Here is a 115,343-nt window from a genome sequence, read left to right on the forward strand (position 1 = left end):
AGGAAGCGATGAGTTGTGCTGCTATAGTTCTAGCAAGCAAAAGGAGATCATGTCGATTGAAGCATATCGATTGAGATTGGAGCAAATCAATGGAATACACTAGCCCCTCTCCCCGATTACTTATCGGGATACCCAAAGGAAGAATGGAAGAATTGATACTTACAAAGCTTAACGGATCCGGTTTTAATTTTACAAAAGACGCAAGTCGCAGTCTGGTCATTTGTGATAACGAGTATGGCATTGATCTGTTGCCGCTTAAATCAAATGACATACTGACCTTTGTAAAGAATGGTGTTGCTGATTACGGAATTGTCGGGCGTGACGTGCTGGACGAGATGCAGGGTCAGTTCAAGATTATTAAGGAAATACCTATCGGCGTATGTCGGATGAGTGTTTCCGGTCCTCCGCAATTGAAGTTGAGCCAAATGAGGTATCTTAAAATCGCGACCAAATATCCGATTCAAGCCAAGAACGTACTGAAGAAACTAGGAATGGCCGGTGATGTGTTGACCGTCAACAGCTCAGTTGAGATTGCACCGCTCCTTAAACTTTCTGATTGCATCTTAGATATCATCGAAACTGGCAAAACCCTAGAAGACAACGGATTGGCTGAGCTCTTTTGCGTGAATGATATCCGTTCACAGCTTTTTTATACGACCTCGCAAAAGAAATTGCCCGATCTTTTTACAGATGCCTTGTGCATAAATGGAGCTTAATCGATGAATGAGAAAATTGCCCTATACAGCCAGGTAAGAGAAATAATCAATACGGTAATTGACTGCGGAGACCAGTCCTTGTTCGACTATGCGGTCAAATTTGATAAAGTAGCCCTTGAAAGACTGAAAGTTACCAAAGAGGAGTTAAAAAGCAGTTTTGAAAGTTGTGATATGGAAATTCTCAACGCATTGAGAGTCACTGAAAGAAATATCAGGACATTCGCACAGCTGCAATTACCAAAAGAACCGATCGTCTGGAAAGACAAGAGCAAAACAATCACCTTGAAACAGACACCTATCGAAAGAGTCGGCGTTTACGTTCCCGGCGGTCTAGCTGCATATCCTTCGAGTGTTCTGATGAATGTCATACCCGCTCAAGTGGCAGGTGTCAAGGAGATAGCGCTATTCACCCCACCCACTTCCAACCTTGAGCAAAAGAAACTTATCTTGTCGTGCGCAGAGCTTTTAGGCATCGATGAAATCTACTTTATCGGTGGTGTTCAAGCTATTGCGGCTTGCGCATATGGTACAGAGACCATTCGAAAAGTAGATCTGATCACAGGACCTGGAAACAAGTATGTCACAGAGGCAAAAAAACAAGTCTTCGGCGATGTAGGCATCGACATGCTCGCGGGCCCTTCGGAACTCATGGTCGTTGCAGACGAGACTTCAAATCCTTCTTATGTTGCAAGTGATTTGCTAGCCCAGGCTGAGCATGATCCGAACGCGGTGCTTCACCTTATCCTAATCGCTAGTGACGGTAAAAGGATCAAAAGTGCGATCGGCGATCAGCTGCTGATTGATAACAACTCATGTGCCGCAATCAGCATGGATAATCTGACAATTACAAACTGTGAATCGCTAGCAGAAGCCATTGAGCTTGCCAACCGGTTGGCGCCTGAACATCTGTCCATTCAGATAAGTCTTAAGAAGGACGAGCTTGCAAGGTTTAGCAATGCAGGATCCATCTTCTATGGAAGTCAAAGTCCTGAGGCGATTGGCGATTATGCAAGCGGCTCAAACCACATACTCCCTACATCAGGAACCGCTCGTTTTAGCTCGTGTTTTGGGGTGCATACATTCCTAAAGGGGTCCCAGGTGATCCACTACCATGAATACTCTGAAAAAGACTATCAAGCGAGCATGATCCTCGCTGAATGCGAACGACTGCCTTATCACAAAAAAAGCCTGGAAATAAGAGGACGATGCTATGAAATTGAACGCTAATGAGAACCCATTCACAAGACAAATCGACATGATCTCTTTAAATCCTGAGTGGATCAACCGCTATCCTGATGCGGCGTATCCTGATCTGCTTGATCGACTCTCTGCTTACACAGGCGTCGATCAAGAAAGACTCGTGCTCGGTAACGGATCGGATGAACTCTTGGATATGCTTTGCAGATCCTTGTTTGAAAATGGCGATCAGGTCATGACACTTTCACCCTCCTTTGGAGAGTACGACAGATACCTAGCAATCAACGGTCTAAAGCAACTCAAAGTCGTACCGGATCTAGAACTACTTAATACCAGTGTAGACCGAATCATCTTTTTCATAAAGAAACACAGACCCAAGGGTTTTATCCTATGTAATCCCAATAATCCTACAGGCCAACTCTATTCTAAAGAAGATTTGCATAGCATAATAAGCGTCCTTCCTAGTGACAGCTATTTGATCCTCGACGAGGCCTATGTAGAGTTCGTAAATCAAGATGTGAGTGTCTATCTGGAGGACGACAAGAGAATAATCACCGTTCGTACGCTTTCAAAGGCGTTTGGACTTGCGGGTTTAAGAATCGGTTACACGATTGTGTCCAGTACCGTTCGGCAACTTCTGACCCCCTATCTATCCCCTTATCGTATTGGCAACTTTAGTGCGCAACTGGCCTGCAAGCAGTTTGATTTGAACGAGATGAGGCGGCATGTGAAGGCCATGTTAGTTGAAAAACAAAAGCTTATGACTGCCCTGAGTACAGTGGACGATATCCGTACGGTTGCCTGCTTCGGAAACTTTGTCTGGTTACATAGCAGAGACGCTCAAACGCTAAGAAACTACTTGTCTACTGCTGGCGTTAAGATCAGAAGCTTTGTGGGGGCGCTGGATGATTATTTAAGAATCAGCATCGGAACTGAAAGTGAAATTGATGAGCTCATAAGGCTTATAAAGGAGATGGACCCGGATTATGCTAAGAATCACTAGACAGACCTCAGAAACCTCACTCTCACTTGTAGAAAGTGAAACGAGTTCGATCAGCACAGGCAGTGCCATGATGGATCACTTTTTAGAGACTTTCTTTAACCAATTGAACAAGCCAGTTACTTTAATCTGCACCGGAGACGTCGCCATAGATTTGCACCATACCCTAGAGGACACCGGTTATCTTATCGGAAGGTATATCTACGAGTTATATCACGAGGAAAAATGTGTTCGATATGCAGACGTTACCCAGGTGATGGATGAATGCGCCTTAAGCATGGCGATAGATCTCTCAGGTAGGTCCTATCTTAATTTGACCGGTTTCGAGCCTATGACCTTATCCTATGGGCAGTTGACCTTTGAGGAGATTACTGAATTTATAAAGGCGCTTGTCAGGGAATCGAAGATAACGCTTCATATCTCGCTGATCCGCGGAGAAAACGCTCATCATATCGTTGAAGCCTTATTCAAAGGTTTAGGAAGATTGCTTAGAAGTTCGATTACTGCCTCTTCTGACATCCGTACTTCTACTAAAGGAAATGTCGTATGGGAGGTGTCAAATGATAGCGATTGTTGATTATGGCGTTGGAAATATTACAAGCCTAGTGAATAGCCTAAAGCATCTGTCGCAGCGGATTGTGTTTACAACCGATGCCCAGTTGATAGAATCCGCATCGGTTGTGATTTTACCAGGTGTCGGTAAGTTCGATGGAGCAATGAGATCGATTGATGAAAACGGACTACGCGAAGTTCTTGATCATAGATTCAGAACGAACAGACCTATTATCGGAATATGCTTAGGAATGCAGATCATGTTTGAGTCCTCTGATGAAGCACCTGGTGTCAGTGGACTTTGCTGGTTCAAAGGACGATCGAGGCGTTTACCGGATACAATGATAGTTCCGCATACGGGTTGGAACAGCGTACCGATGAAGGATACCCTATCCGCTACCGATTATTACTTTGTGCACAGTTATTACGTTCAACTGGCCGACCGGAACCTAATCAGTTACAATTGCACCTATTCCCTTCCCTTCCCTGCCTATATTGAAAAGGATGCCGTCATAGGATTTCAGTTTCACCCTGAGATCAGCGGAAAGGATGGAATCAAACTACTTGAAACGTCAATCGTCAAAACTAAAGGAGTAAAAAATGAAAAAATATGCAGCGATAGACCTGTATGATGGTAAAGTGGTTCGCTTGATCCAAGGAGATTACAATCGAGTGACCGAATACGGCGATCCTTATGAGATTGCAAAAAAAATAACCGCATCCGATTTTGACGGTGTACATATCATCAATCTGAACGGCGCCCGTGGTGAGACCTTGAGGAATTTGGAGATCATCTCCAAATTGGCTTCGGATCTGAAGATGCCTGTGCAGGTCGGAGGCGGCATCAGACTAAAGGAAGATGCGATTAGACTCCTTAAGTTTGGAGTGAATATCATCGTAAGTACCATGTTCTTTGAAGACTATCCCCTTCTTGAGTCACTTGTCAGTGAATATCCCAATAGGATCCTATTATCTCTAGATATCAAGAACAACGAGATTATGACACGTGGGTGGCTCAAGGACACACAAAAAAGCATTAGTGAAATCATAAGCCCCATCAGCAGGCTGGAACTCGCGGGTATCATTATAACAAACATTCAGGCTGACGGCATGCAGTCGGGTGCCAATAGCGATTTTTTCTCTCGCGCTAGATCGATTCTGGATAAGAAGATGATGGCTGCAGGTGGAATTTCTTGTAAAGAGGATCTTGAGCTTCTCGAAGACCTTGGTTATGACGGCGCGATCATAGGAAAAGCCTTTTATGAAAAGGAAGATCGCCTATGTTGAAAAAGAGAATTATCCCCTGCCTTGACATCAAGTGCGGTAGAGTTGTCAAGGGGGTTCAATTTGAAGCGGTAAAAGAGCTAGGTGATCCGATTACGATGGCACTCCATTATACAGAGCAAGGAGCTGACGAGCTTGTGATCTACGATATCGGTGCGGGACTGGATGAACGGCTGATTACAAGAAGTCTCGTGAAAGAGATAGCGGATGTGGTGAATATTCCTTTAACCGTCGGTGGCGGAGTGAACAGCTTAGAAGATGTTCAACAATTGTTTGAAAACGGAGCAGACAAAGTCAGCATCAATAGCGGCGCGCTAAAGAACATACAGCTCATCTATGACGCATCACAAAAATACGGCAAGCAGAGCATTGTCGGTTCAGTAGATGTAAAATATGTCGTTGAAAAATCAGCCTATGAGATTGTCGCAAAAGGTGGAAAAGAACTAACTGGGATTGATGCGCTAGAGTGGATCGAACGGTTGGTTGAAGCTGGAATTGGAGAACTCGTTGTCAACATAATCGACTGTGACGGAACAAAAAAGGGCTACGATATCGCATTTCACAAAATGCTCGATGAGCGCTTCGCTCTTCCGGTCATCGCTTCGGGCGGTGCCGGCTCGCTAGCTGATTTTGAGACGGTATTTATGAATACAAGTGCTACAGGAGCTTTAGCGGCTTCGATCTTCCACAAGAACGAATTGACGATTAATGAGGTTAAAACATACTTAACGAAGAAAGGAATACCAATACGTGTCTAATCTAATTCCTACCATTCTACAGAATTATACGACCGGAGAAGTGTTAATGCTTGCGTACAGTAATTCAGAAGCGATTGAACTGACAAATGAAACTGGTCTTGTCCACTTCTTCAGCAGGTCGCGAGATAAGATCTGGCTCAAGGGAGAAACATCTGGAAATACGATGAGGCTTATCGAATCGCGACAGGACTGCGATCAGGACACCTTGTTGTACAAAGTGATTCCAAGCGGTCCCGCATGCCACACAGGTACGTCTTCGTGCTTCAATCCTGATGAAGAACAGATAAATCTTAAAACCTTTGATTATCTCACCCGGTTTGAAAACTACCTATCTGAAATTATCGACAAGCGACAGGAAGGCTCCTATACGGTGAAGCTCTACAAGGGTTCTAAGGGCAAGCTGATCAGAAAAATAATCGAGGAAGCCGGTGAAGTCGCGGAATCCTTTATTGAAAATGATGGAAGACTGTCTAAAGAAATTGCAGATCTATTTTATCATTTAAGTGTGCTTATGCTTAGAGATGGACTTTCTTTTGATCGTGTATATCAGGAACTAGACAATCGTAGAAAAGCATGAACGGATAGCAGCTATTCAATTAGGCTCTCCAAGTACTGACGTTCAGACTTCTTAAGGTTCGAAACCACCAGATCAAACGAATGGTCGATCAAGTTCTTTACTTCCTTGTCAGGCATAGCTTCATGAGGCAATACGATCGTGTTCCAGTGCTTCTTGTTCATGTGATATCCTTCAGTGACATTCTGGTACTGATGGCGCAGGACAATGGCAAGCTCTGGATCGCATTTCAAATTGATGTTGATTTCGGCACCTCGAACAATAATAAGCGCGTACATCTTATTCATCACTTTAAATACCAATGTATCAAAATCGAATGGGTATTCTTCTGTAGTACCATGCTTTGCTAAACAGTATGCTTTGATTTGCTCGAGTGTCATGAATAATCCCCTTTCATACCTTACTATTTTACAAAAATGACATAGGTATAGCAAGAGGAAAATGATAAATATTGGTGCTCAACACTGGATTCTGGATATAAAAGAGCCCATCTACAACAGATGGGCTCAAATTTCTAATCATACATTCTTCTATCTTCTAAACACCAATCATCAATCACTAATCATCCGATAATCAATTACTAAACCTTCAAATCCACATTACCGGCCAAATCGCCTTCGAACTCGTCTAAGATAGGTTTAACTATTGTCTCATTGAACCAGTCGACTTGTTCTGGTGATCGTCCAACGTACTGTGATGGTTCCATGAGCGCTTCGATATCCGCTTCGTTTAGTCCGAATAACTCATCTGCAACGATTCTATGCAGTAAATCATTTTGACCGCCCTCTTCTTTAACTACTTTTGCAGCAGCCATCGAATGGACTCTGATCGCTTCGTGTAACTCCTGTCTGTCACCGCCATTTTTAACACAAGCCATAATGATGTTTTCTGTGGCCATGAATGGAAGTTCGCTCATCAAGTTCTTTCTGATGACCTTGGGATAAACGACAAGACCGTTCGATACGTTGATACCTATGTCAAGAATGGCATCGACAGCTAAAAAGGTTTCCGGCAGGCTTATTCTTCTGTTGGCTGAATCGTCAAGTGTTCTTTCGAACCACTGTGTGCTGACAGTCATTACAGGATTCATCGCATTCGCCATTACAATTCTAGAGAGTGACGCTATTCTTTCCGATCTCATCGGATTTCGCTTGTATGCCATTGCAGAAGATCCGATCTGTTTCTTTTCAAATGGTTCTTCAACCTCTTTCATATTTTGAAGGAGTCTTAAGTCATTTGTGATCTTGTGCATCGACTGCGCTATCCCACTTAATACGTTTAAGATTCTTGAATCCAGTTTTCGCGAGTAAGTCTGTCCAGTCACCGGAATAGGATTTTTTAGACCGAGTTTCTCACAAACAAGCTGATCTAACTGCTGAACTTTGTCGTGATCGCCTTCAAAAAGATTCAGGTAGCTGGCCTGTGTACCGGTAGTGCCTTTTGCACCTCTTAAGTAATGTGTCTCGATGAGGTAGTTGAGGTCGTTGTAGTCAAGTACAAGATCCTGCATCCATAAAACAGCCCTCTTACCCACAGTAGTTGGTTGAGCAGGTTGGAAATGCGTATAGCCGAGAGTTGGCAGTGATTTGTGTTCGTCTGCGAATGCCGAGAAGTTAGCGATTAAGGTAGCAAGCTTCTTTTTAAGCATGTTTAGACCTTGATACATGACAAGCATGTCGGTATTGCCACCTACAAAGGCACTGGTTGCTCCAAGGTGGATAATTGGCATAGCCTTAGGGCACTGCTCTCCAAACGCATGAACATGGCTCATTACGTCGTGACGTGTCTCTTTTTCGATTGCTCTCGCACGATCATAATTGATGTCTGTCACATGCTTTTTCATTTCTTCTATTTGTTCGTCTTTTATATCCAGACCGAGCTCTTTTTCGGCTTCGGCAAGAGCGATCCAACATTTTCTCCATGTGGAGAACTTGACGTCGTCAGAAAAAAGATTCTGCATCTCAACACTTGCATATCTTGTGATCAGTGGATTATTGTATTTATCAGTCATTTCGGGCTCCTTTTATATCGGGGTTAAAGCTTACACATTCATTATAGACGAGTTAACCGAACAATTCAATAAACATAAGGTTAATCGTTTGTAATATACTTATAAGCTGGAGTTATGAAATCGAGTTTATCTAGTAGCAATAAAAAAGGACCTGTTAGGGTCCACAAAGGGCTTATCTAGGTTGTACGATCAATTTGATGGCTGTACGTTCCTCGTCGTCAATCATGATGTCTGTAAACGCAGGTATGCAAACAAGATCGATACCTGTTGGTGCTACAAAACCTCTGGCAATTGCAATAGCTTTAATAGCTTGATTGATCGCACCTGCTCCGATAGCTTGCATCTCGGCGTGTCCATTCTCTCTCAAGACACCAGCGAGCGCTCCTGCTACTGAGTTGGGGTTAGAACGAGCAGATACCTTTAGAATTTCCATTAGCGTCCTCCTTTGAGTAGTGCTTTTAAGATTTCATAGATTAGACCATGTAATGTAGTATAGATGTTCTAAGTCGCATTACGATAATGCTACACTAAATATATGCCCTATCTAAAGCATGCTAAACAAGTTTTTTACATATAAGTTTTATATGCGATTGGATTTCATGCACTAAAAAACCGTTTAGGGTGAATCCCTAAACGGTTTTGGTTTCTTAGTTATCGATTGTCAGATGTTTACCGTCAATCTATTTTGCATATTCGACAGAACGTGATTCTCTGATCATGCTCACTTTGATCTGACCTGGATAATCCAGTTCTTCCTCAATGCGTTTTCTGATCTCACGACCCATCAGTACCATCTCATCATCAGTGATTTTTTCTGGTACTACCATGATACGAACTTCACGACCCGCTTGAATTGCAAAACACTTCTCAACGCCATCGTACGAGTTAGAAATAGTTTCAAGTGCTTCTAAACGTTTGATGTAAGTGTTAAGCGTTTCTCTTCTAGCTCCTGGTCTTGCCGCCGATAAGGCGTCTGCAGCTGTAACAAGAATAGCTTCGATGGATTCAGGCTCGTAATCACCGTGGTGGGTACTCATAGCATGGATCACAGCTTTTGATTCTTTGAAACGCTTCAATAAGTTCATACCGATTTCGATATGCGTACCTTCTACTTCATGGTCGACCGCCTTACCGATATCATGTAAAAGACCGGCACGTTTAGCAATTCTAGTATCTACGCCAAGTTCTGCAGCCATGATTCCTGAAAGCTGAGCGACTTCGATTGAATGTTTAAGTACGTTCTGCCCATAACTTGTTCTGAAATGAAGTCTTCCAAGAAGTTTGACAAGTTCTGGATGAAGATTGTGGATACCCACTTCAAATGTTGCGTTTTCTCCAGCTTCCTTAAGTCTTTGATCGATTTCTTTCTTAGCTTTTTCGACCATTTCCTCAATTCTAGCTGGGTGGATTCTACCGTCTTGAATAAGTTTTTCAAGAGCGATTCTCGCTGTTTCACGTCTAATTGGATCGAACGAGGATAAGATAACCGCTTCTGGCGTGTCATCGATGATTAAGTCAACACCTGTTAAGGTTTCAAGCGCTCTGATGTTACGACCCTCTCTACCGATGATGCGACCTTTCATTTCGTCGTTTGGAAGATCTACAACAGATACTGTAGACTCAGCGACGTGATCTGCAGCACAACGTTGGATTGCTGTAGAAATAATGTCTCTAGCTCTTTTGTTTGACTCTTCTTTTACTCTGCCTTCGGCTTCTTTAATCAAGATCACCGCGTCATGCTGCACATCTTTTTCAACATCGGCAAGCAATTGACGTTTAGCTTCGTCAGAAGTCATACCGGATACTTTTTCAAGCTCCAGGATGTGTTGCTTTTCAAGTTCTTCAAGAGAGTTTTCTTTCTTATCTAATGAACTCTGTCTTTTTTGTAGTGATTCCTCACGTTTTTCGAGATTATTAGATTTTTTATCAAGTTGCTCTTCTTTTTGAAGATTTCTCTTTTCAAGATTTTGAATTTCTGCTCTACGTTCTTTAGTTTCGCGATCAAGTTCGATTCTAAGTTGATGCACTTCATCTTTGGCTTCAACCACTTTTAGTTTCTTTTCTGCTTCTGCCATTTTCTTAGCTTCAGTTACAATCTCAGCTGCTCTTATTTCAGCGCTTTTGATCTTACCCTCTGCGATGTTTTTTCTGACAGTATAACCAATGAAGCCACCAAGTGGTCCGAAGATGATTGCTGCGATAAGTACTACTAATGGATAATTGATAATCTCACCTCCTATATTTTTTTATTACAAAAACATAGACCGAATATTCGGTCTAGTAGAATGCGTACAAGTGAAGTAGCTACCTCATGTACCAATTTGCTTTTCAAAATACTCTGAAGATAACGTATTCGTGTTATCTATTCACACTATTTATAAAAAACTATCGAGTACATAATTCGCATACTCTCAAGTGAAACTTACACCGCATAATTCATTTTAACGCTTATTGAGAATGAAGTCAATAACGAGTGTGTCGAACGGCTTGTTTTTACTTGGATTCAACCAATTTAAAAGGACCTACGACTGATCGCAGGTCCTGATTGTTATGCTTCTGTCGCGCTATCGCTAGTGACTTCAGAAGACGCTGTTTTAATAATATTGTAATGAAGCTTCACCTTATGCTCGATTTCAGCAAAAATCTCAGGGTTTTCTTCCAAGTAGACTTTTACGTTTTCTCTACCTTGGCCTAGTTTTTCATCGTTATAGCTGAACCATGACCCGGATTTTTTGATGATATCTGCTCCAGTAGCGGCATCCAGCGTACTTCCTATTTTAGAAATACCTTGACCGTACATGATATCGAATTCTGCAAGCTTGAATGGCGGTGCTACTTTGTTCTTTACAACTTTGAGTCTTGTTCTGTTACCTAGAATCTCATCACCTTTTTTTATGGTATCGATTTTTCTAACATCGAGACGGAGTGACGCATAGAATTTTAATGCGTTACCGCCTGTAGTTGTCTCAGGATTACCGAACATGACACCGATCTTCATACGTAATTGGTTGATGAAGATGACAGCAGTACCTGATTTGTTGACGATACCTGTAAGTTTACGAAGCGCTTGAGACATAAGTCGTGCCTGTAGACCCATGTGACTGTCGCCCATTTCGCCTGTGATCTCAGCTTTTGGAACAAGCGCTGCGACTGAATCGACAACGATGACATCTACAGCACCGCTGCGAACAAGAGCGTCAACGATTTCGAGGGCCTGTTCTCCGGTATCCGGTTGCGATACGATCAGCTCATCGATGTCCACGCCGATATTTTTAGCGTAAATAGGGTCGAGCGCATGCTCTGCGTCGATAAATGCAGCTACTCCGCCAGCCTTTTGGGCTTCTGCGATAACGTGCAAGGTAACCGTCGTCTTACCAGAAGATTCCGGACCGTAGATTTCGATGATTCTTCCCTTTGGAATTCCACCGATACCGAGTGCGATATCAATTGCCATACACCCTGTTGAAATCGCCTCTATATTTAACTTTTGAGATTCATCGCCAAGACGCATGATCGCACCCTTGCCATATTGTCTCTCAATTTGACCCATTACTGATTCCAATGCTTTTTGTTTTCCACTCATAATAAATCCTTCCATAGCGAACGTTTGTTCTATCGATAATCTTATTATAATTAAAGCTTGAGCAAATAGCAAGGTAAAAAACAAATGTTTTTTTACTAGTCTGCTGCTTGCAGACAACCTTCGAGATATCTATTGATTTGCATGTATACAGTTTGTGTTGTCCTTAATCGGATGTTCTCACGGGTACCATGAAAATGGTGTTTTTCAACTTGAACCCGACCGTCTAAGGAATAGCCGATGTAGACAAGGCCTACAGGTTTATCTTCAGTACCGCCAGACGGGCCTGCGATTCCTGTCACAGCAACGCATAGATCAGCACCTGTCGCCGATTTAAGTCCCATTACCATCTCTTTGGCTGTTTCCTCAGATACAGCACCGTGGGACTCAAGCGTTTGTGGACTGACACCAAGCAGTCTAGTTTTCTCCTGATTGCTATAGGTGACAAGGCTGCTGTCAAACACGTTTGACGCGCCAGATATGTCCGTAATCCCTTTGGCGAGGTTTCCGCCTGTGCAGCTTTCTGCGAAGGTGAGCTTCTTATGTAGCAGATCGAGTTTTTTTACAACGACTTCAGCAAGCGTCTCGCCTTCAGTTGAAAAAACATAGTCGATCAGACGATTCTTTATTGAGTGGACTATCGGCATGAGGACATTCTCAGCCTCGAGGTTTGTTCTTTTCACAGTCGAAACCCTAAGGCTTAGCATACCGCCCAAGGCATAGATGCCGATGGACGGATCCGATTGGTTTTCAAAGATATCGGAGATTTTCTCGTCTACAGCGGACTCTCCGATTCCATATAGGTTGATATATTTGCTATAAAGTTTGCCATCGGTTGTCAGGCTATCGAGCAGATCGCCCTCTGCAACCGCATATAGTTCCTGTGGTGGACCTGGTAGACACGCTATTTTGAGCGTATCGTCAGACACGATGAATCCCGGGGCTGTGCCTTTGGGATTGTTGAGTATTTCAGCGCCTTTGGGGAAGTAGGCCTGTTTGAAATTGTTCTCTGTCATTGGACGGTCGATGCTGATGAAGAAGTCGGTTAATTTCTTTACAGTCGATTCGTCCTTCACAAGCTCAAGATTCAACGCCTTTGCGACGACTTCTCTTGTCATATCGTCCTGGGTGGGACCCAAACCGCCTGTGATGATGATCAGATCGCACTGCTCCCTCAATAAGGAGATCGCCTTGTGGATACGCTCTTCGTTGTCACCGCAAGTCATATGATAATATACGGAATAACCTATATGGTTCAGAAGCTTTGTCAAGTACTGGGCATGTGTGTTTAAGACATGCCCGACAAGTAGTTCAGAGCCGATTGTCAATATCCCTGTACGTTTCATCATTCTTTTAGCACCTGCTTGTTCTTGAGCAAGTATTCAACTCCCGATACGACCGTCAAGATGGTCGCTATATAAAGCATGATCTGATCCAGTGGAATGCCTATCATGCTCGCAGGGTAGTTGTTGGCAAGCAGCAAGAGGATGGCGATCATTTGAACAGTCGTCTTTATCTTAGCCCAGTAACTTGCAGCGATCACAAGGCCTGTACTCGCTGCCATCGCTCTGAATATGCTGATGATGAATTCTCTTGATAGAATCACCACGACAATCCAACCAGCAATTTCGCCAAGCTCGACCAATCCTACAAGTGCGGCGGTTACAAGCACCTTATCCGCAAGAGGGTCAAGAAGTTTTCCAAGTTTCGTCACCTGATTCATTTTTCTTGCGATGTAACCGTCCAAAAAGTCAGTGATCGAGGCAATGACAAACACTGCGAAGGCGACCCATCTGAGTAAAGGTGTATCCAGAGCCAAAAGAACCATGAAAACAGGAACGAGTGCGAGTCTTAATACCGTCAACTGAGTTGCTAAATTCATAGTTTGACCCCCATAACATCAAATTCCATTGCATCATCTATTTTCACATCTACGAATTGTCCGACTTCTAGGAGTTCGCCTTCTGTATGCACATAGCAGACTCCGTCCACTTCTGGCGCGTCAAGGGAAGTTCTTCCGACATAGACCTTAGGGTCGTCGGTTGTTTCCTCGATGACCACTCTCATCACCTGTCCGATTTTGTTTTGCTGGATGACTTCTGAAACGTCTTGCTGCAGCATCATCAGTTTAGCGTGACGCTCTTTCATGATGTCCTCGTCCACTTGTCCGTCAAGATTGTATGCAGCGGTGTTTTCCTCTTTTGAATAGGTGAAAGCACCCAAGCGGTCGAATTTAGCGTTTTCTACAAAGGTAAGCAGCTCTTCAAAGTCTTCTTCTGTCTCACCGGGGAATCCTACGATCATGGTCGTTCTAATCGAAGCTTTAGGAATATGGGTTCTGATCGATTTTATGAGCGCTTCGATATCTTCTTTGGATGTGTTGCGTTTCATACGTTTTAATATCCTGTTGCTTGCATGTTGCACAGGAATATCGAAATAGTCCACGACCTTCTCGCAGGACGCGATGGTTTTGATCAGCTTTTCATCCACGATATCAGGATACATGTACTGAAGTCTGATCCATTCTATGCCTTCGACCTCATTTAACTTTTCAAGCAGCTCATATAGCTTGTATTCACCGTAAATATCGATGCCATATCGCGTCGTATCCTGAGCGATGACGATAAGCTCCTTGACGCCTTGCTTGGCCAAAGCATTTGCCTCATCAACGATGGACTCAATCGTTCTAGAACGATATTTTCCTCGTAATTTAGGAATAATGCAGTACGTGCATAGGTTGTCACACCCTTCGGCTATTTTTAAAAATGCGAAATGCGAGGGGGTGGAAAGCTCTCTTGGAAGGCCTTCTGCGAACTCCTTATCGATATTGCCTGTCTGACTGATACGTTCTCCCTTATCGCCTAACGCATCGACAATTTTCATGATCTCGTCGAAGGCCGTCGTACCGACGAATGCGTCCACTTCAGGGATCTCATTCACAAGATCGTTCGCATAACGCTCTGCAAGGCATCCGGTCACGATCAGGTACTCGCATACGTGCTCGTTTTTATAAATCGCCATGTCAAGAATCGTGTTGACAGACTCCTCTTTAGCGCTTTCGATAAATCCACAGGTGTTCACAACGATGATTTGCGCCTGTTCGGGATTGTCCGTCATATAGTATTCTTTTTCCTTAAATAGTCCCATCATCACTTCTGAATCAACTTGATTTTTGGAACAACCAAGTGTTTCGATATATACATAGTTTTTCATACTACTCTCCAGTCATTTCAAATTCTGTCATTGTCATTAATACCTCTCGCGGCTTTGATCCGCGGCTTGGTCCGACAATGCCTCTAATCTCTAATTCGTCAACCATTCTTGCAGCTCGGTTATAACCGATTCTAAACCTTCTTTGCAGTAGTGATGTCGATGCCTTCTCTGATTCGATGACGAATTGGATCGCATCTTCTAAGAGATCATCTATCCCTTCTGCGTCAGAGGCCTGCTGCATGGTTTCTTTCACTTCGTCAAGTACGGCGGAATCGTATTCGTATTCGCCTTCAAGCTGTCCTTTCACATAGGTGACGACGCTTTCCACTTCTTCTTCTGTGATGAAGGAACCTTGTACACGCCTTGGTTTGGATTCGCCGGATGGGAAATATAACATGTCCCCTTTTCCTAAAAGTTTTTCTGCGCCACCCATGTCTATGATCGTACGCGAGTCGATTTGTGAAGATACTGCAAATGCGATTCTCGACGGTATATTTGCCTTAATCACTCCTGTGATAACGTCCACAGAAGGTCTTTGCGTGGCAACGATCAGATGGATGCCCGCAGCTCTGGCCATTTGGGCGATTCTGCAGATGGCATCCTCCACTTGATTGGGAGCGACCATCATCAGGTCGGCAAGCTCGTCGATGATTACGACGATTCTTGGCATATGCTCCCCTTCTCCTGTCAACTCGTACTTCTTGTTGTAGCTGGTAAGATCTCTCACACCGGTTTCTGCGAACCGCTTGTAACGGTCGGTCATTTCCTGAACGGCCCAGTTTAAGGCGATACTCGCCTTTTTAGGATCGGTCACAACCGGCAAGATCAGATGTGGGATACCGTTATAGACATTGAGCTCGACTACTTTTGGATCGATCATCAGGAACTTCACTTCATCCGGTTTGGCATTAAACAGTATACTCGATATGATCGTGTTTACGCAAACACTTTTACCCGAGCCGGTAGCGCCGGCAATCAGAAGGTGTGGCATTTTTGCAAGGTCAGCCACAATGGGAACACCCGAAATGTCCTTACCTAGGCCGAATCTAAGCTCTGATTTATGATTCTCGTAGGGGTCGCTTTCAATTACGTCCCTAAGTGTGACAACCGAAGTGGTCTTATTGGGAACCTCGATACCGACAGCGGCCTTACCCGGTATCGGCGCGACGATTCTGACACTTGTTGCAGCAAGATTAAGTGCGATGTCGTCAGAAAGATTGACGATTTTACTCACCTTGACACCTGGACTTGGTGCGATCTCAAATCTTGTGATCATCGGTCCCTTACTTACCTGAACGACTTTTGCGTCTATTTTAAAGTTCCTTAACGTATCTTCTAGCTGTCTCGCCTTGATAAGTATGTCTTTTCTATCCTTGTCGCCGCTCTGATGCTTGCCCTCGTTTAGCATTTCTACGTTTGGCAGCTCATAATGTTCAAATGCGAGCCTGACCTTTTCGATAATTTCATTTTCAATCGCGGTCTTTTCTTCCAAGGTGATATTGCTGTTTTCTTTTTTTATCGCTTTGTAATCGATTTTCTCTTTTGTTTGAGCAGATACACTCGTATCCGAACGCGAAAACTCGACCGTTTCTTCCTTCACCTCTTCATCCGGCTGCGTAAGAACAGAGTCGACCGCTGGTGTCTTGGTCTTTCTTGCACGTGCCATCGTCTGGAAGTCCAGAATCTTAATGTTGTCAGCTACATCAATTACCTCAGGTGCTTTCTCTATTTGCGGTTCAAAGACATCGATAAGCTCAGAATCTGTCAGAATAGGCAAGACAGGTTCCTCTTCATCTACCCTAGGCTTGCTGTAATCCGGCGTGTATTCGTCCTGACTTGAATCCTTTTCAACATCAAGATCAAACAAGTCACGGTTCATCAGGTCGATGATGTGTTGCTTGTTCTTTTCTCGTTCGGAGTTATGGTCGTCAAAATCTGTCTTCAACTGACTGATGCTTGTCTTTACAGCTGTATTTACGACTTGGTTGGTCTTTACTACCGTATCTTTTGTCTTAACGGCCGAATAACCGATCCCCTTGAGTATCTTGCTTGGTGTGATATTTGCAGTAAGCGCTAAAAAGATGAGCATCAACGAGGTGATGATAAGACCTGTCCCCATTCTGCCCAGCGGCCCATAGAAAATCTTGAAAATGAAATTGCCAAGCGAACCGGCACCAAGCAGGTCCTGTCCTTGATCGTATGCAAGCTTAAAACCTTCAAGAGTATAAAAGTCGTCTACCGCATAATTGACACTGCTCATACCGATAAACAAGATGAACGCTAGTAGCAGTACCGCTGAGGATACTTGAACTCTTAGCTTGAACTTACTTAAGTTCTTATTGATCTGTAAAAAGACAAAGGAAAACACAACATAGGGCATCAGGTAAGCACCAATAGAAAACAGTCCCGTTAAAAGACCTTTCATCCATGCTCCGACAACACCCACTGAGCTGGTGTGCAAGCTAAGAATCATAAACACACAAAAAGCTAGCAGGCCCAACAACTTCATTTCGTAGCCAAGCACACTTTCGTGCTTGGTCTTGTCAGAATTTTTAGAAGTGCTGGATTTACTAGTTCCTTTTGAGGTACTCGCCTGTTTTTTTGGCGTTGTCTTTTTAGTTGAAGTCGTAGAGGACGAAGCGGGCTTTTGTCTACTGGATGTCGCCGGTTTCTGCTTCGGTTTGCTTTTTGTCTGTTTGCTCGCTGTTGTCTGCTTGTTCGCTACTGGCTGCTTGTTCGCCATTTTCTTCCTCCTCTTCGTCAAATAATGCAATCTGCATACGTTCAAAAGAAGCTACAGGTGGTAATTCCCTTAAAGTCTTAAGTCCGAATTTTTTTAAGAATAAGTCCGTCGTACTAAATAGATTCGGTCTGCCGATACGTTCCAGCTTACCGCTGATTCTGATCAGTTCAAGTTCAAGAAGAATCTGAACCGCCCTATCGCACTTGACACCTCTGATCCGCTCTATTTCGGTTTTGGTGATCGGCTGCTTATACGCGATGATGGAAAGGACTTCTAGGTTGCTGACCGATAGTCCCTTGTTCTTATCGGTGACAAACAACTGTTCCACCACATCCGAAACCTCATGTCTTGTCGCAAGCTGGACGGATTGGTTGACATCAAGAAGCTGTATCGCATGGTTGCAGGTATCATAGTAGTTTCTTAGGTTGTCGGCTTCCTCTTTGACAAGTTCCTGGGAAAGTCCTGTAAGCGCAGCTAGACGCTGATAAGAAAGCGCCTCACCCCATGCAAATAGAAGTGCCTCTATCTGCTTCATATTTTGATTAAGCATGATTAAATTCCTCGTCGATTTCAATAACAATGGCATCAAAGGTATGGTCCTGCACTACAGAGACCAGACCTGTCTTTAAGAGTTCCAGTAGCGCCAAAAAGGTGATGACCAGTTCGAGTTTGGTGGTTACATCTAAAACCAACTCATCAAACTGCCATCTTCTTTTCGCTGTAAATTTTTCTGTTAGAATCTCGATTTTTTCTTCTACGGTATGCACATCGCGCATTAATTTTTTAAAGTAGTCTTTTCTTGTCATATCGATCTCAGGTATTCGTTCAATCACCTTGTTGAGCGCATTAACAAGCGCGCTGATATCCACTTGATAATCATCGGCGCTGATGTCGATAGAAGTCTTAAAGCGTTTAAGTTCGTTGGTCGGCTTAAAATATCGGCCTCCAAACTGGTCGAACTTGTCTTTCATATCGACAGCGGCATCTTTATACTGCTTGTATTCGATAAGACGCTGTACAAGATCGAACCTTGGATCTTCCTCAGACATGACAAGGTCTTCGTCATTTTCCCCATGGATAGGAAGCAGCATCTTTGATTTGATTTCTAATAGATGCGCCGCCATGACGACAAATTCACTTGTGACATCGAGTTTGACCGTATCCAATGTCTCTAAATAAGCCAGAAACTGACTGGTAATCACGATGATTGGAATATCGTATATATCCACTTCGTTTTTTTCAAGCAAATGCAATAATAAATCTAAAGGTCCCTCAAATATTGGGAGCGTAACATTCAATTCTATTTCCATTTTCTCACCACCGTGAATATTATACCATATAATCCGCGGTTTCGCTGTTTTAAGTGCTTTGAAGTCATTATCCAATTAATTAAACAAACAGCCCTTATGGATTAGGCTGTTTGTTTTGATAACACTGGCTTTTTATAGATGTTTTGGAACCGTGATGGTGAAAGTGGTTCCTTTCAGATAATCGCTTTCGCAAATGATCTTTCCTTTTAGAAGACCGGTGACCATATTATAGACGATATTGAGTCCGAGACCGCTGCCGCCTTTTCCGCGTGCGGTGGTGAAGAAAGGCTCGAATACATGACTTAGCACGTCTTGCCTCATACCGACACCGTTATCCTTGTAGACGATGGTGACCGTGTCCCTTTCATCGGAAACTACGATTGTCAACCCTGGCACTTCAATATCTATAAATCCGTGTTTGAGCGAATTCATGATCAGGTTGGTCAAAATCTGTGTGAATGCGCCGGGGTACGACTTTAGCTTCAATTCACTGCTGCAGATGATGGTGATTCTAGGCTGCAGCCTCTTATACTCGTGTCTCAGACTAACCAGCTCGACTTCAATCAATTCTTTTATCGAAAAAGTAGTCAGGGTATCGTGGCTTTGATTTACGCTGATGCTCTTAAAGCTCGAAACGAGGGTTGCAGCCTTTTGCAAATTGCGATTGATGCTTGATATGGCGTCGTTCATCACCTCGATGCCATGCTCAAAGCTGGATTTGCTGAGCGTGCCGCTTTCCAGCGCGGCATTCAGCTGGTGCTGTGTATCCTCTAGGAAGCTTGCCGCTGTGATGGCGGTCCCAAGCGGTGTGTTGATCTCATGGGCGACACCGGCGACAAGACGTCCGAGCGAAGCCATTTTTTCGGCTTCCATCAGCTCTTGCATCGCGTTGTTGAGTTCTACCACTTTTCGATCCACCCTATCCGATAGATCTTCCTTTTCCTTTTGTAGGAGCCGGTTGATTTCGTGTTCAGCCTCGACGATCTGGGTGATGTCAGTGCTTGTTCCCATCACCATGGCTATGGTGTCGTTCTCGTCAAAAATTGGTGTCAGGGTGGTGCTCAGTCTTTTTTCCTCACCCGATTCCAAAACGACCACACTGATACTTGTGATACCGACTGCGGATGTGATGACATCGTTGAAGGAGTCGCTCCAAAACTTCTGATCCTTGTCCTTGCTGAAAAGCACTTCAAAGGCTTGTCCAATCAGATCGGTCCGCTCGATACCCAAGAAGTCCTCCATCGCCTTGTTGACCATTAAGAACTTACGGTCCAAGCTGATCGTATAGATGAGGTGGTCCGATGTTTCTATCAGACTCCTGTATTTGGACTCGCTCAGCCTTAGCTTAGACAGCGTGCTTCTCACATTAAGCTGCATCTGGTTGAATACCTCGGTCAAGTGCCCTATCTCATCGGTGCTTTCCACAGGTAGGAGTATCAGCTTTTCGTGGTCCAGGATGTTTCCTGCGATATCTGAGAGTACTGCGATCCGTTTTGTGATGGTCTTTGAAAGCAGCAGTCCTATGACGATTGTAACCGGTATGGACATGGCCATAGTGATAAGGGTTAAGTTGAATAGTACTTTTAGACCGCTGAACATGTCCTTATAGGTGGGATGGGCCATGAGAATCCATCCATTATCGAGTGTCGTCCATGCAAGAACGGTTCTCGTCTTGTCCTCTAATCCGTATTCTATTCCAGTGGGTTTAGACTTTATGATGGAGCTATGCTCCTTTATCCATAGGTCATCGATCGTATAGCTGTTCGAATCCGACAGGTAGATCCACTTCATGTCCTCTGTCAGAAGCGATGCTTTTCCTGACTCATAAAAGCTGATCGAATCAAGCTGTTCTGTGAAGGTATCCAAAAATAACTCAGCACCTGTAACCGCGATGACATCCCCATTCATCCTTATGGGGATGGAATAGCTGATAATCTCTGAATCCCACGGTTCCCAGTAATATGGCTTGGTCCAGAACTCGCCGTATAGGATAGCATTCATCCACCAGTCTTCAGACCCGTACCCCGCCGAGATGACGTCGTATTCCTCTTCTCTTAAAAACTTGTTATCCTCACGCGTGAAAGAGACTGTGTTGGTCCCTGGTATGACATTGGAATTGAACAGAATCCAACCGGACCGACTCTCGAAGGTTGCGATCATATTCTCGACAATCGGTATGATTTGATTCTTGTAGGCCATCATGTAACCCGGCTCGTTTTTGGCTCGATTCAGATCGATGGTTTCGGTAATTATACTTCTGAATACGTTGGAGATGCTTTTGACATTGTCGAACCTGCCATTGATGATCGACGCCTCACGTTCCAGGACATGCATTAAGTTCTCTTCGGTCTGCGCTCTTAAAAGAGCCTCTGAACGAAGATACACAAGCGTACCAAGTATGAGTCCCATCATTACCGTGCTTAGGATTATTGCAAGAGATACCTTGTTTGCAATATGTCTCATCTGTCACCAACTTTCCACCAAACATGCTATTTATTTTTTACCCAAATGAAGTTGCTTCATTCGATAAAAAAGGAGCAATTCATTTGAATTGCTCCTACAGAGTACTTTCTTCGCTATTATTCACAATAATAAACAGCTCTTTTGGAAGCGCATAGCTTGACACCGCCATGAAGGCTGTCAGTACGACCACGACATTAAGGCTTGCGGTTAAGCTGAATCTATCTACAAGAACGCCGAATCCTAGGATGGCGACAGCGCTCATGGTCGCAGCAAATCCCATAATCAGTCCCGTTCCATAATTCACATTATTGGGCAAAATCTTATGTGTGATCGTGATATTCGCAGCGGCAGTCGCGTTGATTGTGAATCCTAGGATGACTAGTCCAAGTATCGATAACAGATTGCCCCCATACACCAGCATGAAAACTGAAAAAAGCGCAGCGGTGTTAAAGAGTATGAGGGTGTTCTTTTCGCCTATGCTATCGCTTATAAAACCACCGATAAGTGTAGCAAAAGCCCTGGCGATCATGAATGCCGACAAGACAGCGGCAGCCATCACAGGTTCTATCCCCTTGATCCCCAGAAGAATTACACCGAACACGATCACAACGCGGTAGAGTAAGCCTTTGATTACTGCGATAGACATCGGAATTGTCATCTGAGCCATTTGTCCTTTTGTCAGCTTCGCATGATTACTTCCCTCGCTGGAGTCCTTATCCTTTGTCCAAGTAACCTCTTGAACCCTGGCCATATAAAGGATCAGGCAGGAAAGTAGTCCGGGTATCATGAGCACAGATAAGGCCTTTAGTCCATAGATTGTCACAAGGGGTATCGCGACAATTGGTGCCGCGGAATGAGCGAAACTGCCGACGGTCATGAAGACTGACAGACTCTTTCCCTTGGTAAGAGACGTCTTATGTATGGTGATCGTCGAACCCAGCGGATGGTAAACCGAAGACCCGAGAGCGGACACGCCTACGACGAGTATCAACAAGTAAAAGTTTGTGATCAGTCCTGACAGACTCATACCCAAAGTGATCAGCAGCAAGGAGTAGATCAGAAGGCTGCTTTTTTGCACCTTGTCGATAAGTAAGCCGACTAGTGGCTGAAAGAACGTTCCGGCTGTCGTGATGACAAAAGCGATCATCGACATTTGAATCGCGTTCAGTTTCATTTCAGATGCGAATGCAAAGAGGACGACTGGAACAACACTCATAAAGAAGTCGTTGACAAAATGCCCCCAGGACACCGCGATCAAAGACGTGTTCTTTTTTATAAATTCAAACATGATCAACCCAACTTTCCGACATTCGATTATTTAGCCTCACTAAATTATACGTTAGGACGTCGGGTTACTCAAGTCCTCATGGCTCAACAAGGCGCTTTTCTTATCAAGCCCCCCCGCGTAGCCTGTCAAAGAGCCGCTTGCGCCGATAACCCTATGGCAAGGAATGACAATGGAGATGGGATTATGACCTACGGCGCCGCCCACAGCCTGTGCGGACATGCTTTCACGATCCAGTCTGATAGCCGCAAGCCTGCCTAGTTCTCCATAGGTGAGTGTCTCGCCGAAAGGAACCTCAAGGAGCAGGTCCCATATCAGCTTTCTAAACGCTGTGCCTTGTGGTGCGAGCTTTAGATCAAAGTGCCTTAAACTCCCGGACTCATAGGCTGTAAGTTGCTCCAAAAGCGCTCTTAATGTACCGGTAGTATTGGGATCATGGCAATTCACCCATACCGCCTCTTTTGGTATCTGAGGAAAATACTTCTGGTTTTCAAACCACAAACCTACAAGGCGGTCCTCTGAATCTATGCATGCGATGAGTTGTCCCCATTGAGATGCAATTGTCGAATAAATCATCATTTCTCCTCCATTTGACTGTTATATGTCTTTATAAGGTCGACCATAGCGCGATTGTCAAATAGCTGCGCCAAGGTCTGAAGGCATCTGCGTATGCTAGAGCGGACGCTTCATAGAGCTTGTTGATCTTGTACTTGGAGAGACCGGACACCCCAGCGTTTTCATCGGCGAAAAGAAGCTTTCCCTCATGATCCCTCAGTAGAGGCTCAAGCGCATGACGGATACCGATATCAGTAACCGGAAACGCATCAGGCCAGCTGGTTCCTCGCATGGTCAGGTACTGGGCCGTCCAAGGTCCGATGCCCTTAAGCGACAGCAGTTGATTATAGACAAGCAGCGGATCCACACCACGCTGCAGAACGATTTCACCACTGGCGATCGCTGTCGCAAGCGCCTGGATAGAATGACTTCTTGTCTTGATCACACCAAGGGGTCCCAGAACCTCTGTAATTGGATCTGTGATAGAACTGATTGACTTTGCTTGCGGAAAATAGTGTGTCAGCTCGTCCCAGGGGGTATCCGCATGGCTTCCTAAAAGTCCTACCACTCGCGCGGTTAGGGTCAATGCCGCCCTTACGGTTATCTGCTGACCTAGAATAGCCCTGGTCGCCATTTCGAACGCATCAAAGCATCCTGGCAACCGAATCCCTCTAGGAAGGATCTCGGGCAACCTCTCAGGCCTTAGGTCCAGGTCGAAAGCGACACGAACTCTTTCGAGGACTTCCATCTCTACACCTTTTAGCGAACCGCTCATCGTCACCATCACCTGAGGCGCTCCCTGAACAGGAGCGATCTCGATCCATCCAGAGTAATTCTCTAGCTTCTTTACAATTCGGATAGTTCGCCTATAGTCTTTATTATCAGTGATCATCTCCACGCCGGGGATAAGTCTCATCTTATAAAAATCCATCATCATGCCCCAATCATACGGAGGATGATAAGAAAGGCCATGCCTTATTATGTCTTGATGTTCTGTCATGTCACACCTTCTCAGTAGTAAAACTCATAGCTTGACTTCAAGCGCCAAAAGTTTGCTTTTCAGACCGCTCAGATCACGAAGGCGATCGTCGTAGTAGATGGCGCTCATCCCCTTCTTAGCGGGGATAATGAGATTTGAATCCTTGTTGTCGATAAAGACACATTCCTCGAACTGCACCGGTATTTTTTTTATGACTTCATCAAATATCAAGTCCTTATCTTTGCCGGACTGTAAAGCGGCTGAAATGAGGACCGTGTCAAAAAGGCTTTCAAGATGATGGTGGGAAAGTATGTAATCCACCCGATCTTGTTTGTTGTCGGTGATGAGTCCGATATAGTATCCCTTTTGTTTTAGCTCCATCGCTAGATTAAGCATATCTGAGTCCATGGGTGTATGGATGAAGGAATCGAATAGTACCTGGATGTCAATCTGTCTGCCAACCTCCTCACAGATCGTTCCCCATATCTGCGTATGGGTCACATGGCCGTAAAGAAGCTGGTAGTTGTGCTTTCGGTAGGCATTTGTGAAGGTACCCACATCCACGCCTGTGACTTTGGTGATATAGTCGATGATCGATTTTGAACCTGTCGAGTCTACAGTAAGTACACCGTCCAGATCGAATAGTACTGCTTTTATCATAAATATCTCCGTTTCTATCAGCGAATTGAGTTTGTTTTAGTTAAGTTGCCTCTTAAGTTGAATTATACCAAAATATGCCACAACTAACCACGTAAAGGTAAGTAAAAAAACACCACTGATGGAGTGGTGTCTTCTAAATGACTTGATTAAAGTATATCGCAGGTTCCTGATTCATTCTGACACATGTCTTTTTTAATACGGGCATAAAACCGTTTGATGGTAAGACCCTGTACCAGAATTGAAAAGGCGACCACCGCATAGGTTCCCGCAATGACATAGTGGTACTGTTCGATAGTGAAGATGTTTTTAGTCCCCATCGCAAGCGCGATGCAGATGCCGCCCTTAAGGCCGCCCCACGTTAGCAGTTTGGTCATGGTCAACTTATCCATCATTCTGACTTTGTCCTTATAGGTAGTCGGGTCCACATTCCTATCCCTGCTGAACATATATACAGGGATGAGAATGCTGACCAGTCTTGCAAATAAGGCAAACGGTATTGCTGAAAGCGAGATTAGTAGTATGCTTTCCGTATCGTATAGGAAGAGCACCGCAAAGCCGATAAGGATATAAAGTGCTCCATTGAGTATTTTATCGATGACTTCCCAGAAACTATAGAACTTAAGGTAGTAATCCTCGTTGTTCTCGTGAAGTCTGAACATGCTCGTCGCAAAGTAGATTCCTACTACGACCGCAGAAATCGGTGCGGATACATGTAGCAGTTCACTGATCGCATAAGCGCTGGTCACAGCAGCTAGGCTGACAAGAACTTCTGTATGTTTTTGATGCGTGTGTTTGAAGAGTTGGAAAAGCGTAAACGAAACGATAAGTCCTACAAGAACCGCACCGAATATTTCCTGGGTGATGGTCTTTGCAAAGGTGGTGTAAGGATTTAGCTGACCGCTTGCATTGATCGAGCTAAAGGTAACGAACAGGGCTACAGAGACACCGTCGTTAAAGAGGGACTCTCCTTCCATGATCAAAGCCAATCGTTTTGGCAAACCGGCCTTCTGGAGGATGCTCATCGCAGAAATCGGATCGGTCGGTGCGATGATCGATCCGACGATACAAGCATGCAGGAAAGTGAAATTCAACTGCAAGAGGTTCGATAACACATAAAAGATTCCAGCATACAAGAAAGTCGCTACCAGGGTTGAAAAGAAGGACAAAGTCGAAATAAGAAATTTATCATGAGTCAAATCATGAAAACGTATTTTGGCTGATCCACTAAAAAGTAAAAACACCAAAAATCCGTTCATGACGATATCGTTAAAGTCGATGTTCTTCATATTGTTAAAGATCACATTGAAATTGGTAATGCCCATCCCATCCGTAATTATGATCGTCAGCGAAACAATAAATGCGATAGCCATCAGGCCTATCTCAGTGGGTAATTTCAACACCTTCTCATTAAAAAAACTGAAAAATGCTAAAACAAGAAACATGGAGCTTGCAATGTAAAGTAAATCTAAAAATGATATCATCTGACTCTTCCTTTCTGGTTCTCTTAAGCTACATTACTACTATACTCCTGAAAATTCAGATGTCAATTTAAATTTCATGGAAACGTTTTTTTATTTGTTACAAATTGTATTGTAATTGTATTGCTTAAGAAGCTTTAACCTTTACAATCAAAAAAGCACCTGTCAGACAAATTTTGAGTGCAAACTCTTCCGATTGTCTGACAGGTGCTTTTCAATTTATAAGTGGACTTTTATCACAAACCCTTATAGCAGACTGTCCCGTAAGGTCTTCTTCATGACTTTACCTGTCGCATTCTTTGGTAGGGCGTCCATCATCCTAATCTTTTTTGGAAGCTTGAAGCTTGCAAGGTTTTGCTTTAAGAAGGATTTAAATGCCTTCTCGTCGAACTTGGAGTTGTCGCTTGTCACAATATATGCGATCGGAACTTCCCCTCTTGTTTTGTCCGAAATACCGATGACGGTAGCTTCGATGATTCCTTCATACCTGTAGATCACTTCTTCAATTTCTCTAGGATAGACGTTCATGCCACTAACGATGACGATATCCTTTAGACGGTCGACGATATGGATATACCCCTCATCGTCTATTTTTGCAAGATCGCCAGTGTAGAGCCAATCGTCCTCAATCGTCTGGTCAGTCACCTCTTTGAGGTTATAATACCCCTTCATGACGTTAGGACCTTTCACCGCCAGCTCACCGACAGTGCCCCGCGCAACTTCCATATGCTGAGCGTCGACGATTTTCACAAAGACCTCTTCGATAGGCTTGCCGATGGACCCGACTTTCACCTTGTCCATGGGATTTACTGAAACAACGGGTGACGCCTCGGACAGACCATACCCTTCCACGATAGGGATACCGAATTTTGCAGAAAAATTGGTCATCACCTCTACAGGCAGCGATGCTCCTCCGGATACGAAAACACGCATGCTTACAAACGTTTCTGGAGTACCAAGCATCAGGTAATAGTTGTACATCGTAGGTACACCGCAAACGACACTTAGCCCTTCTGTGCGGATCATTTTTAGGGCATCCTTGGGGTGAAAATTCTCCATGATGGCGATCAAAGCCCCATTATAGAGCGCCGCTAACACAGAAGTCGTCCAGGCAAAACTATGAAACATCGGAAGCACGCATAAGAACTTATCTTCGCTTGTGACATCAAGCGCCTTGACTATTCCCTTGGTGTTGCTCACAAGGTTACGGTGTGTCAGCATGGCCCCTTTAGGATGGCCTGTGGTTCCAGACGTGTAAATGATGACAGCGACGTCTTCCTCGCTGATCTGAGGAGCATCATCGAAAAGGCTGAACTCATCTGAAGAAAGCAGCTTTGAATACTCAGGTATCAGTTCCTGTCTGAACTCATCGCTGATCCCTAAGGATTCCATTGTGATCAGGAGCTTGATCTGAGCGTCTTTGGCAATGTAATCCACTTCGCTGGCAGTTAGAGTCCTATTGAAGGGTATGATGACAGCGCCCATGCTTACTACAGCGAAATAGGCGTAGATAAATTCAGGTGAGTTCTTACAATATAGGCCGACATGGTCGCCTCTTTTTACACCGATGCTTTCAAGGTAGGATCTTGTACTACCGATTTTTTGTCTCAGTGTCTTGTAAGTGATAGCTTCTCCATGATACCTGAGTGCGATAGCATGATCATTGTGATCTTGTAGCAGTTGATGAACTAACATGATGTGCTCCTTATGAATAATCAGATATAATTGCTCTATGTATTATAACATAGTTTAAAATTATTTATTTTACTAAAGCAACCTATCGATTGCATGACGAACAAAAACCGAAGTATTTCGATTTTCACGAGAATACTTCGGTTTACACTGAATGTTATTCGAATTAGAAAGGCGAGAATCTTTGCTCATCCCACCATTCCACCTTCAGCTTCGCATATTCCGCTGCGAACTGGTCATGGTGCACCTGCTCCCAAGCGATTAGCTTACTGTAAAGTTTCTTAGCAACCTCACTTTTTGACTCCTCTTTGGCTTTAGCATAAAACTCGATCGCCAGCGCCTCCATCTGCATACCGATACCGAACACGCTCATTGTCGACTGAATATCCTTTTCATTCAACTGATTCCAGTCATAAATATGAGGTGACGGCGGGTCGGAAACAAGTGCGAGGTTGAACTTGTCGGCATCCTCGTTTCTCATATGATTGAAGAGTCCCTGAAGCCACTCGACATGCTTCATCTCCTCATCGGATAAGTTGAGAAGTGCCTGCCTGGTTTCTTCGTCGTGCGCTTTGCCAGCTGCAAGTCGATAAAATTCATAGCCCTCGATTTCATTTAGTATGGCCTGTTTAATGGTGTCTAATTCATATTGGTTCATAAGCTACCCCTTTCATAAGTGATAGTTAATGAATACCCCAAATATGAACTTTAAACACTATAAACGGACAATACCATCTTTTGTAACTACCGCCTGAATCAGTTTGTTTTCAGCTACAGGCGTATCCGTAATGAATATTGCTTTCATGAAACGCTTTTTCGCATCTTCGATAGAGGGTTCATCGTTGGTATAGAAAGTAGCCAGAACGTCACCTACATCCACTTTGTCACCGATTTTTCTGTTCAAGACGATCCCTGAACCCAAGTCGATCGGAGTAGACATGTCTTTTCTGCCCGCACCAAGGATCATCGCGCTGATACCGACTTCTTCAGATTCGAAGTGTTCTACAAATCCGGCTTTGTCAGACCTTACTTCTACGATGAACTTGCAATGCGGTAAGAGTGAATAGTCCTCAGTTACTGCAGGATTACCGCCTTGTGTGGCGATGAACTCCCTAAACTTTTCAAGCCCTTTTCCGTTTGCGATGTTCTCTTCAAGCATTCTGTATGCCTCATCGTATGTAGCCGCTTTTTTACCGACAACCACCATGTGGGCGCCAAGCGTCAGGCACAGTTCTGTAAGGTCTTTTGGACCCTTTCCTTTAAGCGTGTCGATCGCCTCGATCACTTCAAGACCGTTTCCGATAGCAAGTCCTAAAGGCTGTGCCATGTCAGTGATCACACCGATTGTTTCACGACCCATTCCGTTTCCGATCTTAACCATTTCGTTTGCCAGTTCGATACTGCCGTCTAGCGTTTTAATGAATGCACCGCTGCCTGTCTTGACATCAAGTACGATACCGTTAGAACCCGCAGCGAGTTTTTTGCTCATAATAGAACTTGCAATCAATGTCAAATGGTCCACCGTCGCTGTGACATCACGAAGCGCATACAGTTTCTTGTCTGCAGGAGCGATGTTCTTTGACTGACCGATGACCGCGATCTGGTGTTTGTTGACTGCGTCCATGAACTCATCGACGCTAAGCTCGACATGGAAACCTGGAATCGCTTCAAGTTTGTCTATCGTACCGCCTGTGTGGCCAAGACCACGGCCTGACATCTTAGCGATAGGAACCCCAACAGATGCTACTAGCGGGGCAAGCACCAATGTAGTCGTATCGCCTACGCCGCCTGTTGAATGCTTATCCACCTTAATGCCTGCGATAGGACTTAAATCGACCACATCACCTGAGTGCATCATCGCCTTTGTTAGCGCGATCGTCTCCGCTTCGCTTGCATTGTTTAAAAACAAGGCCATGATAAATGCAGATGCCTGATAATCGGGAATAGAACCGTCTGTGTACCCATCGACAAAGAATTGAATTTCTTCTTCGGTCAATACGTGCCCATCTCTTTTCTTCTTAATAACGTCATACATTCTCATGCTTACACCTCTTTTAGTATACCTTTAACAAGTTTAATAAACTTGGGACGAGTTTCGTTAGCAACTTTGACGACCTGCTCATGTTCTAGCGGCTCGAGTTCTTCTGCAATTGCCATATCGGTAACACAAGATATTCCAAGCACATCCATGCCGCTGTGTCGAGCGACAATCGTTTCAGGAATCGTCGACATACCCACAGTATCGGCGCCAATAGTCCTTAAGACCTTCAGTTCGGCTCTTCCGAGGTAGTTGGGTCCTGAGATAGCGGCATACACACCCTTTTTCGTATCGATTCCAAGGGAATCAGCCACCCCCTGTCCAAGTGCGATCAGACCAGGTGTATACGCCGTACTCATATCAGGGAACCTAGGTCCAAGATCACCCTCGTTATCACCGATAAGCGGATTGTCGAAAGTGAAATTGATGTGGTCTTCAATAAACATGAGTGCCCCTGGGTAAAGGTCCGGATTCATTCCGCCGCAAGCGTTTGTGACAATCAAAGTGCTTGCCCCCATCGCCTTCATCACCCTAACAGGGAAGGTGATCACCTGTGGAGTATATCCTTCGTAGTAATGGAAACGCCCTTGCATGGCCATCACGGTCTTGCCTTCTAGCGTGCCAATAACCAGTTGACCCTCATGTCCTTCCACTGTCGATACAGGAAAATGAGGGATATCGTCGTACATGATTTTAATTGGATTCTCTATTTCATCAGCCAAGCTGCCAAGACCTGAGCCAAGGATGAGGCCGATCTCGATTTGACCGGCACCCAGCTCTGTTATATAGGCAGCTGCTTCTTTAATTCGATTGACAAGTGACATATCTGCTCCTTATAGTTTTGCAAGCACACCTTTGATTAAACCGATAAATTGAGATCTTACTCTCTCAGCTGTTTCAACTACCTCTCCATGGTGAAGCGGTTGGTCAAGGATACCGGCAGCCATGTTTGTGATGCAAGAGATGCCAAGCACCCTCATACCCATATGCGCCGCAACGATAACCTCGGGCGCTGTCGACATACCTACGGCATCAGCGCCTAAAATTCTTGCCATGCGTACTTCTGCAGGCGTTTCATAAGTAGGACCGCTGTTGTACTGGTAAACGCCTTGCTTAAGGGCAAGACCCTGCTCATCTGCAACCTGGTGGGCAAGCGCGATAAGTGCAGGAGTGTATGCCGTTGATGTATCTGGGAACCTTGGTCCTAACTCATCTTCGTTTTCACCGATCAGAGGGTTTGAACCGCTGAAGTTGATATGGTCGTCGATGATCATCAAGTCACCTGGCACGTACGAAGTGTTTACACCACCAGCCGCATTCGTCACGAAAATAGTTTCGATTCCAAGGGCTTTCATCACGCGCACAGGGAAAGTGATATCCTTTTGTGAATACCCTTCATAAAAGTGGAATCTGCCTTGCATCGCCATGACGATAACACCGTTTAGCTCACCGATGACAAACTGTCCTGCGTGACCCTCGACAGTCGAACGTAAGAAATGTGGGATTTCGTCGTATTTTATTTTAACCGGATTGATGATTTCGTCAGCCAGAACACCTAGGCCTGACCCCAAAATCATACCGACTGTAGGTTTTACAGCTAGTTGTGACTCGATAAACGCTTTTGCTTCATTGATTTTAGTTAATGACATGATAGCCTCCTATTTAATGATTTCGTCTTTGAAACTTACACCGATCGCTGTTTTAGGAACATTGAATATATCAGACAATGTCGCCGCGATATCAGCAAACGTTGTACGTGTGCCTAAATCGACATTCGCTTTTATAGCGTCTCCGTAAACCAGTAGAGGCACATATTCCCTAGTGTGGTCTGTTCCCTTATAGCTAGGGTCGTTACCGTGGTCGGCGGTGATGATCAGAATGTCGTCCTTATTCATAGCGCTTATGATCTCTGGAAGTCTCGCATCGATGTCCTCAAGCGCTTTCGCGTAACCTGCTACATTTCTTCTGTGTCCGAACTTAGCGTCAAAATCAACAAAATTAGTGAAGATAAGACCTTTGAAATCGTCCTTCATATAGTTAAGCGTCTGATCCACACCGTCCATATTGTCATGTGTATGCACATCATGGGTGATACCTGCTCCATTATAGATGTCGACGATCTTCCCTACCGCCCTTACATCGTAGTTGTTCTCTTTAAGATGATCTAAGATTGTCTTATCGTGAGGAGACAAGGAATAGTCGCGTCTGTTTGAAGTACGTTCAAACTTGCCTACTTCTCCTACAAAGGGTCTTGCAATAACTCGCGCGACAACCTCTTCGCCCATAAGCATGTTTCTTGCGATGTCGCACATCTTATAAAGTTCTGGCAGTGGAATGATATCCTCATGGGCTGCGATCTGGAACACACTGTCTGCCGATGTGTAAATGATCGGCTTACCTGTTTTCATGTGTTCTTCACCAAGCTCTTCAAGAACAACCGTTCCGCTGGCCGGCTTATTGCAAAGGATTTCTCGACCTGTCGCCTTGACAAAAGCATCGATCACTACTGGCGGAAAACCGTCAGGATAGGTCTTGAAAGGTTCCTTGATGTGAAGACCCGCTATTTCCCAATGACCTGTTGTCGTATCTTTACCTTTTGAAATTTCAGCCATTCTGCCAAAAGCTCCTTTTGGAGTCACTTTGCTGCTGAAATAGTCCACACCTTTGATCTTGCCAAGGCCCAAGCTCTCAAGTGTCGGTAAAGTAAAGGCTTCGGTCTCTTTAGCGATATTGCCAAGTGTGTTTACGCCGACATCGCCGAATTCTGCCGAATCAGGCAATCCACCGATACCTACACTGTCTAAAATCAAAATAATTGCACGATTAATCATTTTTTCCTCCTATGTATTCAATATACTGTTGAATATTCACATAATACATCCTACTTTTGGTTATTCTATTTTTACATCAAAACAGTCATTCCTAAACAGTTATTCGCTTTATTTTGCAAATATCCTGTCATCTTAGTATAAGTAAACTGTTGAGTTGCTACTATGTATAATTTCTACAAACAAAAAGCAAGTACTTCCATTGAAGTACCTGCTTGTTCATGACAATTTTACAATCAAACAATCCTAGATTCCAGAAAGTTCTCATAAACTTGAGTTGAGGCAATATCCGAGTGTCCGAGCATGCTTTGAAGTGTCTTAAGTTGAACACCGTTTTGAAGCTGGTGGACCGCAAAGGAATGTCTCAAAGTATGAGGTGTTATGGACTGTTCAATATCCGCTTTTACAGCAGTCCGCTTCAAGGTCTTCCAAAATCCCTGTCTTGAAAGTCTTGTTTGATAGCAGTTGATAAATAAGGGCATATCCTCATTCACCGCATCGAACCCCTCGCGAAGCTGAAAGTATTTTTTTAAGTATTTTGATGTTTCGCGGCTATAATAGACCGTCCTCGTTGAATCGTTTTCTGTAGCGACGAGGTATCTACCCTTTAGGTTAAGGTCTCTTACATCAAGGCCGATAAGCTCGCTAACCTTGATGCCAGACTCATAAAGTAATCGAAGCATAATCAAATCACGTAATCCCGCCACCGAACGTCTGTCGATCTTTAAGAACAACTGCTCGATCTGATCCTTACTAAGGACTTCAATCTGCTTGCGTTCGACTTTTGGTCGCTCCATATGTTGCTCAGGAGCGGTTGTGATCACGCCTTCCTGAACCAAGTATCTGAAGAACCGTCGCTGTGATGCCAAATGTCTGTTTATTGTCGCATTGGACTTTTCATTTTGCTGAAGCATTTTCACATAGTCGTGGATGATGCCAGGTGTGATGCTTTCCCAGTCGTTGATATCCTGTTCTTCACAAAAACGCATCAACAAACTGATATCTCTACTGTACGCATCTAAAGAATTTTTCTTCAGGTTTTCCACTTTGGATAAGTAGACACAAAAACTTTGGAAATAAGTATTCATTTGGTTCCCCCTAAAACATTAACCGTTTTTCTTTTTTTACAGTTATATTCTATTATAACACTATCTATATAAGTTTTGTTTTATATTTACGTTTGTTCTCGTACATTTCAACGTCCGCTTTTTCAATCAGTTCCTTTAAGGTCAGTTTACGGTTGTCATTCAAGCTTGCAAATCCTTGACTGACGCTGACACGGTACTTAAAATCACTTGACAGGTTCATCTTGTCTAGTGATTGGCTGATTCTTGACCATGCCTTTTGCGCATCCCTTAGCTGGCACATATCAAAGCATACCAAAAACTCGTCGCCACCGAGGCGGGCGATAAAATCGTCGTCTCGCAAAGCGTCACTTACACAAGTGGCGATGGAACGAATCATGCGATCACCTTCATTGTGACCGAAACGGTCGTTTACGACTTTTAAATTGTTGACATCGATAAAGCAAAGCACAAAGTTTTTATCTGTGTTCTTATAAAACTTATAAAGTTCACTTAACCGGCTCATTCCCGACTGCCTGTTCATCACCCCTGTCAGTTCATCCATTTCGGCAACACTACGGTAGGCCTTGAATTTAAAATGGGTCAGCCAAAATGAGTTCATGAGGTACATCAGTAGTAGAACAAGCGCAACCAGCGCATTCACAGTTACTAAAAGCAGAATCGTAAGCTTGTCGATATTGGTAAGCTGAAACAATGAATTGGCAAAAAAACGATACAGCATATTTAAAGCTGAAAACGTCACAAGAACGACTAGGAGGTCAACACCGAAAACAAGCAGATGGCCTACTTTGAATGTGGTAATCTGTGCGCGTAGCCCGTTGACAAAAAAACGATAGATAATAATGAATAAGACCAGATAAGACAGCATGATGCCTAGATCGGACGCCCTTGTAAAAAAGGAAAGCAGGTCGCTCGCGATAAATTCCTTGGCAAGTAAAAGCTGCCTGAAGGCAGTCAGAAAGCTGACAAAAACCTTAATTGTCACAATCACGACACTATAAAGGCACGCCTCTAAAAGACGATTCTTATTTATCACTCTCATAATTAGTATTAATAATAGATAAAGACCAAGAAACTTTGTCAGGCCTGCTAAAGGAGCTGCGATAAGATACAAAGCGATGATGGGAACCGCAGTCAATCTTAATTTATATCGCTTAAATGACAACGTAGGTTGCACAATCCACATTAGACCCGCTAATATTAATGCTTCAACAAATGCGAAAGCTATTAAATTGAATTGTGTAGTCATATCCTCACCTCTTTATATCATTTACAACACATAAAATGGCTCCTATGAACTCGCTGTTGGTTAGCTTACCCTGCTGTTTCATATAAGAGCCGAATAAATCCTCTATCATTGACAAGTCGCCTCGCTCGAGCGTCAAAAGAATCGTATTTCTTATCGCACGCTCGACACGGCTTGCAGTGGTTTCATACTGCCTGGCGATTTTAGGGTATAGGGATGTCGTTATTTTATTGAGTAGGCTCATGTCGTTGTCAATCAATGCTATCGCATGCTTGATGTATTGATGCCCTTTAGTATGCGGTGGAATCCCTATCGCTCTGAACAAATCGTTGACAGCCTTGGTTTTACAATCTTTTACCTGCTTTTCGCTAGTGAATCCGAATTGCATGATTCTATCCTTTAGCACTTTCTCGTCAAAAGGCTTCATCATATAATAGGCGGCACCGAGGTTCATCGCCTTAAATGTGATATCGTCCTGACCTGTAGCGGATAGGATGATGATCCTCAAGTCCGGAACCTTTCCACCTTTTTTTAAGGCCTCCATCACGGCCAGTCCGTCAAGGACGGGCATGATGATATCAAGAATAAGAATATCAGGTTTCAAACGGTTGACTTGTTCTAGGGTATCAGCGCCGTCAAAGGCTATGCCGACTATCTCAAAGCAATCCATCGATCCAATTGTTTTTGCAACTAATGCACATAGTTCCTTATTGTCATCAGCGATGACAACTCGTTTCTTTTTCAACTCAGTTCTCCTTTTTTTCTTTCGGCGGTTTGTATGAGTTTCTGTGCATTATCGAGTATATCCTGAGTGACATGTAAGCCCCCCATGATTCTTGCGATTTCAGCGATACGTCCATCTCTATCCAGTTCTGTGATTGTCGAAAGAGTCTGAGTCCTATTGGATGATTTTTCAATGACATAGTGGTTGTCAGCCATCAGAGCGACTTGTGCAAGATGTGAAATACAGATGACCTGATGACTTAAACTTACTTTATAGAGCTTCTCGGCAACAATACTGGCTGTAGTTCCGCTAATACCTGCGTCGATTTCGTCGAAAATCAGTGTCTGCTTAGCGTCATAATCGGCGATAATGGATTTTAAAGCAAGCATCACCCTGGATATTTCTCCTCCGGAGGCGACTTTCTTAAGCGGATTCAGGCTCATGCCCTTGTTCAGTGATATATAAATTTCAATCTGATCGATTCCGAAACTAGAGAGTTTCTGGCGCTCAGTAAAGACAAGTTCGACAGAAGCCTCTTCAAAATTGAGTTCTTTCAGTGCTTTTGTCAATGACTGGGTTAATTTCTTTGCCACCGTCTGACGTTTGCCCCTTAAGAGAAGCCCAGCCTCATTGAATCTGCTCATCAGTCTCGCCTTCTCTTCAACCAGCCTATCCTTTTTAGTACGCAGTTCTTCCAGTTCTTCAATCTTCAGGTCGAGAGACGCCCTATAGTCTAGGATCTGCTCGACGGTTTGGCCATATTTTCGCTTCAAATGATTGATCTTATCAAGACGCTTCTCGATAGTTAATAACTCATAAGGGTCGAAGGTCATCGAATCGATCGAGGAATCGTTCACAGCGATAAGGTCCTTGAGTTGATACATGACATCTGTCAGCCATTCAACCCTTTCTTTAAACTGAGGCTGATATTTGACAACGCTTTCATAAACCTTAATGAGTTCTGAAAGTCCTCTTTCAATAGAAAAGGATTCATAATCTTCTCCAGAAATCATATCACTGGCCCTTTGAAGGTTGGTGATGATTCCTTCAGAGTGTTTCATGGCATCAAAATGCCTATCAAGGTCCTCGTCGCTTGCCACAATCTCAGACTCATCGATATCGGTCATCTGGAACGTCAAGAGTTCCAACTCCCTTTCGATAGCAAGCGGATCATCAATAATCTGGTTCAGCTCATTTTCAACTTTCTTAATTTCATCAAAATGGTCTCCGACCTGGGATAAAACCACCTTACCTGACTGATCCAGCATCGCATCGACTAGTGTCAGTTGATGGTCGGGCAAGAGCAGGTTTTGATGGTCGAATTGGCCATGGATTGCCAGTACAAGCTCTCCAACCTGTTTGGCAGTCTGCATAGTGCAGATGACATCATTGATCTTCATCAGAGATTTGCCGTTTGAAAGCACTTCTCTTGTCATAATCAGGGTCGTATCTTCCAGTTCAATCCATTCACTAAGTGACTTGACCGTCTCTTCGTCCAATTCAAAAACCGCTTGAATGATCGATCTACCGGCACCGTTTCTGATAACGTCACCAGACAAGCGCTCGCCCAAAACAAGTCTGAGCGCACCCAGTAGAATAGATTTTCCTGCTCCCGTTTCGCCGGTTAAGACGTTGAAGCCGTTTCCAAAATCGATATCCAGCGATTCAATGATAATATAGTCTTTTATGTGTAAACGTACTAACACGTATTACCTCCGCTAAAATCACTAGTAAAAAGGTTCAAAACGGATATCCGCATTGAACCCAATATGGTTGTTTATTTTGTCATGTTCATAAATTCATGAATCACATTGTTGATCTCTTCAACGTGTCTCACCACCAAGAAAATCGTGTCATCACCCGCAAGCGTTCCGACGATCTCTTTTTGGTCAAGCGCGTCGAGTGCGGCAGCTGCTGCCTGTGCGGCTCCTGGAAGCGTTTTGATTACAATCATGTTTCCCGCTGAATCGATATTGATCAAAGAATCCTTGAATATTTTTATAAACCTATCCGTGATTCCCGCATCCTGCTGCTGGATAGATGCATATTTATACCTACCCGTCTTCGTCAACACTTTGATCAGTCTTAGTTCCTTGATATCGCGAGATACAGTCGCTTGAGTAACTTTGAAACCTTCCTGATTCAACTTCCCTGCCAGTTCTTCTTGCGTTTCTATTTCATAATGGTCAATCAGTTCTACAATCTTTGAATGCCTTGCATATTTCATAAATACCTCCAAGCAGTTTATACACCTAAATTCATTATGAATTATTTTACAGCAGTTTGCAAGTAACTTAAGTATTTATGATCTCAAGTGTTCGTGCGCCTGCTCGACTATCTGATCGGCGGAGGTGCTTATCTCGATACTGTCTACTGTTTCCTTTGTCACATAGGCTAAAAATTCAATGTTGCCGTTTGGTCCAGTTATGGGTGAATAATCAAGCATGACAATTGATAATCCCTGTTCTTTAAGCATCGTAAGAATAGTCACGATCACTTCCTTATGAACTGCCGCATCTCGTACGACTCCTTTTTTTCCGACCTGTTCCCGTCCTGCTTCAAATTGCGGCTTGATTAGGCACACCATTTTACAGGTATCGTTCATAAACGACAGGATTGCCGGTACGACAAGTTTAAGCGAAATAAAAGCGACATCGATAGAAACAAAATCGACTTTCTCAGGTACTTGCTCAGCACTAAGGTATCTGACATTGGTCCTTTCAAGGTTGACAACACGTTCGTCGGTTCTTAGCTTCCAATCCAATTGGCCATATCCTACATCGATCGAATAGACTTTACTTGCTCCGTTTTGAAGCATGCAATCTGTGAAGCCACCAGTAGACGCACCTACGTCCATGCAAATGGAATCCGTCAGTTCGATGTTGAATTTATGGATAGCCTTCTCTAGTTTTAGCCCACCTCGGCTAACATAGGGAATGGCGGCTCCTTTGACAAAAATCTCGCGTTCACTATCGATCTTCGTTCCCGGTTTGTCAAAACGTTGTCCGTCGACAAAAACAAGACCGGCCATCAGTGCGCGCTTTGCCTTCTCACGAGTTTCGTAATAACCCTTCTGCACCAGGAGTACATCTATTCTTTCTTTCATTCAAGCGTCTCCTTAATATAATGTGCGATACCTTGCGCATCGATTCCTAATTTGTTAAACAGTGTTTCGACATTCCCGTGAGTTACAAAATCATCCGGCATCCCCAAAGGATAGACATTCGACTTGACCTTGCTGCTCGAAAGCAGTAGGCTCAGATAACTTCCAAAACCACCGATAATCTGATTGTCTTCCACTGTGAAGATCGGCTTATCAACAGCCATTTTACTGATGAGACCTTCAAGGTCAAGGGGTTTGATCGTTTTAGGCGTGATTAGCCTGCCCGATAATCCATATTCCTTTAAAAGCTTGACGGCGTCCATCGCATAGTGGTGCATTCTTCCGATAGCGATAAGGTTAAAATCATCGCCTTCATTTTGATAGAACGGACTTAAATCACACTCCGCCCGACTCGCATCTTCGTAAGCGCCGCCTCTTGGGTAACGAATGGCAACAGGCCCGTCGATGTTCAAGCTCTCAGCAAGCATCTTACTTAGATCATTTGCGTCTGTAGGAGCGAAGATTGTCAGTGACGGCATGCTTAGCATAAATGACAGGTCGAACACACCATGATGGGTTTCGCCGTCATCGCCTACAAGCCCCGCCCTGTCCAGACAAAATGTGACAGGAAGCTTTTGGATACATACATCATGGATCATCTGGTCGTATCCTCTTTGCAAAAACGTGGAATACACGACAAAGAAGGGTCTCATACCGTTTCTGGCAAGACCGGCAGCGAAGGTCACCGCATGTTCCTCGGCTATTCCTACATCGAAAAAACGTTCCTTATGGACTGACATAAATTCGTTAAGACCGGTTCCGGCAGGCATTGCGGCTGTTACAGCGCAAATTCGCTTGTCCATGTTTGCAAGTTCCACAAGGCTTTCGCCAAACACGCTCGAAAAAGTCTTATCCGAACTCGTTTTTAAGGCTTTTCCTGTTTTTATGTCAAAAGCGCTGATACCATGAAAAAGATCCGGTTTCTCTTCGGAGTACCTATACCCTTTTCCTTTTTTTGTCTTTACGTGAATGATGACGGGGCCGTCTACCTTACGCGCATGTTGGAACATATCCTTTAGGGCATCTATATCGTGACCGTCGACAAGACCAAGATAGGTCAAACCAAGCTCCTCGAACAACATGCCTGGCACGATCATCTGCTTGAGTGATTCCTTGACTTTTGAAATCGACTTGATCATCGGTTTTCCAACCGCCGGCAACCTACCTATCAGCTGATGGACCTCATCCTTGACTTTAAAATAGTTTGGATTAGTCCTTACCTTCGTAAGGTACTTGGTCATTCCGCCTACGTTTTCAGAAATGGACATTTCATTATCATTCAAGATGATGATCAGTTTTGTTCCGTCATGGCCGATATGGTTCATAGCTTCATATGCCATGCCGCCTGTCAGAGCACCATCTCCGATGACAGCAACGACCTCATGCTTCTCGCCCTTGATATCTCTTGCTTTGGCAAGTCCCATCGCAGCCGAAAGGGAAGTTGATGCGTGCCCCGCTTCGAAGATATCGTGGTCAGATTCCTTACGTTTTGTGAATCCGCTCATGCCATCATATTGTCTAAGGGTTTTGAACCCTTCAAATCGACCTGTAAGTAGTTTATGCACATAAGCCTGATGGCTTACATCAAAAACAAACTGGTCGGTAGGGCTGTCAAAGGAAAGATGCATCGCAACCGTAAGTTCCACAACTCCTAAGTTTGATGCAAGATGTCCTCCGTTTTTGGCGACGGATTTCAGTATATAGTCTCTGATTTCAACAGAAAGTGCAATCAGTTCTTTTCGATCTAATGTCTTTATGTCACTTGGACAAGTTAATTTATTTAAATAATGGTACATAAGTGCTTTACCCCCTATGTTTTTTCTTCAGCCACTTAAAGGAAGCCATATACTTGATATCGTACATGACTGTAGCGACTAGATAGACTATTTCTTTTGAATGATTGATAGCAAGCTCCTTACCAATCGCTTTGCCGCCTACGGTTAGTCCCGCGGCAGTACTACTAAGCAATACATTGAACAAGCTCGATTGTGTGACTAGACCAAGCGATACCATTCTAAAAACAATGATGGCAACAGCAGTACCACTGATGATCCCTGCGATATCTCCGATCACATCATTCGAAAACGTTGCGACCAAGCTCGCTCGTTTTAGCATAACAAGGGCGAGAATAGCCTTTGGATTTTTTTTAGATGCCATCGCGTGAAATGGAGCGGGATCCGCCGTAGCAACGGCTACACCGACAATATCGAAAATGACACCGATAAAGATAATAACTAATAAAACAAAAAACGCAAAAATCACAGATGATTTTGAAAGCGTCGTCTGTGATGCGAAACTCATGAGGATAGATAAGGAAAAAGATAAGATGAAAATCTGAACTGCCAGTTTGATATGATATCTTTTCCCTTTTTTTAACTTCTTTTGTCCAGATACTGCCATTTAGCGCTCCTTAAAAATTGAAAAAGTAGTGGTAACGCAATGAGTAAATTTTACGGCTTAGGTCTTGTTGGATTTCCCATGAATACACTGTTCTGTCGCCAGATCAGCAGTTCCCTTTTAAGTATTCATCGCCAATGTCACCATTTGACGTACAAGATTGCCACTTAGTCCGCACTGCAATCCCCATTGCGCCTTAAAAAACAGTCTAGGAGTTTTCCTCGGCAACAACATACATCCCTAGCCTCTTTTGCAGAAGTGGTTTAGCGTCAAATTGCAAATTACGGATCCTTAATTTACAATCTTTAAAAAACCCGTCCACCAGTTCCACTCAAGGCAGGCTACACTGCACATAGCTTGGTTACCATATGCAGGTTAATCCTAAAGCCTTTACAGCAGAAGGTCTCCCGGACCGAGGGTCAACGCCCACATGCCTTTGTGGATCGCCCCCAAATCCTGATTCCCAGCTTAAACCCCTGACTGGGCGTCAGAAGCAAAAACAAGGAACTTCATCGATGTGCCCTTTGACGGATTTTTAGCCCCGCCTTCAGAATGCACCTTGCTGACTAGAATACTGCACCACTACAGATTACATCATAGTTTTAAATCATGATATTTGCAAGTACTATTCCAAGAATCGCACCGCCAAACACTTCAAAAGGCGTATGTCCTACAAGTTCCTTTAGTCTGTCGTGTTCAATCGGTTTGTGTTCGTATAAGTCGTCAATAATAGTATTGAGTATGATCGCCTGCTTGCCTACGGCTCTTCTGACACCGGAAGCATCGTACATGACAATCAAAGCGATAACAAATGATACGCCATAAAGTACTGAGTCAAAGCCCATCTTAAGTCCAACAGCCGTAGAAAGTCCCATGACCATGGAAGAGTGTGAGCTTGGCATTCCGCCTGATCCAATAAGTCGATACAAATTGAACCTGCGGTCGATGATCAAAGTCAGTATCACTTTCAATACTTGAGCGATCAGCCAACCCCAAAATGCAACTGCAAATACATCATTACTAAATAAATCATTAAAATATGTCACAATTAAACCCTCACTTAATGGTCTCTATCAAGAATAAAAGTAGCAAGACTATTCAGAAAATCAGCATCGTGGCCGAAAAGAATAATCGCATTCTTCGCTTTTGAAATGTGCTCAGCTGCAAGCTCCTTTGATCTTTCTAAACCAAATAGCGAAGGATAAGTACTTTTGTTGTTCTGCGTATCGCTTCCGATATCCTTACCCAGCTTCGCCTGGTCACCAGTGATATCGAGTATGTCATCTGTAATCTGAAAAGCCATCCCGATATGATACCCGTAACGCCTAAGCGATTCTACTTGCTCATCGCTCGCACCTGCAAGGTATGCACCTGCAACTAGTGAAGCGATTAAAAGTGCTGCGGTCTTGTTGGTATGGATATAATCAAGCACTTCAAATGGGACTTGCTTCCCTTCAGAAAGCATATCGACCACTTGACCACCGATCATTCCATTTACACCTGCGGCCTGAACGATACACTCCGTAGCCCTTAAGCTTGATGTTAACAGCACGCCGTTCATATTGGCAAAGAGCATTCTTTCAAACGCGGTATTTAACAGTCCGTCACCTGCCAAAATAGCTAGGGCTTCGCCGTATACCTTGTGGTTTGTCGGCTTGCCGCGTCTAAAATCGTCATTGTCCATTGCAGGTAGATCGTCATGAATAAGCGAATAGGTATGGATCATCTCAATTGCGATCGCATGCTCTATGGAACTATCAAAGCTGCCGCCACACATGTGGTTCGCCTCTATCAGAAGTACCGGCCTAAGTCGTTTACCACCCGCATCTAGACTGTATTTCATGGCCTCATAGATTTGCTTTTCGTAATCAGGCGGATTCAAAAAACAAGACTGTAAAGCACGTTCAAACTCTTTCTTCTTTTCATTCAATTGGTTCTTGAAATTCATGGTTATGCCTCCGAGTTTTCTAAATCCACTTCTTTGTCTCCCATAACCATTTTAACCTTTTGTTCAGCTTCATCAAGGATTTTTACACATTTCTCATAAAATCTTAACCCATCTTCAAAAGCTTTGATGGCATCATCAAGTGAGACGTCCTTACTTTCGACCAAAATTGAAGCTTTTTTAAGATCGGAATATGCTTCTTCAAAACTCACTTTTTTACTCATCTGACTCCTCCTTGACAACTTTTGCTTGTCTATGACCGTCCTTCATAACGACGGTCACAATTTTATTTAAAGAAAGCGATTCGATGGTATCGATCACCTTATGATGGTCTTTGATAATCGCGTATCCCTTTTCAAGAACACTATTTGGATTTTGATACCTAAGCGTGCCGGCAATGCTTTCCACATCTCTACGGGCATCCACTAGACGATTGGTCATCTTTTGCACATGCCTGTCATAATCATTGTCAAGACTGAGTTTTAGCTGATTGATGTGATTGGTCAGGGCACGTCCCAATCGCTGGGGTTGGTGGATGGATAGGTTCAGTTTCGCCTCATTCAAACGTGACTTAAGGCTTTTTCCCAACGTGTTCTTAGCTTCGTCCAATTGCCTCTTCAAAGTGGCTTTGGACTCGCTGATCAGCTCTGCCGCAGCTGTAGGGGTCGGCGCTCGTCTGTCCGCAACAAAATCGGCGATTGTAAAATCAACTTCATGACCCACAGCCGACATTACAGGAAGCCTTGAATCAAAAATGGCATCAGCGACAACTCGTTCGTTAAAGGCCCATAGCTCCTCGATTGAACCGCCCCCACGGGTGATTACAATCGCGTCTACGGATTTTTTTTTGTTGAAATATACAATCCCCTCTGCAATCGAATAAGGCGCATCAGAGCCTTGAACAGCGGACGGATAGACGACCACCTCGACCATGGGATTTCTTCTTCTAAGAACAGATAAAAAATCCTGTAGTGCTGCTCCAGTTGCAGACGTGACGACGCCGACGCGGGTCACATTTTCAATCGGTTGCTTTCTGGATTCTTCAAAATAACCCTCGGTCTTCAGAGTCTCTTTCAACTTTAAAAACCTCATATGTAAATCACCAGCGCCCTCTTCTTCAAGACTGTGAATCAGAAGCTGATAACGACCTTCTCTTTCATAAACCGTAATATGTCCTCGTGCGATGACGCTCGAGCCTTCTGTAGGTGAAAACAAAACATGGTCAAAGGATGACTTAAACATGACGCATGGTATTTTTCCGGTCTCATCCTTCAAATTGAAATAGGCGTGTCCGCTCGAATGCAATTTGAAATTAGATATCTCACCACGTACAGAAAGGGCGTTCAAAATCGGATCACCCTCTAAAAGCCTATTGATATAGCGATTGATCTCACTAACACTATATGTTTTAATTCGCATTAAAGCATCCTTTCGCGTCAAGCCTACTAGGATACGCCTTATCTTTTCACACATCCATGATAACACGCTTCAATAACATTCTCGATCAACATGGCAATCGTCATTGGACCGACGCCACCTGGTACAGGCGTGACCGCATAAGCCTTATCCATGACAGACTCAGTGTCTACATCCCCAAGGAGTTGACCGTCCTTGACATTGATTCCTGCATCGATGATGATCGCGTTTTCTTTGACCATGTCTGCGGTAACAAGGTGTGCCACACCTGCTCCGGCCATGATCACATCTGCTCTCTTTGTATATTCACTCAAATTCTTAGTACGCGAATGACAAACGGTAACAGTCATGTTCTCATTCAGAAGAATATCCGCTATCGGTTTTCCGACAACGTGTGACCGTCCGATGACAACCGCGTCAAGACCTACAAGATCGATATCCACTTCTTTTAGTAAACGGTGCATGCTTTTAGGCGTACATGGCACATAGCAATCATTGGTAGCATAAAACTTACCGATGTTCGCCGAACCCGCAGAGTCCACATCCTTGTTCGGCGAAATAGATTCGCGAACCCTAAGCGTATCGATTCCTTTTGGCATTGGAAACTGAACAATGATGCCACAATACGTGCAATCTTCATTTAGCTCTTCAATCTTGTCTATCACCGTATCCGTATCGACTTCCGATTCAAACTCGAAAACATCTGCACGAATACCGATCCACTCGCACTTTTGCTTTATCATATTCACATACATTTTAGAAGACTTGTCGTCTCCAGCCATCAATATGGCTACACCTGGTTTAAAATGCTTTTTATCCTCAAGCTTATCGATCTTATTTTTTAACTCTTCATAAACCTTTTCTGCAACTTTATTGCCGTCAATGATGATTGCCATAACTCCCTCCTACTTACAACGAATGACCAAGAAATAATCTCTCAGCCAGTTTAGCAGTACCAAACGCATTGTCAGACGCATACTTAGCATCAGAAAAGATCAAGTTGATTCCCTTGAGTTTTTTATCGCTTTGCAGCAACATCTTAAGGGTGCTACTAGCGGCAACGCCACCAGCAAGCAATATCGTATGAATCCCAGTCTGGTCTACAGCATGCAAAATCATCTTACGTAAAATACTTTCTATTCCACAAAACAAATTAAAATAAACGTAGTCTTCTTGTCCCTTATGGCTATTCAGTAACTCAGAATAAAAATTCTCATAGCCTGATAAGTTAAAGTGCTTTGCCATTCTAAACGATGGCATTTCTTTAAGCAGCGGTCCGTTTATTGACCGTTTATCCATTTCCGCGCCACACGGAAACGCTAGACCAGCACGAACGCCAATACGGTCGACCAATTGACCGATACTGATATCTGCTGTTTCAGACAACAAAACTAACTGAGGTCTGTTTTCATGATAGGTAACATGATGTACTTCTGTCGTCCCACCTGAAAGATGAATGAAATTGAATTCCTTTTCTGTGAGCCCTGATGTAGAAGTAGCGGCTTCCAAATGACCTTCCTGATGGGATAAGTCATATTTCTCGCACAACAAGCAACCTTGTATGGTTGAAGCGATGATATTGCCTGCATTAAAAACAGGCATATACGATCCTTCAACCGGTCTGGGTTTTGTCGATACACCTATCGCTTTTATTTTTGCTGAATGAACCGGTAATACGTTCATCACCCATTCATGCAGCACTTGCATATGTTGATAAAAGGCATCGGATTGTCTAATTCCCTTTTGTCCTTCTTTGACCTTGATGAGCTGTCTGGTTTCATCAACGATTCCATTCTCATCGATAAGACAGATGGACGTCGTGTAATTACTGGTATCGATCCCTAAAATCATTCCGCGAAACTTTTCAGAAGTCCGTTTATGAATTTTGGAGAATCGTCATCACCATAGACTTTTGCCAATTCGACAGCTTCGTTGATCGCTACTTTGAATGGAACATCGTCCAGGTACTTGATCTCAGTAACGGCCAATCGAATGCATGCAAGATCGGTCTTGCCGATTCTATCAAGCGTCCAATCCCTTAGTACGTCTACAATCGATTGATTGATTGCTTCCCTATTTGTCAAAAAAGCATCTACAACACTTTTTTGATACTCATTTAGCGTCTCTTTTGTTTCAGATGAGATAACAAACTCATCTAGCATATCCATTTGATAAAAGAGCTCCATGACTCTAATTCGTTCTTGTCGTCTACTCATTCTATCCTCCGAATACTTCTGTGGCTGGTTCTGTCTTTTGTTCGGGAATATTAACACCAACTACGTGAACATTCACCATTTTCACAGTAAGACCTGTCATCGTTTCAACAGATTGTTTTACCGATTCTTGAATATGCCATGAAACTTCAGGAATTTTCATTCCAAAGTCTACAATGATATTCAAGTCAAGTTCAACTGTCTTCTCTTCTGTATTTACTCTGACCCCTTTTGCAAGGTTCTTTCGTCCGAACATTTCTGCAATATCGCCAGCGATACCGCCTGATAGTCCGTTGACACCTTCAATTTCACTAGCTGCAATATTTGCGATAGTGCCGACAACGTCGTTAGAAATCTTCACTTCACCGAATTCCATTGACTCCAATTGATTCGAATCAGTCATACATTTACCTCCAAGTTCTATCGAGATTATAGCAGATTGTGGCGTTAACTCCAATACAATCTCAGTATATTTACGAATAATTATTAATTTGTTGTGTGTAATGTTCGTGTTTATAGGGTGTAAAGTTCATTAAATATGATAAAACCAGCTAACTCAACGAGGTTAACGTCAAGTCAACTGGTTCTTAGGCGTCACCTATGACGAATTACTTAAAACACTTAAATCTAAATCTCTTCTTCTTCTTCTTCCTCGTCCAAATCAACAGCACAGCAATCGCATGCATTTGAAACATCGATTTGAGCGTCACAAGTAGGACAAGTAATTAAAGTTTCACAGAATTCCTCATCACAGAAACATGGATCATCAATTAAAATTGTCTCGCCACATTCTGGGCAAGTAATTTCGTCGTAGTCATCCTCATCATATGAGTCAAACTCGTCATCTTCATAAAAATCGTCTTCTAAATCCGCAAGATCTTCATCTAATGCTTCGACATACTCATCGATTTCATCTACATCGTCATTGATGTCATTGATAGCCTCAGCAAGTTCGTCCATCACATCGATCATTGCCAAAAGCAATTTGCCCTTTTTAGAATCGTCAATCCCTAGTCCTTCAGCTAATCCTTTTAGATAAGATACACTTTCATACAAATGGTTCATAGTAGCCTCCTTGTGGATTACGAGTGGTAGTCACTAAACACGTGAAAGGTAATCACCAGTTCTCGTGTCGATTTTTACTTTGTCGCCTTCGTTCACAAATAGTGGCACGTTAATCACAGCACCAGTCTCCACTTTAGCTTTTTTAGTAATGTTATTTGCAGAATCACCTTTGATACCTGGCTCAGCTTCAACAACAACAAGCTCAACAAAGTTTGGCGCTTCAACAGAAAAACATTTACCTTTATAAAACTTAAGTGTAGCGTTATCATTCTCTTTGATGTAGATAATCGCATCCTCTACCTGTTCACTGGTCAATGGTATTTGATCATATGTTTCATTATCCATAAAGTAATAAAGATCACCATCAGCGTACAAATATTGCATGTTTTTAGTCTCAACATGAGCCTTAGGGAATTTTTCGTTCGGGTTGAACGCTTCTTCTCTAATAGAACCGTTGACTAAATTCTTGTATTTTGTGCGTACGAAAGCCGCACCTTTTCCAGGTTTAACGTGTTGAAAATCAACAATAACATATGGTTGTCCGTTAATTTCAAACGTTACGCCTTTCCTAAAATCACCTGCAGAAATCATTTGTCATACCTCCAAAGTATTATTAACAATTCATTATATCAAGGTTCATTGTAAAAATCCAGTTCTACTGTTGAGTTTCTTCGTTTTTTACACTTGTGGAGGTATCATGACGTGGTGACTTCGACACGATATTGATGGCATCGATTAACGCTTTCATAATATCAGCTTCAAATTGAATTCTCATTTCTTCAATTTTCGACCATGTTTCACCGGCATCTGTGACGGTGTAATGAGGCTTTAAATGATTAAGTGCGATGGCCTTGATGTCAAGAATGCACATTTCGCATACGCAAATATCAGGAAAAGCTTTTAAAAGATTGGGCATAATGTGATCTACAGCGATTTCCATATAGTTTTTTAAATGCATGAACTCACCTCTCTTTTTCTGATTATACACTTTATCGACCGCTTAAAAACATTTTTATCTATAACAAGATGATAGAAATATAAAAATCAAGTATGGCCTGGTTGAAAACCCAAACGATACCGGCAGCAATACAAATAAACGGACCAAACGGCAGAATCGTCTTAAGATGTACGGTTTTTTTTATCAGCATATAAGGAATTAAGATGATCGCCGATACATAAAAAGGCATTAAAGCGGCTAAAACTATAGCTGACTTTCCAACAACGATTCCGATCGCCCCCATTAATAGCACATCGCCAAACCCAAAAACTTCCTTCTTGTAAATTAGTCTGGCCGCCAAGTAGATGAACAGATACAGCAGGAATCCGATTAGTGCTCCAAGGACCATGTCGCCGATATTCATTTTAAGTAAAAAAATCAGCAAAATATGAAACAAGGAGAAGCCAAGTAAGACCAGATCGTAAATATAGCTGGTTACCGCATCGATATAGGCTACCGACAGCAACATTGCAAAAAAGCTCGCAACCAGAACCTTCATTCCAAATGGTTCGTTCACTGTAATGATCAGAGTGGCAAAAGCACATAAAATGTGTACTAGCCACAGTAAAAATAACTGTGGCTTAGTATCAAAAGCAGTTTTAAGTTCATCATCACTTCTAGTAATTCGTAAAATCAATTGCATGCTAACCGTATAGAAGAACAGGCAAACAAGAATAGTCATTGCAAATGCAGCTGTTGACTGTGCAATCATTTTATCATCTCGTTTAGCGCATAGATCACTTCAGCGCGTTGAATGGTTCCGTTCTTATTGGTTAAGTATGGACTACGAGTATATTTCTCGTAGAGCATCTTCGATGCAAGTTCATTATAGGAGAAGTTAGTCAGCAGCATGCTACCGATCACTTTTTCCACATCCTTATACGTAATCAGCTGATTCGGATTAAACTTGTCATTACTATCCAAGAACATATAACGGGTAGCCAACACATAATCGACAGCCGTCTTATAACTACCTAACTGATCTGAATCGGCAATGGTATAGGTTACATTCGGTTTAGCGACTCTGTATGACATCGTTCTATAAAGTAAATCAGCAAACTCAAGTTTTGTCATCGCCGAAGTAGGCCTAAATATAGACGTCTCAGCTATGTGTCCCCTTCTAATGCTTGTAATGATATCGTTTCTGGCCCAACTGAAGGCAATGTCCGACGGAACTTTATACGAGTTGTCGATAAAGAGCGCATAGCTGCCGCCTTTATATTTTCCTGTCGGTAGTTCGATAGATACAGAATCAAAGCCGATTTTAGTCGGTACATAAACCCAGCGGTCGTTCAACCACTGATAGACACCGACACGTTCTGATCCCGAATAGTAAAAGTTAAGTGTCGAAGGTTGATAGAGACTCATTGAACCAGATGTATTTGCAATACTTACCACATACATATGGCTGACAGGCTCATAAGATCCCTTGCTATCGCCAAAAGTGTTCTGCTTTCTATGAAGACCAACATAGGTATCTTCATAAATCGAACCTAACGGAAACTCAAGCCAAGCCCTGTTCTGGCTTTCTGAAGTAGTCGCTCCGCTTATCGTGTGGCTTACAAACCTATCAAATACGATGGTGCTTTCAAACATCGAAACCATCTGGTAGTTGGCATTTTTTAATTCCATTTCTTTGTTAGAAGCTTGAAAATGAGCAGTATAGGCTTGCTTATAAGCTTCTGTAAAACCGTTGATAAATGCAAGTTCATAATCATCGGTTTCTCTGTCCAAATTATACCTAGTGCTTAATGATTCATATTTCGTAAATGAATTGAACGCACGTTTCCAATCGTTTGATAAGTCCTTGATCAAATCAATGGATGCGGCAGCCTCACCTTCAGGTTTTCCTACCGTCTGTCCGTCTTCAGTTGCGGATTCGATCAGCATCAAATGTTGAGCGGTATTGGCGCTTCTATATGCCTTATTATAGGCAATTTCGTATTCAATCCTGTATGCGGATAAAAACGAATTCTGGTAGCTTGTATTGTCATAACCCAGTCTATAGTTGACTACCGTGGTTTCTGACTTAGGATAATTCCTTGACCACGAACTCGATAATCCGTTATGGTAATCCTTAAGTCCTGCTCGCTCACCGTCTAGCGTACCAAATGTCGTACCGTCAGTTGTGCCTTCAGATTGTGACATTCCACCGGCGGTAGTCGCAAATGCCAAAGAAGAGCAGCATAGGATCATCACAAGCAGTAGCGATAATAATTTTCTAAAAGTAGATTCCATGTTTCTCCCCCTCTCAGTTTGGAAGCACCAAACGTAAGTCGTCGATTAGTAACGTTCCTGTCAGCTTTTGGTCAATACCTTCGCCAGTAAATGTGATACGTTGCACCATAAACGGCAAACTCACTTCGCTAGGAATCCCTGCATATACAAAGTTCCACGACGACGGCTCGGACATATCTGAAAACAAAAGTTCAAAAGATTTTCCGGAAGAATCAATAATCACAGCACCTAAGGTGTGTGAATACAAATCTTCAGAAAACACATTCATTCTTAGCATGTTGCCGTACTCTTTGACCATAACAGACTGTTCTTCAAACACAAGATTCGCAACATTCTTGTCCGACGGACCTCTAAATACGTAGTCGACCTTCACGCTGTTGCCTCCAGTCATCGACACCGCAACCCTTGCAGCTGTACCTACCGTATCAGCGCTGTCTCCTGTGAAGAAGAAGTTGTACTTATCAAAACTTGTAAGAAGTTTGGTTTCCTCACTTAAGGCGATCCCATCTTCTGTAGTAATCCCTGTATTGATAACCGTTCCATCATCCAACACTATTTCATCCGCATTACCCGTGCCTGTATCGCCCACTGCGACTTCTGTCACAACGAAGGATTTATACGGACTAAAGACATCAGAAACAGAATCCCTAGATGAGGCTACATCAAAAAGGCCTGCAGTCATATCCCCGGCAGCTTGAGCAAGTACTGGCAGCCCATGTACATTCACAGCTACAACACCGCTTAAATTCCCGCCGGTATCGCTTGTGACATTCACACTCTCAACCACGAGCAACTTGGGGTAGTGATACAGATTAAGTAAGAATGCTTCTAAATCAGCATAAGTACCTTCATACTTGATCAGTGCCGTCACGCGGTCTACGATCTTTTCTTCTGCACTTTTCTTATCTTTTAACTGCTCTTCATATACCGAGGCGAATTCCGTACTGATCGCTGAAAGCAGTTCCTTCAGCGAGAAGTTCTCATCGATAAACGAAATCGCATCTACAGACAGATTAGATTCATCCGCAATCTCGGTGAGCGTTACGATCATTGCTTCCTGGTAAAAATCACCGTAGTATCTCATCGAAAGCAAATCGAGTGTTTCCTCACCCTGCTTAATTGACGCGTCCAAGGTCGCTTCTGTTGCGATTCTTGACTTTGTAGCATCCAATACGGATTGCTGCGTTGCAAGTTCTTCCCTAGCGCTTACAATCGCCTCTTCTTTTGGTACGAATATAAAAAAGTAATATCCAGCAACTATGAGTACGATGACCAGTATGATCAACAAGTTGCGATCGCGTTTGCTAATTTGCATTTGGCACCTCCAGCTGCAGATTGGCAGTTACAGTGAATGAATAATTGCCTTGTGTTTCAGACATAGCCGGCGCAAAAATTTCATTAAAAATTTCTAGAGACCTAAGCTGATGCTGAAAGAGTGCGACTGAGTCATAAGAATCCGAGTAACCGGATATGACAACCATGTTGTCGGCAATCGCCATGGAGTTAACATAAACAGACTCAGGTACCTGAGAATTTATCTTATCGAACAGGATAATATCGACATTGTTAGTAGTGACGATCACACCGTCGAGTATCACAAGCTCAAAGACGGCTTCTTGGAGCATTTGGGTTACCTTTTCTTTTTCAATAACCCTATTAAGCGGAGAATTGATCTTATCAGACGCTAGCTCGGTCTTAATGCTGTCAATATCACTTTTCACCGCATTATGTTCAAAATTCATTACAACTTGAATTGTCACAAGCACTGCTATCAAAATTGCAAAAAGGATAAACCATACTACTCGCAATCCACTAGGACTATCAGAGGTTTCGAGATAAGGTTCAAAAAAATTGAAATCTGCCATTTGCTCCTCCTAGTTTCTTATCAAAGCGCCAAACACGTTGATGTAGTTAAGTGGTGACTCATTTACTGTTTTTAAGGTTATAAAATCCTGCTTTGTAGGATCGAAAAGACCACAGGGCATGTCCAATTTTTCTTGAACGATTTTGTCAAAATCTTTACATAAGGCAGTACCGCCATATACCAATACTTGGTTGATTTCATTTTCAACAGACCGACTCAAGTAAAACTTAAATACCTTATCTACTTCTTCAAGGCAAGAATGGATATATTCCAGATGATTGAATATAGTATAGGAGTAAGCCGATTTGAATTCCACCTCTTCTTCAGAAATCTCACCTAATGAATGGGCATGTTTTAAATTATTAAAAGCATCATATGCCTTTTTAATTGCAATAAGACTCTCATCCTTAAACTTCATGCGTTGCTCTTCCGCTTCCGATAACTCGATATCTGATTGGGAAGCATTTTGCTGATCCACTTCATAGGTACCCATCTTGATAATACGTGTCAATCGATTGACACCTTTTTCAAAAATATTGACATCGATTCTCTGATAACCGAAATCAACGTAGGCGACCGTATTAAAGCGTTTGACGCTACTTGATTGCTCGTACACCTCTACAAGCTTGCTAAGGGCGTTTGTGTGCACATCCATCGCGATAGGGTCCAATCCACAAGCTTTCATCAAATCGAAATGCTGTTTGGCCATATCTTTTGGCATCGCACCAAGTAATATGGTATTCATTTCTTTTTCATTGACAATTTCTTCGCCAAGTATTTTATACTGTAAAACGTAATTATTCACGTCGATAGGTAAATACTGACCGACTTCATATGTAATCATATCGATAAAATCGCTTTTATCCACTTTAGGTACAACCATCTCACGCTTTAATATTTCAGAGCTTTCAATGGTGAGTACCACTTTCTTTTCAGTAATCTTGTTATGCTTGATCCCGTTTCTCAAGGTTTGCTCCAGCACTTCAAAATTCTTAATCATCCCGTTTTCATACACATCCGGTGGCAATTTTTCAGAATACGCCCCCTGGACTTTTAGCTTTCCATTAGCAAAGATACCAACAGCATACTTTATCGTATGTCCGCCGATATCGATCGCTAAATAGGTTTGTGGCTTTTTACTCTTTTTCGACATCGAACTTCCCCCTTCGTTTTTGTTTCGCCATTACTTCAAAATATTTTCCCTATCCGTCGCATACTCAAGCAAAGTTTCTCTATCTATGATATTCGTTTTATATAGTTGCTTCAAATTATCATCAAAAGTCTGCATTCCTGATCTTTGGCCAGTTTGAATAAAGGTGTGTAATTGGTGTACTTTGTTTTCACGCATCAAGTTTCTTATCGCCGGGGTTACAATCATGCTTTCAACAGACGCTATGCGGCCAGTTCCGTTTTTTCGCGGTACCAGACGCTGTGAAAATACTGCCATCAGCGAATTTGCAAGTTGCACCCTGATTTGCTGCTGATGGGTTGAAGGAAACACATCAATCATCCGCTCAATGGTCTGATAAGTGTTTCTCGTGTGTAAGGTTCCAAGAACCAGATGACCCGTCTCTGCAGCTGTAACTGCAGTCGAAATAGTCTCTAAGTCCCTCATCTCTCCGACCATGATAATATCAGGGTCCTGCCTTAATCCAGCTCGTAAAGCATCAGAGAATGTTTCACAGTCCCTGCCTACCTCGCGCTGTGTGATAATACTTTGCTTGTTCTTATGTATATACTCGATAGGATCCTCAATGGTTAAGATATGTTTTTTACTTCTTGAATTGATCGCATCAATGATCGCAGCAATGGTCGTTGACTTACCACAACCGGTGGGTCCTGTGACTATAATAAGCCCAGCGTTATAATTGCTAACTTTAGCTATCGATTCAGGTAGATCGAGTTCTTCTATCGTTGGAATGTCTTCAGTGATTATTCTACACGCAAGCCCGATTTTGCTGCTGTATCTAAAAATATTTATACGATAGGCACTATGATTATCAATTCGGTAAGAAACATCAAGTTGCCCCTTGTTCTCGAACTCAGTATATTTATATGAAGGAATCACATGTTTAGCAAAAGCATGCGTTTGATCCGCGCTTAAAACGTCATCGCTCGCAGGAATCAACTCCCCATCAATTCTTATAGTTACCGGATTCCCAACCGCTAAATGCACATCCGACGCGCCTTTATCAGCAGCGCTTTTTAAAATACTATCGATTGTCATGATATCTCCTTAGATGTATTGAATCTATTATTTTAAATATTTAACTGCCAGTTGATCATCAGTTACCGGAATCTGACTGGCTCCGCTAATCGTCAAATTGTTTAGTAATATCTCTGATTCCAATGAGTAAGTTTCATTGTTCAGCGTCTGTGAGATGCTCAGTTTTAACGTAGATCCATTCACCCTCGAAAAATAAGACGATGTAAGTGTGTCGTCCACATATGATCCAGAAGAACTAGTAACATACCCTATTGAAGGTGTTGTCGTATACTCATAAAACTTAACAGATCCATCACCTGAGATAATCGCATAATTATAAGCTGTATTCACGTCGATCTCATCTAGTGCTTTATCTATCTCAATCAACTCAAGTTCAGAGCAATTTCTCAGTTCCTTCGTCGCTTTAAGCAGAATCAGCCTTGTATCCGACTGCACATCGAACCGGTCAGTCGTTTTAAAAAACATCTTCTGTTCAAAATTAAAAAAAGAAAACACCGCTGTCACGACAATCGATAAGATAGCAATTACGACGATCAGTTCAATTAAAGTTAAGCCCTTAGTACGTGAATGTCTCATATCAATCTCCAAACGGTACAAATACAGTGAATGTCACAAAATCATTATTGTCATTGTAAAAAACTGCGATATCTACGTTACAGCCGGTGACTGTTAATAATGTCGACTCCATTACGTTGAAGTTGATTGGTTTGCTTTCATATAATGAAACATCCCCTGACTCACTTCCATATCCTTTTGAGCTTAAGTAGCTTTCAATACCAGATTCCGAAGTAAACGTGGTAGCAAACAGACTATCAGTGATCGTTTGAGTAATGTGTGTCGCATCAGTTCTATGACCTTCGTTAATCATATTAGTAAAACTAAAACTAAATAGTGTCAAGAACGAGACAATTATGATACTTAATATCGCGATAGCAACAATCAGTTCAATTAGTGTAAAACCTTTGATTTTATTCATTTTTTCACCTAGTAATCTGTATACTTGTTTTTTTGCATAACTATTAGTATATCTTCAAAAATAAAATCATCATCATTTGGTGGTATATAAGTAACACTTGGATGACTTTTACCAACAAAGCTGTCACAAATAATTCCACCTTCGATAAATGTCTTATCTGTATTAATCTGAACAAATGAAGCTGGTCCAATTATATACCCTTTCATCGCTTGACCTGCGGATGATTCAAATCTACCATCAGGGTTGAACAGATTTACTGTATCAGATGGATCTGGTGTTCCAAGAAAAATAAACAAATCATTTGGATCAGTTTCCTCACCTGCCGCATCTTTAACATGTAAATTAACACTACCACTCGTCTGGATGACCATGCTATTTTTAATAAACAATCTTACTTGACCTAAAAAGATGACCTCACCTTTCACTTCAAAATTATCCATTATTATATTGGTTATATTACCCTCGCTACCTAAATAAAGTGTCCCACCATTATTAACAGTGACCGACTTGTCATTTTGATTCAATGGATCTGATGAAGAATAATAGATGTTATTCGAATCAATGGTTAGAAAGTCTCCGTTCTTAACAGTGATTTCAGTTTCAACCGTAAATGGTGTTGGTATAGTAAATGGGTTGATTGTCATTTTTTGATTTTCATGTACAATCGCTTGATCATAATCCGCAGGAGCTAGAATGGTACTACCAGATTGTAGCGGACCTTCCAAATTTAAATTTTCCAAATCAAGCGCTTCATTTGAATAAATCACATTACCCAAAAAATCAATAGGATTATCAAGTACATTCAACTTAAGATTAAGAGACTCTGTGTTACCATTCACCCGACCAACACTACTTAACTCAACAGTCGTATCGATTGAACCCGAAAGAACCACTTCAAATGTTCCACTACCTAAATTTCCACTTAATACAGTGCCATTTGTAATTAAGTCTGTCACCTGATCTGGGTCATCAGTAAGCATTTTTGCCACGACCTCTAGACCAGATTTTGCAATAGCATAACTGTTGATTTCATCTTTAACTTCTAACGATAGGTTTGTTTCAGCTAAAGTTAAGGATAATAACGAAACTGACAATATCGATAATACAACTAAAACGATTATAACTAATACAAGTACCATACCCTTATTTTTACTCATTGATTCTTTATTCATAACCAAACCTCCTTAAGTAGGTTTAATCAAAGCACCTTACATTCACGAATTTTAGTATATATATATATATTATAACTTATTGACATGTATCTGTGTATATTTTCGATAATTTTTTACAATTTACCCATATGACGATATCGCTAAGCAAATCCTGTGTTTTTAGTGCAAAAACAAAAAAGTTGCAGTAACTGCAACTTTTGATTTTATCGACTTTCAACACTAACGAGACTTTTGGCTTTTAAAATGGAATAAACAACTTCATGGTCGACCGTTTCTCATGTTTTGAGTAAAAAACAACAACAGTCAATCTCACTCCATCAACACCTATTACTTGATCAGGCGTCACATTGTAGTTGACCGGTTTATTTACATATACCTCAACATCTGCTTCATTTGATTCTATACCGTGCCCCTGCAAACTAAAATAGCTCTCAATTTCGCTTTCGCTCGTATAATTACCAGAAGAAACACCATCAACAATCGACTGTGCCTTATAGCTTGCGCCTGTTCTGGATCCATTACTAGCAATATTGGTAAATGAAAATGCAAACAAATTTAAAAATCCAATCATTATAATACTAAGAATCGCCATCGCTAGAATCACTTCCACAAGAGTCATCCCATTTTTTTTCTTACTCATAGAATCACTCTCCCTAGTCCGAATACTTAGATTTTGCGTAGTTGTACTGTTTGACAACCGTAGTGGTTACTACAATACCATTTTCTGTCTCTGTAGTAGTGGTAGTGAATGATTCACCAAACACGTCCAAAAAATTAAAATCTACAATGTCGGCAACGTCAAATTCAGAATTTGCCTTATCAATATATTTATGTGCAATAAATCTCGCTTTGTTTTGACTGTGTTTTGTTTGAGTGGTCAACTCAGCTTCAGGTGCATAAATAAAGCCTCTGAATACGCCTTTAATATCAACGATGCCGCTATTAGCCTCTGTACCAACAAAAACAAACAGTTGGCTAGGTGAATTGTATATGTTCACTTCCGATTGAGTCGGTACATTAAAAGTATTTGTATATAAAACTACTTTCCCTTTTCCTTCTATGATGAGATTACTGTTATTCTTCAGATCCAAGTCATCAATTCTAACATATATTATATTATTAACATCACTACCAGTTTTGAAAGTTAGTGACTCTTGATTATACCCTGTGTAATAGCCACTTTCAGTAATTTGGGACACAAACGGTTTAGTAACACCTAAATCAGGGATAGAATGCATCGTATAATCTATGCCACCAGTTTTCAAACCAGCAGGAGCACTTTTATGAATTTTAGGTGTGGTATGTGAGTAAATACTATACTTAAATAAATCCACTGGAATACTTGTTGTTTTTGTAGTTTTAAGAATTGTTGTTGGTTCCTCTTGCGTAACAGTTAACTCACTTTCTGCAACTGCTACATCCAAGTAAAGTGTTTGATTACCAGAACTTGATTTTAATTTTATTTTCGACGCATCCTTCGCAACCACTTCAACAACTGCATTGCTACCAGAATCCATAAAATTCGCACTATCAATTAACTTGTCACCAACAAGTATTGAATTGAACTCGCTTTCCGTTTGCGTTTTAAGTTCTAAAAACTTTCCGGCAGTGTTAAGCGCCGACTTGGCAATGTTGTGCTCCTCTATAATTAAATCGTTTTGTATTGTAAACTTGTGATCAGCATGACTTGCAGTTAACACGCTGACACCTAAGATTGACAACACCGCCATGACAATTAGCACCCAAGCTAAAGCCATGCCTCTTTCTGATTTGATGCTAATCATATTTCCCCCTAAATCGAATTGATCTGTTAATTCCATCTTATACTTTTACCTTGCTTAAGCCTAAATGTTACTGTGTTTTTCTTATAGGACTTTAGACTTATTAACTATAACAAATTATGATAGCGAACGCAATGATTTGTACTGATAACCATGATTTTGGGAGCACTATTTTGCGATACAATCACTACGTTAAGGGAGATAAGCGCTTCTGAGGAAGAACCTAAGAATGGTACAGATTATGACGTTTCCATTGGCGCTCTATTGAACAAACCAACTATTTCCCTTAGCCTGTAATCTACCAACGGGTTGCCACCTCTATCCATCTTTTTATTACAGTTGATATCGGTCTCTACTTCTGTGCTTTTTTTATCTGTCTTTAAGCAAGGTACGTAAATACCGGATTTTCCTTAATATTTATATATGTGCTTGCAGGGCTTTCGATTTGGAGATACGACCTCATCACCACTCCTCAGTACGCTGAGGCTAGGAGCATGCTCGAGTAACTGCAATCATCCATGACGAAAATCTTCTCTGAGATAGATAGTGCTATTACCTCTATGTCCAGTGCGTATGCCGCTTCTCTCACTGGCACTTCTTTGCTATGTTTATTCCGAGCCTCCTCTGACCATCGCCTGAGTCAAGTTCTTGGTCTTCGAATACTTGCAGGTAATCAAATTCTTGACCTTCTCACCTTGCCTGATCAATTAGTCATCACAACACATCTTTGCAAGCGACTTGCGATCTGTTCCTTCACGGTATTCATCAAGTAACCGTCTCTTGATGTAATCCTTTGAATAGATTCTTGTTGGAATAACCACTTGCAGCCCTTAAAAAGCATGTAAACCTGCAGTGTTGTTTCAGTACCTAGATTCTCTGCAAAGTCTTTGTATATGCCACTTAGGTGTTCTATCTTATAGTCTTTGATAACACCACATCCTAAACTTCATCAACCGATAGCATGGTTTTCTTGTGTGTCATGATTATCTTGTCATCCTTTTGATCCATCCTGTAATGCTTTAGATCGTCCTTCGTTACAGCTAGTCCAACAAGTGCAGATATCAGTAGTGGCCAAAATAGTATTTCAAAGAAGAACCCAGCTTCTGAGCGTTTACGCCATTTCTCTTTGCTTCTGCATTTGGTCAGTTCTTTAGCAACCGTCTCCGCTAAAGAGCCTTCTAGTATGATTCTGCCATACTATTCTGTAACCGCTTCAGATAGACTCTTTTCATTGTTTACTATTGTCGTCTTGTTCAGATTATAGCTTTTTATCATCGTCGGCCTCCTTGGTTTAAGTCTATAATACCGTTATACAACGGATATTCTTGTGCATCATTCCTGAAATAATGCAGTGTATAGTTCCGTTTAATATTCACTGGCCAGTAGATACGTAATGACTTCTCCCTCTAAGCCATAATCATCAGAAATGATGTATACTTTTTCAGTGATTGCTGTATCAGTAACAAATTCAGTCGTTGTTGAGTATGGTGGCTCTTCCCGAGAGTGTGCGATGGCCTGCATGCTAAAAAAATCAGCAGTATCTACGCTCAGTTCAAATACCTGTAAATAGTCAACTTCATTACCGATATTTTCTGATTGGTTAACAAACACTTCAACCATTGCTTCAACCACTTGCTGGATATGGACCGGTATTCTGTCGGCAAAGCCTCTTGTCATAAATGTTCATCCTCTGAATGTACTCATATTTTTCCTCCAAAAAAACAAAAATAGAGAAGGCATCTGCCCTCTCCGCTTATGTGGTTGACTGTAACATGAACTGCTACAGCCTCTGTACAAGTTAATAATATATTAATGAACTCTATGTATTACAGGACAAGTCCTCTCAGCCCCTTTTTAACCGTTTTTATCGACCGTATCGACATGAGATGCTTGGCTAGAAAAAATCGAAGCTCACTAAAGTTTTTAAATTCTGCTGCCAGTTCTAAGACTATTTCAGTTAGCACGTAAAAATCATATATCTTTATCAGGATTATAATCACTTTCTAAAATAAAGATTTACAAATTAGATAGTAATTATGCTGTTATCGATTTCCTGCGACAATTCTTTGCAAAATACTGCTTTTGTTTTGGGCAACATAAAAGTTTTCATATATTAGCAAAACCGACAAAAGAGCCAACCCGTTTGGATTGGCAGCCTTAAGTGATATTTTTTGATTTTTGCTTATGGTATTTTGGGAAAATATTGTTATCACTAGAGACTTGCCCTTTTTCCACTATTCTTATTTTTTGTAGTGAACCTGATCTACAACCTTCCCTGTTTCTAACTTCTGAATCGTCAGTTTCGATAAAAAAAACCGCCATACTGACGATTCTATTTGCACTAACTATATAGTGATAATCAAAACTAATCCAAAGTTCAAAGCGGACTAGTAGATTTTATCTACTAACCCGCCTTTAGTTTTTATTATTTTTGCTCTTTACCAACATCAGTATACAAAGAACCAAAAGTGTCGATGCACTAGTCATGCACGACTCACTTGATTAGCTAAGTATTGAACACATACGAATTGCACCTGTGACTAAACTTGTTGTGACCATCATTAATCCGGAGTAATTACACCTGTAGCTGAATTAATTATAGGAGGTGTTACAGCGCCAGTTGCTGCATCTACTTCCCACGTAAAGGAGTGATTTATATTATTTGCAACTTTAAAAGTTGCATTTGAATCTATTAGCGACAATCCAGAGATTAAACCAGTAGTTTCAGCAGATGTAATTGTAACATCTGCTGTTATTGTTCCGTTAGCAACACCAATTGCTACAGCTCTTGAAATCACATCATAAGTCTGTTTGTCAGCATTAATTTTTGCAGTTGTTGTGAATCCTCCAAGTCTAGGAATCGCAATAGCCGCCAATATAGCCAAAATTGCAATAACCACAATCAGTTCAATAAGGGTGAACCCGCCTTTTCTTTTCTTCTGTAACACCTTCATCATGTTTTTTTCCTCCTAAAGAATTGTTTTGTTTTTGTCTATGTTTAATGTCATCCTATTACTGCACCGTTTGCATCATGTCAAACATTGGCAGCATCATTGAGATGACAATAAAACCGATAATTAATGCCATTACGACGATCATTAATGGTTCGATCATTGTTACGAGTCTTTGTATTGCAGCTTCGAGTTCTTCGTCGAAGTAATCTGCTGTTTTTTCGAGCATTTCTTCAAGAGCACCTGACTCTTCACCGATACCTACCATGGAAATGACCATGGGTGGAAAAATGCCGACTTTTTTTAATAAGGAACTTAACTTTTCGCCTTTTTTTATATCTTCTGCAACTTGCGCCAAGCCTTCAATCACCACCATATTGCCTGTGACACTTGCTGATGATTCAAGTGCTTGAATGATTGGTATACCACTTGCCAGTAAAGTGGATAGTGTTCTTGTAAACCTTGAAGTCGCAATTTTCGCAACCGAACTGTTGACAATCGGAATTTTAAATTTCAACTTATCGACCGCACGTTTGCCCTCTTTTGATTTTAAAATCGCTCTACCTAAATAATAAAGGCCTGCCGCTCCAGCAATAAATAAATACCAGTAGGTTTTGAGGGCTGAACTGATTCCCATTAGTATCAGTGTTGGAGTCGGTAAGGGAACACCGGAGCTTTCAAACATGCCTACAAAGGTCGGCATGATAAACACTAAAAGAAAGGTTACCACCACGACTGCCAATACAGATAAAATTGCAGGATAAACCAAGGCGCCTTTGATTTTAGTCTGGATTTTGTTTTCTTTGGTAAAGTGGTCTGACATTCTCATCAATACGCTGTCCAAATTACCGGTAAGTTCACCGGACTCCACCATGTTGATCAGCAATGCAGGAAAAGCATTCGTATGTTTTTTCATCGTGCTAGATAGAATTTCGCCTTTTTGAACGTCAAGTGCCATCTGTTTTACCGCTTTTTTAAGCGTTAAGTTATCCGATTGGCTCTCTAGTACATCCAGTGCTGAAATCAGAGGCATACCTGCGTATAGCATGATGTGCAGTTGTTTACAAAACACGGCGATGTCTTTGGCTTTTACTTTCGGTTGAAAGATGGATAGCTCTGCTAAATCTTTACTTTTAGCTTGCTCCTCTTCAATTTTAACCGGTTTATGTCCTTTTGCACGAATCATTTGAATGACATCGTCTTTTGATTCTGCCTTATAGGTACTGGTTAGCATTTTTCCATGCGTATCGATTTCTTTGCATATGTATAAGCTTGTCACTTGGGCCCCCTTGTATGTTTAATATAGTCCCAATTGCTTGGCTACGTGTTCGGATTCTACTGCGAACTTTTTTAGTGTCAACTCGTCGATGGTCCTTGTCCTGTACAACTCAAGCAGCGACGCGTCCATGGTCTGCATCCCCATCTTGCTTCCTGTTTGAATGACTGTTTGGATCTGGTGCGTTTTGCCTTCTCTGATCAAGTTTCTGATCGCTGGGGTTGCCACCATGATCTCGAGTGCGACCACTCTGCCTAGACCGTTAGCCTTTGGCAACAACTGTTGGGATACAACAGCTTCAAGTACAGACGCCAATTGAACGCGTATCTGCTGTTGCTGATGCGGTGGAAAAACGTCGATTACACGGTCGATTGTCTTAGCGGCTCCGATGGTATGTAATGTAGAAAATACCAGATGGCCTGTTTCTGCTGCTGTAATTGCCGTACTTATGGTTTCTAGGTCGCGCATCTCTCCTACTAAAATCACGTCTGGATCTTGTCTTAAAGCAGATCTTAACGCATTAGAAAAACTGTGGGAATCTTGCCCTATTTCGCGTTGATTCACCATACTGCCGCTGTGCTTATGTAAATATTCTATAGGATCTTCAACTGTGATGATGTGCTCGTGTCTGGTTTGATTAATGGTGTCGATCATTGCAGCAAGCGTTGTAGATTTACCGCTTCCTGTTGGTCCTGTCACAAGGATAAGGCCCCTTCTCTTTTCTGTCAATGTTTTCATGATAGGTGGTAGCGACAAGTCATGCATACTTGGTATGGTTAGCGCGACTACCCTGATTGCGGCGCTATAGGTACCTCGTTGCCGATATACATTCACACGGAAACGACCAAGACCCGGATTGGAATAAGAGAAGTCGAACTCACCAAGCTCTTTAAGTTTTGCAAGCTGGCTTGTGCTCATCATCTGGGTGACCAGTTCGTTTGTATCTTCGGGTTTAAGCTTTTCTTCGTTGAGATGCATCAACTCACCGTTCACTCTGATGATTATCGGTGAAGCGACCGTGATGTGAACGTCTGATGCTTTTCGATTGATCGCCTGTTCTAAAACATCAAGAATCGTCATACTTTTCTCCTTAAAGTTCGTAATTATAGGTTACCCTTAACATTTCTTCAACCGATGTAACCCCTTGTAGCACTAAATCCTTACATGAATCATAGAGTGTCAGCATGCCATTTTGACGCGCCTTGTCTTTAATCACTTCCGAATTCGCGCCCGATGTTATTAAATTTCGAATGTCCCTATCGACCAGAAGCACCTCGTGAATAGCTGTTCTTCCAAGATATCCAGTCTGGTTACATACGTTACAACCAGAACCCTTGTACAATACAACGCTTTCATGGCTTTCTAAACCCAGAGCTAAGCGTTCTGTATCAGAAGCCTCGTGAGTGACTGTACATTTAGGACAAATCTTTTTTACAAGACGTTGCGCTAAAATACCAACTGTCGCGGTAGAAACCAAGAAAGGCTCTATGCCCATATCCACTAGCCTTGTAACAGAGCTTGCCGTATCGTTCGTATGAAGTGTAGACAAGACGATATGGCCTGTGATCGCTGCTCTGATAGCTATTTCTGCGGTTTCTGCGTCTCTGATCTCACCGACCATTACGATATCCGGGTCTTGCCGTAGAATCGACCTTAAACCGCTAGCAAACGATAGCCCAGCCTTATTATTGACTTGCACCTGATTGACACCTTCTAAACGATATTCAACAGGATCTTCAACGGTGATGATGTTTCGGTTGATTCTGTTCAGTTCTTTTAAAATGGCATAAAGCGTAGTTGTTTTACCACTGCCTGTCGGCCCGGTTACAAGTATGATACCCTCAGGAACCTTAAGTACTCTATTTAATCTATCCAAATTGTGTTCAGAAAAACCAAGTTGCTCTTTTGTTGCCACCACGTTGGTTCTGTCAAGTAGTCTGATTACCACTTTCTCGCCATATACGGTTGGTAGTACGGAGATACGCATATCAATAGGGTGTCCGTCGATAATCGCTTCCACACGTCCATCCTGAGGAATTCTACGTTCGGATATGTTCATTTTTCCCATTATCTTAATACGGGTCACAATCGCCAGGTGGGTATGTCTACCTGGACTCATGATTTCTCTAAGCTCACCATCGATACGGTATCTGATACGCACCTGTTTTTCAAATGGTTCTATGTGAATGTCACTGGCTTTAGATTTAACCGCCTGGCTGATGATACCGTTTACAAGGCGAACCATTGGTGCATTTGTGACGCCTTCATCTTCAACCACAACGTCGTCGCCGTCGCTATCGATCAGCTTTGAGTATTCTTCGGCTGCTTTTTCAGTATCGTCTGCCGAATCATAGTATCTCTCGATAAGCTGCTCGATATCCTTGCTTGGACTGATCACAATTTCAAGTTCAAGACCTGAGGCAATTCTGATATCATCCTTTGCTATCATATCAAGAGGGTCTGCCATTGCAACGACCAATCGATTGTTTTTAAAACCTATCGGCAACGCCTGATGTCTGAGCGCTAGGCTTTCATTTATTATTTTTGGTACCTTAGGATCTATGTAATAGGAATTCAGGTCGACATAAGAAATATCGAACTGAAGCTCTAAAACGCTATAAAGCTGCGCTTCTGTAATCAAGTGCTTGTTTAATAGAACTGTTCCTAATTTCAAGTTATGTTGTTTTTGCTCTTCTAAGGCTTCGTGAAGTTCGTCTAGTGTAAGATAACCCTGATCTATCAATATGTCGCCTAATCTTTTTTTCTTAATCATATATGTCCCCTATCAAGGTTATAAAATAGCTTGTAAGATCGTTGGATAAAACAATACTGAAAGTAGAATGCCTAGACTCAAGAAAGGTCCAAACGCGACTGCATCCTTTACTTTTTTTAGTTTAAACAGTAGTAGTACACTCACAAATATGCCGGATGTCGTAAAGGCAATCAAGTAGGCTGATATAACAGCAATCGGACCAATAAGAAGACCTGAAAAAAACATCAGCTTCAAATCACCCATACCCATGATCTCTACCTTTAAGAATACTCCAACCACAACCAGAAATAAGATGAATCCACCACCGTAAAGTCCTCCCAAAAGAAACATTCTAAGAGAAATTTGTCCAACAATCAAGTTGATTACAGCTAGTACACCGATACTCAAGTTTAAGGAATTAGGTATGATCTTGTGGTCGATATCGATAAACGTGACGCATATCAGCATAGATGATAATACCATTACTATAAAGGAGTTTAGGGATAATCCATATACCATATATGCAATGATATAGACTATTCCATTCAAGCCTTCAATTAAAGGATATCTAATGGAATACGGCTGACCGCAGTGTCTGCATTTTCCTCTAAAGATCAAATAGCTAAAAACAGGTATTAGGTCTAAAGGTTTTAGTTCTGTATGGCAGCTACCACATTGCGACCTTGGAGCGACGATGCTTTTATTTAGCGGTAATCTATAAATCACAACGTTTAAAAAGCTGCCGATTACGATTCCGTATACACCAATGAATAGGATTGCTAAGATCAAAGTTGAACCCCCGATGAATTATGTTTTAATTGTAATAAGTACTTCTAATTATAATGCTATTGCATCTTTCTTACAACTCAAATGGTAAAAATAAACCATTTTATCCATGAAATGACGCAAAAAATAAAATCGGCTGCAGTAATAACACTGCAGCCGATCGATCATAGCGAACTCGCCTTAGACTCAAGCTTTGCGTCCTACGTTTTCACGTAGTTTGCCTAAATATTTGTTTGATATTTAACTACTTACAGTATAAAACAAATTATACATTAAGTAAATCCTTTTTATATTGATTTCATCAACTGAGTTCTGATTGTAGCAACCATTACATCGATTGCTACTCTATTGAATCCACCTTCTGGAATGATGATGTCAGCGTATTTCTTGCTTGGTTCGATAAAGAGCTCATGAGCCGGTTTAACAGTCAACATGTATTGGTGAATCACAGAGTCTAGCGTTCTTCCACGTTCCTCGATATCCCTTTTGATTCTTCTTACGATTCTCAGGTCGGAATCGGTATCGACGAAGATCTTAATATCCAGTTGCTCTCTAAGTCTTTCATCCTCAAGCAGCATAATGCCTTCTACGATGATGATGTCTCGCGGTTCAACCTTTAAACGGTTGGAGCTGCGAGTATGTTCAGAAAAATCATACATTGGTTTCATGATTGGTTTTCCGGCCTTTAGCGTCTTGATATGCTCGATTAAAAGCTCAGTATCAAAAGCAAGCGGATGGTCGTAATTTGTTTTTATACGCTCACTCATCGACAAATGAGATTGATCCTTATAATAGGCATCTTGTTCCAGTATGGCGATCTTCTTTTCGGGTACAGATTCAAAAATTGATTTAGCTACTGTACTTTTTCCAGAACCAGAACCTCCGGTTATTCCAATCACGAGTGGTTTCATGTGTTATTCTCCCTTTTGTTTTCTAATGATATCAAGCGGTTTGACAGGTTGCTCCATTTTAATATATATTGTTTGCTGCGCGTGTGGAGCTACTTCGATTGGCGCATGATTCTTATCATACATTTCTGTAATCACTTGGGTATACCCAAAATAATCAGGTCCTATGATTTCTATCTCATCATTGATAAAAATTCTATTACGCTGTTCAATTTCAGCAAGTCCTGTCGATTCATCGTATGATTTTACAACACCTGCAAAATCATACTCTCTGATGTAAGCGCTCGAACTATAAAGCTGCGATTCAAGACCTGCTTTTTCTTGATAAAAACCTGTTGTGAATTCACGATGACTCGCCTTTTCAATCTCATCGATCCATTCTTTCTTAAACGTATAATTCTCAGGATCCTTATAATACGTATCAATCGCCTCGCGATAGACTCGCACGACATTCGCTACGTAGTACACGCTCTTCGAGCGACCTTCGATCTTAAGACTGTCAAGTCCTGAGTTGATGAGTTCTGGAATAAACTCGATCATGCAAAGGTCTTTCGAATTGAAGAAGTAGGTCCCGCCTTCGTCTTCTGTAACCGGGAAATACTCGCCAGGTCTTGTTTCTTCGACTAAGTGGTACTTCCATCTGCAAGGATGAGAACATTCGCCTTTGTTGGCATTTCTTCCTGACATATAGTTGGATATCAAGCATCTACCCGAATAGGAAATACACATGGCTCCATGGACAAAGGATTCCAGTTCTAAGGTATCAGGTGTATTTTCCTTAATTTCAGCTATCTCTTCAAATGAAAGTTCTCTCGCAAGGATGACTCTTTTTATCCCCTGCTCGTGCCAGAACCTTGCACTCATGTAGTTGGTATTGTTTGCTTGAGTGCTTAAGTGAATCTCGGCATCAGGCATTTTTTCTTTGATGAACATAAACGTTCCGGGATCGGACAGAATGAACGCGTCAAAAGGAATGTCTTTTATCATTTCAATATAATGGTTAAGCTCGTTCAAGTCTTCGTTATGAGGAATGATATTTAGTGTAAGGAAGACCTTTTTTCCTCTTGAATGGGCGTATTCGATCCCTTCAAGCATTTGCTCTTCATTGAAGTTTCTCGAACTTGCTCTAAGCCCAAAAACTTCTCCGCCGATATAAACCGCATCAGCACCATAGTTGATTGCAAATTTCAGTTTATCCAGGTCACCCGCAGGTGCCAACAATTCAATTTTTTTCATGGTTAATCCTTTCTGATTGAGAGCATAATGCCGTCCCCAACGGTCATTAATGAACTATAAAAACCCTTGTGATTCGACGTATAATCTACAAAGGCGTTCAAACGGGTATAAATCGTCTTTTGCCTTCTGGCAAATGGAAGCCCCGCTGTTATTCCTTTAAAAAGTACATTATCCGTCAGTATCATACCCCCGGATGCGACCAACCTTTCAGCTTTGTGAAAATAATCAAGGTATTGCCCTTTGGCAGCATCTATAAATATAAAATCAAACGTTTGACCTTGCTCGACTAGCGTCGACATCACTTCTGATGCGTCGCCTAAATACTGCTGTACACGGTCCGTCAGATTTAAACTTTTAAAATGATTACGCGCGACTTCGTAGCTTTTTTCACTGATTTCTATCGTGGTCAAATGGGCACCACAGTTCAACAGCATCAGACTGCCTGAAAATCCGATGGCGGTACCGACCTCAAGAATACGTGTCGGCCTTTTTAAGATGATTTGTGTACGCAAAAAAGCAGCCGCATCATTGGTGATGATCGGCACTTTTTCTTTAAGCCCAAGTTCTCTGATTGCGACAAGCTGAGGCTCGATGTAATTCATTTTTTTATCTACATAAGTTAAGACGTGATCGTCGATATAGCTCATTTTGCACCTACTGCCCTAATTTTTGCTCAGCTTCAGCCTTTGCTTTTAAATGTTGATTGTAAGTCGTGCTAAAACTATGTTTACCATCATTGTCACCAGATACCACAAAATAGAGATAGTCGGTATCCGCAGGATAAAGCACTGCGTTTATTGCTTCTTTATCAGGTGAAGCGATTGGCGCAGGTGGTAAACCTGTGTACATATAGGTGTTGAAGGGAGAATCGATTTCTAGGTCAGCGAAAAGTATCTTATCTTTTCTTTCTTGCAGCTCGTACTGGATCGTAGCACAAGATTCCAGCTTTTGGCCGATGTTAAGTCTGTTGTGAAACACACTCGCAATAATAGCAAGCTCCTCTTCGACCTTACATTCCCTTTCAACAATAGAAGCTAAAGTGATTGCCTCATTGATCGATAAACCAAGATCCAACGTGCGTTTGTAAAACTCATCTGTATAGATTTTGTCAAACTGGTCCAGCATGGCTTTCAAAATAGCGAGTTCGTCACTACCAGCTCTTAACTCGTAGGTCGCTGGATATAAGAATCCTTCTAACCTAAATTTATAGGTTCTGTCTGGCTCTATGAATCTATAGTCAAATTCATAGTTTTCGGCAAGGTCCATAAAGACATCCCTATCAATCAGACCTTCTTTTTCCAACCTATCGACGATCATCGAAAACTCATATCCTTCTGGAATGGTAAACTTGAATGTTTCGATATATACCTCTCCTTTTGCAAGCTTAGTGATGATTTCTTCAGAAGACATCGCCTTTGACAACATGTAATCACCTGCCTGCAGCTTGCCGTCTACTTCTTTTTCTTGAACAAGCATTTTAAATGCCCAGTCCGCTTTTATGAGTTCGGATTCCATCAAGAGGGCTCCGATCCTCTTTGTGGTCGCTCCTTTTGGAACAGTAAATAAGATCTCTGCATTGTCGGTTGGATCCACAGCGGCTGAATACTCTTGAACATCACAGCCGCTTAATAGAATAACCAGCAGGATCATTAGGAACATGCTATATTTTTTCATGAATTTCTCCCTGTCGATTTGCTAAACACCTAAAGTATATTATACGACAGAATGCTAGGGTTTTCAATTAAATTGACACCATAAAAAAACAGCATCGCAAGCGATGCTGTTTTAAAAGACTATTTGTTAGACACACTCTTATCGGCAGGAACTTCCATGATAACCGGAAGTATCATCGGCCTACGTCTCATTTCTTGATAAATATGTTCACTAAGCTCGTTTTTGACTTTGGATTTGATCGTCGACCATTCCTTGACACCACGATCTTGCAAACGTGTGACGACATTTTCAAGTTTTGTCTTTGCTCCTTTTAAGAAGACTTCAGATTCTCTTACATAAACAAAACCTCTTGAGATAAGATCAGGTCCTGCAACGATCTTGCCGTTAGTATCCATTGACATGATTACCATGATCAGGCCTTCTTCAGAAAGGATTCTACGATCCCTTAAGACGATGTTACCTACATCACCCACACCCAGTCCGTCAATAAGTGTAGGACCAGCTTCAACCTTGCCTACAACTGCTGCGGATTCTTTAGTGAACTCGAGCACATCGCCATTGGCAATGATGAAGATGTCATCTCTGCTCATACCCATTCTTTGAGCCAGTAGTGAATGCTGCATAAGATGCGCATACTCACCGTGAACAGGAACGAAGAATTTTGGTCGAACAAGTGAATGAATCAGTTTTAGCTCTTCTTGACAAGCGTGTCCCGATACGTGGACATCAGCAAGAGAGTTATAAATAACATTAGCACCCTGTTCAAATAGTTTGTTGATGACTTTGTTCACGCTTTTTTCGTTACCTGGTATCGGTGTAGAAGAAAGGATTACCATGTCACCGTTTCTAATTTGCATAGCAAAGTGATCTTTATTTGCCATTCTTGTCAGTGCCGACATCGGTTCGCCCTGCGATCCGGTCGTTACTACGCATATTTCATTGTCAGGATACCCGTGGATATCCTCAACATCAATAAGCATGCCTGTCGGTATGTTCAAATAGCCGTTATCAGCAGCTACTTGTGATGTGTTCAGCATACTTCTTCCAGAAAAGGCGACTTTTCTGTTGTTGGCATGTGCCGCATTAACGATTTGCTGGATACGGTGTACATTAGATGCGAAACTGGCAACAATGATTCTTGCCTGATCAGCATGTCTGAACAGCGTTTCAAAGGTATCTCCAACACTGGACTCACTCATCGTGTAGCCTTTTCTGTCTGCATTGGTTGAATCAGCAAACAAAGCAAGTACACCTTTTGCGCCAAGATCGGCAAACTTTTGTAAATTGATTGGATCATTGTCAATAGGAGTAAAGTCGATTTTAAAGTCTCCTGTATGGATTACTCTACCGATCGGCGATTCGATACAAAGCGAAACCGCATCAGGAATACTGTGACTCACACGGATAAAATCGATTGTGAATGAGCCAAGACCGACCTTGTTATCAGGCTTAACCGTGATAAGCGTTGGCATCTTGATCGATTTGTGCTCAGAAAGCTTTCTTTCGATAAGCGCCAGTGTCAGCTTTGTCGCATAGATCGGCACGTTCATCTCCCGTAAAAGATATGGAATAGCGCCGATGTGGTCCTCGTGACCGTGTGTGATGAACACACCTTTGATTTTTTCTTTGTTCTCAATTAAGTAATTCAGGTTTGGTATGACTACATCGATACCAAGCATGTCTTCCTCAGGGAACTTTAACCCGCAATCTACTACAATAATTTCATTACCGTATTGGTAAGCTGTCATATTCTTACCGATTTCGTTTAAACCACCCAGAGGAATAACTTTTAACGTTCTCTTCATTTTAATTCCTCCTAATTATTTTCAAAAAAATTGAACCCAGGTTAATAATCACCTGGGTCTTCTGATTACTGACACTCTTTACAAAGACCGAAGAATTTTAACTTGTGGTCTTCAATTTTAAATCCATACTCTTTTTCAATTCGCGCTTCAAGTGGCTCAAGCAAGTCATCTTGAACTTCACTTACTTTTCCACATCCAGTGCAAATCAAATGATGATGATGATGTGAATCCTCATCAAGGTTCAACTCATATCTAGTCAAACCGTCGTCCAGGTTTAACTTTGATAAAATAGACATATCGCTAAGTAACTGTAGAGTTCTATATACTGTTGCAAGACCGATGTCCGGGCAGTCGCCACGCACGATATCATAAATTTCTTCTGTGCTAAGGTGTTCGCCTTGATTGTCGATTACAACATCTAAAATAGCTCGACGCTGTGGCGTCAATTTATAACCTTTATTTTTAAGTGCTTCTTTTAATTGATCAAAGTTGATTGCCATATGATCCCTCTTTCGTTTTCAGTTGGAAATGATTATTAATTACGTCAATGATATCACGACGTAAGTTAAAAAGCAACACCTAAATGAAAATCAGTTGAGAGAGTTATTCATTTAGCTCATAGTAGGCATCGATTACTTCTTGTAGCTCGTCTTCGTTTTCGACAATCTCAAAAGTCTCCTCATCGCCTTTTTTTTCAATTCTGAAAATGTAATCCTCATCATCCTCTTCATCGTTAAGGATCGCGTACTCCGTATCGTTGATCTTTAGTGTTGCGACAACTACAAGTTCAAAAGGTTGGTCGTACTCATCTAGTAGTGTTACACGTTTAATTGAATCGCTCATTATCTGTTCCCTCCGTCTAAATAACTCTGTAAAATGACCATCGCAGCCATCTTGTCAACTATGCTCTTACGCTTTGCACGGCTTAAATCAGCCGTAATCATCATCTTTTCAACCTGAGTAGTAGTTAGTCTTTCATCCCAATAAACCACATCGACGTCCCAGTCTATGCGTTTACCGTATCTGATTTTCTTTTCAATCTGCTTGACAAAGGCTTCGACCTTTTCAGTCTGAGGACCTTTTGAAGCGTTCATATTCAGAGGTAAACCGACCACTAACTTTGTCACATGGTATTCCTCGATGTAGTCGATCATATGGTTTACATCTTCTTTAACACTCACGCGCCTGTAGTTTTCCAACCCTTGTGCGGTATAACCAAGCGGATCGCTGATCGCTATGCCGACTGTGGCGTCCCCCACATCTAGTCCTAAAAATCTTATCATCCTTACCTCATATTATCTTTATACAAAAATCGGCGCATTTTTTACTGCAATATCCGCATAAGACACATTTACCGCGGTCGACAACCATCTTATCGGATAATGCGTCAAAACTTAGCGCTCCATGCTGACAAGCGCTTATACAAGCCTTGCATCTGGTGCACCACGGGTCAATGCTGATTCTTTTCTTCTTTGATTTCAATCGTTCATATAGTTCAGGTTCGATGTCTTCGCCACTGATCCGCTTTACGTTAAAGTCGATCTCGTCTTCGTGCTGCATGCCTAAGGCGTAACTGTGAAAACACGTCTGACTTAATGCGAAATCAAACGCCGCATCCCTATCCGAAAGCAGATTTCCGCCTCCTAAAACCTTCATGCCGTAGATCCCTCTACCGCTGTCATAGGCTTTTGTGATAGCAGCGTGCATTTCATCCCTAGTACCACCCTGAATTCCTATACCTGCGATATTGAAGATCGGATGAATCACTTCTATTTCAGGGTAGTTCAACGCTGCAGAAACAGCATCCACATAATGTGTGCTGATCCCCACCGCCCTGATCTTTCCTTCTTTTTTTAGTTGATGATAGGTCTCAAGAGCTTCGTAGTGACCTCTTATGGTATGATCGCTTTCCTGCTCGTGCATGAGCCAGATATCTATGTACTCCCTGCCAAGTTCTTTTAAAGCCCGCTCGACAGTCTGTCTAGCGCCCTTCTCATCATAAGCGTATGACTTTGATGCGATGACCATGTTATGCTTTCCTATAAGGTCAAGCGCATTTTTGATATGGGCATAATTATCATACAAATCAGCGGTGTCAATAAAATTGACACCGCGATCATATGCATAGGCTATTAATTGTCCAGCACGGTCAACAGGTAGATTGGCTTGTAAAGGCCCAAGTGTCAAAGACCCGTAGCAAAGCCTGGATACCTCGATGCCCGTATTACCGAGGATTTGCTTACGCATTTTCCTCAGCCAGGAATTCTTTTAAAAGTTCTTCAAGGATTTCATCACGTTCTACGCGTCTGATCAGATTACGCGCGTTTCCCTGTGAGGTAATATAGGTTGGATCACCAGAAATAAGATAACCGACCATTTGATTGATGGGATTATATCCTTTAGCTTCTAGTGCGCGATGTACCTCAGAGAGGATTTCTTTAATTTCGATTGACTTATCTTTTTCAACTGTAAATCTTACTGTTTTTGACATCTAATCACCCCTTTATTGTAGTATTACCCTTTTACTTTATTTTAAACCAATGTAGGCAATAGTGCGAGTGCATCTTTCAATTTAGAAGCATCTTTTCCACCTGCTTGCGCCATGTTAGGACGGCCGCCGCCGCCACCGCCACAAGCTTTTGCCAATTCTCTTACAATATTACCACAATGCGCACTATTTTTTACAGCGCTTTCATTGGCTTTTGCGATAAAGTTTACTTTATCTCCTGTAACATTTGCGATGACAACAAGAACAGCCTCTTCCTTACTCGTCATTTGATCAGCGATGTTTCTGAGTACGTCTTGCTCTTGATCTTCAAATTCAACAACAATCACCTTCGTGCCATTGATGATCTGTGCATTCTTCTCGATATCTGAAAGACTTGCATTTGCTACAGCCTGCTTCATTTTTGTGAATTCTCTAGTGAGTGTTTTGTTCTCGTCAACTAAAGCTACCGCTTTTTGTACTACGTCTTCTCTTTTGCTCTTAAGTGCAGTAACGGTATCATCAAGAATCGATTCCACTTGATTGAGGTAATGATAGACACCACGGCCTGTAATGGCTTCAATTCGCCTCACGCCAGCTGCGACACCAGCCTCTGAAGTGATTTTGAAAAGACCGATTTCTGAAGCATGTTTAAGGTGCGTACCACCGCAAAGTTCCATGCTATAATCGCCGATAGTGACCATACGGACAAGCTCACCGTACTTTTCACCAAAGAGAGCCATAGCTCCGCGTTTTTTCGCCTCTGCGATCGGCAGTTCCTCTACTGTGACAGGCATACCAAGGAATACTTTTTCATTGACGATTTGCTCCACCTTTGACACTTCCTCAAAGCTCAGACCTTGGAAGTGGGTAAAGTCAAATCTTAGACGATCCACTTCAACTAGTGAACCAGCCTGTTCGATGTGTCCGCCAAGCACATCCTTAAGCGCCTGATGTAAAAGATGAGTCGCCGTATGGTTTCTAGCGATATCAAGTCGTTTGTCCTCACCGACCTCAGCAGAAATCATATCTCCTTTTTTCAGGCTACCTTCAATTAACGAAACGTGATGCAAGATCGTACCTGTTTTCGCCTTTTGAGTATCGGTAACCATAAGTTTTGCAGTAGTCGAAGTCAATACACCGGTGTCGCCCGATTGTCCACCGCTCTCAGCATAAAAAGGAGTACAATCAAGAACAACAAGCCCTTTTGTTTCGCCCGAAAGCTCATCAACCAGCTGACCGTCTTTAAGGATTGCGATAACAGTAGCATCATATTGCGTCTTTTCATAACCTACAAACTCTGTAGCAAGTCCGACAAGCGCTTCTGTCGCATCACCTGACCAACCTAAGGAATCCGAATCCCTGGAACTTCTAGCACGTTCCTTTTGAGCTTCCATTTCACTTTCAAAAGCTTTCTCGTCTACGCTAAGCTGATGTTCCTTAACAATTTCAAGCGTCAGGTCAAGCGGGAATCCGTAAGTGTCATATAATTTGAATGCGAGTTCGCCAGTCAATACATTTTTACCAGCATCGATAGTATCTTTGATATAGCCTTCTAAAATGGTAAGCCCCTGATCAATCGTCTGTTCGAAGCGATCTTCTTCAATGGCAATCACTTTTTTAGTGTAATCCTGTCTTGCAATCAGCTCAGGATATGCTTCTCCGAACACTTCAATCACCGTATCAACCAGTTCAAATAAGAACGCGCCTTGTATACCAATCAGTCTACCGTGTCTTGCAGCACGTCTTAATAGCCTTCTAAGAACATAACCCCTGCCCTCGTTGTTAGGCATTACCCCATCGGTAACCAGGAAGGTCACCGCACGTATGTGGTCTGTGATGATTCTTATCGACGTATCCGTCTTATGATCGGCACCGTAAACTTTTCCGCTTCTTTGTGCGATCTGATTTCTAATATGCACCATGGTATCGATATCGAATATCGAGGTCACATCCTGCATCAGGCAAGCGATACGCTCAAGGCCCATGCCGGTATCGATGTTGGGATTCTTAAGAGGAGTCATCTCGCCTTTTTCGTCCTTTTCGAATTGAGTGAATACTAGGTTCCAAAACTCAACAAACCTGTCACAGTCACAACCTGGCTTGCAATCAGGGTCACCACAACCGTAAGCTTCGCCTCTGTCGTAATAGATTTCAGAACATGGACCGCATGGGCCTGTTCCTGTTCCGATTTCCCAGAAGTTATCTTCTTTTCCTAGTCTGACAATCCTATCGGCGGGAACATTCTCTTGTTTCAACCAGATGTCATACGCTTCGTCGTCTTCAAGGTAAACCGTTACCCAAAGCTTATCAAGCGATAGTTCCAGTTCCTGCGTGATGAACTCCCAGCTGTATCGGATCGCTTCTTTTTTGAAGTAATCACCAAAAGCGAAGTTACCAAGCATCTCGAAGAATGACGCGTGTCTTGAAGTATGTCCTACATTGTCGATATCGTTCGTTCTGATACACTTTTGGCAAGTTGCCATGTTCTTGCTTGGCGGTTCTTGAACGCCGGTGAAAAAGTCTTTTAAAGGCACCATGCCGGCATTTATAAGCAGAAGCGTCTTATCCGATTGCGGTACTAGGGGGTAGGACGGTTGAACTAGATGTCCGTTTCTTTCAAAGTAATCTAAGAATCGTTTTCGTATTTCGTTTAGACTCATGGTTTTCATGGGGGGTATCTCCTTTGTTTGTGTTTTTTGTGGAGTTTTTGGGTTGTTTGTTTTTTTTGCTTGTTGCGTTTAGTTTGTGTGGTTAGTTAGTTACATTAAAATTTTGTGGCATCGTTATTACTGCTCCGGTCCGTCAATAAAAGACATTGACTTACACCGGTTACGAACAAAGTACGTTCGTAAATGACTTACACCGGTTACGAACAAAAAGCGTTCGTAAGCAAAAACAAAAAATACCCTCCAGTGACGTACTGACTTAGGGACGAGCAAATGCCCGCGGTACCACCCTAATTATCTGTGATCACTCAGAAGGTTCTAAACCTATCAATTTAACGCATTGCTACGGGTTTGGCTACAAATCAGGTTCACCAATCCAGCTCGGAAGCTGCTTCTATCCTTTTGAAAGCTTTCAGCATGTTTCACTTTCTCTCTAGTGTTAAGGAATTCTCTCTTCGTCTTCGCTTTTTATTATTCAATGAATATATAGTATCAGAAGTTGCGCGGATTGGCAAGTAGAAAGAGGTACAGCCCTCTTTTACAGGCTGTACCTCTAGTTATTTCTGATTATCTGACTACTGATTCGATAAATCCGCCACCGATGACTTCATCGCCCACGTAGAAAGCAACTGCCTGCCCTGGGGTGATGGCCCTTTGAGGCTCATCGAAGATGACTTCGTATTTTCCATTTCCTAGAGGCCTGATCACAGCAGGTGACTCTCGTTTTGTGTGACGTATCTTTGCGGCAATCTGCATCTCACCATTTAACTCGTCAAAGCTGATCCAATTCACTTCGCGTGCTATAAGCCCCTTTGCAAACACGTCGTCATTTGAACCTAAAATAACATCGTTTGTCACATGGTTGATCGCAACGACATACATGGGTTTCCCAAAGGTCATGCCTAAGCCCTTACGTTGACCGACCGTATAGTAGATGATCCCCCTATGTCTACCCAAGACATTTCCGTCAAGATCGACAAAGTTACCTTCTGGCACCATCTCTTCAATATTTTTGACAAGAAAGTTCGCATAGTCGTTGTCTGGAATAAAACAGATTTCCTGGCTATCCGCTTTCCTTGCGATAACAAAATCGAGCTTCTCAGCGATTTGTCGTACTTCTTCCTTGGTTTCAAACTCACCGATTGGCATTAATGTATGGGCAAGCTGGTCCTGCGTAAAGTTCGTGAGCATGTAGGTCTGGTCCTTGCTCATTTCCTTTGAACGCATCAGCTTATATCGATTGCTCTCTTCATCATGGACAATCTTAGCATAGTGGCCTGTAGCCACATAGTATGCGCCAAGTTCTTTTGCCTTTTGAAGCAGTTTATCAAATTTGATGTACTTATTGCACATCACGCATGGATTAGGCGTTTCACCTTCCTCATACGAGTCTACAAAGTAATCGATGACATGCTCTTTAAATGGCGCCTTAAAATTAACCACATAAAAAGGTATATCCAAGCTTGCTGCCACTCGTCTCGCATCCTCGACAGCAGACAAACTACAGCATCCACCGTAATTTTCAACATACTCGTCATTGGGGTCATCCCAAAGCTTCATGGTGACGCCGATAACCTCATATCCCTGTTCTTTTAACAGATAAGCTGCCACAGTGCTGTCCACACCGCCCGACATGCCTATTACCACTTTTTTCTTATCAAGCATAAATGCCATCAACCTTTCTCGCTACGGTTAAAAGCCGCGCTACTCATTCTTAATTCATGTTAACCTATTAATCTTACTTGAAACGTACTGATTTGTAAACATCCAGTAAAAAAGCACCCGCATTCGGGTGCTTCAGTTGAATTCTAGTGATCATGTCCATCTTCATCACCATGGTCGTGGTGATCGTCATCAGCATTAGGGTCAAAACCTTCTAATGCGTCGTAGTGCTTACCGTTTTTTTGAGCGTAGTCATAAACTGCCGACTTAAGCGCTTGCTCCGCAAGTACCGAACAATGGACCTTTACAGCAGGTAGTCCGCCTAGTGCTTCTAAAACGTCCTTATTGGTAATTTGAAGAGCTTCTTCAACTGTTTTTCCTTTGATGATGACAGTAGCCATCGATGAAGATGCCACTGCCGAACCGCAACCGAAAGTCTTGAACTTGATGTCCTCGATCACTTCATCCGCAGAAATCTTCAAATAGATCTTCATGATATCGCCGCACTTGACATTGCCGACTTGGCCTACGCCATCCGCGTCTTCGATTACGCCAACATTCTGAGGGTTCATAAAGTGTTCCATTACTATATCGTTATACATTAGTTACCTCCGTTAAGCACCGCTTCATATAAGGGTGACATTTGTCTTAGACGATCAACAATTCCAACAAGTGCTTCTATAGTATAGTCTATATCCTCTTCGGTCGTAAAATCACCGACTGTCAGTCGTAATGATCCATGAGCGATTTCATGAGAAAGTCCGATAGCCATTAGTACGTGTGAAGGATCCAAAGAGCCTGATGTGCATGCAGATCCGCTTGAACCCGCTACGCCCATGATATCAAGGCTTAAAAGTAACGATTCACCTTCGATGAACTCAAAGGAGATATTCACATTTCCTGGGTGTCTCTTTGTAGGATGACCGTTGTGCTTTGTATAAGGAATTCTTTCTAAGATTCCGTTCGCAAGCTTGTCCCTAAGCATGATCGAATGCGCGCGATGTTCTTCTAACGTTTCATCAGCCAGTTGTGCCGCTTTTGCAAAACCGATGATTCCAGGTACATTTTCTGTGCCTGGTCTACGTTTTCTTTCTTGCGCTCCACCATAAATCATATTGGCGATTCGAACGCCTTTTTTGATATATAGCGCACCAATACCTTTAGGTCCATATATTTTATGAGCAGATATCGACAAGAGGTCGATATTGTCTTCGTTGACATCGATTTTGAAGTTTCCATAGGCTTGTACAGCATCCGTATGGAAGATCACGCCTTTTTCCTTACAGATGGCACCGATTGACTTTATATCTTGGGCGGTACCGATTTCGTTGTTTACATACATGATCGAAACCAGCACTGTTGTGTCTTTGATCGCAGCCTTTAGGTCATCTAGATTGATCAGTCCGTCTCCGTCTACAGGAAGATATGTAACTTCAACACCTTCTTTTTCAAGAGCCTGACAAGTATGCAGCATCGCGTGATGTTCCACAGTTGTCGTGATCATATGATTTCCTTTTTTAGCGTTTGCAGCCATCACACCGCGCACTGCCCAGTTGTCGGCCTCAGTGCCGCCAGCTGTAAAGTAAATCTCTTCTTGTTTGCCACCTAGCGTATTTGCAATAGTCTCTCGTGCCACTGTGATCGCATTCTTGTTCTCGCGACCGAAGCGGTGAACACTTGATGGATTACCGAAGTGTTCTGTGAAATATGGAAGCATTGCATCAACGACTTCCTTTTTTGTAGGTGTAGTTGCCGAGTAATCTAAATATACTCTCTTTGACATCCTAAAGCCCCTCCTCGATTCCTGATATGGTAAACTGATCTTTGACCATATCTGCTAAAGTGATAGATTCAATCACATCATCAACTGCATCTGTGATTTTCTCCCAAATAAGTCTTGTAACGCAGTAACTTGCATTGCCGCAATCCGAGTCATCTTCAATCACACATTCAGAAGCGAGAATCGGTCCTTCAAGTGTTTTTAGAATACTACCCACAGTAATTGCAGATGGTTCATCATTAAGCATATAACCGCCATGAGCTCCGCGGACACTTTTGACAAGGCCGTTTTTTCGTAGCGGTAAAAATAACTGTTCTAAATAGTTTACAGAGATTGATTGTCTTTCTGCAATTGTAGATAGCGGCACAGGCCCTTGCCCGTATTGTAGTGCCAGTACAAACATCGCTTTCAAACCATATCTGCCTTTTGTTGACAAAATCATAACATCACCTGTTTCCTACTAATTTAATCCCTACTAGTCTACTTGGAATTCATATTCAGTATAGTATACCCTAGTATTTGTGTCAAGATTATTGATAGCATATTAACGAAGTATTTTTCACTTGAGATTCATCTAATAAAAAGAACATGCCATAGACATGTTCCTTATCAACTACAAAGAGAACTCAAGATCCAGTCGATTCAAGTCCTCATAGGTTTCCCTTCTACTCACAAGCTGATGTCTGCCGTCCTTTATAAACACTACAGGGTTTCTTCCATGCTTGTTGTAATTGCTTGCCATACTTTGATGATAGGCTCCAGTATCGTGAATGACTAGCAGATCGCCCGGTTCTGGGGTGGTAAGAGTCATGTCCCTAATCAATATGTCACCAGACTCGCAACAACTTCCCGCTATATCAAATCGCCTCACCTCGCTATTTCTCGGTTCGACAAGCGTTGCTCGATACTTGGCATCGTAAAGGGCAGGTCTCATGTTCTCATAAAGTCCACCATCAACATTGATGTAGTTCTTCTCAAGTCCAAGCGCTTTAACATGCCCTACCTCATATAGGGTGATGCCGGCTTTTGCGACCAAAGACCTGCCTGGTTCAATGATGATAGTAGGTTCCAACAGATTGCATCTTTTAAAAGAAGACTCCACTTGACCAAAAATTCTTTCCAGGTAATCGCCCAGATCATAAGGGGCTTCGTCAGAAAGATAATCGATTCCGAATCCACCACCGATGTTGAGCTCTTTAATGAAGATCTGCTCTTCTTCTAGTGCTTTATATAAAGGTTCAAGCGATTCAACCGCATCGATATGCGATGTCGGGGTCATCAACTGGCTACCGACATGAAAATGAAGACCTAAAAACTCAAATCTTGAATCTTCTACCAAACCCTTTACAAGTTTGACAATACGGTTCACATCTAATGGAAATCCAAATTTAGATGCCTTATGACCTGTTGAAATATGTTGATGGGTATCCACTTTGACTTCAGGATTGATACGAATCAGTACCGGCTGTACTTTGTCCTTAGCATGTAAAATCTGTTTTAAAAGCTCTATTTCATGCTCGTTATCTATGACAATACGGCCTACACCCGCATCAACGGCTTCTGTCAGCTCTTTCAACGTTTTGTTATTGCCGTGCATCACTACTTTTTCAGCCTTCATTCCAGCACTCAATACCGTGTTTAGTTCACCGCCAGAAACCACATCGATCAGTAAGTCCATTCTATCGACAAGTTGTGCCATTCCCTTAATTAAGAACGCTTTACTGGCATAGGCGATTTTCGCATTTCTTTTTTTGGTGACATCCTTCATCTTCTCAATCGTTTCCTCAATCAGGCCGACATCCACCAAATAAGTCGGCGTTCCATATGCCGCTTTTATCACCTTTAAATCAACATTACCGAATGTAATCATAGCTTCCTCCTTAAAATAGTAGTAGTTTAGCTTATCCTTCCTTTGATTACAAGTATTCTTGATAAGAAAACGTAAGTGTTTCGCCACTCTGTACTAGAACAGGTAAAATGGCCTTTAAATCATACGAGAATTATCAGAATATTCAACTCTTTTGTGGATGAAGTATTCTAAACATGGTAAAGTTAATCAAGAGCAAAAGGACTTGAACCTATCAAGAACTTACAGGAGGGACTATGGATTTTAATTTTCTAAGAAATGAAACAATCGGCTATGGATCTACAATCCAAACGCCGTTCGGGACACGCCTAATGACTTACGCTGATTACACGGCATCCGGAAAACAGTTGCGATTTATCGAAAATTACATACTTCACTTATCTGAGCATTACGCAAACAGCCATACTGAAGATAGCTACACCGGCAGAAGGACTACAGAATACTACCATCAGGCAAAAGAGAAAATGCATCAATACCTTGGCGCCAATGAGAATTACTCCATATTGCCCGTAGGTACCGGAGCAACCGCCGCTATTGACAAGTTATCAAGAATACTTGGCATTTATGAGACACCCGAACTCTTAAAGCAGACAAAAAAAGAACTATGCTCATCCAACATGCCGGCCTACGCCTGTGACAAGCCCGTTGTGTTCATCTCATCCTATGAACATCATTCAAACGAACTTCAGTGGCGCTTAGGTTACGCCGAAGTTGTCAAAATCGAACTAACTGATGAAGGACTTTTCGACCTCAATGATTTAGAGCACAAACTCAACCTACCTGTGTACAAACACCGCAAAAAAATCGGCTCCTTCTCCGCCGCTTCCAATGTTACAGGAATCAAAACTCCAGTCTACGAAGTGGCCCGACTGATGCACCTTCATGGCGGACTTGTCTTTTTTGATTTCGCCGCTAGCGGTCCTTATGTCGAAATAAATATGACAAGGGACGAAAACTCCTATTTTGATGGGATCTACTTATCACTGCATAAGTTCTTAGGAGGGCCGGGGTCCTCAGGTCTACTGGTAATCAACAACGCAGTCTATCCTTCTAAAAACATTCCTACAATCGCAGGTGGTGGCACAGTAACCTTTGTAACAGAAGACGATCAGTGCTTCGTCGATTCTTACGAAGACCGCGAAGATGCAGGCACACCAGGCATCTTTCAGGTCATAAGAGGAGCTTTGTGTCTAGAAGTCAAGCACAGATTGGGACAGCAGGCGATATCGGATAGAGAACATGCACTCACACGAAAAGGAATGGAGCAACTTACGACTGTTCCATCAATTCAAGTTCTAGGAAACCTCGACCCGGAAAATCGCGTCGGAATCGTATCCTTTGTGGTCAAGTACAAAGAAGCCTACCTTCATCATGGTTTCATCACTACACTGATCAACGACCTGTTCGGCATACAGTTGAGAGCCGGATGTACTTGTGCCGGTCCATATGGTATTAAGCTGCTTAATATCGATGATGAGCATGCTACAAAATATAAGAAGGCGATCATGGATGGCGTTCATTCGATGAAGCCTGGTTGGGTAAGAGTCAATTTTCACTATACCTACGATGACGAGACTTTCAACTACATTATAAAAGCGATACTATTCGCAGCTGAGAACGCTTACTTGTTTTTAAGTGACTACGAAGTGGACACATTGAAAGGAACATGGGCAAAGAAAGGCGTTGCGCCACAGACTAAAACACTGGATATCGACCATGCGCTTGTTATGGATAGACTCACCCTGACTAGCCTTGACAAAAACTATTCCGATTTATATGAACAGTACCTTCAAGAAGCTAATCTGATGAAAGAGGAACGCCTAGCAAAACCTATAGACCATGAGTTGTTCGCTGCTAAAACGATGAGTGACATCGCCTGGTTTTACCATTCAAAATAGCACACCCAAAAATGCGGAGCACCCCAAACAGGGAGGCTCCGTATCGTTTCTTAGAGTTTTCTTAGAATACGATTATAGATTAGTGTAAGCCCTCTTTTATCGTAAATTGCATGCTATAATAAGTTATCAAATCAAAATGACAACACAGAAGATTTTGTGTTAAAATAACTGGTAGGTTTTTAAGGAGGGAGCATTATGAACAAACGTTCATCGTCTTTTATATTTGGGGTTGTAATCGTCATCGTAGGTCTTTATCTACTGGCTGACAACTTAAATCTTGGCATTGTAAATACCATCGATTTTGTAGACATCATCAGTGTCTTGTGGCCGATGCTCTTTATCGGTTGGGGATACGAGGCACTACAAAAAAGAAATTATGTGGTCGGAGCGATTTTCAGCAGCATCGGCTTACATTTCTTACTGGACAACCTGACATTCATCAGTCCGATTTTCGGATTTGCGTCAAGCATAGTATGGCCGGCTTTCATCATCATATTGGGTGTCTACATTATGCTCGCTCCTCCTAAGGAAAAGCAGGTTAAAAGAAACAGCGACTTCTCTTCAAGAGGCAGAAGCAGCAATAGCAGTCATAAGTTCAGAGAGTTCGATCCTGACACAGACAATACTGTCATCAGACCAGCAAAGGTTCAACGACACACAGGTAAAACTTCAGAAGCTAGCTTCTCCGATTCAATCGATCAAGTAATCTCATCGGTTGACGAGGTAGTTTCAAACATCAGTAGAAACGTGAAAGAAAATATTAAGGGTCACAGCGACACGACTTACACAGTGACTCTCTCAAAAGACTCGGATAAGCCAACTGTAGAAAGAATCTACGATGCAACACCAAAACCTGAGAGCTCAAAAGTCAATCTAAATAAAGAGACACCTAAACAAGAACAAGTTGAAACACAAGCTACAACAAAGACAAATCAAGAAGCTAATCAGAACCAGCAGCGTAAAGCTAAGAAAATGCGTTCCTATTCCGCAAGCTTTAATTCTAAAAAGCTTTTATTCAAAGAAGAAGACTTTGTAGACGGAGATAACACGATTGATATCACTTGTGTATTTGGTGAAGTAAAACTAGGCATTCCAAGAGACGTCAATATCGAACTAGAAGGACAAGTCACACTTGGTGATTTGAAGTTCTTAAATGAAAAATATGAAGGTTTCTCATCAGCGATAACTGACAGATATGTCTCCCCTAGCGGCGCGACAAAAACTGTACACATCAACGCTACTGTAATTTTAGGCGACATAAAAATTAAATTGATTTAACACAAATGCCTCTCATGACGATATAATCTAGTGAGAGGTGTTTTTTATATGAAAAATGATAAATTTGATGAATTCTATATGAAGCAGACCCAAGCCAAGAACAAGGAAAAAATGGGTAGAAGCAGCGAAGCTCTAAAATTGTATTTGGACATCATTGAAAATTACTTTCCCGACACAGATTATTCATTTGAACATGCAGTATTGCTACTAGAAAAAGCTAATCGTTTAGACGAAGCAAAATCAATTTGCACCACGGCGCTGGAGCGTATCAAATCCGGTGAAATGAAAGGCAATAAGTTTTTTTTTGAAACCCATCTCCTAAAGATAGACGAAAAAACATCAAGCAAAAAATCTGATCACCACTGGGACATACCTGCTTTTTTTAAAAACAGACCCTTAATTGTGGTAAGTGTATTTTATCTGCTTGCCGCGTTGATCTATTCCTTGCCCTCAAAAATATATAAGTTCATATTTATTGTTTTTATCGGAGTGGCGCTTGTCGTTCTATTTGAACTCTTAAAGAGTGCAAGAAAAAGCCTGTCGATCAAATTTCAATCCATAGCACTGATTTTTTCTTTGTTCATCGCGATGGCGGCTGCCGCACAACTCCCCCCACCCGACTGGACCAATTTCTTTTCATTACAATCAATAAGTGAAATGAATACCGAAACGACAATAGAGCGATCCGTAGCACCTAATGAAGATAAGGATTCCAGCATCTCATCACAAGATGTAGATACCCTTGAAGCCATGTTTGAAAGCGACCTGGTGGTAAGTGAGTTATACATTGAGATTGATGATAATCTTATCAGCATATCCCTTTACCTTAAACCTGCCGCTACCACCGAAGAAGCAAAGAACGCCGTAAAATCGATACTGCTGGAACTCAACAGCATTAAAGGCTATGAGCGACCAGATGATAATAGGATGGGCGACTTATACAAGGATTACAGCACCCAGATTCAAGTCTTCGACAGTTTCAGCAATCGTATCTTAAGAGGACAAGTTAGAAGATTCAATCAGAAGTTGAACTGGTAACTGAATTACAAGTAAATCAGTAAATAGAAAAGCCATCACAACAACGTATTTTATATACGTATTGTGATGGCTTTTCTTGATAGGTTCAATCCATATTCTCAGGTGAAAAATCTCCTTTTGGCCCATGCCAACGAAATTTATCTATCGTAGATTTTCCTATCTGAATCGCTTCTGCAGGGCAGTTATGTATGCATCTCATGCAAAGATAGCACCGATTGTTAAATGTCACTTTATGATCTACGACAATGTTTGCACTAGGACAAATCCTTTGACATCTCCCACATAGAATACACCGTTCATCTGTTTTGAACTTCTTTTGTAGCATGTTTTCAAGAAGTGGATAGACGCCTTTGATTAGGTCTCCCAGTAGATAATCGCCGATTTTGGGCTTGTGGGAATAGTTATTGCCGTCCCCACTGATAATTGCTTTTGTAAAATCGGATACAACCTCAATTTCATCAAAATTCATCATGCTGATTGATTTTACCATACTTGAGTCTCTATCCTTAAAAGCCAATGCATCAGAACCGGGCATGAATACTTCAACCACACCTTTTACTTCGTACCCCTTTTTCTTAAACAGTTTTTCAGCAACTCTAAGCGCGTTGCCACTAAGAAAAGCCTTTGTAGCAAATAGATAGACAGGCAGTTTGTTCACAGGTTCCATTTCTATAATAAACTTCTTAATGAACTTAGGTATGTCGCATGCGTAAATAGGAAACCCGAACACGAGAATGTCGCCTATCGACATGTCATTTGTAAAAGATTCAATGGAATTTCGTTTTACCAGCAAGTCAGCCGATTGCAAATTGCGTTCGATTATTTTACTGACGTATTCCGTATTGCCCGTCCCGCTAAAATAAAGTACTTGTATCATTTCTCCTCCTCCACTACTATAGATCCCTTCTTTCATCTATTCCCCTTTAATCCTTACTAATTGCAATTATTTGACTTGCATCACCCAAAACACGCATTGACATTAACGCAGCGTCATCGGGTATAATTGAATTGAAGTACTTCAAGAAAAGAGGATATCAATGCTAATAACCGATGTATCTAAAAAGTATGCTGTCTCTACTAGAACCTTAAGATATTATGAAGAGCTTGGACTGATCACCTGCTCCGAAAATTGCTCTACCATCAGTTAAATAGACTTGATACTTCAATCATCGACTTGAAGTATAAGCGTCAACTGGTGCGGTCTACACTGCAAACATTCGGTTCTGATGATTTAACTAAAGTGAATCTTAAGGCATTCCTAAGTCAACAGCTATTTTTTAGGTCATCCGATGAAAGGTGGACCAACATGATAGAAAATGATAGTCATATCACCATAGATATCGGCAAAGACTTAATCCCGATAGCCCTAGACGATGCAAAGTGCTCATTATTCAGTTCCATCAAAGAACTTAGAGAAACCCTATTAAAAGACTACGGCATCGATTTGAAAAAAATCAGAGTAAAAGACAATCTAAATGACCTGTCTCCAAACGAATTTCAGATCTTAAACGACGATAAGGTCCTCATAAGAAAGCAAATCAACTCTGAAAATCAACAGCTACAGGTTGATCAGATCATCACACAGTTGAAGGCGATAGTGCTGTAGGACGATTGATGGCTAATCACACTTCATCTATAGTTCTATGCTTTAGCTAATTTTTTTACTTCTTGAAGCAGTAAAACACTAAAAACAACTTCAACTGCAATCATCAATACGGCTACTGTGACCGAAGTATAAAAACTACCAACGATCAGTGCCATCAGTGGAATAATAATTGCAAACACCTTATAGCTGGTTGATTTATAGATCCAACTATAGGGTAGTAAGTGTGCACCAAATATCATCGCCATCACCATTACAAATTTATCAGGGCTTGTCGCATAGACCCACATGGCAATCAGCAGGTAAAGCATCTGGTTCATGGAAACTAAAAATCCCAACTGATCAATCGGATTATCCTTGCTGCTAAACTTGATGTTCATTAACTTTGAAATCAGGAATGAAACAGGCAATAATAACGATGTCGCACAGAAGGTCAACAGATTCTTGGTTTCTATGACAAGCCCTGTACTATGGATAACGGCAATCACTGACCAGATGATAACAGAAGTCAGAATGAAGTGGATACCCTTCTTTTGACTTTTCATACATTGGAGTCGTAATGTTTCTAATTTCATGTTTTCCCCTTGATGTTCAAATAAGTTTGATCATACTCAACATTCTAATTATACTTGAATCAAAACATAGGATGTGGATTTTAAGGTAATTGTAATACTCAAAAACAGAGAAATCCCCGATAAATGACGCTTAGTCAACTATCGGGGATTTCTCTTGTAGTTTATCTAAACTGCTACCGACGGTCTTCAACAAACTGAACCTTGAATCCGTCCGGATCTTTGACATAAAAAAACCTCATCATAGGATTTGGTACATATACTTCTGATTGATCGTTGAATCCATTTTCAGTTAGTGTTGCCATCACATCTTCAAGCGTGCTATCCACCATAAAACCTACTGAGATGCCTTTTACTGGCGATTCAGGTTCGCCAGAATCGCAAATCAGTTCAAGTTCAGTCGTGCCACCGCCAAGAAAAGCGAGTTCAACATGCTCATTAGGCTTAAACCGCCTGTTCAACTCAAGTCCCACAATCCTTTGGTAAAAGTCGAGTGATACGTCAAGATCCTTTACATGTAGCGTGGTCCAGCAAAATCTCATACTGCTTCCTCCTTCAAAATCGCCTTGTCGGCTTGTATACCTTCGTGTGAGTCTTCCAAATGCCTTAGTTCGTTGAATAAGAATATCGCAGTCACTACAGATGCTGTAAAATCAGCAGTCGGACCAGCAAGCCAGACTCCTGTAAGACCGATGAACTGCGGTAGTAAGATCAAGAGCGGAATCAGCACAAGCACTTGTCTTAATAAGCTTAAGAACATAGCCTTGGGAGCTTTCCCCACCGCCTGAAAATAGTTTGCACTGATAATCTGAAACCCGATGACAGGAAGCATAGATAAAAACAGCTTCATCCCTTTTGACGCCAGATCCACAAGTGCAGGATCATTATTGAAAAGACTGATTAGCCCTGTGGTCCAAAACTGTGTTAAAAGAAAACCGAATGATGAGAGTGCCGTACCGGCAAGTATCGCAAGTAAAAGGGTTTTTTTAACCCTATCAAACGCCTTTGCACCGTAGTTAAAACCGATGATCGGTTGTGAACCTTGGTTGATACCGAAGATAGGCATTAAAAAGAAAATCGCAATTGCGTTAATCACAGTCATCGCACTAATCGCTAAATCCCCGCCTGTGGCCTTAAGTGCATTGTTCGCAAGTATGGTAACCACACTTGCAGCAACTTGCATAGAGAATGGTGACATGCCTATGGAAAGAATGCTAAGTACTGTTTTTCCATCTAAAACAAGGTTTTTCAGTTTTAATTTAAGTTTACTCTTTGAAGATGTAAAGTGCATCAGAACCCATGTGGCTGTCAGTAACTGAGAAAAGACGGTTGCGACTGCGGCACCCTGTATTCCCATCCCGAATCCAAAAATTAAAATCGGATCCAGTATGATATTGACTATCGCTCCGATAAGGACCGTATACATGGCAATTTTAGGACTTCCTTCGGATCTGACAATTGAATTAAGTCCAAATCCCAATCCTTGAAAAATCGCACCTATAAGTATAACCGTCAAATACTGATCTGCAAAGCCGATGGTTACATCACTTGCCCCAAAAATTCTTAGTAGAGGCAGTTTGAAAATCAGACCTAGTACAGAAAGTGAACCCATGATAAGGATCAGTAGCGTCACCGCATTACCTAAGATTCTTTCAGCCAGTTCCTTATTGTTTTGCCCCAGCCTTATGGAAACCCTTGCGCCTGCACCGATGCCCACAAGCATCCCAAAGCCCATTAAAAGCGTCATTAGAGGCATGGATAAGCCTATGCCTGTCATAGGTAGCGGTCCAAGCTTACCGATGTAGATTCTGTCCACCACATTGTAAAGGGCGTTTACCATCATGCCGATAATCGCCGGTAGGGAATACTTCCAAAGCAGTTTACCGACGGGTTCGTTTAAAAGTTGTTCATTCTGTCTCATCATTCACCTTGTTGTCCTTTTCATCACAGCCTACATTTTTATACACGCGGGCATTCTCACTCATCAAGTTGATTAGTCTAGTCAGTTCATTCAAATCATGCTCTGACATTCCTTTAGTTAATGTATTGTGCCAGTCACTAGCCACATTTTTTAGCTCAGCATGAAGTTCCATGCCTCTTTGAGTCAAATAAAGCCTCAACATCCTACTATCCGATTCGTCTCTTTTTCTTTCTATAATTCCGCTCTTTTCAAGTTTCATCGCCGCCCTGGTCACTGTTGTCTTGTCAAGTTCAAGTCGTCTTGAAACATCTTCCTGAGAACTTCCAGGATTCAGATGGAGAGTAAAAATGAAGGCCAGCTGTCCTCCACCTATTTCTGAAGTTTTTGTACGTTCGGCAAAGAAGGCTTGTTGCGCTCGATATAATAATGAAATATGTCTACCTATTGGAAAGTTACTCATTTTAAACCTTTCTTACAGTAATATAGTTGACAATACAACTATATATAGATTTAGTTGTATTGTCAACTATATTATTTCGCCCCTCTAATTAATCTCTTTTCTAATGACAAATAACTGAATACTACCAAATGCGCCTACAATTTTCCGCTCGTAAGTGCAACCGCGGTTATCTAGGATAGCTCCTATATCCTTAATGATGTCTCCGCTCCGCTCGATGAGCTTTACAAAAAGGTAACCAAATAAATTGTCATCTAAGGGATAGTCATAGTCCATCAAGAGTAAAATGCCATCTTTTTTTAACACACGAAGTAGTTCTGTCATTGCAATATCGCCGTCTGCATATCCGGAGAAAGCCATCGTACAGACCACTGTGTCAAAAGACTCATCAGGATATGGCATTTGCTCCACGTTACCCTTAACAAAGTTGACTGGTCTATTGAGTTTTCTCATTTTGGCAATTGCCCTATCCACCATGGTCTGGTTATAGTCAAGCGCATGAATCATAAACTCAGGTGGGTATAGTGACAAAAGATAGCCTGGTCCAAAGGAAACTTCAAGTAGCTTCTCGCCTTTAAGATAAGGAAGAACTGACCGCAACCACTTTTTCCACAGTGGAAAACAAGCCATGAATCCGTCATAAGCTTTTGCATAACGGGTATAAATCTCATTTCTTCTGTTGGTATAATCAAGTCGGTCTACAGGTGCTTGCGTATACCTGAATTTGCTTCTAGAAACCTTAAACATACTGACCACTTCCCTTTCGATACTCATTCTATACCCCTTTGAGAGGTCTTTCAAATGAGCTGTTTTTTTCTTTTGTGATTAGTGGTACAATAAAGTATAATTCGACAAAAGGAGAAACATAATGGACATGACGAGTATGATTTTAATTGGTGTGGTAACAAGTTTAATGATCGGGGGCGCTGTCGCAGTACATTTTTACAAGAAGAAAAATATTGCTAAGTTATTCGAGCAAGTTTATGAATCTTCAAAACAAGTTCCAAAGCAAAAGAAAAACAGTTTTCTATTACTAATGTTCAAAGAAGCGATGACTCCACCAGCTAAGCCGGTAAAATCAAAAGACAAATCAAAAGGTAAAGGCAAAGGCAAATCAAAGGCAAAACCAGCAACAACACCAAATCAAAGCAAATTCAACAACCCAAAATATGTAGAAATTCAGTTGATGCAGATGGCAAAAGTCCTCAAAGACAATTCTATCGCTAAAGATAAGCCGATGAAGCAGTCACTTCGCTTACTAAAAGATTACCTTGCTTGGGAAGCAGAAAAGAATTCCCAGAGCAAAAGCGCTTAATAAAAATAAAGCCCGAAGCATGTCTATTTAGGTTAGACAAGCTTCGGGCTTTTTTATATTAGACATCCACTTTTTCAATCAACCTTAACAGGTATTTCGACTGGAATTTCTCACTCACAAGCAGTTGCTTTACCGGTGGCAACTTTAAAAACGCACCTGTAAAAGCAGCCATAAACTTGTGGCTGGTCATCGCCTGGTTATCAAAAATCAAATTGTGTAGGGTATCGGTCTCGATTGCTTCAAGTACCAACTTATGAACTGTGTTGACAGGCGTAAAGATTCTAATTTCTCTCGGTTTCATCTCAATCGCATCAAGTTTACATACCCTTTGGCATACACCACAACCTAGACAGAGTTCATCATCAAAACTGACTTTTCCATCGTCGTTTTTAGTAAAGCACCCTACCGGACAGACCGCAATACACTTTTTACAGCTGACGCATTTGTCATTCATCGCAGCAATAAAATTTGATGAGCTGATCGCCTGGGGTATTCCCATCTTTTTTGCGCCCTTTAAAGCCATACAGCAGCAAGAGCAGCAGTTACAGATGAATCCGACTCCTTCTTTTACATTTTCTGCAAACTGTATCAGATTATTGTCGTAGGACACTTTTAAGATCTCAAATGCTTTTTCTTTAGAAATCAACTTGGAATAGCCGTGTTTTGACAGTGAATGCGATAACCCGTTGATAGATAAACATACTTCTTGTGGCGCGTCGCAGTTCTCACCTAAATGTTCTGCCTTGTGCCTGCAGTAGCATCTGCTTACGCCAACACTTTCTGCGTTTTCAATAATTTTTGTGGCTCTCTCGTAGTCGAGTACATACACTTCATCTGATGGCTTAACCGTGTTCTCATTCACAAGGATTCTTCCTATCGGCGTTTTTAACGACAATAGCTTTCTCATAAAATCCTCTTCTGTCTCCAAATACTGATGAAACAGTTCACTTAAAAGCTTCTGATCAAAATGACCGCCGGTTCTCATCAGAGCGAACTCGAAAAAACCGATCATCGGTGGTGGTACTACGTATTTTTGCTCTTTGGTGTCATTCATATCCAGTAAAAGCGCTTTTTCAGCAAGCCCTTCTAGAATTTTGAATGTCTCCTCTTCAGTCATCTTCCAAATCTTTGCCGCATTCTTCACACTGAATGGTTTTATTGGAAGCAAAGAGACTAAAGAAGCCTCCTCATGGGTAAACATGACCTTAAGTATCTCATATAAGACCTCCGCTTCTGGTGCCCCTTGAGGAAATCTATTATATCTGTCGATCAGTTCTTTGTAACCTGTTCTGCCTGTTAAGTGAGCCATTGTTCTTCTCCGTTTGCTGTCGATTTGCTTTGGTTGATTAAGGGGCTAGCACAAGGCTAGCTACTACGCGAGAGTTTGTTTCTATTTGTCATCTGGATTGATCAGGCCTTTGGGATCGTCAAAGATAGCACCCATCTTGCCAAAATGATGATAGATAGATAACTCATTCAGATAACCTTGTATCTCAAGTTCAGGATCACCACTTGCGATAGCTATCTGATCCACAAAATTGTCCTTAGGATAAAATGCAGTCAATAATACCGATTCTCCAGGTGCTATGTTTAGCTTATTGCCAGTCATTTCGACCTTACATTTATTCGTAGTTCTAGAGTTTTCACCGGTGATTATCGGATAATACAAGTATACGTTGTTCTGAACAATGGTATGTTTACTTTCGTTCTTGAGCTGAACAGTATAGACATTGCCCTCAGGCAGCTGTGAATACTCTACCAGTTCAAATTTAATATGGTCAAGCGCGTATGGATCAATTATAACAGCTTCTACAGCTTCATTACTTACGATGACTTTATCTTCAATAGTCTCAGTCATCTGCGTATTTGGATTCACTTGAATGGTAATCATCAAGGCAATACAAGCAACGATTGTGATTATCACGGTTATCAAGTACTTCATATGCTCGCACCAAAAAAATTTACGATATTTCCGTCAGGATCCCTAAACCAAAACGATCTGGTTCCCCATGGGTAAGATTGTGGTAGTTTCAGTATTTCAATATCCATCCCTTTAATCCTTTCATATGCTTCATCTACCTGATCTACTTTTACTCCTACAGTAAAGTTCCCTGATCCCGCACCATGCATCGAACCGGGAGCCATTTCTTCCATTCCTTCAACACAAAATATAGTAAGGGATGCGCCGGTCGTCTTGATTTCTGCGTGATAATCATCCCCCTCAGATCTTGTGTTTAATATCTTACAGTAAAAATCCACTAACAAGGGTACGTTATTTGTGATTATGCTTATACCTACAAATTCCATGTGAATCCTCGCTTTCTGTATTTATATTCACTTATGATTCTATTTTACTAAATCAAAAGGCAATAATATACGATTTAAGAAAAACGTAATAGATTGAATTACAATTACCTTAAATTAAGCAAATAGCAACCCATATGATATATAATTGACCTATATGGCGTTATTATACATGTCTTGTGCATTCAGAAAGGAACACTCATGAAAAAGGCTCTTTTTATTTTACTCATCCTGTCCGCATCATTGACTATAGCCTGTGATTCATCAGTGGATACACCTACTACGAATTTTGATGAAGCAGCCCAGATAGAGCAACTTCAACCCATCGATACAAAACGCTTTGAAGAACTTTTCGACGCAAACGACTTCTCTGTCCTCTTAGACGAATATACGCTTGAAACGGTAGCAACCATGTCTGAGCAAGCTAAAATCGATTATGTACACGCAGCACTTGCCAGTCAGGATTATCAGCTTGCTCTAAAGTTTTTAACTGAGTTGACTCTCCCTTTCTCAGTCTTACAAGACCTTCTTGGCAATAAGGTGATCTTGCTAAGCGGTGAAGCTTTTCTAGAGGATTTGGTCGTCTATCAGGATAACTTCGCAGACGACCCAGACTACAATGTCTTACTTAGTCAGTTCACCTATGAGTTTCAGTCAGAAGTCGAAGGCAAGAATATTCTACTGAGAAGCTTTAAAACGAATCCACAACATTCCCCTACGTTACGACTGCTCACCTTTATGAAAATGGGAGAAAATCTTAAGCGAACGATAGCATTTTTAAACGAATCCCTTACCACCTATGACAATAAATCCGAAGTTTACGAACTGATGGCTGAGGCCTACCGTACGTATACGTTTTATTACGAAGGCATGACTTGCTATGAAAAGGCCAATGAACTGGATTCTGAGCTGTATCTTGAACGTTATATTCTCTCGTGCATTGATGCTAAGCGATCAATAAAGGCTTATGAACTCTTTATCAATAATGAATCATTTGATTTTGAAGACGTAACGATCCAACGAGTAGTCGAATCTCTGATCGGTCGTGGCGCGTTTGATGAAGCATCAGACTTGATTGCAAAAATGCAAGCGGATACTCCAGAACGAATGATCTGGTATCTGATGGAAGCCATTACAAAGATACGTCAGGGTGAACTAGACGAAATAGAAGCGGTTCTTGACCGCGCAGAGTCAAATGGAGTGGATAGGAAAAGCTTAGTATCCACTATCGGATTAGGAGACTTTGAGGACATAGCCGCGGATGATTGGATGGTAGAGGTCTTTAAGGACAATTACTTGTATACACCTGGAGACTATACCCCACCACAAGAAGACTTGACTAGGGAAGAACTTGCTAGAAATGCCTTTGATGCTTTAAAAGACCCCGAGGACCGATTCACCTTCTTACTTGATGAAGAAGAGATGGCGATGACCTTTGAAGCTCCCGAATTTTTAAAGAAAGACCAACTACTCTATTTCAAGTTCAGCATCTTCGACGAGGCTGTCGACGACTGGATCATCGCTACACTTGACGAGGTAGCCCGAGATGACTCGCAGTGGTTGATTCTAGACATGCGTGGAAACCACGGCGGCATGTTGCAAACGGCATACGCCATAATAGACGAACTGACAGGCAGAGCTAATCTTTTTTATCAAGTAGATAAAAACGGAAGACAGACGCCCTATTCCGCTACAGCATCCAGGCGTCCTTTTGAGAAAATCATCGTACTGCTCGATCATGAATCCGCAAGCTCGTCAGAAGTAGTCGCCCTTTCACTAAAAAAGCGTCTTAAAAATGTGACTATCGTCGGTGAAACAAGTTTTGGAAAAGGTGTCGGACAGCACGTCTTTTATGACCAAAAGTCAGGACTCACCTTATATCTGGTATCCTTCTACTGGAACGTGATAGAAGAAAACATACAAGAGGTCGGTATAGATCCGGATATAATCTATGATTTTTCTACTGAGGAAAATGTGATTGATAAGGTACTTGAACTGGTTCGGTAGAAGATAGAAGGTAGATGAGGATCTTTGAGGATTAACGATTAGTGACTACAGATTAGGGATTGATAACCGCCCCCTATTCACTCCATATTAAACGGATACTGATTCAGCACTAGGTAAAACATGACAGGTTCTAACGATTGAACAAGCTCGGCATCTTCACCTAAAAGGGCTAACTCATCGCCATAGACCACTACCTTGTCTAACTTGCCTTCTTTGTATAATTCAATATTTTCTTGGATTTCATCACTAAACATGTAACTGACTTCATCCATCACCACATGCTGTGCATCCCAGTAAGCTTCGTTCTTGACCATCCTAAACACGTCGTTCATGGTCATGCTATAATCTTGGTTGTCTTTCCAATCGCTTACTATAAAAGGTCCATTATAAAGCGTCGTATCAGCACTTGTACCAAACGACTCCCCCATACTCTCTGCAAAGGCTTGATTCACAGGATAAAAGCTTGGAAAAGTCAACAGCTTTTCAAAGTAAGGTATCGGTCGTTCAAGAGTCACTTGTAAGGTGTGATCATCAATAGGCTTTACACCAAGCTCACTTGGATCCACATCTCCATTCATCACTGTTTCATAGTTCTTAAACGCTGCAATTTCAATCATAAACTGATACATCATCTGGGTCTTAGGATCAGCAAGTCTCTTCCATGAATAGGCAAAATCCTCAGCGGTAACAGGTGCGCCATTCGACCACACCGCATTTTCCCTCAACTTAAAGGTATAGTTCAGTCCATCCTCGCTTTTATGATAAGACTTTGCTACACCAAATTCCAAAACCTCTTTTTCACCAAGCGAAAATAGGCCCTCCATGGTATTCCCCAAGATTTCGAATGAAAATAAATCGGTGGCTTTATTCGTATCCAAGCTAGGAATATCCGTCCGTGTTGCAAGATGAAGCACTTGCCTTCCTTGGTCGTCTGCTTGTGTGCTTGCTTGCTTGTAAGAAACCCGTCCTCCAAAGGAATGACCCACGATCCCTTTCACATAGGACTTTACCAGTTCAAAACGACGCCTCTGGTAAAGCGGAACAATTACGGCTTCCTCTTCAATCAACATCCTCTCAAGACTCTGAACCGCCAACACTCTTTCAACATAGCTATTGGCAAGGTCTGAATGCTTAATATGATCCACTACCTCATCATAGATTTCATTTGAAAATCCAGCAGTATTATAATCACCATCCGTAACCCACATTTCTAAAAAAGTCATCGGGTCTGGATAATCAGGTCCCCACCCTTCATATAGCATATGAATAGGAACATCCTTGGGATATCTTTGCGATGAAAATGGTCTTTGAATCAGCTCGACGGTCATTCCATCCAAAGTGGATTCAATACTTTCTTTTATTCTATCTGATATGCTGTAAATACTAGGACCATCAAACGAGTAGAAGTGAATATGTGCATTTGTGAAACTTAGCTCTTCTTTTGCCATATTCCAGTACTCTCTAGCTAGAACAGGATTGTAATGCATCCAACCTTCCTGATTGAAAGCCCTATAGTCCGTTCCCTTATCAAACACAAAGTTTTTAGGCACAAGATAATCAGCAGTAATAAAGTCATCATAGCCAGCCATATGAATAAAACTTCCTTTATCAATTGCTAAAGAAATAGCCTTTCTTGCATGAACATTCTTCATCAAAACATAAGGATCCACATATGTTTCTTCTTCACTCTCAATCGCAACTGGCTCATCGACTACCTGAAGTGTATTTTCCTCATTAGACCTGGTGGTACAAGCCGTCAGTAAAAATAGCATCATAAAGATAATCAGTATCCTTTGAAAAAACTTCATTCTTAGCACGATTCCTTTCTACTAGTCATTTCTAGTCAACCTCTCGAGTATGAATTTTCAATTTTCACTCCTAACATTTCGTATAAGATACAGCTGATGTAGTGAATGCAACTCTACTAAAACTCAATATCCTCTATTGCTTTTTTGGCCCTTTTGCAACAAAAACTCCGCTATTTTTTGTAATCTTGATGTAGCCTTCATTTAGAATACGGTCATTCAATAGTTCGTATAATTCATTGATACGTTCATTTGTCATTACCTCGTCGATATTAAGGTGACCTTTCATCGATAGCATGTAATCGATAAGGGGCTGTGCATCGGTTATCTGTAATGAATCCTCATAATACCTTACTTCAACCGAATCAAAATATTCCCTTAGTTGCGCTTGCCCGTTCTCTAGACCGAACTCATGGGCAACAGAAAAAGTTTTAGCATCAAGTCGAGAGTCAAAATCCGAAAGGATTTCTTTCATCTCTCTCAAATGGTCCAGTCCGTTTGTAGAAGCATAAAATGTTCCGTTTGATTTTAATATTCTGGCCACTTCTCCAATGGCTATCTTGCGGTCAGATACATGATATAACATATGGTTTGCTATCACACAGTCAGCATGGTTGGACGCAAACCGTGAATTTTGAATATCGTCGACTTCGTAATTGCATACTTGACCGATTTCATTCAAGTTCTCCTTGGCTGAAAGAATCATTCCTTGTGAAATATCAGAAAGGCTAATCTTTATATTTTGAGGGATTCTTTCTATGTTTTCCTTCCATATGCTCCCATTGCCGCATCCGAATTCTACTACAACATGGTTTGAGTTCAATTCATATTGATCATAGATCCAGTTTTGCCAACTATAATGATTCGTACTATAGATTTTGTGCAGATTTTGTCTCGTGGATAAGTTATTCTCTGTGCTGTATTGCTTTTTTACAATTTCTCTATCATTTGCTCTAGACATGTTTTACCTAATCCTTCATTTAGTCTCATCCATACGCCAGCTTATACCATTATACCAATTTAAAAGGATTTAATACTTGATTTATGGTAATTGTAAAAATAGAATAAAAACGACATCACAAGTGTGATGTCGACCTCATAAGGCTCAATTCAATTACTTTCGATATCAGAATCATTCTTCTCAAAAGCAACAACTCTATTTCTCCCTGTTTGCTTTGCCTTATAAAGGGCTTGATCTACATAACTAATAATATCTTCAAAATCAATTTTACTTTCATCTGAATAGTTGATTACTCCAAAACTTGAGGTTACTTGAGTTACTGGAGAAAAATCAAAGTTTGAAATAAGTTGTCTTATAGCTTCAGAAAGTTTGAGTGCTGTCTCTAATGTGCTTTGTGGCATTAAGATCATGAACTCCTCGCCACCCCAGCGAGCAAAGGTATCTGACTCTCTGAGTCTACTTTGCACCAATTCAGAAAGTTTCTTTAAAACAAAATCACCAATATCATGGCCATAGGTATCATTAACATTTTTAAAATGATCAATGTCAAACATGATAATCGAAAATCCTATACCATATCGTCCTATTCTACTAAATTCATATTTGAGTACTTCAATAAATCGTCTTCTGTTGAATATTCCTGTCAGTTGGTCTGTTACAGATAACCGTTTGATTTCTTTTAAATTTTCTTCTAGTTCTCTATAAAGCAAGATATTCCTATGTACAACATCGAACAGCAAATCTCTCATTATTCTATTATCATTATCTACTGCGATGGACTCCAATATTGCTTGAACAAACATGTTTTGGCGGCCTTCACTGTCTTCATGGTTAAGAATATCGATTAATCCTTGCATTGAAGTTACCATATGTGATCTTCTCCATTCGCCTCAATCCCATCAATTCCTATGTCGGTAATATCATACAACTTATCAATAATCACCTTAACCTGTTCCGCACCTCTTATCAGACTGCCATGTTGAGGTGCGATGAGTTCAATGTCAAGTTCCCTACATTTATCTAGTGTCTTTCTAAGTGCAAGATTTGATGTCATAATAATTTGATGAAATCTAATAATTCCCGGCATAAAGCATGTATCTCTACCAATTGGGCAATCATCATAGCTCGAGCATTCGCTACATTTCTCACTGACATCCATAAATAAATCCCAGTGCTTCCCATACGCGCCGAAAATATCTGAACTGAAAAGTGTCTTTGTCTGCTCATCATAAGTTACAAAACTTCCTGGTGAATGGGTATAAGGTGTATTTATGAATTTTAGTCTTCTTCCCGTTCTAAATCCCCATGAGTTTCTAATCTTGTTAATACACACTAATTTTGATGTTGTAGAGTAATGTTGAATAAAGATATTGTTTTGTTTTTGAGAAATAATCTCTAATTCATTATTACTGATAATACTTTCAAAATTTGAAACACTTCCTACTAGATCGGGATCATAATGCTGATAAATCAAGCGTACAATTTGGTCAGGAAGTATACCAGTCATCAATACTTTCATCATCACACTACTAAAATCCGGTCTGCTACCACCATCGATCAAGACCCCTTCATCGCCTTCATAGATCAGGTAGGGGTTGGAATGTAAACCGTTCTCTTTGTCGTTGTAGCCTACCCAGTATATCCCTTGTGCCACTTCAGCCGCTTTATCATAATCCATAAGTTTCCTCCTGCTATTATTCATCCGAAGATTACTCATGTAAATGGGATTGAATAATTACTATTATGTGTTATGTACCCTAAATGGCTTGATTTCAACTACTTCTTAAAAAATCGCTAAAAAATCAAAGCAAACCGATAGAATCAAGAAGTTCTTCGACCAGCTCCTCAGTGGATTGCTTGCCTTCCATTACCAGTAGCTTAAATCCAAACTTCTCAGCTTCATTAGCAATGTAGCCGGCAAAGCCGATATCCCTTTCCATCCAGTTATTAAACGCTACTTTTGGATCATACGCGTCATTTAGAATATCAAAAGCCCATGTTCTCAGCGCGTACTTTTCTCTCTGAAAAGTTTCTGTAGGAACTATGAAGAATAGTCGGGCATCATCAATCAAATTGGTTGCCAAAGCTGGTAACAGCGCACAGCCTTCAATAATCACCTTATCGCTTCTAATATCACAAAGAATATCTCGCTTAACTAGTTCCCACTCCTCATGATAAAACGCGATTTCTTCCTTTAACTGCACATCAACCTCACGTGAAAACAGCTCATGCCACGGCTCTGTTTTCCATCGGTACATGATCGGTTGAGTTTTTTCATCTGCCTCTTCGATATGCCTAAACATATAGTCATCGGCTTTGATCACTTGATAATTATATTTTTTGCCTAAGTAGGCACTCAACGTACTTTTTCCTGCACACGGCGACCCGCCTATCAGAATTGCTTTTGTTTTCATCATGTTCTCCTAACTGCCTTCGCAATCCGTGCTAAAGACAACCTATTTTACCACTAGTTTGACTGGAGAAAACGGAAAAATCAATTTGATAAATTTCTTCCCTACATAGTAGACCATGAAAGTAAACCATGAAAAAAACCTGTGACCGAACGTATGCCTATACGTCATGTCGCAGGTTTTCTTTATTTTTGAATCAATCAGAGTGATTTATGTCTATTTAAATGATGGTATACGGCGCCAATCAAATTGGCATCTGCCTCAAAAGTACAACGTCTAACAGTGGGCATGCTTACAGCCACTTTAAAATGTTCGTATAACTTAGAGAGTTCAATATTAATTTCATCAACGATATCTTCTCTAGCACTGATTCCACCGCCTATTAGGATAACTTGCGGATCGTATACATGTTGAACATTGTGTATTCCCACAGCAAACATGCGGTAGAACTCACGAATACAGGCACTAGCGATCTCGTCACCCGATTCAGCCAGGTCAAAAATTTGCTTACCGTTTACCGAGTCATGTGCGATATTCATCGTATCCGCATAGTGCTTCACCAGCGCAAAAGTCGATCCAGTATCACTCCAGACAATCGGAACTCCGGTGTTCTGTTCAAAACCTGTGATCATAATTCCGAACTCACCGGCAAACTTATGCGCACCGCTATGAATGACCCTATTTTTTACGACAGCACCACCGACGCCTGTTCCACATACGACAAATGCCATATCGGATACATCCTTTGCAGAACCCAGCCAGACTTCTGCAAGTGCGGCGCAGTTACCATCGTTATCCGCAGAATAAGGTAAATCGAACATCGTGCCCATATCCTTTGCAGGATTCTTTCCCTTGATATAAATAAGTGCGCCTTCACTTAAAGCCTGAGACGTTTCCTCATCGGTGACGCATGGTTGACTAAGTGCGACACCTTCTATTGGTGCGACTGTTTGCCCCCATTCCACAAGACTCGATAAACTCTTTAACAGGGCTGCATAAGTGTTCAAAGGCGTTTTTTCAGCTGATCGATCGATGATATCGCCGCTAGCGCTGATTACAGCGGCTTTGATCATGGATCCACCAATGTCAATTGCAATATAAGCCATCTACAATCTCCCTATATCTCCACCTGTTGCGATCACATTTTTGTACCAGTCAAACGATTTTTTCTTTGTTCGTTTTAAGCTACCTGATTCGATGTCGACATGTACAAATCCGTAACGCTTTTTATAGCCGTTTAGCCAGCTTAACAGGTCGGTAAAGCTCCATGTGCAGTATGCCAAAAGCTCAACGCCATGATCAACCGCCTGTTGACATGCGATAATATGTCGTTTTAAGAAGTCGATTCGGTAATCGTCATTGATTTCTCCGTTTTCCTCAACCGTATCATAGGCACCAAGACCATTTTCGCTGATGATGATCGGTAGATTATAACGATGATGTAACCGTTCAAGTCCCATTCTAAGCCCGTCAGGATCGATAGCCCAGTCCCAGTCTGTATAATCCAGAGATTCATTTCTAACATGCTTATAAAGTCCAGGCACACCGTTTTCAGATTGCGTCCCCTTTTTACCAGACGTGTTCATGCCGCCAAAGCCGACACCATCTACTGGATTATAAGCAACCATCGATGTTTGATAGTAATTGATCCCGATAAAGTCACATAGTTCAGCACTGTTTTTCATGGCCCTGTAGTCGTCCTCAGATACTTCGGGCATGACACCTTTTTCACTATAATACTGGACAGCACGTTCTGGGTAGACTCCCTTGTAATAGCTATCCAGATACCAATCAGGACCTGTTGCGTCATACATGGTTTGCGCTTCAATGTCTTCAGGTGTATTTGACGCGGCATGTGAAGGTGAATACGCAATACTTGATCCGATCATTCCTTCATATCCAGCATTTTTAAAGGCAAGTACTGTATGGGCATGCGCCAAAACGGTATGATGAAACGCTTTTAAGTACCTTTCTTCATCCTGAACACCCGGCGGATGAAGCTTGAGCATGTAACCAAGACCCGTGAAGATATTTGGTTCGTTCATGACTATCCAGTGTTTGACCCGATCTGAATAATGTTCAAAACAGACAGTCGCATAAGCCACAAAATCTTCAATTATCTGACGGGATTCCCATCCCAAATACCTGTCTTGAAGTGATTTTGGTAGATCCCAGTGATACAGGGTCACCATGGGTACGATATCATTTGCCAAGAGCTCATCGATCAGGTTGCTGTAAAAATCTATCCCCTCCTGGTTGATTCGTCCACTGCCTTCTGGCAGGATTCTCGCCCATGCGATAGAAAACCTGTAGGTTTTAAGACCCATTTCAGCCATAAGCGCTATATCTTCCTTGTACCTGTGATAGTGGTCACAAGCAATATCGCCATTTGTTCCTTCAAAGGTCTTACCTGGCAGATGAGCCCATTCATCCCAAATGGATGGTCCCTTACCACCTTCATCATAAGCTCCTTCTATTTGATAGGCCGCAGAAGCTGAACCCCATAAAAAATTCTTTTTAAATGCCATTTCGATTCCTTTCTAGCTATTGTTTGACTCCGCCTAAAGCATCATGCTTTCCACTGCAAAGTCAGGTTTACCATTTGTCAATAGGAATGGATTATCAGACGTTTCATACGCCAAACAGCGATTTAATACTTATATCATGATAATATCCTTTTCTTAAAGTCTTGGTTGTTGACAAGTTTCACCTTTGATGAGTTCAACACTTACAGAAAGTCTAGTTACATCTGTCAGTTTAGATTCAACTAATTGAATACATTTTAGAGCTGCTTCCTTACCTAGTCTTACGGTATTTTGCTTCATCGTCGTAAGACGAGGATACATCATTTCACCTATTTCTAAGCCGTCAAACCCGGCCACAGAAACATCTTCTGGAACTCTGACTCCTAATCTTCTGAATGTGTTGATCGCCCATACTGCACAGTAATCATCAGGAAACATAACCGCTGTAGGCAAGTCTCCCCTACTGACTAGTTTTTCAACCGTGCTTATTGCAGCTTCTCTGTCGTTGAATCTTGACTCGATAATATTTTCTTCAAGAATTACCAAATCAGCATCTTTCATACTTCTCTTAAAGCCGTTTAATCGTTCAGTAGTGACATGAGACCTATGTCCGAAAGCATATGCGATATTTGTGTGACCAAGACTTATCAGATACGATGTCAACTCGTACATCCCGGCAAAATTCTCTGACATGATAGAACTGGTATGATCTGATAAATGATCAATGACGACTACTGGAATCTCACTTGCCATCAGTTCCTTAACCTGCTTGCTTTCAAAATCGATACAAGCGATTACGACGCCATCCGTCTTTCTTCGTCTACAATGTTCCAAATAAGACGTTTCCTCACCACCAAAATTCTTTGAAATGAAGGTAATGTCATAGCCTTTCTCTTCAGCTTGTTCCTTTACGGATTGCAAGATTGGAGCAAAATAGTAATGATTCAAACCGCTATGGTTCTCGTCTTCGAATAATACTCCAATATTCCAGGTTTTTTTTGTACTAAGTGCTCTAGCTTGGGAGTTTGGAGTAAAACCCATTTCTCTCGCCATTTTCAAAATTCGTTCTTTTGTGTTGATGTTTACATCAGGATAATTGTTAAGTGCCTTTGAAACGGTAGCGCTTGAACAACCGCATGCCTTTGCAATGTCGTATATTGTAATCATAAGGCACCTACCTCTCTTTCGAAACCGCTTTCGTAAAGCGGCTAAAAAAAAGGATAACATATGGACTATCACGCACCTTAAATACCGAAACCGCTTTCGACAATTAGATTATAGCACTACGTTTTCCTACTCGTCAAGACAAAATTTTACGCTTTCTTAACACAAGTTCTTACTAGTACGATCAAGTCGTTGATATGACATTTATACAGCTGTTGTGAACTTCATCGATAAATGAAATCGATTTCGTCAAACAATGAGATCAATTCATTTATCACCTCCTGTGCATTTCGAAAATGAAAGATGCATAATCATAAGTGATTTCAGTTACATTAAGAAACGCATTTGTCATATGCCATATTGACGTACCTTCGATTGGTTTCATCTGGTTGCGCTTGTAGTCGTAACCATGAGCGTTGCCTAGTACAACCACATTTTCAGTCTGTTCATTTCCTCTATAGATCAACGTCACATTCGAGTAGTTGGTATCGACCGGTTCAATCACCGGGTATCCAATTTTAAGAACTCAGTGACGAATTCGGCCTCAGATAACCTTCTATCTTTCAAATCACTCGTCAACTCCATCAGTCCATTTGACATTCTGTCCCATTTTTAAAGTTATACACTGGTTAAAATTTCTTTTAGATACAAATTTATTGTACAATAAATTGTACAAATGTTATCCTTGATGTATGCGATTTAGTATTTTTATTTATAAGTTTCAATCAGAACTACCAGATGAAGTATCAATGAAATTTCACATAGTAAGGAGAAACCATGCACGCTTTTAAAAACTTGAACAGAATTGAATTTATGGTTACCCATACCTGCTCAGGACAATGTAAACACTGTTCTGTATCAGATAGGCTTAAAACCACCATCGAAGATGTCGCTTCAATAGACCAGCTGACTAGCGCGCTTCGCGATGTGACAAAACACGCTGAAATCGAATCAGTGATGACTTTTGGCGGCGAGCCCCTTTTGAGACATGAAACGGTATGTGCAGTCCACCAAACCGCAAAGGAGCTTGGTATTAAAGACAGGCACCTGATCACAAACGGATTCTTTACAAAGGACAGAAGCACCATAAAGAAAGTCGCGCAAAATCTGGCAACTTGCGGTATCACTTCAATTTGCGTCTCTGTTGACGCATTCCATCAAGAAACGATACCAATTGAACTAGTGGAATACTTCATTCAGTCCTTACTTGAAGCTGACTTCAATAACATTCACCTGCACCCTGCCTGGGTGGTAAATAAAGAGCATGACAATCCTTATAACAAGGAGACGAAAAGACTTCTTCGGCAATTGGCTCCACTTCAAGTCAATGAATCGAATGGGAACACTATCACCCTAAAGGGTAACGCAAAAAAATACTTAAGTGATTACTATACACCGTCAGTGACTGACTTATCTGTCAAATGCGGTGAGATGAAGTATGCTAACTCGCTGGATGACGTGCGTTTTTTATCTATTCAGCCAAACGGGGATATTGAACTATGCAAAGCTTTTAAGATTGGCAACGTCCAGACTGAAACCGTGAAAGAAATGCTACTTACCTACAATCCGATGTCAAACGAAAACATTAGACTGATTACAGAACATGGCGTCCAAGGACTTGTAGAACATGCGAAACGCATGAATCTTACACCGAATTTTGATCCAAGTGATTCCATGTGCAGCATTTGCACTTCTTTACAGAAAACATTGTCGTGTTAACTTAACTCCCTTAAAAGAAATCTTAGATGCGTTACATCATCAATGATATAATCGGGTTTGTATACTGCATTCTCATTTGAAGCTTCACTGTACACGCCCGTTTTCACTTGTATGGCAATCGCATTGATTTTTTTTGCCCCAAATATATCTGTCGCAATGTCGTCTCCAATAACCATGGTTTTCTCAGGTAAGCTATTGGTACGTGCAAGCGCCATATTAAAATACTCGCTTGCCGGTTTACCCATAAGCTTCGCCTTTTTATTACACGCGGTCTCGAACATACTTACAAAAGCACCGGTGTTGATGCTGTCCCCATCTCTGTCGATATACCATAGGGTATTCGATAGTGAGATTATCTCAGCACCATTTTTTATCAGTCTAAACGCCTTGTTGATCACATCGTAGTTCATCTTATCGTTAAAATCGCCAATCACCACATAATCAGGAGTTTGATCATCTCTAATCGCACCTTCAAAATCGGCAAGCACGTCGTCATGAACTAAAAAGTGATATCTTTTCTCAGGCTCCATAGCAATCATTTGCTTCACTGCCGATACCGGTGTAAAAAGTTCATCCTCTTGAATATCAATCCCCAGCCTTGTTACCCGTTTATGTACATCACCAATACTTCTACCATCCGTGTTAGTGATAAAATTCAAGTGATATCCTTCTTCTCTTAAGTTACTGATAAGTTCTGCAACACCTTTGACCATCACACCTTTTTCATATAGTGTCCCGTTCAAATCAAAAATAAGTGTATCAATATTTTTAAACTTCATTGTTCCTCCTATAGCTCATCGTCTAGACTACTTTAACTATGCTGTAAAAGTCAGGTCGCTATTTATTTTCAACTACTACTAGTTTACTAAAACAAAATCGATATTTCACAGTTTTAAGTTAAATATAATAAAAAAGCGATATCACTTACGAGTGATATCGCCATTCCATTTAATCCTGATAAGCTGCATCAAGAAGAAAGTCACTTACTACTACTTCAGTTTGCTGCTATCAACACTAACTTCAATTCTATCAATCTGATGATTGCGCATGAAAATTCGTTGACTGATTGACTTATTAAGCATGTTGGTAGCTTCGAACTCACCTGATGTTCCATCGTTGTAATAGACTGTAATCTTGCGCTCAAGAGCAAACTTGTAAACAACCGGAACCGCACAGAACGTAAAGGCTAAGGAACCAGGCTCAAGTTGTATTGCCGTTTTTTGCGTCTTGTCACCTTTTGAAGGTAGAGTCCATAGGCTCGCATCTTTAAGAAACTCAGACTTAGGAAGTAGTACTGGATCAAAAATAAGACAACCGCTTTTAACCTTGACGCCTAGTTCTCCGAACCGTGCGATGAAATCTTCCTTAACCTGCCCAGTCATTCCTGGTTGCTGCACTCCTGCAAAACCTGGAGTGTGAGAATAAGGATCTGTTGGGAACGCACCATAGTCTTCCGGCGACTTCTCTAGTCCGATTCCCGCTTTTATGTCTTCATAATAATGCATTAGCTCTTTTGTCTCATGACTCATTCCACTCGTTGTGTACGCGTCAAAAAAGTTTTCCTGAGTGATCAAGGCTAATTTGGAAACCATATGCCAGTAGATGCATCCAAGGCCTTCATACTTGTAAAAAGTGCCCGAACGTCCTGTGAATGCGTGATGGTTGAACAGTCTAGTAAAGATTTCTCCAACCGCTTCTATATCCGAAACCTCATAATCATTTGATCTTTCAATCGCTTCAACCAACTCATCGCTGTTTCTGAATTGTCCATTAAAATGATAGTTTCCATGAATATCTTTTTCAATAAATCTTGTCCGTCCAGCGTCGATTTCGGTTTTAAGTACTACTGAAGACATCACCTCAGCTGCTGGCACGATATTCTTTTCTAAAAATTTTGGTAGCTCGCGGTTTGGATAAAGCATATAGCTGTTCTGATCCTCGCGGTAAATACTGCTGCTTCTTAGTGCCTTTAAGACGCTTACAGCCTCTTTACTGTCAAGCGCCTTAGAACTGAGCACGGCGACCTGACCTTCTAGCATTTCATATAAATTAGAAACAGAACACGTATCACCGTCGAAGTGAATCAGGTTGTAAGAGTGATATAGACCATCTTCACGTTTATTCTTATTGATTGAATCCTTTAAGTGATCTGATGAAACCTCAATAAACGCCTTTAGCGATTCAGTCGGCAATGCTTTTTTTATACCTGTAAAACCATTGTCGTAGATCGAATTTCTATACGTCTGACCGATCTCACCAAGTGACTTGACTACTGCAAATCGATTCTCGTTTGAAATGTTCTGACCTAGTAACTGCCTATTCTCTTCAAGTACAGTCAAGGTATCGTTAAACATGTCAAGTACTTCTATAGAAACTTCAATTTCCTGTTCGGTGATTCCTTCTACAAGATCGCGCATATATGCCAAGAACCGATGTAAGTAACCTAAAGTGACCATAGAGAGCCCATTACCGACAAGAGCGTTGTTCGCATCATTCCACTCAGGTCGCTGCGTATTCATCCAAATGCCACCTTCCGGTACATAGTTTGAAAATTTAGACAACATTGTTACCAGTAGCTTTTCCATCAGGTTCACCTTATAAGTCTCATCCCCCTGATATATCAGTTTTCCGTCTGATCCCACTACTTTTGTTTTATCATCAATACGTCTTCCTAGCTCGTCATCAAAGTCGATGCTGTTCCTTGGGTCTTTGACTAAAGATTTAAAATCTCTTATTCTATATGGCACATTCGCATAGACGAAAACATTTTTATGAAGAAGCTCTTTTAACTTGCTGGAATCATAATCATTGGAGAGTTCCAAAAGTTTAAGCAAGTAGATGATCTGATGGTCGCCCCAATAACCTATATTGGACCATGGATCTTGCGGATCGTGCACCTCCCAATCAATTCCTTCTTTTGTGATTCTGTAAGGATTGTATCCATCCGCCGTCGAAGCATTTAGAAATTTGGCGATGATACTTTCAATATACCCAGGGTATGAAATAGACAGCGCTTCCCAGTTTTGAAAAATATCACGCCAGTTTCCTTCAAATTTAAGTTTTTTACTTCCATCATCCTTGAATAGATCAATATTGAATTTATTCCACGGACGACTTGGGTCTCCGTGTCTTCTGCTATAGGTAAGCGGTAAGTATTCGTACACCAGTCGTTCAAAATCTGGGCTGTTAAGTTCTTTTACCAGTGCCAACAACTCATGATACTCAATCGTCTCAGGTAACTGCTTTAAAACGTTAAGATGCATATCATAGACCGACTTGTTCCAACCTTCGATGAACTCGTTAAAATCATCTGTATCGATTTTATATTCATCGGCGTAAATACCACCTCTCATGATATTGTAAAGGGTGTTCGAAAAATGACGGTAGCCCGCCTTCTCATTTGCAGTATGCTGAAAGCCGTCAGCTTCAAATACGAGCCTTCTTAACTTGTTATCACCCTTTAAAACGTCAGCACTTAACTCTTGAATTATCATTTGATTCACTTTTAACGAATTTATGAGGCTCTCTACGGATGCGGCACTTTGGTTTAGCTCTGCAACAATCACCCATTCTCTTTTTTCGTTGCCGCTTAGTTCAAGGGTATCATGAACATAATAGGCGCCTCGTCTCCCTTTGACATCGTACTCCGTTTCAATGGAATTCCCCTTTGTAAACACAGCTAGCTGCTGTTCTGATAAAAGATAAGTCGGATTATCAAAGCCTTTTGACCAAACCGTCGTGGCTTTGAGCGACTCACTTGGTTCAGCCTTATCAGAAAGGATTGAGCTTAATGTGTATATTCCAAGACCTGTATCCGCATGTAGTTCACATCGTTTGTATCCGTCGACAAGCGTGCTTTTTGTGGTTTGCATCAGTGTATCTACACCATACGGAAGTATATTTCTAATTCCATCTAAAACCTTGACCTTTATAACTGATTCAGAAAGATTGATAAGTTCAGATGCTTTTACAAATCCGAAAGTGTCGGAACTTTTCCATGTATAGCTAAAGCTCACATTCAAGTCATGATTGATTTCTTCAAAGATGATTTTATTACCTATCGCATTTTTGTAGAGATTACGCGAAATGACATAGACATCCGCATGTTGAGTAGAAAATGGCTTCCACAAAAACCGTTTCTCTTCTTTTTCGACGATCAAGACGGTATCAGAACCAGAAGTCTCAATGCTGTCATGTATCTTATCGTCCGTATAATATGGAAACAGCGCTGAATCGGCATTCTTACGTCCGCAAGTCACACCACCCGTGCTTGATATATACATCCAGTGGTCTACATCGCTGACTACAGACATAAAAAAGGGATCCATCTGATTAAAATTCTCAATCTTGAAGAAAGTCTCATCGGATCTTCTTATCGTTTCAAGCGAAATCGATTTCGTAAATGGGTTTAAAAGATTGCTGCCAAAATACAAATCTTGTTCATTGCTCATTTTCATGTTCCTTTCCCTATTTAAAATAACCTTTGTTTGTTATGTTGCACTACAATATTTTTTCTCATTGTATAATATCCATGCTAAAAATACAATAAGGCTATCAACGATCACATTAGAGATGAAGTAGCGAATACTCAAAATTCATAGTACTTAAAAGATCAAAAACCATTTTCACCACTAAGATTAAAGATACCACAACAAATACCGGTTTAATAAACTTTGAGCCCTTTTTAAGTGCGAGTTTAGCTCCTACCTGACCACCCAACATCATCGAAAAGGCCATGGGTATTCCATAGGCATACATGACTTCCCCGTTGATTAGAAAAAGGATAAGCGCAGTTGCGTTTCCAGTCAGATTTAACATCTTGGCATTCGCAGACGCTTTTTTAAAATCAAATCCATAGATCGCAATAAGAGCAAAGATCAGAAATGATCCTGTACCTGGACCAAAAAAACCATTGTAGAATCCGATACCAAGCGCCATAAACATACCAAGTAAAATCGTTCTTTTTGTCAGGTTCTCAAACGTGCTCTTAAGTCCTAGTTCTTTGTGAAGCAGTGTATATAGTCCGATAGCAAGTACGAGTATGATAATAAGAATTCTAAGGAACTCAGGATCCACCCTAAGTACCACCCACACTCCTACGGCTGACCCGATCAGTGAAAAGGGTAATAAATACTTCATCAGTCTAGTATTCACTTCACCGCTTCTGAAAAACTCGATTGTAGAAGAGATCGTACCTAATGAAGATGCGAACTTATTGGTCCCAAGTGCCAGATAAGTTGGCATACCTGTAGCCAGAAGTGCCGGTATAGTGATCAATCCGCCACCTCCAACGATAGCGTCTACGAGCGCACCAAAAAATCCTGCCAAGCAAATAATAAATAATGTCAAAATAGCCTCCTTGTTCAGTCATCCTATTCTAGCATTTAAATCGGGTGGATAACAACAAGTATTCAAAGTGAAAGAAGTGGGAACTCTGTCCTGACTATTAGGGACTATTGTCACCAAACGGCTTCAATCGCTTGCACGGTGACAAGACAAGGGCATATAATGTTAAAATAATATAATTGCAACCAGTGTAATTAACCGTTGAGCTGGCGATTGAAGGATAAACCGTAGTATGGATAAGGAGGTGCTGCTATGAAATTCAAATATGTTTCGATCGTCTTGATCATCCTCCTTATTGGATTGATGGTTTCCTTAGATTATGCAGATCAATACAAGCGTAGACAAATGACTGTAAAAATAGAAGGTCTTGTTGTTGAAGTGATGGAAAAAGAAGCAGCACTCATGGACAGCTCCCTTAACCTACTCAATAAGACAAGTGAAAAACTTGAAGAAGAAATTGCAGACCTTAACTCAAAAATCAACAAGCTATCAAAGGAAATTGAAGTTTTCAAAGCACGTGAACTTCGGGCGTTTACAAGCAAAGCCATGAGTAATTTTTCTGAACTGATCAAAGATATCAAACACATGATTGGTGGTAGATAAAAGTAGTCATAAGAACCGGTTATAATTTCTATAATAAAAGCACCTTGATTGGGTCAAGGTGCTTTTTGATATTCATTTAGTTTTACTAGCTCTGTCTATGCCGCTTTCGGATCTGAACCGAAGGTATTCCCACCAAGCGTGCCTTCTGTAACCATTAAGATGAAGAACCAGATTTGTCCGATAAGTGGTATCCATGAAATGAGAATCCACCAAGCCGACTTGTTGATATCGTGTAATCTTCTGAACGTCAATGCAAAACTTGGAATAACAACAATCAACGCATATAGATAATACAACGCTGCGAAGTTGAAATACCACTAATTTTTCTATATTTTTTTTTCATATCTTGCAAACTCATAGTGGTCTTCCAGTATGAACTTATCATAGAGTTCAAAACCGTTGTGTTCATATATGCTTCTAAGAAAGACGTTTCCCCACGCTGTATCAAGACGCAACTTATCCACTTTTCGTTTTTTGCATTCATCCACGGCATAATTGATCAGATGTCCGGTTAAGCCTTGACCTGAAAAACTTCTTCTCACGCTCATATGGTGTAGATAACCTGCATCATTTTTATCAAATTCCGGCCAAAACTGATGATCTTCCCACTGCATGATCATCGCAGCTGCATCTTCGCCATCGACCGTGATCAAGTAAAACTCATCTTCAGAATAATAGTTCAATAAATTTTCACGATTCAACTCTTGTTCGTTCCATATATTTCTGCCGATATTTTTTCCCCAGTGAGCGACTTCTTTCATGATTGCGATCGATCGGTCTACTTCACCAACATGTAGTTCTATTGTCATAGGTACCCCTCCTTAACTGTCTTATCCACTACAACGAAGTATTTCCCTATGTTATATGTATACCTTGCTCGTGCTCTTTTAATCATTACCCTCACTAGTCAATTAGAGGAATAAGCAAAAGCGACGTCACTTTTTATGAGACGCCGCTTTCATAACCTTTTACTTTTTAACTTTCATTCACAGCAACTTCGAATACGTCTTTGATCTTACATAAGCTATCTCGAAGATCGCTCAGTACAACTACCGCTTGACCCATTTTATCATCACTTCCAGCCAATTTACTCTTTTGGTAGACTTGCTTGATCTCTGAATATCTGGCTGATTCATGTTC

Annotated in this window: 117 protein-coding genes and 1 riboswitch (2 of these 118 cut by a window edge); of the genes, 18 read left to right on the forward strand and 99 right to left on the reverse strand. The window is 41.6% G+C overall.

Going from position 1 to position 115,343, the window contains the following annotated elements:
* The 9 genes in view from DWB64_RS08695 to hisIE are tightly spaced (at most 40 nt apart) and all read left to right on the forward strand, a layout consistent with a single transcriptional unit that may run on beyond the window.
* A protein-coding gene (locus DWB64_RS08695) for a hypothetical protein (protein WP_129487834.1) crosses the window boundary here: on the forward strand, nt 1-103 show its 3' end. Its footprint begins 173 nt before the window's first position; 103 of the gene's 276 nt are visible here — the last part of the coding sequence; the start codon falls outside the window, past its left edge; its stop codon occupies nt 101-103.
* The gene (gene hisG / locus DWB64_RS08700; protein WP_129487835.1) at nt 90-716 is read left to right on the forward strand and encodes an ATP phosphoribosyltransferase; all 627 of its coding nucleotides are present in this window, start codon (nt 90-92) and stop codon (nt 714-716) included. Before DWB64_RS08695 ends, hisG begins: the two co-directional genes overlap by 14 nt.
* A 3-nt stretch (nt 717-719) precedes the next feature.
* Complete coding sequence (gene hisD, locus DWB64_RS08705; protein ID WP_129487836.1) at nt 720-1,943, forward strand: histidinol dehydrogenase; 1,224 nt, start codon at nt 720-722, stop codon at nt 1,941-1,943.
* A complete protein-coding gene (locus DWB64_RS08710; protein ID WP_129487837.1) occupies nt 1,927-2,916 on the forward strand; it encodes a histidinol-phosphate transaminase in 990 nt (329 codons plus the stop codon). The genes hisD and DWB64_RS08710 overlap by 17 nt, the downstream gene beginning before the upstream one ends.
* Nucleotides 2,900-3,490: an imidazoleglycerol-phosphate dehydratase gene (locus DWB64_RS08715; RefSeq protein ID WP_129487838.1), complete on the forward strand. Its 591-nt coding sequence runs from the start codon at nt 2,900-2,902 to the stop codon at nt 3,488-3,490. Before DWB64_RS08710 ends, DWB64_RS08715 begins: the two co-directional genes overlap by 17 nt.
* The gene (gene hisH, locus DWB64_RS08720; protein WP_164980320.1) at nt 3,474-4,097 is read left to right on the forward strand and encodes an imidazole glycerol phosphate synthase subunit HisH; all 624 of its coding nucleotides are present in this window, start codon (nt 3,474-3,476) and stop codon (nt 4,095-4,097) included. The genes DWB64_RS08715 and hisH overlap by 17 nt, the downstream gene beginning before the upstream one ends.
* Nucleotides 4,066-4,752 (forward strand): HisA/HisF-related TIM barrel protein, encoded by a 687-nt coding sequence (locus tag DWB64_RS08725; RefSeq protein WP_129487840.1) that lies wholly within the window; start codon nt 4,066-4,068, stop codon nt 4,750-4,752. The genes hisH and DWB64_RS08725 overlap by 32 nt, the downstream gene beginning before the upstream one ends.
* Nucleotides 4,746-5,507 carry an imidazole glycerol phosphate synthase subunit HisF gene (gene hisF / locus DWB64_RS08730; RefSeq protein WP_129487841.1) on the forward strand — a complete coding sequence of 254 codons (762 nt, stop codon included), beginning with the start codon at nt 4,746-4,748 and terminating at the stop codon, nt 5,505-5,507. Before DWB64_RS08725 ends, hisF begins: the two co-directional genes overlap by 7 nt.
* A 40-nt stretch (nt 5,508-5,547) precedes the next feature.
* Nucleotides 5,548-6,084, forward strand: a complete 537-nt coding sequence (gene hisIE / locus DWB64_RS08735; RefSeq protein ID WP_243118970.1) for a bifunctional phosphoribosyl-AMP cyclohydrolase/phosphoribosyl-ATP diphosphatase HisIE — start codon at nt 5,548-5,550, stop codon at nt 6,082-6,084.
* Between the two features lie 11 nt (nt 6,085-6,095).
* Here the strand turns inward: hisIE and DWB64_RS08740 are convergent, their stop codons facing one another.
* The 75 genes from DWB64_RS08740 to lysA form a co-directional block, all read right to left on the reverse strand.
* Entirely contained in the window at nt 6,096-6,461 is a 366-nt protein-coding gene (locus tag DWB64_RS08740) for an MmcQ/YjbR family DNA-binding protein (protein WP_129487843.1), read from the reverse strand.
* A gap of 200 nt (nt 6,462-6,661) precedes the next feature.
* Nucleotides 6,662-8,092, reverse strand: a complete 1,431-nt coding sequence (gene purB, locus DWB64_RS08745; protein ID WP_129487844.1) for an adenylosuccinate lyase — start codon at nt 8,090-8,092, stop codon at nt 6,662-6,664.
* 172 nt (nt 8,093-8,264) lie between these two features.
* Nucleotides 8,265-8,525, reverse strand: a complete 261-nt coding sequence (locus DWB64_RS08750) for a stage V sporulation protein S (RefSeq protein ID WP_129487845.1) — start codon at nt 8,523-8,525, stop codon at nt 8,265-8,267.
* A gap of 247 nt (nt 8,526-8,772) precedes the next feature.
* Nucleotides 8,773-10,332 (reverse strand): ribonuclease Y, encoded by a 1,560-nt coding sequence (rny, locus tag DWB64_RS08755; protein WP_129487846.1) that lies wholly within the window; start codon nt 10,330-10,332, stop codon nt 8,773-8,775.
* Between the two features lie 308 nt (nt 10,333-10,640).
* Complete coding sequence (recA, locus tag DWB64_RS08760; protein WP_129487847.1) at nt 10,641-11,675, reverse strand: recombinase RecA; 1,035 nt, start codon at nt 11,673-11,675, stop codon at nt 10,641-10,643.
* Nucleotides 11,676-11,770: 95 nt separating this feature from the next.
* Entirely contained in the window at nt 11,771-13,021 is a 1,251-nt protein-coding gene (locus DWB64_RS08765; RefSeq protein WP_129487848.1) for a competence/damage-inducible protein A, read from the reverse strand.
* Nucleotides 13,018-13,554, reverse strand: a complete 537-nt coding sequence (gene pgsA, locus DWB64_RS08770; protein WP_129487849.1) for a CDP-diacylglycerol--glycerol-3-phosphate 3-phosphatidyltransferase — start codon at nt 13,552-13,554, stop codon at nt 13,018-13,020. Before pgsA ends, DWB64_RS08765 begins: the two co-directional genes overlap by 4 nt.
* Nucleotides 13,551-14,885 (reverse strand): 30S ribosomal protein S12 methylthiotransferase RimO, encoded by a 1,335-nt coding sequence (gene rimO, locus DWB64_RS08775; RefSeq protein WP_129487850.1) that lies wholly within the window; start codon nt 14,883-14,885, stop codon nt 13,551-13,553. Before rimO ends, pgsA begins: the two co-directional genes overlap by 4 nt.
* A gap of 1 nt (nt 14,886) precedes the next feature.
* The gene (locus DWB64_RS19560) at nt 14,887-17,628 is read right to left on the reverse strand and encodes a DNA translocase FtsK (protein WP_164980321.1); all 2,742 of its coding nucleotides are present in this window, start codon (nt 17,626-17,628) and stop codon (nt 14,887-14,889) included.
* Nucleotides 17,537-18,178, reverse strand: a complete 642-nt coding sequence (gene scpB / locus DWB64_RS08785) for an SMC-Scp complex subunit ScpB (protein WP_164980322.1) — start codon at nt 18,176-18,178, stop codon at nt 17,537-17,539. The genes DWB64_RS19560 and scpB overlap by 92 nt, the downstream gene beginning before the upstream one ends.
* The gene (locus tag DWB64_RS08790; protein WP_129487852.1) at nt 18,171-18,938 is read right to left on the reverse strand and encodes a ScpA family protein; all 768 of its coding nucleotides are present in this window, start codon (nt 18,936-18,938) and stop codon (nt 18,171-18,173) included. Before DWB64_RS08790 ends, scpB begins: the two co-directional genes overlap by 8 nt.
* Nucleotides 18,939-19,070: 132 nt before the next feature.
* Nucleotides 19,071-21,401 carry an ATP-binding protein gene (locus tag DWB64_RS08795; protein WP_129487853.1) on the reverse strand — a complete coding sequence of 777 codons (2,331 nt, stop codon included), beginning with the start codon at nt 21,399-21,401 and terminating at the stop codon, nt 19,071-19,073.
* A 94-nt stretch (nt 21,402-21,495) separates the two neighbouring features.
* The gene (locus DWB64_RS08800) at nt 21,496-22,689 is read right to left on the reverse strand and encodes an MFS transporter (RefSeq protein ID WP_129487854.1); all 1,194 of its coding nucleotides are present in this window, start codon (nt 22,687-22,689) and stop codon (nt 21,496-21,498) included.
* A gap of 51 nt (nt 22,690-22,740) precedes the next feature.
* On the reverse strand, nt 22,741-23,262 hold the full coding sequence (locus DWB64_RS08805; protein WP_129487855.1) for a methylated-DNA--[protein]-cysteine S-methyltransferase: 522 nt from the start codon (nt 23,260-23,262) through the stop codon (nt 22,741-22,743).
* A gap of 31 nt (nt 23,263-23,293) precedes the next feature.
* Nucleotides 23,294-24,241, reverse strand: coding sequence for a DNA-3-methyladenine glycosylase (locus DWB64_RS08810; RefSeq protein ID WP_129487856.1), 948 nt, complete (start codon nt 24,239-24,241; stop codon nt 23,294-23,296).
* Between the two features lie 24 nt (nt 24,242-24,265).
* Nucleotides 24,266-24,880 carry an HAD family hydrolase gene (locus DWB64_RS08815; protein WP_129487857.1) on the reverse strand — a complete coding sequence of 205 codons (615 nt, stop codon included), beginning with the start codon at nt 24,878-24,880 and terminating at the stop codon, nt 24,266-24,268.
* Between the two features lie 146 nt (nt 24,881-25,026).
* A complete protein-coding gene (locus tag DWB64_RS08820; protein ID WP_129487858.1) occupies nt 25,027-26,361 on the reverse strand; it encodes a sodium:proton antiporter in 1,335 nt (444 codons plus the stop codon).
* 243 nt (nt 26,362-26,604) lie between these two features.
* On the reverse strand, nt 26,605-28,053 hold the full coding sequence (locus DWB64_RS08825) for a long-chain fatty acid--CoA ligase (protein ID WP_129487859.1): 1,449 nt from the start codon (nt 28,051-28,053) through the stop codon (nt 26,605-26,607).
* A 163-nt stretch (nt 28,054-28,216) separates the two neighbouring features.
* On the reverse strand, nt 28,217-28,708 hold the full coding sequence (locus DWB64_RS08830) for a ferritin family protein (protein WP_129487860.1): 492 nt from the start codon (nt 28,706-28,708) through the stop codon (nt 28,217-28,219).
* A gap of 57 nt (nt 28,709-28,765) precedes the next feature.
* A complete protein-coding gene (locus DWB64_RS08835; protein ID WP_129487861.1) occupies nt 28,766-30,091 on the reverse strand; it encodes a pyrimidine-nucleoside phosphorylase in 1,326 nt (441 codons plus the stop codon).
* Nucleotides 30,092-30,093: 2 nt separating this feature from the next.
* Nucleotides 30,094-30,912, reverse strand: coding sequence for a purine-nucleoside phosphorylase (locus tag DWB64_RS08840; RefSeq protein ID WP_129487862.1), 819 nt, complete (start codon nt 30,910-30,912; stop codon nt 30,094-30,096).
* 9 nt (nt 30,913-30,921) lie between these two features.
* Nucleotides 30,922-31,737 carry a purine-nucleoside phosphorylase gene (locus tag DWB64_RS08845; protein ID WP_129487863.1) on the reverse strand — a complete coding sequence of 272 codons (816 nt, stop codon included), beginning with the start codon at nt 31,735-31,737 and terminating at the stop codon, nt 30,922-30,924.
* A gap of 9 nt (nt 31,738-31,746) precedes the next feature.
* Nucleotides 31,747-32,916, reverse strand: coding sequence for a phosphopentomutase (locus DWB64_RS08850; RefSeq protein ID WP_206736663.1), 1,170 nt, complete (start codon nt 32,914-32,916; stop codon nt 31,747-31,749).
* A gap of 236 nt (nt 32,917-33,152) precedes the next feature.
* Nucleotides 33,153-34,004: a tyrosine-type recombinase/integrase gene (locus tag DWB64_RS08855; protein WP_129487865.1), complete on the reverse strand. Its 852-nt coding sequence runs from the start codon at nt 34,002-34,004 to the stop codon at nt 33,153-33,155.
* Between the two features lie 64 nt (nt 34,005-34,068).
* Nucleotides 34,069-35,250: a diguanylate cyclase gene (locus tag DWB64_RS08860; RefSeq protein WP_129487866.1), complete on the reverse strand. Its 1,182-nt coding sequence runs from the start codon at nt 35,248-35,250 to the stop codon at nt 34,069-34,071.
* Nucleotides 35,251-35,254: 4 nt separating this feature from the next.
* Entirely contained in the window at nt 35,255-35,992 is a 738-nt protein-coding gene (gene spo0A / locus DWB64_RS08865) for a sporulation transcription factor Spo0A (protein WP_129487867.1), read from the reverse strand.
* Entirely contained in the window at nt 35,989-37,677 is a 1,689-nt protein-coding gene (recN, locus tag DWB64_RS08870; protein WP_129487868.1) for a DNA repair protein RecN, read from the reverse strand. Before recN ends, spo0A begins: the two co-directional genes overlap by 4 nt.
* Before the next feature lie 71 nt (nt 37,678-37,748).
* Nucleotides 37,749-38,198 carry an arginine repressor gene (locus DWB64_RS08875; RefSeq protein ID WP_129487869.1) on the reverse strand — a complete coding sequence of 150 codons (450 nt, stop codon included), beginning with the start codon at nt 38,196-38,198 and terminating at the stop codon, nt 37,749-37,751.
* 75 nt (nt 38,199-38,273) lie between these two features.
* Nucleotides 38,274-39,077, reverse strand: coding sequence for a TlyA family RNA methyltransferase (locus DWB64_RS08880; RefSeq protein ID WP_129487870.1), 804 nt, complete (start codon nt 39,075-39,077; stop codon nt 38,274-38,276).
* A complete protein-coding gene (dxs, locus tag DWB64_RS08885; RefSeq protein ID WP_129487871.1) occupies nt 39,074-40,930 on the reverse strand; it encodes a 1-deoxy-D-xylulose-5-phosphate synthase in 1,857 nt (618 codons plus the stop codon). The genes DWB64_RS08880 and dxs overlap by 4 nt, the downstream gene beginning before the upstream one ends.
* A 7-nt stretch (nt 40,931-40,937) precedes the next feature.
* Complete coding sequence (locus tag DWB64_RS08890) at nt 40,938-41,534, reverse strand: hypothetical protein (protein WP_129487872.1); 597 nt, start codon at nt 41,532-41,534, stop codon at nt 40,938-40,940.
* 599 nt (nt 41,535-42,133) lie between these two features.
* Nucleotides 42,134-42,577 (reverse strand): divergent PAP2 family protein, encoded by a 444-nt coding sequence (locus DWB64_RS08895; protein WP_129487873.1) that lies wholly within the window; start codon nt 42,575-42,577, stop codon nt 42,134-42,136.
* Nucleotides 42,578-42,591: 14 nt separating this feature from the next.
* Nucleotides 42,592-43,479 carry a polyprenyl synthetase family protein gene (locus tag DWB64_RS08900; protein WP_129487874.1) on the reverse strand — a complete coding sequence of 296 codons (888 nt, stop codon included), beginning with the start codon at nt 43,477-43,479 and terminating at the stop codon, nt 42,592-42,594.
* A gap of 2 nt (nt 43,480-43,481) precedes the next feature.
* The gene (xseB, locus tag DWB64_RS08905; protein WP_129487875.1) at nt 43,482-43,700 is read right to left on the reverse strand and encodes an exodeoxyribonuclease VII small subunit; all 219 of its coding nucleotides are present in this window, start codon (nt 43,698-43,700) and stop codon (nt 43,482-43,484) included.
* On the reverse strand, nt 43,693-44,895 hold the full coding sequence (xseA, locus tag DWB64_RS08910; protein ID WP_164980323.1) for an exodeoxyribonuclease VII large subunit: 1,203 nt from the start codon (nt 44,893-44,895) through the stop codon (nt 43,693-43,695). The genes xseB and xseA overlap by 8 nt, the downstream gene beginning before the upstream one ends.
* A gap of 38 nt (nt 44,896-44,933) precedes the next feature.
* Nucleotides 44,934-45,788 carry a bifunctional 5,10-methylenetetrahydrofolate dehydrogenase/5,10-methenyltetrahydrofolate cyclohydrolase gene (locus tag DWB64_RS08915; RefSeq protein ID WP_129487877.1) on the reverse strand — a complete coding sequence of 285 codons (855 nt, stop codon included), beginning with the start codon at nt 45,786-45,788 and terminating at the stop codon, nt 44,934-44,936.
* A 13-nt stretch (nt 45,789-45,801) separates the two neighbouring features.
* Nucleotides 45,802-46,743, reverse strand: a complete 942-nt coding sequence (locus tag DWB64_RS08920) for a peptidase M22 (protein ID WP_129487878.1) — start codon at nt 46,741-46,743, stop codon at nt 45,802-45,804.
* Complete coding sequence (gene nusB, locus DWB64_RS08925; protein ID WP_129487879.1) at nt 46,740-47,108, reverse strand: transcription antitermination factor NusB; 369 nt, start codon at nt 47,106-47,108, stop codon at nt 46,740-46,742. Before nusB ends, DWB64_RS08920 begins: the two co-directional genes overlap by 4 nt.
* A 1-nt stretch (nt 47,109) precedes the next feature.
* Nucleotides 47,110-47,508: an Asp23/Gls24 family envelope stress response protein gene (locus DWB64_RS08930; RefSeq protein ID WP_129487880.1), complete on the reverse strand. Its 399-nt coding sequence runs from the start codon at nt 47,506-47,508 to the stop codon at nt 47,110-47,112.
* Nucleotides 47,509-47,732: 224 nt separating this feature from the next.
* Complete coding sequence (locus tag DWB64_RS08935) at nt 47,733-48,170, reverse strand: CD1247 N-terminal domain-containing protein (RefSeq protein ID WP_206736659.1); 438 nt, start codon at nt 48,168-48,170, stop codon at nt 47,733-47,735.
* Between the two features lie 33 nt (nt 48,171-48,203).
* Nucleotides 48,204-48,761, reverse strand: coding sequence for an elongation factor P (efp, locus tag DWB64_RS08940; RefSeq protein ID WP_129487881.1), 558 nt, complete (start codon nt 48,759-48,761; stop codon nt 48,204-48,206).
* A 64-nt stretch (nt 48,762-48,825) separates the two neighbouring features.
* Nucleotides 48,826-49,128: a late competence development ComFB family protein gene (locus DWB64_RS08945; RefSeq protein ID WP_129487882.1), complete on the reverse strand. Its 303-nt coding sequence runs from the start codon at nt 49,126-49,128 to the stop codon at nt 48,826-48,828.
* 58 nt (nt 49,129-49,186) lie between these two features.
* Nucleotides 49,187-49,879: an A24 family peptidase gene (locus DWB64_RS08950; protein WP_129487883.1), complete on the reverse strand. Its 693-nt coding sequence runs from the start codon at nt 49,877-49,879 to the stop codon at nt 49,187-49,189.
* Nucleotides 49,876-51,405: a hypothetical protein gene (locus tag DWB64_RS08955; RefSeq protein WP_129487884.1), complete on the reverse strand. Its 1,530-nt coding sequence runs from the start codon at nt 51,403-51,405 to the stop codon at nt 49,876-49,878. Before DWB64_RS08955 ends, DWB64_RS08950 begins: the two co-directional genes overlap by 4 nt.
* 13 nt (nt 51,406-51,418) lie before the next feature.
* Nucleotides 51,419-52,720 (reverse strand): type II secretion system protein GspM, encoded by a 1,302-nt coding sequence (gene gspM, locus DWB64_RS08960; protein WP_129487885.1) that lies wholly within the window; start codon nt 52,718-52,720, stop codon nt 51,419-51,421.
* The gene (locus DWB64_RS08965) at nt 52,710-53,270 is read right to left on the reverse strand and encodes a PilN domain-containing protein (RefSeq protein ID WP_129487886.1); all 561 of its coding nucleotides are present in this window, start codon (nt 53,268-53,270) and stop codon (nt 52,710-52,712) included. Before DWB64_RS08965 ends, gspM begins: the two co-directional genes overlap by 11 nt.
* Nucleotides 53,271-53,279: 9 nt before the next feature.
* On the reverse strand, nt 53,280-54,422 hold the full coding sequence (gene pilM, locus DWB64_RS08970; protein WP_129487887.1) for a type IV pilus assembly protein PilM: 1,143 nt from the start codon (nt 54,420-54,422) through the stop codon (nt 53,280-53,282).
* 30 nt (nt 54,423-54,452) lie between these two features.
* The gene (locus tag DWB64_RS08975) at nt 54,453-55,496 is read right to left on the reverse strand and encodes a type IV pilus twitching motility protein PilT (RefSeq protein ID WP_129487888.1); all 1,044 of its coding nucleotides are present in this window, start codon (nt 55,494-55,496) and stop codon (nt 54,453-54,455) included.
* A gap of 27 nt (nt 55,497-55,523) precedes the next feature.
* Nucleotides 55,524-56,072: a PilW family protein gene (locus DWB64_RS08980; protein ID WP_129487889.1), complete on the reverse strand. Its 549-nt coding sequence runs from the start codon at nt 56,070-56,072 to the stop codon at nt 55,524-55,526.
* A gap of 1 nt (nt 56,073) precedes the next feature.
* Nucleotides 56,074-56,472 carry a prepilin-type N-terminal cleavage/methylation domain-containing protein gene (locus DWB64_RS08985; protein ID WP_129487890.1) on the reverse strand — a complete coding sequence of 133 codons (399 nt, stop codon included), beginning with the start codon at nt 56,470-56,472 and terminating at the stop codon, nt 56,074-56,076.
* 8 nt (nt 56,473-56,480) lie between these two features.
* Nucleotides 56,481-57,644: a hypothetical protein gene (locus DWB64_RS08990; protein ID WP_129487891.1), complete on the reverse strand. Its 1,164-nt coding sequence runs from the start codon at nt 57,642-57,644 to the stop codon at nt 56,481-56,483.
* A 238-nt stretch (nt 57,645-57,882) separates the two neighbouring features.
* A complete protein-coding gene (locus tag DWB64_RS08995; RefSeq protein WP_129487892.1) occupies nt 57,883-58,284 on the reverse strand; it encodes a prepilin-type N-terminal cleavage/methylation domain-containing protein in 402 nt (133 codons plus the stop codon).
* Between the two features lie 13 nt (nt 58,285-58,297).
* A complete protein-coding gene (locus DWB64_RS09000; RefSeq protein WP_129487893.1) occupies nt 58,298-59,428 on the reverse strand; it encodes a pilus assembly PilX N-terminal domain-containing protein in 1,131 nt (376 codons plus the stop codon).
* Between the two features lie 1,362 nt (nt 59,429-60,790).
* On the reverse strand, nt 60,791-61,102 hold the full coding sequence (locus DWB64_RS09005; protein ID WP_129487894.1) for a DUF960 family protein: 312 nt from the start codon (nt 61,100-61,102) through the stop codon (nt 60,791-60,793).
* A gap of 884 nt (nt 61,103-61,986) precedes the next feature.
* Nucleotides 61,987-62,382, reverse strand: coding sequence for a prepilin-type N-terminal cleavage/methylation domain-containing protein (locus DWB64_RS19565; protein WP_129487895.1), 396 nt, complete (start codon nt 62,380-62,382; stop codon nt 61,987-61,989).
* Between the two features lie 55 nt (nt 62,383-62,437).
* A complete protein-coding gene (locus tag DWB64_RS09015; protein WP_243118965.1) occupies nt 62,438-63,655 on the reverse strand; it encodes a type II secretion system F family protein in 1,218 nt (405 codons plus the stop codon).
* 18 nt (nt 63,656-63,673) lie between these two features.
* Nucleotides 63,674-64,732, reverse strand: coding sequence for a type IV pilus twitching motility protein PilT (locus tag DWB64_RS09020; RefSeq protein WP_129487896.1), 1,059 nt, complete (start codon nt 64,730-64,732; stop codon nt 63,674-63,676).
* Nucleotides 64,733-64,742: 10 nt separating this feature from the next.
* The gene (locus tag DWB64_RS09025; protein WP_129487897.1) at nt 64,743-66,425 is read right to left on the reverse strand and encodes a GspE/PulE family protein; all 1,683 of its coding nucleotides are present in this window, start codon (nt 66,423-66,425) and stop codon (nt 64,743-64,745) included.
* A gap of 18 nt (nt 66,426-66,443) precedes the next feature.
* The gene (locus DWB64_RS09030; RefSeq protein ID WP_129487898.1) at nt 66,444-67,193 is read right to left on the reverse strand and encodes an A24 family peptidase; all 750 of its coding nucleotides are present in this window, start codon (nt 67,191-67,193) and stop codon (nt 66,444-66,446) included.
* Between the two features lie 145 nt (nt 67,194-67,338).
* A riboswitch (cyclic di-GMP riboswitch) is annotated at nt 67,339-67,422 on the reverse strand.
* Nucleotides 67,423-67,477: 55 nt separating this feature from the next.
* Nucleotides 67,478-68,101, reverse strand: coding sequence for a uridine kinase (gene udk, locus DWB64_RS09035; RefSeq protein WP_129487899.1), 624 nt, complete (start codon nt 68,099-68,101; stop codon nt 67,478-67,480).
* 3 nt (nt 68,102-68,104) lie between these two features.
* Complete coding sequence (locus DWB64_RS09040) at nt 68,105-69,334, reverse strand: U32 family peptidase (RefSeq protein WP_129487900.1); 1,230 nt, start codon at nt 69,332-69,334, stop codon at nt 68,105-68,107.
* 2 nt (nt 69,335-69,336) lie between these two features.
* The gene (locus DWB64_RS09045; RefSeq protein WP_129487901.1) at nt 69,337-69,981 is read right to left on the reverse strand and encodes an O-methyltransferase; all 645 of its coding nucleotides are present in this window, start codon (nt 69,979-69,981) and stop codon (nt 69,337-69,339) included.
* Between the two features lie 7 nt (nt 69,982-69,988).
* Nucleotides 69,989-71,008, reverse strand: coding sequence for an endolytic transglycosylase MltG (mltG, locus tag DWB64_RS09050; RefSeq protein ID WP_129487902.1), 1,020 nt, complete (start codon nt 71,006-71,008; stop codon nt 69,989-69,991).
* Nucleotides 71,009-71,127: 119 nt separating this feature from the next.
* The gene (locus tag DWB64_RS09055) at nt 71,128-72,813 is read right to left on the reverse strand and encodes a ribonuclease J (protein ID WP_129487903.1); all 1,686 of its coding nucleotides are present in this window, start codon (nt 72,811-72,813) and stop codon (nt 71,128-71,130) included.
* A gap of 65 nt (nt 72,814-72,878) precedes the next feature.
* The gene (locus DWB64_RS09060) at nt 72,879-73,313 is read right to left on the reverse strand and encodes a Fur family transcriptional regulator (RefSeq protein ID WP_129487904.1); all 435 of its coding nucleotides are present in this window, start codon (nt 73,311-73,313) and stop codon (nt 72,879-72,881) included.
* 103 nt (nt 73,314-73,416) lie between these two features.
* Entirely contained in the window at nt 73,417-73,656 is a 240-nt protein-coding gene (locus DWB64_RS09065; protein WP_129487905.1) for a DUF1292 domain-containing protein, read from the reverse strand.
* Nucleotides 73,656-74,093 carry a Holliday junction resolvase RuvX gene (gene ruvX / locus DWB64_RS09070; protein WP_129487964.1) on the reverse strand — a complete coding sequence of 146 codons (438 nt, stop codon included), beginning with the start codon at nt 74,091-74,093 and terminating at the stop codon, nt 73,656-73,658. The genes DWB64_RS09065 and ruvX overlap by 1 nt, the downstream gene beginning before the upstream one ends.
* A gap of 10 nt (nt 74,094-74,103) precedes the next feature.
* Nucleotides 74,104-75,060, reverse strand: a complete 957-nt coding sequence (locus DWB64_RS09075) for an aldo/keto reductase (RefSeq protein WP_129487906.1) — start codon at nt 75,058-75,060, stop codon at nt 74,104-74,106.
* Complete coding sequence (locus DWB64_RS09080) at nt 75,053-75,304, reverse strand: IreB family regulatory phosphoprotein (RefSeq protein ID WP_129487907.1); 252 nt, start codon at nt 75,302-75,304, stop codon at nt 75,053-75,055. The genes DWB64_RS09075 and DWB64_RS09080 overlap by 8 nt, the downstream gene beginning before the upstream one ends.
* A gap of 41 nt (nt 75,305-75,345) precedes the next feature.
* Nucleotides 75,346-77,970: an alanine--tRNA ligase gene (gene alaS, locus DWB64_RS09085; RefSeq protein ID WP_129487908.1), complete on the reverse strand. Its 2,625-nt coding sequence runs from the start codon at nt 77,968-77,970 to the stop codon at nt 75,346-75,348.
* 564 nt (nt 77,971-78,534) lie between these two features.
* Nucleotides 78,535-79,632 (reverse strand): tRNA 2-thiouridine(34) synthase MnmA, encoded by a 1,098-nt coding sequence (gene mnmA, locus DWB64_RS09090; protein ID WP_129487965.1) that lies wholly within the window; start codon nt 79,630-79,632, stop codon nt 78,535-78,537.
* Nucleotides 79,633-79,775: 143 nt separating this feature from the next.
* On the reverse strand, nt 79,776-80,231 hold the full coding sequence (gene nifU, locus DWB64_RS09095; protein ID WP_129487909.1) for a Fe-S cluster assembly scaffold protein NifU: 456 nt from the start codon (nt 80,229-80,231) through the stop codon (nt 79,776-79,778).
* Complete coding sequence (gene nifS / locus DWB64_RS09100) at nt 80,231-81,412, reverse strand: cysteine desulfurase NifS (RefSeq protein ID WP_129487910.1); 1,182 nt, start codon at nt 81,410-81,412, stop codon at nt 80,231-80,233. The genes nifU and nifS overlap by 1 nt, the downstream gene beginning before the upstream one ends.
* 1 nt (nt 81,413) lies before the next feature.
* Entirely contained in the window at nt 81,414-81,851 is a 438-nt protein-coding gene (locus DWB64_RS09105; protein WP_129487911.1) for an Rrf2 family transcriptional regulator, read from the reverse strand.
* A 171-nt stretch (nt 81,852-82,022) separates the two neighbouring features.
* Nucleotides 82,023-83,279 carry a diaminopimelate decarboxylase gene (gene lysA, locus DWB64_RS09110; protein ID WP_129487912.1) on the reverse strand — a complete coding sequence of 419 codons (1,257 nt, stop codon included), beginning with the start codon at nt 83,277-83,279 and terminating at the stop codon, nt 82,023-82,025.
* A 233-nt stretch (nt 83,280-83,512) separates the two neighbouring features.
* On the opposite strand from lysA, the gene DWB64_RS09115 reads away from it, so the two are divergent.
* From DWB64_RS09115 to DWB64_RS09125, 3 genes are all read left to right on the forward strand, one after another.
* Nucleotides 83,513-85,174, forward strand: a complete 1,662-nt coding sequence (locus tag DWB64_RS09115; RefSeq protein WP_129487913.1) for an aminotransferase class V-fold PLP-dependent enzyme — start codon at nt 83,513-83,515, stop codon at nt 85,172-85,174.
* Nucleotides 85,175-85,369: 195 nt separating this feature from the next.
* Nucleotides 85,370-86,452 (forward strand): LiaF domain-containing protein, encoded by a 1,083-nt coding sequence (locus DWB64_RS09120; protein WP_129487914.1) that lies wholly within the window; start codon nt 85,370-85,372, stop codon nt 86,450-86,452.
* A gap of 48 nt (nt 86,453-86,500) precedes the next feature.
* Complete coding sequence (locus tag DWB64_RS09125; RefSeq protein WP_129487915.1) at nt 86,501-87,490, forward strand: hypothetical protein; 990 nt, start codon at nt 86,501-86,503, stop codon at nt 87,488-87,490.
* An 85-nt stretch (nt 87,491-87,575) separates the two neighbouring features.
* On the opposite strand, the gene DWB64_RS09130 is transcribed toward DWB64_RS09125, so the two are convergent.
* Nucleotides 87,576-88,367, reverse strand: a complete 792-nt coding sequence (locus DWB64_RS09130; protein WP_164980324.1) for an EFR1 family ferrodoxin — start codon at nt 88,365-88,367, stop codon at nt 87,576-87,578.
* Nucleotides 88,368-88,527: 160 nt separating this feature from the next.
* On the opposite strand from DWB64_RS09130, the gene DWB64_RS19630 reads away from it, so the two are divergent.
* Both DWB64_RS19630 and DWB64_RS09140 read left to right on the forward strand, forming a co-directional pair.
* The gene (locus tag DWB64_RS19630) at nt 88,528-88,638 is read left to right on the forward strand and encodes a MerR family DNA-binding transcriptional regulator (RefSeq protein ID WP_129487917.1); all 111 of its coding nucleotides are present in this window, start codon (nt 88,528-88,530) and stop codon (nt 88,636-88,638) included.
* A gap of 92 nt (nt 88,639-88,730) precedes the next feature.
* The gene (locus tag DWB64_RS09140; protein WP_256369614.1) at nt 88,731-89,096 is read left to right on the forward strand and encodes an FHIPEP family type III secretion protein; all 366 of its coding nucleotides are present in this window, start codon (nt 88,731-88,733) and stop codon (nt 89,094-89,096) included.
* A 35-nt stretch (nt 89,097-89,131) separates the two neighbouring features.
* Here the strand turns inward: DWB64_RS09140 and DWB64_RS09145 are convergent, their stop codons facing one another.
* The 5 genes from DWB64_RS09145 to DWB64_RS09165 form a co-directional block, all read right to left on the reverse strand.
* The gene (locus DWB64_RS09145) at nt 89,132-89,668 is read right to left on the reverse strand and encodes a hypothetical protein (protein WP_129487919.1); all 537 of its coding nucleotides are present in this window, start codon (nt 89,666-89,668) and stop codon (nt 89,132-89,134) included.
* Between the two features lie 173 nt (nt 89,669-89,841).
* Nucleotides 89,842-90,207 carry a VOC family protein gene (locus DWB64_RS09150; protein ID WP_129487920.1) on the reverse strand — a complete coding sequence of 122 codons (366 nt, stop codon included), beginning with the start codon at nt 90,205-90,207 and terminating at the stop codon, nt 89,842-89,844.
* The gene (locus DWB64_RS09155) at nt 90,204-91,586 is read right to left on the reverse strand and encodes an MATE family efflux transporter (protein ID WP_129487921.1); all 1,383 of its coding nucleotides are present in this window, start codon (nt 91,584-91,586) and stop codon (nt 90,204-90,206) included. Before DWB64_RS09155 ends, DWB64_RS09150 begins: the two co-directional genes overlap by 4 nt.
* Complete coding sequence (locus DWB64_RS09160) at nt 91,573-92,046, reverse strand: MarR family winged helix-turn-helix transcriptional regulator (RefSeq protein WP_129487922.1); 474 nt, start codon at nt 92,044-92,046, stop codon at nt 91,573-91,575. Before DWB64_RS09160 ends, DWB64_RS09155 begins: the two co-directional genes overlap by 14 nt.
* 84 nt (nt 92,047-92,130) lie before the next feature.
* On the reverse strand, nt 92,131-92,817 hold the full coding sequence (locus DWB64_RS09165) for a class I SAM-dependent methyltransferase (RefSeq protein WP_129487923.1): 687 nt from the start codon (nt 92,815-92,817) through the stop codon (nt 92,131-92,133).
* A 94-nt stretch (nt 92,818-92,911) separates the two neighbouring features.
* Here DWB64_RS09165 and DWB64_RS09170 point away from each other — a divergent pair, with 94 nt between their 5' ends.
* Nucleotides 92,912-93,358 carry a hypothetical protein gene (locus tag DWB64_RS09170; RefSeq protein WP_129487924.1) on the forward strand — a complete coding sequence of 149 codons (447 nt, stop codon included), beginning with the start codon at nt 92,912-92,914 and terminating at the stop codon, nt 93,356-93,358.
* A gap of 58 nt (nt 93,359-93,416) precedes the next feature.
* On the opposite strand, the gene DWB64_RS09175 is transcribed toward DWB64_RS09170, so the two are convergent.
* The 3 genes from DWB64_RS09175 to DWB64_RS09185 all read right to left on the reverse strand — a co-directional run bounded on the left by DWB64_RS09175 (nt 93,417) and on the right by DWB64_RS09185 (nt 95,665).
* Nucleotides 93,417-94,667, reverse strand: a complete 1,251-nt coding sequence (locus tag DWB64_RS09175) for a 4Fe-4S binding protein (RefSeq protein WP_129487925.1) — start codon at nt 94,665-94,667, stop codon at nt 93,417-93,419.
* Nucleotides 94,668-94,748: 81 nt separating this feature from the next.
* The gene (locus tag DWB64_RS09180) at nt 94,749-95,300 is read right to left on the reverse strand and encodes a hypothetical protein (RefSeq protein WP_129487926.1); all 552 of its coding nucleotides are present in this window, start codon (nt 95,298-95,300) and stop codon (nt 94,749-94,751) included.
* Nucleotides 95,297-95,665: a VOC family protein gene (locus DWB64_RS09185; protein ID WP_129487927.1), complete on the reverse strand. Its 369-nt coding sequence runs from the start codon at nt 95,663-95,665 to the stop codon at nt 95,297-95,299. Before DWB64_RS09185 ends, DWB64_RS09180 begins: the two co-directional genes overlap by 4 nt.
* A 198-nt stretch (nt 95,666-95,863) precedes the next feature.
* On the opposite strand from DWB64_RS09185, the gene DWB64_RS09190 reads away from it, so the two are divergent.
* Nucleotides 95,864-97,669, forward strand: a complete 1,806-nt coding sequence (locus DWB64_RS09190; RefSeq protein WP_129487928.1) for a S41 family peptidase — start codon at nt 95,864-95,866, stop codon at nt 97,667-97,669.
* A gap of 77 nt (nt 97,670-97,746) precedes the next feature.
* Here DWB64_RS09190 and DWB64_RS09195 read toward each other — a convergent pair whose 3' ends face one another.
* From DWB64_RS09195 to DWB64_RS09235, 9 genes are all read right to left on the reverse strand, one after another.
* The gene (locus tag DWB64_RS09195; RefSeq protein ID WP_129487929.1) at nt 97,747-99,477 is read right to left on the reverse strand and encodes an ABC transporter substrate-binding protein; all 1,731 of its coding nucleotides are present in this window, start codon (nt 99,475-99,477) and stop codon (nt 97,747-97,749) included.
* Between the two features lie 133 nt (nt 99,478-99,610).
* Entirely contained in the window at nt 99,611-100,435 is an 825-nt protein-coding gene (locus DWB64_RS09200; protein WP_129487930.1) for a class I SAM-dependent methyltransferase, read from the reverse strand.
* 149 nt (nt 100,436-100,584) lie between these two features.
* Entirely contained in the window at nt 100,585-101,304 is a 720-nt protein-coding gene (locus DWB64_RS09205) for a GGDEF domain-containing protein (protein WP_129487931.1), read from the reverse strand.
* Nucleotides 101,298-102,113: an MBL fold metallo-hydrolase gene (locus DWB64_RS09210; RefSeq protein WP_243118966.1), complete on the reverse strand. Its 816-nt coding sequence runs from the start codon at nt 102,111-102,113 to the stop codon at nt 101,298-101,300. Before DWB64_RS09210 ends, DWB64_RS09205 begins: the two co-directional genes overlap by 7 nt.
* 124 nt (nt 102,114-102,237) lie before the next feature.
* The gene (locus tag DWB64_RS09215) at nt 102,238-102,849 is read right to left on the reverse strand and encodes a zeta toxin family protein (RefSeq protein WP_164980325.1); all 612 of its coding nucleotides are present in this window, start codon (nt 102,847-102,849) and stop codon (nt 102,238-102,240) included.
* A gap of 197 nt (nt 102,850-103,046) precedes the next feature.
* Entirely contained in the window at nt 103,047-103,952 is a 906-nt protein-coding gene (locus DWB64_RS09220; RefSeq protein ID WP_129487934.1) for an ROK family protein, read from the reverse strand.
* Entirely contained in the window at nt 103,953-105,374 is a 1,422-nt protein-coding gene (locus tag DWB64_RS09225; RefSeq protein ID WP_129487935.1) for a glycoside hydrolase family 1 protein, read from the reverse strand.
* A gap of 153 nt (nt 105,375-105,527) precedes the next feature.
* Nucleotides 105,528-106,538, reverse strand: coding sequence for a LacI family DNA-binding transcriptional regulator (locus tag DWB64_RS09230; protein ID WP_164980326.1), 1,011 nt, complete (start codon nt 106,536-106,538; stop codon nt 105,528-105,530).
* 271 nt (nt 106,539-106,809) lie between these two features.
* Nucleotides 106,810-107,040, reverse strand: coding sequence for a hypothetical protein (locus DWB64_RS09235; protein WP_129487937.1), 231 nt, complete (start codon nt 107,038-107,040; stop codon nt 106,810-106,812).
* Between the two features lie 272 nt (nt 107,041-107,312).
* Here DWB64_RS09235 and DWB64_RS09240 point away from each other — a divergent pair, with 272 nt between their 5' ends.
* Complete coding sequence (locus DWB64_RS09240; protein WP_129487938.1) at nt 107,313-108,254, forward strand: radical SAM protein; 942 nt, start codon at nt 107,313-107,315, stop codon at nt 108,252-108,254.
* Here DWB64_RS09240 and DWB64_RS09245 read toward each other — a convergent pair.
* The 3 genes from DWB64_RS09245 to DWB64_RS09255 all read right to left on the reverse strand — a co-directional run bounded on the left by DWB64_RS09245 (nt 108,251) and on the right by DWB64_RS09255 (nt 113,603).
* The gene (locus DWB64_RS09245; RefSeq protein WP_129487939.1) at nt 108,251-109,033 is read right to left on the reverse strand and encodes a TIGR01458 family HAD-type hydrolase; all 783 of its coding nucleotides are present in this window, start codon (nt 109,031-109,033) and stop codon (nt 108,251-108,253) included. The genes DWB64_RS09240 and DWB64_RS09245 overlap by 4 nt on opposite strands.
* A 210-nt stretch (nt 109,034-109,243) precedes the next feature.
* The gene (locus DWB64_RS09250) at nt 109,244-112,705 is read right to left on the reverse strand and encodes a hypothetical protein (RefSeq protein WP_129487940.1); all 3,462 of its coding nucleotides are present in this window, start codon (nt 112,703-112,705) and stop codon (nt 109,244-109,246) included.
* A 115-nt stretch (nt 112,706-112,820) separates the two neighbouring features.
* A complete protein-coding gene (locus tag DWB64_RS09255) occupies nt 112,821-113,603 on the reverse strand; it encodes a TSUP family transporter (RefSeq protein ID WP_243201568.1) in 783 nt (260 codons plus the stop codon).
* Between the two features lie 249 nt (nt 113,604-113,852).
* Here DWB64_RS09255 and DWB64_RS09260 point away from each other — a divergent pair, with 249 nt between their 5' ends.
* The gene (locus DWB64_RS09260; protein ID WP_129487942.1) at nt 113,853-114,203 is read left to right on the forward strand and encodes a hypothetical protein; all 351 of its coding nucleotides are present in this window, start codon (nt 113,853-113,855) and stop codon (nt 114,201-114,203) included.
* Between the two features lie 95 nt (nt 114,204-114,298).
* Here the strand turns inward: DWB64_RS09260 and DWB64_RS19635 are convergent, their stop codons facing one another.
* From DWB64_RS19635 to DWB64_RS09275, 3 genes are all read right to left on the reverse strand, one after another.
* A complete protein-coding gene (locus tag DWB64_RS19635) occupies nt 114,299-114,499 on the reverse strand; it encodes a DUF805 domain-containing protein (RefSeq protein ID WP_129487943.1) in 201 nt (66 codons plus the stop codon).
* Nucleotides 114,500-114,529: 30 nt separating this feature from the next.
* Nucleotides 114,530-115,012 carry a GNAT family N-acetyltransferase gene (locus DWB64_RS09270; protein ID WP_129487944.1) on the reverse strand — a complete coding sequence of 161 codons (483 nt, stop codon included), beginning with the start codon at nt 115,010-115,012 and terminating at the stop codon, nt 114,530-114,532.
* Between the two features lie 166 nt (nt 115,013-115,178).
* Nucleotides 115,179-115,343, reverse strand: partial view of a DNA repair ATPase gene (locus DWB64_RS09275; RefSeq protein WP_129487945.1) — the final stretch only. 4,722 nt of this gene lie beyond the right edge of the window; the window shows 165 of its 4,887 coding nt (coding positions 4,723-4,887); its start codon lies beyond the right edge, outside the window; it ends in the stop codon at nt 115,179-115,181.

The sequence above is a fragment of the Fusibacter sp. A1 genome, assembly GCF_004125825.1.
Classification (GTDB): Bacteria; Bacillota; Clostridia; order Peptostreptococcales; family Acidaminobacteraceae; genus QQWI01.

What these genes read in the sequence shown, in the direction of transcription:
- hisG (WP_129487835.1), top strand. Translation starts at nt 90, where the DNA reads ATGGAATACACTAGCCCCTCTCCCCGATTACTTATCGGGATACCCAAA.
- hisD (WP_129487836.1), top strand. Translation starts at nt 720, where the DNA reads ATGAATGAGAAAATTGCCCTATACAGCCAGGTAAGAGAAATAATCAAT.
- DWB64_RS08710 (WP_129487837.1), top strand. Translation starts at nt 1,927, where the DNA reads ATGAAATTGAACGCTAATGAGAACCCATTCACAAGACAAATCGACATG.
- DWB64_RS08715 (WP_129487838.1), top strand. Translation starts at nt 2,900, where the DNA reads ATGCTAAGAATCACTAGACAGACCTCAGAAACCTCACTCTCACTTGTA.
- hisH (WP_164980320.1), top strand. Translation starts at nt 3,474, where the DNA reads ATGATAGCGATTGTTGATTATGGCGTTGGAAATATTACAAGCCTAGTG.
- DWB64_RS08725 (WP_129487840.1), top strand. Translation starts at nt 4,066, where the DNA reads ATGAAAAAATATGCAGCGATAGACCTGTATGATGGTAAAGTGGTTCGC.
- hisF (WP_129487841.1), top strand. Translation starts at nt 4,746, where the DNA reads ATGTTGAAAAAGAGAATTATCCCCTGCCTTGACATCAAGTGCGGTAGA.
- DWB64_RS08740 (WP_129487843.1), bottom strand. Translation starts at nt 6,461, where the DNA reads ATGACACTCGAGCAAATCAAAGCATACTGTTTAGCAAAGCATGGTACT.
- purB (WP_129487844.1), bottom strand. Translation starts at nt 8,092, where the DNA reads ATGACTGATAAATACAATAATCCACTGATCACAAGATATGCAAGTGTT.
- DWB64_RS08750 (WP_129487845.1), bottom strand. Translation starts at nt 8,525, where the DNA reads ATGGAAATTCTAAAGGTATCTGCTCGTTCTAACCCCAACTCAGTAGCA.
- recA (WP_129487847.1), bottom strand. Translation starts at nt 11,675, where the DNA reads ATGAGTGGAAAACAAAAAGCATTGGAATCAGTAATGGGTCAAATTGAG.
- DWB64_RS08765 (WP_129487848.1), bottom strand. Translation starts at nt 13,021, where the DNA reads ATGATGAAACGTACAGGGATATTGACAATCGGCTCTGAACTACTTGTC.
- pgsA (WP_129487849.1), bottom strand. Translation starts at nt 13,554, where the DNA reads ATGAATTTAGCAACTCAGTTGACGGTATTAAGACTCGCACTCGTTCCT.
- rimO (WP_129487850.1), bottom strand. Translation starts at nt 14,885, where the DNA reads ATGAAAAACTATGTATATATCGAAACACTTGGTTGTTCCAAAAATCAA.
- DWB64_RS19560 (WP_164980321.1), bottom strand. Translation starts at nt 17,628, where the DNA reads ATGGCGAACAAGCAGCCAGTAGCGAACAAGCAGACAACAGCGAGCAAA.
- scpB (WP_164980322.1), bottom strand. Translation starts at nt 18,178, where the DNA reads ATGCTTAATCAAAATATGAAGCAGATAGAGGCACTTCTATTTGCATGG.
- DWB64_RS08790 (WP_129487852.1), bottom strand. Translation starts at nt 18,938, where the DNA reads ATGGAAATAGAATTGAATGTTACGCTCCCAATATTTGAGGGACCTTTA.
- DWB64_RS08795 (WP_129487853.1), bottom strand. Translation starts at nt 21,401, where the DNA reads ATGAGACATATTGCAAACAAGGTATCTCTTGCAATAATCCTAAGCACG.
- DWB64_RS08800 (WP_129487854.1), bottom strand. Translation starts at nt 22,689, where the DNA reads ATGTTTGAATTTATAAAAAAGAACACGTCTTTGATCGCGGTGTCCTGG.
- DWB64_RS08805 (WP_129487855.1), bottom strand. Translation starts at nt 23,262, where the DNA reads ATGATTTATTCGACAATTGCATCTCAATGGGGACAACTCATCGCATGC.
- DWB64_RS08810 (WP_129487856.1), bottom strand. Translation starts at nt 24,241, where the DNA reads ATGACAGAACATCAAGACATAATAAGGCATGGCCTTTCTTATCATCCT.
- DWB64_RS08815 (WP_129487857.1), bottom strand. Translation starts at nt 24,880, where the DNA reads ATGATAAAAGCAGTACTATTCGATCTGGACGGTGTACTTACTGTAGAC.
- DWB64_RS08820 (WP_129487858.1), bottom strand. Translation starts at nt 26,361, where the DNA reads ATGATATCATTTTTAGATTTACTTTACATTGCAAGCTCCATGTTTCTT.
- DWB64_RS08825 (WP_129487859.1), bottom strand. Translation starts at nt 28,053, where the DNA reads ATGTTAGTTCATCAACTGCTACAAGATCACAATGATCATGCTATCGCA.
- DWB64_RS08830 (WP_129487860.1), bottom strand. Translation starts at nt 28,708, where the DNA reads ATGAACCAATATGAATTAGACACCATTAAACAGGCCATACTAAATGAA.
- DWB64_RS08835 (WP_129487861.1), bottom strand. Translation starts at nt 30,091, where the DNA reads ATGAGAATGTATGACGTTATTAAGAAGAAAAGAGATGGGCACGTATTG.
- DWB64_RS08840 (WP_129487862.1), bottom strand. Translation starts at nt 30,912, where the DNA reads ATGTCACTTGTCAATCGAATTAAAGAAGCAGCTGCCTATATAACAGAG.
- DWB64_RS08845 (WP_129487863.1), bottom strand. Translation starts at nt 31,737, where the DNA reads ATGTCATTAACTAAAATCAATGAAGCAAAAGCGTTTATCGAGTCACAA.
- DWB64_RS08855 (WP_129487865.1), bottom strand. Translation starts at nt 34,004, where the DNA reads ATGAATACTTATTTCCAAAGTTTTTGTGTCTACTTATCCAAAGTGGAA.
- DWB64_RS08860 (WP_129487866.1), bottom strand. Translation starts at nt 35,250, where the DNA reads ATGACTACACAATTCAATTTAATAGCTTTCGCATTTGTTGAAGCATTA.
- DWB64_RS08875 (WP_129487869.1), bottom strand. Translation starts at nt 38,198, where the DNA reads ATGAAATATGCAAGGCATTCAAAGATTGTAGAACTGATTGACCATTAT.
- DWB64_RS08880 (WP_129487870.1), bottom strand. Translation starts at nt 39,077, where the DNA reads ATGAAAGAAAGAATAGATGTACTCCTGGTGCAGAAGGGTTATTACGAA.
- dxs (WP_129487871.1), bottom strand. Translation starts at nt 40,930, where the DNA reads ATGTACCATTATTTAAATAAATTAACTTGTCCAAGTGACATAAAGACA.
- DWB64_RS08890 (WP_129487872.1), bottom strand. Translation starts at nt 41,534, where the DNA reads ATGGCAGTATCTGGACAAAAGAAGTTAAAAAAAGGGAAAAGATATCAT.
- DWB64_RS08900 (WP_129487874.1), bottom strand. Translation starts at nt 43,479, where the DNA reads ATGAATTTCAAGAACCAATTGAATGAAAAGAAGAAAGAGTTTGAACGT.
- xseB (WP_129487875.1), bottom strand. Translation starts at nt 43,700, where the DNA reads ATGAGTAAAAAAGTGAGTTTTGAAGAAGCATATTCCGATCTTAAAAAA.
- xseA (WP_164980323.1), bottom strand. Translation starts at nt 44,895, where the DNA reads ATGCGAATTAAAACATATAGTGTTAGTGAGATCAATCGCTATATCAAT.
- DWB64_RS08915 (WP_129487877.1), bottom strand. Translation starts at nt 45,788, where the DNA reads ATGGCAATCATCATTGACGGCAATAAAGTTGCAGAAAAGGTTTATGAA.
- DWB64_RS08920 (WP_129487878.1), bottom strand. Translation starts at nt 46,743, where the DNA reads ATGATTTTAGGGATCGATACCAGTAATTACACGACGTCCATCTGTCTT.
- nusB (WP_129487879.1), bottom strand. Translation starts at nt 47,108, where the DNA reads ATGAGTAGACGACAAGAACGAATTAGAGTCATGGAGCTCTTTTATCAA.
- DWB64_RS08930 (WP_129487880.1), bottom strand. Translation starts at nt 47,508, where the DNA reads ATGACTGATTCGAATCAATTGGAGTCAATGGAATTCGGTGAAGTGAAG.
- DWB64_RS08935 (WP_206736659.1), bottom strand. Translation starts at nt 48,170, where the DNA reads ATGAACCATTTGTATGAAAGTGTATCTTATCTAAAAGGATTAGCTGAA.
- efp (WP_129487881.1), bottom strand. Translation starts at nt 48,761, where the DNA reads ATGATTTCTGCAGGTGATTTTAGGAAAGGCGTAACGTTTGAAATTAAC.
- DWB64_RS08945 (WP_129487882.1), bottom strand. Translation starts at nt 49,128, where the DNA reads ATGCATTTAAAAAACTATATGGAAATCGCTGTAGATCACATTATGCCC.
- DWB64_RS08950 (WP_129487883.1), bottom strand. Translation starts at nt 49,879, where the DNA reads ATGATTGCACAGTCAACAGCTGCATTTGCAATGACTATTCTTGTTTGC.
- DWB64_RS08955 (WP_129487884.1), bottom strand. Translation starts at nt 51,405, where the DNA reads ATGGAATCTACTTTTAGAAAATTATTATCGCTACTGCTTGTGATGATC.
- gspM (WP_129487885.1), bottom strand. Translation starts at nt 52,720, where the DNA reads ATGCAAATTAGCAAACGCGATCGCAACTTGTTGATCATACTGGTCATC.
- DWB64_RS08965 (WP_129487886.1), bottom strand. Translation starts at nt 53,270, where the DNA reads ATGGCAGATTTCAATTTTTTTGAACCTTATCTCGAAACCTCTGATAGT.
- pilM (WP_129487887.1), bottom strand. Translation starts at nt 54,422, where the DNA reads ATGTCGAAAAAGAGTAAAAAGCCACAAACCTATTTAGCGATCGATATC.
- DWB64_RS08975 (WP_129487888.1), bottom strand. Translation starts at nt 55,496, where the DNA reads ATGACAATCGATAGTATTTTAAAAAGCGCTGCTGATAAAGGCGCGTCG.
- DWB64_RS08980 (WP_129487889.1), bottom strand. Translation starts at nt 56,072, where the DNA reads ATGAGACATTCACGTACTAAGGGCTTAACTTTAATTGAACTGATCGTC.
- DWB64_RS08985 (WP_129487890.1), bottom strand. Translation starts at nt 56,472, where the DNA reads ATGAATAAAATCAAAGGTTTTACACTAATTGAACTGATTGTTGCTATC.
- DWB64_RS08990 (WP_129487891.1), bottom strand. Translation starts at nt 57,644, where the DNA reads ATGAATAAAGAATCAATGAGTAAAAATAAGGGTATGGTACTTGTATTA.
- DWB64_RS08995 (WP_129487892.1), bottom strand. Translation starts at nt 58,284, where the DNA reads ATGAGTAAGAAAAAAAATGGGATGACTCTTGTGGAAGTGATTCTAGCG.
- DWB64_RS09000 (WP_129487893.1), bottom strand. Translation starts at nt 59,428, where the DNA reads ATGATTAGCATCAAATCAGAAAGAGGCATGGCTTTAGCTTGGGTGCTA.
- DWB64_RS09005 (WP_129487894.1), bottom strand. Translation starts at nt 61,102, where the DNA reads ATGACAAGAGGCTTTGCCGACAGAATACCGGTCCATATCCAGCAAGTG.
- DWB64_RS19565 (WP_129487895.1), bottom strand. Translation starts at nt 62,382, where the DNA reads ATGATGAAGGTGTTACAGAAGAAAAGAAAAGGCGGGTTCACCCTTATT.
- DWB64_RS09020 (WP_129487896.1), bottom strand. Translation starts at nt 64,732, where the DNA reads ATGACGATTCTTGATGTTTTAGAACAGGCGATCAATCGAAAAGCATCA.
- DWB64_RS09025 (WP_129487897.1), bottom strand. Translation starts at nt 66,425, where the DNA reads ATGATTAAGAAAAAAAGATTAGGCGACATATTGATAGATCAGGGTTAT.
- udk (WP_129487899.1), bottom strand. Translation starts at nt 68,101, where the DNA reads ATGAAACCACTCGTGATTGGAATAACCGGAGGTTCTGGTTCTGGAAAA.
- DWB64_RS09040 (WP_129487900.1), bottom strand. Translation starts at nt 69,334, where the DNA reads ATGAAAAAAATTGAATTGTTGGCACCTGCGGGTGACCTGGATAAACTG.
- DWB64_RS09045 (WP_129487901.1), bottom strand. Translation starts at nt 69,981, where the DNA reads ATGAGCTATATCGACGATCACGTCTTAACTTATGTAGATAAAAAAATG.
- mltG (WP_129487902.1), bottom strand. Translation starts at nt 71,008, where the DNA reads ATGAAAAAATATAGCATGTTCCTAATGATCCTGCTGGTTATTCTATTA.
- DWB64_RS09055 (WP_129487903.1), bottom strand. Translation starts at nt 72,813, where the DNA reads ATGAAGAGAACGTTAAAAGTTATTCCTCTGGGTGGTTTAAACGAAATC.
- DWB64_RS09060 (WP_129487904.1), bottom strand. Translation starts at nt 73,313, where the DNA reads ATGGCAATCAACTTTGATCAATTAAAAGAAGCACTTAAAAATAAAGGT.
- DWB64_RS09065 (WP_129487905.1), bottom strand. Translation starts at nt 73,656, where the DNA reads ATGAGCGATTCAATTAAACGTGTAACACTACTAGATGAGTACGACCAA.
- DWB64_RS09075 (WP_129487906.1), bottom strand. Translation starts at nt 75,060, where the DNA reads ATGCGTAAGCAAATCCTCGGTAATACGGGCATCGAGGTATCCAGGCTT.
- DWB64_RS09080 (WP_129487907.1), bottom strand. Translation starts at nt 75,304, where the DNA reads ATGTCAAAAACAGTAAGATTTACAGTTGAAAAAGATAAGTCAATCGAA.
- alaS (WP_129487908.1), bottom strand. Translation starts at nt 77,970, where the DNA reads ATGAAAACCATGAGTCTAAACGAAATACGAAAACGATTCTTAGATTAC.
- mnmA (WP_129487965.1), bottom strand. Translation starts at nt 79,632, where the DNA reads ATGCTTGATAAGAAAAAAGTGGTAATAGGCATGTCGGGCGGTGTGGAC.
- nifU (WP_129487909.1), bottom strand. Translation starts at nt 80,231, where the DNA reads ATGTATAACGATATAGTAATGGAACACTTTATGAACCCTCAGAATGTT.
- nifS (WP_129487910.1), bottom strand. Translation starts at nt 81,412, where the DNA reads ATGTCAAAGAGAGTATATTTAGATTACTCGGCAACTACACCTACAAAA.
- DWB64_RS09105 (WP_129487911.1), bottom strand. Translation starts at nt 81,851, where the DNA reads ATGATTTTGTCAACAAAAGGCAGATATGGTTTGAAAGCGATGTTTGTA.
- lysA (WP_129487912.1), bottom strand. Translation starts at nt 83,279, where the DNA reads ATGATTACATTCGGTAATGTTGATTTAAAGGTGATAAAAGCGGCATAT.
- DWB64_RS09115 (WP_129487913.1), top strand. Translation starts at nt 83,513, where the DNA reads ATGGATTTTAATTTTCTAAGAAATGAAACAATCGGCTATGGATCTACA.
- DWB64_RS09120 (WP_129487914.1), top strand. Translation starts at nt 85,370, where the DNA reads ATGAACAAACGTTCATCGTCTTTTATATTTGGGGTTGTAATCGTCATC.
- DWB64_RS09125 (WP_129487915.1), top strand. Translation starts at nt 86,501, where the DNA reads ATGAAAAATGATAAATTTGATGAATTCTATATGAAGCAGACCCAAGCC.
- DWB64_RS09130 (WP_164980324.1), bottom strand. Translation starts at nt 88,367, where the DNA reads ATGATACAAGTACTTTATTTTAGCGGGACGGGCAATACGGAATACGTC.
- DWB64_RS19630 (WP_129487917.1), top strand. Translation starts at nt 88,528, where the DNA reads ATGCTAATAACCGATGTATCTAAAAAGTATGCTGTCTCTACTAGAACC.
- DWB64_RS09145 (WP_129487919.1), bottom strand. Translation starts at nt 89,668, where the DNA reads ATGAAATTAGAAACATTACGACTCCAATGTATGAAAAGTCAAAAGAAG.
- DWB64_RS09150 (WP_129487920.1), bottom strand. Translation starts at nt 90,207, where the DNA reads ATGAGATTTTGCTGGACCACGCTACATGTAAAGGATCTTGACGTATCA.
- DWB64_RS09155 (WP_129487921.1), bottom strand. Translation starts at nt 91,586, where the DNA reads ATGAGACAGAATGAACAACTTTTAAACGAACCCGTCGGTAAACTGCTT.
- DWB64_RS09160 (WP_129487922.1), bottom strand. Translation starts at nt 92,046, where the DNA reads ATGAGTAACTTTCCAATAGGTAGACATATTTCATTATTATATCGAGCG.
- DWB64_RS09165 (WP_129487923.1), bottom strand. Translation starts at nt 92,817, where the DNA reads ATGAGTATCGAAAGGGAAGTGGTCAGTATGTTTAAGGTTTCTAGAAGC.
- DWB64_RS09170 (WP_129487924.1), top strand. Translation starts at nt 92,912, where the DNA reads ATGGACATGACGAGTATGATTTTAATTGGTGTGGTAACAAGTTTAATG.
- DWB64_RS09175 (WP_129487925.1), bottom strand. Translation starts at nt 94,667, where the DNA reads ATGGCTCACTTAACAGGCAGAACAGGTTACAAAGAACTGATCGACAGA.
- DWB64_RS09180 (WP_129487926.1), bottom strand. Translation starts at nt 95,300, where the DNA reads ATGAAGTACTTGATAACCGTGATAATCACAATCGTTGCTTGTATTGCC.
- DWB64_RS09185 (WP_129487927.1), bottom strand. Translation starts at nt 95,665, where the DNA reads ATGGAATTTGTAGGTATAAGCATAATCACAAATAACGTACCCTTGTTA.
- DWB64_RS09190 (WP_129487928.1), top strand. Translation starts at nt 95,864, where the DNA reads ATGAAAAAGGCTCTTTTTATTTTACTCATCCTGTCCGCATCATTGACT.
- DWB64_RS09195 (WP_129487929.1), bottom strand. Translation starts at nt 99,477, where the DNA reads ATGAAGTTTTTTCAAAGGATACTGATTATCTTTATGATGCTATTTTTA.
- DWB64_RS09200 (WP_129487930.1), bottom strand. Translation starts at nt 100,435, where the DNA reads ATGTCTAGAGCAAATGATAGAGAAATTGTAAAAAAGCAATACAGCACA.
- DWB64_RS09205 (WP_129487931.1), bottom strand. Translation starts at nt 101,304, where the DNA reads ATGGTAACTTCAATGCAAGGATTAATCGATATTCTTAACCATGAAGAC.
- DWB64_RS09210 (WP_243118966.1), bottom strand. Translation starts at nt 102,113, where the DNA reads ATGGATTATGATAAAGCGGCTGAAGTGGCACAAGGGATATACTGGGTA.
- DWB64_RS09215 (WP_164980325.1), bottom strand. Translation starts at nt 102,849, where the DNA reads ATGAAAACAAAAGCAATTCTGATAGGCGGGTCGCCGTGTGCAGGAAAA.
- DWB64_RS09220 (WP_129487934.1), bottom strand. Translation starts at nt 103,952, where the DNA reads ATGGCTTATATTGCAATTGACATTGGTGGATCCATGATCAAAGCCGCT.
- DWB64_RS09225 (WP_129487935.1), bottom strand. Translation starts at nt 105,374, where the DNA reads ATGGCATTTAAAAAGAATTTTTTATGGGGTTCAGCTTCTGCGGCCTAT.
- DWB64_RS09230 (WP_164980326.1), bottom strand. Translation starts at nt 106,538, where the DNA reads ATGATTACAATATACGACATTGCAAAGGCATGCGGTTGTTCAAGCGCT.
- DWB64_RS09240 (WP_129487938.1), top strand. Translation starts at nt 107,313, where the DNA reads ATGCACGCTTTTAAAAACTTGAACAGAATTGAATTTATGGTTACCCAT.
- DWB64_RS09245 (WP_129487939.1), bottom strand. Translation starts at nt 109,033, where the DNA reads ATGAAGTTTAAAAATATTGATACACTTATTTTTGATTTGAACGGGACA.
- DWB64_RS09250 (WP_129487940.1), bottom strand. Translation starts at nt 112,705, where the DNA reads ATGAGCAATGAACAAGATTTGTATTTTGGCAGCAATCTTTTAAACCCA.
- DWB64_RS09260 (WP_129487942.1), top strand. Translation starts at nt 113,853, where the DNA reads ATGAAATTCAAATATGTTTCGATCGTCTTGATCATCCTCCTTATTGGA.
- DWB64_RS09270 (WP_129487944.1), bottom strand. Translation starts at nt 115,012, where the DNA reads ATGACAATAGAACTACATGTTGGTGAAGTAGACCGATCGATCGCAATC.